Source organism: Clostridium sp., assembly GCF_036660475.1.
Lineage (GTDB): Bacteria > Bacillota > Clostridia > Clostridiales > Clostridiaceae > Clostridium_J.
In genome coordinates this window covers 1-104,323 of record NZ_JAVXAO010000014.1, presented here as the reverse complement: position 1 = coordinate 104,323, position 104,323 = coordinate 1, and the positions used below count along the sequence as shown (strand labels likewise).

The 104,323-nt window shown below is 31.0% G+C and carries 108 protein-coding genes and 2 riboswitches; of the genes, 102 read left to right on the top strand and 6 right to left on the bottom strand.

Annotated features, from left to right (window positions below):
* Nucleotides 1-226 precede the first annotated feature (226 nt).
* The 31 genes from RSA29_RS16485 (at nt 227) to RSA29_RS16335 (ending at nt 26,811) form a co-directional block, all read left to right on the top strand.
* Nucleotides 227-1,021: a DUF2225 domain-containing protein gene (locus tag RSA29_RS16485; RefSeq protein ID WP_346944194.1), complete on the top strand. Its 795-nt coding sequence runs from the start codon at nt 227-229 to the stop codon at nt 1,019-1,021.
* Between the two features lie 234 nt (nt 1,022-1,255).
* On the top strand, nt 1,256-2,092 hold the full coding sequence (locus RSA29_RS16480) for a flagellin (protein ID WP_346944195.1): 837 nt from the start codon (nt 1,256-1,258) through the stop codon (nt 2,090-2,092).
* A riboswitch (cyclic di-GMP riboswitch) is annotated at nt 2,092-2,175 on the top strand. (Overlaps the previous gene by 1 nt.)
* Nucleotides 2,176-2,428: 253 nt before the next feature.
* Nucleotides 2,429-2,806, top strand: a complete 378-nt coding sequence (gene flgB / locus RSA29_RS16475) for a flagellar basal body rod protein FlgB (RefSeq protein WP_346932624.1) — start codon at nt 2,429-2,431, stop codon at nt 2,804-2,806.
* A gap of 2 nt (nt 2,807-2,808) precedes the next feature.
* Nucleotides 2,809-3,240 carry a flagellar basal body rod protein FlgC gene (gene flgC, locus RSA29_RS16470; RefSeq protein ID WP_346944196.1) on the top strand — a complete coding sequence of 144 codons (432 nt, stop codon included), beginning with the start codon at nt 2,809-2,811 and terminating at the stop codon, nt 3,238-3,240.
* Between the two features lie 20 nt (nt 3,241-3,260).
* Nucleotides 3,261-3,587: a flagellar hook-basal body complex protein FliE gene (gene fliE / locus RSA29_RS16465; RefSeq protein ID WP_346944197.1), complete on the top strand. Its 327-nt coding sequence runs from the start codon at nt 3,261-3,263 to the stop codon at nt 3,585-3,587.
* Nucleotides 3,588-3,603: 16 nt separating this feature from the next.
* Nucleotides 3,604-5,175: a flagellar basal-body MS-ring/collar protein FliF gene (fliF, locus tag RSA29_RS16460; protein ID WP_346944198.1), complete on the top strand. Its 1,572-nt coding sequence runs from the start codon at nt 3,604-3,606 to the stop codon at nt 5,173-5,175.
* Between the two features lie 2 nt (nt 5,176-5,177).
* Nucleotides 5,178-6,191 carry a flagellar motor switch protein FliG gene (gene fliG / locus RSA29_RS16455; RefSeq protein ID WP_346932628.1) on the top strand — a complete coding sequence of 338 codons (1,014 nt, stop codon included), beginning with the start codon at nt 5,178-5,180 and terminating at the stop codon, nt 6,189-6,191.
* Entirely contained in the window at nt 6,175-6,936 is a 762-nt protein-coding gene (locus tag RSA29_RS16450; RefSeq protein ID WP_346944199.1) for a FliH/SctL family protein, read from the top strand. Before fliG ends, RSA29_RS16450 begins: the two co-directional genes overlap by 17 nt.
* Before the next feature lie 14 nt (nt 6,937-6,950).
* Nucleotides 6,951-8,258: a flagellar protein export ATPase FliI gene (fliI, locus tag RSA29_RS16445; RefSeq protein ID WP_346944200.1), complete on the top strand. Its 1,308-nt coding sequence runs from the start codon at nt 6,951-6,953 to the stop codon at nt 8,256-8,258.
* A 13-nt stretch (nt 8,259-8,271) separates the two neighbouring features.
* Entirely contained in the window at nt 8,272-8,712 is a 441-nt protein-coding gene (gene fliJ, locus RSA29_RS16440) for a flagellar export protein FliJ (RefSeq protein WP_346944201.1), read from the top strand.
* A gap of 3 nt (nt 8,713-8,715) precedes the next feature.
* A complete protein-coding gene (locus RSA29_RS16435) occupies nt 8,716-10,035 on the top strand; it encodes a flagellar hook-length control protein FliK (protein WP_346944202.1) in 1,320 nt (439 codons plus the stop codon).
* An 11-nt stretch (nt 10,036-10,046) separates the two neighbouring features.
* On the top strand, nt 10,047-10,781 hold the full coding sequence (locus tag RSA29_RS16430; protein ID WP_346944203.1) for a flagellar hook capping FlgD N-terminal domain-containing protein: 735 nt from the start codon (nt 10,047-10,049) through the stop codon (nt 10,779-10,781).
* Nucleotides 10,782-10,973: 192 nt separating this feature from the next.
* Nucleotides 10,974-12,038 (top strand): flagellar hook-basal body complex protein, encoded by a 1,065-nt coding sequence (locus RSA29_RS16425; RefSeq protein ID WP_346932634.1) that lies wholly within the window; start codon nt 10,974-10,976, stop codon nt 12,036-12,038.
* A gap of 221 nt (nt 12,039-12,259) precedes the next feature.
* Nucleotides 12,260-12,475: a flagellar FlbD family protein gene (locus RSA29_RS16420; protein ID WP_346932635.1), complete on the top strand. Its 216-nt coding sequence runs from the start codon at nt 12,260-12,262 to the stop codon at nt 12,473-12,475.
* Nucleotides 12,462-13,265 carry a motility protein A gene (locus RSA29_RS16415; protein ID WP_346944204.1) on the top strand — a complete coding sequence of 268 codons (804 nt, stop codon included), beginning with the start codon at nt 12,462-12,464 and terminating at the stop codon, nt 13,263-13,265. The genes RSA29_RS16420 and RSA29_RS16415 overlap by 14 nt, the downstream gene beginning before the upstream one ends.
* A 2-nt stretch (nt 13,266-13,267) precedes the next feature.
* Entirely contained in the window at nt 13,268-13,993 is a 726-nt protein-coding gene (locus RSA29_RS16410) for an OmpA family protein (RefSeq protein ID WP_346944205.1), read from the top strand.
* Nucleotides 13,986-14,477, top strand: coding sequence for a flagellar basal body-associated FliL family protein (locus tag RSA29_RS16405; RefSeq protein WP_346932638.1), 492 nt, complete (start codon nt 13,986-13,988; stop codon nt 14,475-14,477). The genes RSA29_RS16410 and RSA29_RS16405 overlap by 8 nt, the downstream gene beginning before the upstream one ends.
* A 10-nt stretch (nt 14,478-14,487) precedes the next feature.
* Entirely contained in the window at nt 14,488-14,838 is a 351-nt protein-coding gene (locus tag RSA29_RS16400; RefSeq protein WP_346944206.1) for a flagellar biosynthetic protein FliO, read from the top strand.
* Between the two features lie 83 nt (nt 14,839-14,921).
* Nucleotides 14,922-15,695: a flagellar type III secretion system pore protein FliP gene (gene fliP, locus RSA29_RS16395; protein ID WP_346944214.1), complete on the top strand. Its 774-nt coding sequence runs from the start codon at nt 14,922-14,924 to the stop codon at nt 15,693-15,695.
* Between the two features lie 14 nt (nt 15,696-15,709).
* Nucleotides 15,710-15,979, top strand: a complete 270-nt coding sequence (locus tag RSA29_RS16390) for a flagellar biosynthetic protein FliQ (RefSeq protein ID WP_346932640.1) — start codon at nt 15,710-15,712, stop codon at nt 15,977-15,979.
* Nucleotides 15,980-15,990: 11 nt separating this feature from the next.
* Entirely contained in the window at nt 15,991-17,826 is a 1,836-nt protein-coding gene (locus RSA29_RS16385; protein ID WP_346944207.1) for a fused FliR family export protein/FlhB family type III secretion system protein, read from the top strand.
* Nucleotides 17,827-17,836: 10 nt separating this feature from the next.
* Nucleotides 17,837-19,909, top strand: coding sequence for a flagellar biosynthesis protein FlhA (gene flhA, locus RSA29_RS16380; RefSeq protein WP_346932642.1), 2,073 nt, complete (start codon nt 17,837-17,839; stop codon nt 19,907-19,909).
* Nucleotides 19,909-21,156: a flagellar biosynthesis protein FlhF gene (gene flhF / locus RSA29_RS16375; RefSeq protein WP_346944208.1), complete on the top strand. Its 1,248-nt coding sequence runs from the start codon at nt 19,909-19,911 to the stop codon at nt 21,154-21,156. The genes flhA and flhF overlap by 1 nt, the downstream gene beginning before the upstream one ends.
* The gene (locus RSA29_RS16370; RefSeq protein WP_346944209.1) at nt 21,150-22,025 is read left to right on the top strand and encodes a MinD/ParA family protein; all 876 of its coding nucleotides are present in this window, start codon (nt 21,150-21,152) and stop codon (nt 22,023-22,025) included. Before flhF ends, RSA29_RS16370 begins: the two co-directional genes overlap by 7 nt.
* Nucleotides 22,026-22,034: 9 nt before the next feature.
* Nucleotides 22,035-22,688 (top strand): flagellar brake domain-containing protein, encoded by a 654-nt coding sequence (locus RSA29_RS16365; protein ID WP_346944210.1) that lies wholly within the window; start codon nt 22,035-22,037, stop codon nt 22,686-22,688.
* 13 nt (nt 22,689-22,701) lie between these two features.
* The gene (locus tag RSA29_RS16360) at nt 22,702-23,436 is read left to right on the top strand and encodes a FliA/WhiG family RNA polymerase sigma factor (protein WP_346932646.1); all 735 of its coding nucleotides are present in this window, start codon (nt 22,702-22,704) and stop codon (nt 23,434-23,436) included.
* A gap of 15 nt (nt 23,437-23,451) precedes the next feature.
* Complete coding sequence (locus RSA29_RS16355) at nt 23,452-24,072, top strand: hypothetical protein (protein WP_346944211.1); 621 nt, start codon at nt 23,452-23,454, stop codon at nt 24,070-24,072.
* 32 nt (nt 24,073-24,104) lie between these two features.
* Complete coding sequence (locus RSA29_RS16350) at nt 24,105-24,275, top strand: hypothetical protein (RefSeq protein WP_346932648.1); 171 nt, start codon at nt 24,105-24,107, stop codon at nt 24,273-24,275.
* Nucleotides 24,268-25,050 (top strand): flagellar hook-basal body complex protein, encoded by a 783-nt coding sequence (locus RSA29_RS16345; protein ID WP_346932649.1) that lies wholly within the window; start codon nt 24,268-24,270, stop codon nt 25,048-25,050. The genes RSA29_RS16350 and RSA29_RS16345 overlap by 8 nt, the downstream gene beginning before the upstream one ends.
* A gap of 49 nt (nt 25,051-25,099) precedes the next feature.
* Nucleotides 25,100-25,879: a flagellar hook-basal body complex protein gene (locus RSA29_RS16340; RefSeq protein ID WP_346944610.1), complete on the top strand. Its 780-nt coding sequence runs from the start codon at nt 25,100-25,102 to the stop codon at nt 25,877-25,879.
* Nucleotides 25,880-25,998: 119 nt separating this feature from the next.
* Nucleotides 25,999-26,811, top strand: coding sequence for a hypothetical protein (locus RSA29_RS16335; RefSeq protein ID WP_346944213.1), 813 nt, complete (start codon nt 25,999-26,001; stop codon nt 26,809-26,811).
* Between the two features lie 211 nt (nt 26,812-27,022).
* Here the strand turns inward: RSA29_RS16335 and RSA29_RS16330 are convergent, their stop codons facing one another.
* Entirely contained in the window at nt 27,023-28,663 is a 1,641-nt protein-coding gene (locus RSA29_RS16330; RefSeq protein WP_346944215.1) for a putative manganese-dependent inorganic diphosphatase, read from the bottom strand.
* Nucleotides 28,664-28,948: 285 nt separating this feature from the next.
* Here RSA29_RS16330 and RSA29_RS16325 point away from each other — a divergent pair, with 285 nt between their 5' ends.
* Nucleotides 28,949-31,498, top strand: a complete 2,550-nt coding sequence (locus RSA29_RS16325; RefSeq protein WP_346943820.1) for a calcium-translocating P-type ATPase, PMCA-type — start codon at nt 28,949-28,951, stop codon at nt 31,496-31,498.
* 164 nt (nt 31,499-31,662) lie between these two features.
* Here RSA29_RS16325 and RSA29_RS16320 read toward each other — a convergent pair whose 3' ends face one another.
* Entirely contained in the window at nt 31,663-32,094 is a 432-nt protein-coding gene (locus tag RSA29_RS16320; RefSeq protein ID WP_346943821.1) for a hypothetical protein, read from the bottom strand.
* Nucleotides 32,095-32,302: 208 nt separating this feature from the next.
* On the opposite strand from RSA29_RS16320, the gene RSA29_RS16315 reads away from it, so the two are divergent.
* Nucleotides 32,303-34,594 (top strand): AAA family ATPase, encoded by a 2,292-nt coding sequence (locus RSA29_RS16315; protein WP_346943822.1) that lies wholly within the window; start codon nt 32,303-32,305, stop codon nt 34,592-34,594.
* A gap of 42 nt (nt 34,595-34,636) precedes the next feature.
* On the opposite strand, the gene ychF is transcribed toward RSA29_RS16315, so the two are convergent.
* Complete coding sequence (ychF, locus tag RSA29_RS16310; RefSeq protein ID WP_346933229.1) at nt 34,637-35,734, bottom strand: redox-regulated ATPase YchF; 1,098 nt, start codon at nt 35,732-35,734, stop codon at nt 34,637-34,639.
* A gap of 444 nt (nt 35,735-36,178) precedes the next feature.
* Here ychF and rsmH point away from each other — a divergent pair, with 444 nt between their 5' ends.
* The 21 genes from rsmH (at nt 36,179) to RSA29_RS16205 (ending at nt 55,378) form a co-directional block, all read left to right on the top strand.
* The gene (gene rsmH, locus RSA29_RS16305) at nt 36,179-37,111 is read left to right on the top strand and encodes a 16S rRNA (cytosine(1402)-N(4))-methyltransferase RsmH (RefSeq protein ID WP_346943823.1); all 933 of its coding nucleotides are present in this window, start codon (nt 36,179-36,181) and stop codon (nt 37,109-37,111) included.
* 27 nt (nt 37,112-37,138) lie between these two features.
* Nucleotides 37,139-37,636 carry a hypothetical protein gene (locus tag RSA29_RS16300; protein ID WP_346933231.1) on the top strand — a complete coding sequence of 166 codons (498 nt, stop codon included), beginning with the start codon at nt 37,139-37,141 and terminating at the stop codon, nt 37,634-37,636.
* 17 nt (nt 37,637-37,653) lie between these two features.
* On the top strand, nt 37,654-39,849 hold the full coding sequence (locus tag RSA29_RS16295) for a stage V sporulation protein D (protein ID WP_346933232.1): 2,196 nt from the start codon (nt 37,654-37,656) through the stop codon (nt 39,847-39,849).
* Nucleotides 39,850-39,984: 135 nt separating this feature from the next.
* The gene (locus RSA29_RS16290; RefSeq protein ID WP_346943824.1) at nt 39,985-41,433 is read left to right on the top strand and encodes a UDP-N-acetylmuramoyl-L-alanyl-D-glutamate--2,6-diaminopimelate ligase; all 1,449 of its coding nucleotides are present in this window, start codon (nt 39,985-39,987) and stop codon (nt 41,431-41,433) included.
* Nucleotides 41,434-42,804, top strand: coding sequence for a UDP-N-acetylmuramoyl-tripeptide--D-alanyl-D-alanine ligase (murF, locus tag RSA29_RS16285; protein ID WP_346943825.1), 1,371 nt, complete (start codon nt 41,434-41,436; stop codon nt 42,802-42,804).
* 13 nt (nt 42,805-42,817) lie between these two features.
* Complete coding sequence (gene mraY, locus RSA29_RS16280) at nt 42,818-43,774, top strand: phospho-N-acetylmuramoyl-pentapeptide-transferase (RefSeq protein WP_346933235.1); 957 nt, start codon at nt 42,818-42,820, stop codon at nt 43,772-43,774.
* 21 nt (nt 43,775-43,795) lie between these two features.
* Nucleotides 43,796-44,905, top strand: coding sequence for a stage V sporulation protein E (spoVE, locus tag RSA29_RS16275; RefSeq protein WP_346933236.1), 1,110 nt, complete (start codon nt 43,796-43,798; stop codon nt 44,903-44,905).
* 291 nt (nt 44,906-45,196) lie between these two features.
* The gene (locus RSA29_RS16270) at nt 45,197-45,997 is read left to right on the top strand and encodes an FtsQ-type POTRA domain-containing protein (protein ID WP_346943826.1); all 801 of its coding nucleotides are present in this window, start codon (nt 45,197-45,199) and stop codon (nt 45,995-45,997) included.
* A 73-nt stretch (nt 45,998-46,070) separates the two neighbouring features.
* Nucleotides 46,071-46,790: a DUF881 domain-containing protein gene (locus RSA29_RS16265; RefSeq protein ID WP_346933238.1), complete on the top strand. Its 720-nt coding sequence runs from the start codon at nt 46,071-46,073 to the stop codon at nt 46,788-46,790.
* 26 nt (nt 46,791-46,816) lie between these two features.
* A complete protein-coding gene (locus RSA29_RS16260) occupies nt 46,817-47,158 on the top strand; it encodes a DUF1290 domain-containing protein (RefSeq protein WP_346933239.1) in 342 nt (113 codons plus the stop codon).
* 13 nt (nt 47,159-47,171) lie between these two features.
* A complete protein-coding gene (locus tag RSA29_RS16255; RefSeq protein WP_346943827.1) occupies nt 47,172-47,885 on the top strand; it encodes a DUF881 domain-containing protein in 714 nt (237 codons plus the stop codon).
* Nucleotides 47,886-47,985: 100 nt separating this feature from the next.
* Complete coding sequence (locus RSA29_RS16250) at nt 47,986-48,651, top strand: YggS family pyridoxal phosphate-dependent enzyme (protein ID WP_346933241.1); 666 nt, start codon at nt 47,986-47,988, stop codon at nt 48,649-48,651.
* Between the two features lie 18 nt (nt 48,652-48,669).
* Nucleotides 48,670-49,125: a cell division protein SepF gene (gene sepF, locus RSA29_RS16245; RefSeq protein WP_346933242.1), complete on the top strand. Its 456-nt coding sequence runs from the start codon at nt 48,670-48,672 to the stop codon at nt 49,123-49,125.
* A 92-nt stretch (nt 49,126-49,217) separates the two neighbouring features.
* On the top strand, nt 49,218-49,994 hold the full coding sequence (locus tag RSA29_RS16240; protein ID WP_346943828.1) for a YlmH/Sll1252 family protein: 777 nt from the start codon (nt 49,218-49,220) through the stop codon (nt 49,992-49,994).
* 15 nt (nt 49,995-50,009) lie between these two features.
* Nucleotides 50,010-50,603, top strand: coding sequence for a DivIVA domain-containing protein (locus RSA29_RS16235; protein ID WP_346933244.1), 594 nt, complete (start codon nt 50,010-50,012; stop codon nt 50,601-50,603).
* A 195-nt stretch (nt 50,604-50,798) separates the two neighbouring features.
* Nucleotides 50,799-51,491: a 5'-methylthioadenosine/adenosylhomocysteine nucleosidase gene (locus tag RSA29_RS16230; protein ID WP_346943829.1), complete on the top strand. Its 693-nt coding sequence runs from the start codon at nt 50,799-50,801 to the stop codon at nt 51,489-51,491.
* A 10-nt stretch (nt 51,492-51,501) separates the two neighbouring features.
* Complete coding sequence (gene aroF / locus RSA29_RS16225; protein WP_346943830.1) at nt 51,502-52,302, top strand: 3-deoxy-7-phosphoheptulonate synthase; 801 nt, start codon at nt 51,502-51,504, stop codon at nt 52,300-52,302.
* 21 nt (nt 52,303-52,323) lie between these two features.
* Nucleotides 52,324-52,776, top strand: coding sequence for a signal peptidase II (gene lspA, locus RSA29_RS16220; protein ID WP_346943831.1), 453 nt, complete (start codon nt 52,324-52,326; stop codon nt 52,774-52,776).
* Nucleotides 52,776-53,690 (top strand): RluA family pseudouridine synthase, encoded by a 915-nt coding sequence (locus RSA29_RS16215; RefSeq protein WP_346943832.1) that lies wholly within the window; start codon nt 52,776-52,778, stop codon nt 53,688-53,690. The genes lspA and RSA29_RS16215 overlap by 1 nt, the downstream gene beginning before the upstream one ends.
* A 12-nt stretch (nt 53,691-53,702) precedes the next feature.
* The gene (pyrR, locus tag RSA29_RS16210; RefSeq protein ID WP_346933249.1) at nt 53,703-54,248 is read left to right on the top strand and encodes a bifunctional pyr operon transcriptional regulator/uracil phosphoribosyltransferase PyrR; all 546 of its coding nucleotides are present in this window, start codon (nt 53,703-53,705) and stop codon (nt 54,246-54,248) included.
* Nucleotides 54,249-54,262: 14 nt separating this feature from the next.
* Entirely contained in the window at nt 54,263-55,378 is a 1,116-nt protein-coding gene (locus RSA29_RS16205) for a class I SAM-dependent RNA methyltransferase (protein WP_346943833.1), read from the top strand.
* A 180-nt stretch (nt 55,379-55,558) separates the two neighbouring features.
* On the opposite strand, the gene RSA29_RS16200 is transcribed toward RSA29_RS16205, so the two are convergent.
* Complete coding sequence (locus RSA29_RS16200) at nt 55,559-57,304, bottom strand: NFACT RNA binding domain-containing protein (RefSeq protein ID WP_346943834.1); 1,746 nt, start codon at nt 57,302-57,304, stop codon at nt 55,559-55,561.
* A 287-nt stretch (nt 57,305-57,591) separates the two neighbouring features.
* On the opposite strand from RSA29_RS16200, the gene RSA29_RS16195 reads away from it, so the two are divergent.
* The 46 genes from RSA29_RS16195 to scpB all read left to right on the top strand — a co-directional run bounded on the left by RSA29_RS16195 (nt 57,592) and on the right by scpB (nt 100,556).
* The gene (locus RSA29_RS16195; RefSeq protein WP_346943835.1) at nt 57,592-58,866 is read left to right on the top strand and encodes an amidohydrolase; all 1,275 of its coding nucleotides are present in this window, start codon (nt 57,592-57,594) and stop codon (nt 58,864-58,866) included.
* 145 nt (nt 58,867-59,011) lie between these two features.
* On the top strand, nt 59,012-61,534 hold the full coding sequence (gene recQ / locus RSA29_RS16190; RefSeq protein WP_346943836.1) for a DNA helicase RecQ: 2,523 nt from the start codon (nt 59,012-59,014) through the stop codon (nt 61,532-61,534).
* A 203-nt stretch (nt 61,535-61,737) separates the two neighbouring features.
* Nucleotides 61,738-62,562, top strand: a complete 825-nt coding sequence (gene dapF, locus RSA29_RS16185; protein WP_346943865.1) for a diaminopimelate epimerase — start codon at nt 61,738-61,740, stop codon at nt 62,560-62,562.
* Between the two features lie 268 nt (nt 62,563-62,830).
* A complete protein-coding gene (locus RSA29_RS16180; protein ID WP_346943837.1) occupies nt 62,831-64,345 on the top strand; it encodes a GspE/PulE family protein in 1,515 nt (504 codons plus the stop codon).
* Entirely contained in the window at nt 64,335-65,528 is a 1,194-nt protein-coding gene (locus RSA29_RS16175) for a type II secretion system F family protein (protein ID WP_346943838.1), read from the top strand. The genes RSA29_RS16180 and RSA29_RS16175 overlap by 11 nt, the downstream gene beginning before the upstream one ends.
* 107 nt (nt 65,529-65,635) lie before the next feature.
* The gene (locus tag RSA29_RS16170) at nt 65,636-66,079 is read left to right on the top strand and encodes a type II secretion system protein (protein WP_346943839.1); all 444 of its coding nucleotides are present in this window, start codon (nt 65,636-65,638) and stop codon (nt 66,077-66,079) included.
* On the top strand, nt 66,051-66,497 hold the full coding sequence (locus tag RSA29_RS16165; RefSeq protein ID WP_346943840.1) for a prepilin-type N-terminal cleavage/methylation domain-containing protein: 447 nt from the start codon (nt 66,051-66,053) through the stop codon (nt 66,495-66,497). The genes RSA29_RS16170 and RSA29_RS16165 overlap by 29 nt, the downstream gene beginning before the upstream one ends.
* Nucleotides 66,484-66,924 carry a prepilin-type N-terminal cleavage/methylation domain-containing protein gene (locus RSA29_RS16160; protein ID WP_346944609.1) on the top strand — a complete coding sequence of 147 codons (441 nt, stop codon included), beginning with the start codon at nt 66,484-66,486 and terminating at the stop codon, nt 66,922-66,924. Before RSA29_RS16165 ends, RSA29_RS16160 begins: the two co-directional genes overlap by 14 nt.
* On the top strand, nt 66,899-67,411 hold the full coding sequence (locus RSA29_RS16155; protein WP_346943842.1) for a hypothetical protein: 513 nt from the start codon (nt 66,899-66,901) through the stop codon (nt 67,409-67,411). Before RSA29_RS16160 ends, RSA29_RS16155 begins: the two co-directional genes overlap by 26 nt.
* An 83-nt stretch (nt 67,412-67,494) precedes the next feature.
* Nucleotides 67,495-68,337, top strand: a complete 843-nt coding sequence (locus RSA29_RS16150) for a hypothetical protein (RefSeq protein ID WP_346943843.1) — start codon at nt 67,495-67,497, stop codon at nt 68,335-68,337.
* Complete coding sequence (locus RSA29_RS16145; protein ID WP_346944608.1) at nt 68,282-68,725, top strand: hypothetical protein; 444 nt, start codon at nt 68,282-68,284, stop codon at nt 68,723-68,725. Before RSA29_RS16150 ends, RSA29_RS16145 begins: the two co-directional genes overlap by 56 nt.
* Nucleotides 68,715-69,095, top strand: coding sequence for a hypothetical protein (locus RSA29_RS16140; RefSeq protein ID WP_346943845.1), 381 nt, complete (start codon nt 68,715-68,717; stop codon nt 69,093-69,095). The genes RSA29_RS16145 and RSA29_RS16140 overlap by 11 nt, the downstream gene beginning before the upstream one ends.
* A gap of 207 nt (nt 69,096-69,302) precedes the next feature.
* A riboswitch (SAM riboswitch) is annotated at nt 69,303-69,432 on the top strand.
* 121 nt (nt 69,433-69,553) lie between these two features.
* The gene (locus tag RSA29_RS16135) at nt 69,554-70,513 is read left to right on the top strand and encodes a methionine ABC transporter ATP-binding protein (RefSeq protein WP_346943846.1); all 960 of its coding nucleotides are present in this window, start codon (nt 69,554-69,556) and stop codon (nt 70,511-70,513) included.
* 6 nt (nt 70,514-70,519) lie between these two features.
* Complete coding sequence (locus RSA29_RS16130; protein WP_346943866.1) at nt 70,520-71,155, top strand: methionine ABC transporter permease; 636 nt, start codon at nt 70,520-70,522, stop codon at nt 71,153-71,155.
* A 31-nt stretch (nt 71,156-71,186) separates the two neighbouring features.
* Entirely contained in the window at nt 71,187-72,017 is an 831-nt protein-coding gene (locus RSA29_RS16125; protein WP_346943847.1) for a MetQ/NlpA family ABC transporter substrate-binding protein, read from the top strand.
* A 422-nt stretch (nt 72,018-72,439) separates the two neighbouring features.
* Entirely contained in the window at nt 72,440-72,997 is a 558-nt protein-coding gene (gene efp / locus RSA29_RS16120; protein ID WP_346933265.1) for an elongation factor P, read from the top strand.
* Nucleotides 72,998-73,164: 167 nt separating this feature from the next.
* On the top strand, nt 73,165-74,082 hold the full coding sequence (gene spoIIIAA / locus RSA29_RS16115; RefSeq protein ID WP_346943848.1) for a stage III sporulation protein AA: 918 nt from the start codon (nt 73,165-73,167) through the stop codon (nt 74,080-74,082).
* 3 nt (nt 74,083-74,085) lie between these two features.
* The gene (gene spoIIIAB / locus RSA29_RS16110) at nt 74,086-74,604 is read left to right on the top strand and encodes a stage III sporulation protein SpoIIIAB (protein ID WP_346933267.1); all 519 of its coding nucleotides are present in this window, start codon (nt 74,086-74,088) and stop codon (nt 74,602-74,604) included.
* A gap of 13 nt (nt 74,605-74,617) precedes the next feature.
* A complete protein-coding gene (gene spoIIIAC, locus RSA29_RS16105; protein ID WP_346933268.1) occupies nt 74,618-74,815 on the top strand; it encodes a stage III sporulation protein AC in 198 nt (65 codons plus the stop codon).
* 9 nt (nt 74,816-74,824) lie between these two features.
* On the top strand, nt 74,825-75,208 hold the full coding sequence (gene spoIIIAD / locus RSA29_RS16100) for a stage III sporulation protein AD (RefSeq protein WP_346933269.1): 384 nt from the start codon (nt 74,825-74,827) through the stop codon (nt 75,206-75,208).
* Between the two features lie 8 nt (nt 75,209-75,216).
* Nucleotides 75,217-76,368 carry a stage III sporulation protein AE gene (gene spoIIIAE / locus RSA29_RS16095; protein ID WP_346943849.1) on the top strand — a complete coding sequence of 384 codons (1,152 nt, stop codon included), beginning with the start codon at nt 75,217-75,219 and terminating at the stop codon, nt 76,366-76,368.
* 61 nt (nt 76,369-76,429) lie between these two features.
* The gene (gene spoIIIAF / locus RSA29_RS16090) at nt 76,430-77,038 is read left to right on the top strand and encodes a stage III sporulation protein AF (protein WP_346943850.1); all 609 of its coding nucleotides are present in this window, start codon (nt 76,430-76,432) and stop codon (nt 77,036-77,038) included.
* 29 nt (nt 77,039-77,067) lie between these two features.
* Nucleotides 77,068-77,739: a stage III sporulation protein AG gene (gene spoIIIAG / locus RSA29_RS16085; RefSeq protein WP_346943851.1), complete on the top strand. Its 672-nt coding sequence runs from the start codon at nt 77,068-77,070 to the stop codon at nt 77,737-77,739.
* Nucleotides 77,740-77,781: 42 nt separating this feature from the next.
* Nucleotides 77,782-78,261: a SpoIIIAH-like family protein gene (locus RSA29_RS16080; protein WP_346933273.1), complete on the top strand. Its 480-nt coding sequence runs from the start codon at nt 77,782-77,784 to the stop codon at nt 78,259-78,261.
* A 289-nt stretch (nt 78,262-78,550) separates the two neighbouring features.
* A complete protein-coding gene (locus RSA29_RS16075; RefSeq protein ID WP_346933274.1) occupies nt 78,551-78,949 on the top strand; it encodes an Asp23/Gls24 family envelope stress response protein in 399 nt (132 codons plus the stop codon).
* A 335-nt stretch (nt 78,950-79,284) separates the two neighbouring features.
* Nucleotides 79,285-79,686 carry a transcription antitermination factor NusB gene (gene nusB, locus RSA29_RS16070; protein WP_346933275.1) on the top strand — a complete coding sequence of 134 codons (402 nt, stop codon included), beginning with the start codon at nt 79,285-79,287 and terminating at the stop codon, nt 79,684-79,686.
* Between the two features lie 9 nt (nt 79,687-79,695).
* Nucleotides 79,696-80,544 (top strand): tetrahydrofolate dehydrogenase/cyclohydrolase catalytic domain-containing protein, encoded by an 849-nt coding sequence (locus tag RSA29_RS16065; RefSeq protein WP_346933276.1) that lies wholly within the window; start codon nt 79,696-79,698, stop codon nt 80,542-80,544.
* Nucleotides 80,534-81,736, top strand: a complete 1,203-nt coding sequence (gene xseA / locus RSA29_RS16060; protein ID WP_346943852.1) for an exodeoxyribonuclease VII large subunit — start codon at nt 80,534-80,536, stop codon at nt 81,734-81,736. The genes RSA29_RS16065 and xseA overlap by 11 nt, the downstream gene beginning before the upstream one ends.
* Before the next feature lies 1 nt (nt 81,737).
* Nucleotides 81,738-81,956, top strand: a complete 219-nt coding sequence (locus tag RSA29_RS16055; protein WP_346933278.1) for an exodeoxyribonuclease VII small subunit — start codon at nt 81,738-81,740, stop codon at nt 81,954-81,956.
* Between the two features lie 21 nt (nt 81,957-81,977).
* A complete protein-coding gene (locus RSA29_RS16050; RefSeq protein WP_346943853.1) occupies nt 81,978-82,844 on the top strand; it encodes a polyprenyl synthetase family protein in 867 nt (288 codons plus the stop codon).
* A gap of 703 nt (nt 82,845-83,547) precedes the next feature.
* Nucleotides 83,548-84,132, top strand: a complete 585-nt coding sequence (locus RSA29_RS16045) for a hypothetical protein (protein ID WP_346943854.1) — start codon at nt 83,548-83,550, stop codon at nt 84,130-84,132.
* A gap of 5 nt (nt 84,133-84,137) precedes the next feature.
* Entirely contained in the window at nt 84,138-86,009 is a 1,872-nt protein-coding gene (gene dxs, locus RSA29_RS16040) for a 1-deoxy-D-xylulose-5-phosphate synthase (RefSeq protein ID WP_346943855.1), read from the top strand.
* Nucleotides 86,010-86,018: 9 nt separating this feature from the next.
* A complete protein-coding gene (locus tag RSA29_RS16035) occupies nt 86,019-86,843 on the top strand; it encodes a TlyA family RNA methyltransferase (protein WP_346943856.1) in 825 nt (274 codons plus the stop codon).
* On the top strand, nt 86,840-87,709 hold the full coding sequence (locus RSA29_RS16030) for an NAD(+)/NADH kinase (RefSeq protein ID WP_346933283.1): 870 nt from the start codon (nt 86,840-86,842) through the stop codon (nt 87,707-87,709). The genes RSA29_RS16035 and RSA29_RS16030 overlap by 4 nt, the downstream gene beginning before the upstream one ends.
* A complete protein-coding gene (locus RSA29_RS16025; protein WP_346943857.1) occupies nt 87,690-88,139 on the top strand; it encodes an arginine repressor in 450 nt (149 codons plus the stop codon). Before RSA29_RS16030 ends, RSA29_RS16025 begins: the two co-directional genes overlap by 20 nt.
* Nucleotides 88,140-88,155: 16 nt before the next feature.
* The gene (gene recN, locus RSA29_RS16020; protein WP_346943858.1) at nt 88,156-89,853 is read left to right on the top strand and encodes a DNA repair protein RecN; all 1,698 of its coding nucleotides are present in this window, start codon (nt 88,156-88,158) and stop codon (nt 89,851-89,853) included.
* Nucleotides 89,854-90,061: 208 nt separating this feature from the next.
* Nucleotides 90,062-91,204, top strand: coding sequence for a SpoIVB peptidase (spoIVB, locus tag RSA29_RS16015; protein ID WP_346943859.1), 1,143 nt, complete (start codon nt 90,062-90,064; stop codon nt 91,202-91,204).
* A 203-nt stretch (nt 91,205-91,407) separates the two neighbouring features.
* Nucleotides 91,408-92,241, top strand: a complete 834-nt coding sequence (spo0A, locus tag RSA29_RS16010; protein ID WP_346933286.1) for a sporulation transcription factor Spo0A — start codon at nt 91,408-91,410, stop codon at nt 92,239-92,241.
* Nucleotides 92,242-92,727: 486 nt separating this feature from the next.
* Complete coding sequence (spoIIM, locus tag RSA29_RS16005) at nt 92,728-93,369, top strand: stage II sporulation protein M (protein ID WP_346933287.1); 642 nt, start codon at nt 92,728-92,730, stop codon at nt 93,367-93,369.
* Between the two features lie 2 nt (nt 93,370-93,371).
* On the top strand, nt 93,372-93,593 hold the full coding sequence (locus RSA29_RS16000; protein WP_346933288.1) for a hypothetical protein: 222 nt from the start codon (nt 93,372-93,374) through the stop codon (nt 93,591-93,593).
* A 285-nt stretch (nt 93,594-93,878) separates the two neighbouring features.
* Complete coding sequence (locus RSA29_RS15995; RefSeq protein ID WP_346943860.1) at nt 93,879-95,048, top strand: phosphopentomutase; 1,170 nt, start codon at nt 93,879-93,881, stop codon at nt 95,046-95,048.
* 48 nt (nt 95,049-95,096) lie between these two features.
* Entirely contained in the window at nt 95,097-95,912 is an 816-nt protein-coding gene (locus RSA29_RS15990) for a purine-nucleoside phosphorylase (protein ID WP_346943861.1), read from the top strand.
* Nucleotides 95,913-96,026: 114 nt separating this feature from the next.
* Nucleotides 96,027-97,331, top strand: coding sequence for a pyrimidine-nucleoside phosphorylase (locus RSA29_RS15985; protein ID WP_346943862.1), 1,305 nt, complete (start codon nt 96,027-96,029; stop codon nt 97,329-97,331).
* A 184-nt stretch (nt 97,332-97,515) separates the two neighbouring features.
* Nucleotides 97,516-98,715: a D-alanyl-D-alanine carboxypeptidase family protein gene (locus RSA29_RS15980; RefSeq protein WP_346943863.1), complete on the top strand. Its 1,200-nt coding sequence runs from the start codon at nt 97,516-97,518 to the stop codon at nt 98,713-98,715.
* A gap of 388 nt (nt 98,716-99,103) precedes the next feature.
* Complete coding sequence (locus RSA29_RS15975; RefSeq protein WP_346943864.1) at nt 99,104-99,850, top strand: segregation/condensation protein A; 747 nt, start codon at nt 99,104-99,106, stop codon at nt 99,848-99,850.
* Entirely contained in the window at nt 99,843-100,556 is a 714-nt protein-coding gene (gene scpB / locus RSA29_RS15970; protein ID WP_346933294.1) for an SMC-Scp complex subunit ScpB, read from the top strand. The genes RSA29_RS15975 and scpB overlap by 8 nt, the downstream gene beginning before the upstream one ends.
* A 188-nt stretch (nt 100,557-100,744) precedes the next feature.
* Here the strand turns inward: scpB and ytfJ are convergent, their stop codons facing one another.
* Nucleotides 100,745-101,164 (bottom strand): GerW family sporulation protein, encoded by a 420-nt coding sequence (gene ytfJ / locus RSA29_RS15965; protein ID WP_346943867.1) that lies wholly within the window; start codon nt 101,162-101,164, stop codon nt 100,745-100,747.
* Nucleotides 101,157-101,747: a hypothetical protein gene (locus tag RSA29_RS15960; protein WP_346942415.1), complete on the bottom strand. Its 591-nt coding sequence runs from the start codon at nt 101,745-101,747 to the stop codon at nt 101,157-101,159. The genes ytfJ and RSA29_RS15960 overlap by 8 nt, the downstream gene beginning before the upstream one ends.
* A 225-nt stretch (nt 101,748-101,972) precedes the next feature.
* Between RSA29_RS15960 and RSA29_RS15955 the strand changes: the two genes are divergently transcribed.
* Nucleotides 101,973-103,085, top strand: a complete 1,113-nt coding sequence (locus tag RSA29_RS15955; RefSeq protein WP_346942416.1) for a D-alanyl-D-alanine carboxypeptidase family protein — start codon at nt 101,973-101,975, stop codon at nt 103,083-103,085.
* Nucleotides 103,086-103,288: 203 nt separating this feature from the next.
* Entirely contained in the window at nt 103,289-104,284 is a 996-nt protein-coding gene (locus tag RSA29_RS15950; protein ID WP_346942417.1) for a sulfide/dihydroorotate dehydrogenase-like FAD/NAD-binding protein, read from the top strand.
* The last annotated feature ends 39 nt before the right edge of the window (nt 104,285-104,323 follow it).

Below are 104,323 nucleotides of genomic sequence, written 5' to 3'. Positions count from 1 at the left end.
AAGTGTTGCTTAACCCCTTTTTTTATTGTGTCCTTGACAAGGGGTCCATTTTATACAATTTTAAAGAGTCTAGTTATTTTTTTCTCTAAATCATTCCAATAAGTGAAAGTTATCCATAAATGAGATTTAATATTTTCTTTGACATAAAATTTTTATTGAAGTAAAATAGAATGAAATGATAATTAACATGCATAATTTAACACATGCTATATGGAGGCAATTTAGGATGGAAGATATTTTTTCCTCATTAAAATCCTTAGGATTTAATTATGAAGATGATTTAGAGATATATTTAAAGAAAGAAGATAAGTGTGATGAAGGAGAAGTTTCTAAGAGTGAGATTAAATTTGATGTAAATACTCTCCTTTATGATAAAAAAATTGATTGCCCAGTTTGTTTAAGAACTTTTAGTTCAAGGGTGGTAAAGGCATATGTACTAAAGGTTAAACATGTAGATACTGATGGATTTAAAATATACGATGGGATAAATCCATATTTTTATGATGTTTTAGTTTGTCAAATTTGTGGATATTCTGCATTGAAAAGTGATTTTTTAAAATTACCAAACTATAAGCGAGAAACTATACTTGTAAAGGTAAGTAATAAATGGACAGGTAAAGAATACCCACAAGTTTATGATTGTGAGATTGCTATTGAACGTTATAAACTTGCACTCCTTAATGCAGTAGTAGGTGAATTAAAAGATAGTACTAAGGCTGTACTTTGTTTAAAGATTGCATGGATGTATAGAAGTTTAGAAAAACAAGAAGAAGAGAAGGTTTTTCTCCAAAAGGCATTACAAGGTTTTCTTATTGCTTATGAAAATGAACGTACTCCTATATATGGTTTAAACATATATTCTTTGAAATACCTTATTGGTGAAATCTATAGAAGGATAGGAGATTCTCAAAATGCGAAAATATGGTTTGGGAAAGTCATCTTAAGCAATGCGGGTAATAAACTTAAAGAAAAAGCTAGAGATATGAGAGAGCTAGTTAAGGAAGCCACACTGGTAAAATAAAATCAGTGTGGTTTTATTTGGGTAGTGAATATAAAGAAATAAAAAATGTAACGATTAAAAGAGAGAAAAATGTTACTTTATTTAAAATGATGTGGATTTATTGGAAAAGATGAAGTATAATGTAATTAAGAAATGAATATAGAGTAACTGGCTGGTATAATGTGTTGGTTTTATATTAAGTATTGGTGATTATGACCGATAATACTAATAAAAGTAATTTTATGGAGTGATTATATGAGATTAAGTAGAAATATGTCAGCAGTAAGAATATTCAATAGCTATACTAAAAATATAGCTGCTCAATCTAAGGCTTATGGAACTGTAAGTTCTGGTGTTAAGGTTCAAACTTATAAGGATGATCCAAATGCTAAGGCTAAAAGTGATAAACTAAAGCTTGAAATTAGAGGGCTTCAGATGGCAAGTAGAAATATACAAGACAGTGTGAGTTTACTTCAAACTGCGGATGGTGGGATGCAAAACATTAGTGAATCTCTTCAAAGGGCAAGGGAACTTATGGTCCAAGCAGGTGGAGTGAATACAGAAAATGATAGAGCTGTTATTCAAAACGAAATTAATACTATTTTAGAAAGCATAACTTATACTGCTAATAACACTGAGATTAATGGAATAAAGTTAATGGGAGATAACAATAAGCCTGGAGATACAGTTAAATTGTTAATTGGCGCTACGGATGAAGATTTGATAGATATCGCAACTCTTAATCTTACTGCAGATGGGCTAGGGCTTGGAAAAGATGCAGCAGATAGGATTAGTACTGAAAAAGTAGATGAGGGATTAGAGAGATTAGATGTAGCTATAAATACTTTGAATGCTGGAAGAAGCAAATATGGAGCTGTTACAAATAGAATGGATTCTACAGCCACATATACTAATGAAATTGTAGCTACTGTAGAAGGCGCTGAAGCTAAAATTACAAGCTCAGACATTGCTCTTGAAATGGTAGAGTATTCCAAAAATTCTATACTGGTTGAATCGGGCTTAGCTATGATGGCTCAATCAAATAAGTTTCCACAAGATATACTGAGAATACTCGAAAATGTTATGAAATAAAACTTAATAGGCAAACCTAGGTAAATCTAGGGACGCAAAGCTATAGGGGCTAAAGTTTAATACCATGCCAGCCAGTTGCCAAAGAGTAATTTATACTTTTTGTTTTTAAATGTTTAAATAGAATTGTAGAAATATTTCTATATTAAACACTTTAATTAGCATTTAAGCTACTCTTATTAGAGTAGCTTTTTTTTTACAAATAAAAACAGGGAATATATAATTAATTATGTATAAATATAAAAAAATAAATTAATTGTATAAAAAAAGAAGGAATTTAGTAGTTTTTGTCTAATTATATAGTAATGTATAATAATTAGTATCAATAGGAGGAATTATATGACAAATAATGAAATATATAGTCTAATAAAGAAGTCTATGAGTGTAACAGTAGAAGGAAATAAGGCTATTGCCAATAATATTGCAAATGTAAATACTAAAGATTATAAAAGACATTATGTACCGTTCGAACAAGTTATGGAAGATACTGCCAAAGGTGGTCTTAAAACCAATGACAGAAGGCATATAAGTACTAAAAATGGTGAAATTCAAGTTAAAAGAGATACTAATACGTCTATGAGAGAGAATGGTAACAATGTGGATATTGAATCGGAAATGACAAGTCAAGCAGCTAATACTATGATGTATGAGTCTTTAGTGAGATTTGCAAGTGGAAAGCTTAATAGTAGAAGTAAAGTTATAAAGGGTGGTGTGTAAAAATGGAAGCATTTAGAGGGTTAAGAATTTCTGCTAGCGGACTTTCAGCCGAAAGGTTAAGAATGGATACTATTTCTTCAAATATTGTAAATGCTGGAACTACAAAAGGTAAAGATGGAAAACCTTATGTAAGAAAAATAGCTATGTTTCAGGAAAATTTAGAGCAGGCTTACAATAAAAATACAGGTAAGGTAGAGGGGAAAATGCAAGGTATAAAATCAGTTGGAGTTATAGATGATAAATCAGAACTTAGGAAGGTTTATAACCCAAATCATCCAGATGCTGATGTAGAAGGATTTGTAACTATGCCAAATGTAAATATTTCAAATGAAATGATAGAACTTATAGCTTCAAGTAGAGCTTATGAAGCAAATATAAATGCTATGAATGCTCAAAAAAGTATGTTTATGAAAAGCCTAGAGATAGGTAAATAGAGAGATGGGAGTAATACTTTATGATTAATAGTTATATGCCAAGTACGATGATTTTCAAGGAAGACTTAAAAGAAATATATGGATCAATGAGAACCTCCGATGAAAAAAAGGTAGAACAGGAATCTTCAGGAATAGGATTTGCAGCGGCTATGAAGGAAGAATTGCAGAAGGTAAATGATAAACAGATAAATGCTGATAATAATATTAAAGGATATATTAATGGTGAGAAAAGTATTCATGAAGTTATGTTAGCTAGAGAAGAAGCATCCTTATCATTAGAGCTTGCTATTCAAGTTAGAAATAAGCTGGTTGATGCTTATAAGGAATTTAATAATATGCAAGTATAGTGGGAGGAAGAATTAAATGAACAAGCTATCGGAGTTAATGAAAAAGCTAAAAGATAAGTGGAATGCTATGTCTAAGAAGAAGAGGGTAGCTTTATCAATTATTATTGTAGTGGCGATATTAGCTATAGGAATATTACTTTACATATCATTAGTACCTAAGTATACAGTCCTATTTTCAAATATGGATTCTCAAGATTCGGGAAGAATTATAGAAAATTTGAATGGTAAGGGTGTTAAATATAAAATAGAAGGAAAATCTATTTTAGTTGAAAAATCTCAAGTTGATAAACTTAGGATGGAAATGCTTTCAGAGGTGAAAATTACTGAAGGAAGTCAGGGGTTTGAAATTTTTGATGAAGGAAAAATTGCACCTACGGATGAAGAGTCTAGAATTATGTACCAAAGGGCTATTTCGGGTGAGCTTGAAAGAACTATAAAATCCTTTGAAGAGGTTGAGGCTGTTAAGGTAAACCTAGTTTTACCTAATAATTCAGCATTTATAACAAAACCTTCACCGGCTAGTGCATCAGTAACATTAAAACTCGTGCCAGGAAGTGAACTCTCTCAAGAACAAGTTAAGGCTATAGTGTATTTAGTTACAGGGAGTGTAGAGAACTTAGATAAAGAGTCAGTTACTATTGTATCTGATAATTTAACGCTACTTACAGAGGGATTATTTGATAAGGATGGCGGTTCTCAATCTGCAAGCACGGAAAAACAGATTGCGTCAACTAGAAAGTTAGAAAAAGAGTATGAGAGTAAAATTTTAAATGTATTAGAACCTATTTACAAAGATAATGTAAAGGTGTCAGTAAATACAGAGTTAAATTTTGATGCTGTAAAACAGAATAATGTGATTTATGATAAGGATAAAAATGTTATCGTTAGTGAACATACAATTAAGGATACCTTGGGAGATGAGGGGAATACCTCAGGAAGTACTGTTGATAATAATATGAACAATACTCAAGGGGAAGAAACTGCTACTACTGGAAATGGTAGATTTGAAGAAACAAAAAATTATAACAATTCTAAAACAGAAGAGACTGTTGTAAAGGCTCCAGGTCAACTGGATAGAGTAACAGTATCAGTGGTTATAAATGGTGAATTAGATAACATTACAAAGAGTACTGTGAAAAATTTAGTTGCAGATGCCATTGGGTACAGTGAAGCCAGAGGTGATGGAATATCTGTTGAGGGACTAAACTTTAATGAGGACTATAAATCACAGGCTGAAAAAGAAATTGAGGCTATGAAGGCGGCAGAGTTAAAAGCTAAGAGAAATAAATTAATTGCACTTACGGTGGGGGCAGTTGTTGGACTTATATTAATTATAGTAACTATCCTTATGGTAAGAAGTAAGAAGGTTAAAGATGAAGAAGAGGATGAAGAAGCTGTGGATAGGTTAGATGTTACTATTGGAAATCAACAGTTGGAAACTGCGGCTGATTTATACAAGAGTTTAAATTTAGATGTAGAAACTGAAAAAGAAAAGGTAATGAAAGAAGTTAAGAAATACGCAGAGAAGAAGCCAGAGCAGGTTGCGGAGATAATAAAATCATGGCTTAACGAAGAAGAAAGGAGATAGTAATGGCTAAGACAGAAAGATTTACAGGGATTCAAAAGGCGGCAATACTATTTATTTCTTTAGGGCCAGATGCATCTGCTGGGATAATTAAAAGATTACCAGAAAATGATATTCAAAAAATAACCTATGAAATTGCGAATATGGCGTCAGTTAGCGCTGAAGAAAGACAAGCAGTTCTAGATGAATTTATGGCAAGTAATAAGGCTAAGGAATATATTTTAGAGGGTGGAGTAGAGTACGCTAGAAGCGTTCTATCGAAGGCTTTAGGAATGCAGAAGGCCAATGATATTTTAGATAGGGTTACAGAGTTTTCACAGCAGTTTAGACCATTTTCAATTGCTAGGAAGGCTGATGCAACTCAGCTAATGAATGTTATTTCGGGGGAACATCCTCAAACAATAGCATTAATTCTTTGTCACCTTCAACCTGATAAAGGGGGGCAGATATTATCTGCTCTTCCACCAGAACTTCAAAGTGATGTAGCGTATAGAGTTGCTACCATGAGTAATATTTATCCAGTGGTAGTTAAGGAGATTGAAGAAGTTTTAAATAATAAATTATCTTCCGTTGTAACTAGTGAGAGCAATGTTATCGGGGGAATTCAATCCCTTGTTAATATACTTAATCAAGTTGATAGAACAACTGAGAAAAATATTACAGAAGGTCTTGAAAAAGAAGATATGGAACTTGCAGATAAAATTAAGGAATCTATGTTTGTATTTGAAGATATTATCACTATTAATGATGTGGAGATTCAAAGAATTTTACGTGAGGTTGATAATAAAGAATTATGTATGGCACTTAAGGGTACTTCTGAGAATGTAATAGATACAATATCAAGAAACCTTTCAAAACGTGCAGCGTCTACTTTAAAGGAAGATATGGAATTCTTAGGACCAGTAAGACTTATGGATGTTGAAAAGGCACAACAAAAAATTGTTGGTTTAATTAGACGACTAGACGAAGCTGGAGAAATAACAATTTCAAGAGGTGGAGAAGATGCACTCATCTTATAGAGTAATCAAAAGTGTTAATGTTTGTGAAGTAGGGAATAAAGAGATAGATTCAAGTTTTCCAATAAATTTCATTTGTAATTGTAATAGTGATAGTGAAGAAGTTGCTGAGGAATATGAAGGTAATTATGCTGAAGTAAAAAAACAATGTGAAGACCTTATTGAAAATACTCATAAGGAAATAGAAGAAAAGTTTTTAAGGGCTGAAGAGGATATTAGTAAAAGTCTTTATGAGGCTAAGGAAGCTGGATTTAAACAAGGATATGAAGAAGGTTATCAGGTAGGATCTGATGAGGGGTATAGAAAAGCTTATGAAGAGGGGTTGCAAAAAAATGAGGAGATAATAAGGAATGCGAATTTCATATTATATCAAGCTAAGGAAGAGTATGATAAGTACCTTAAAGCAAAGGAAATGGAGATTAGAGATATCATCGTAAAATCTGTGGAGACTATGCTTAAGAAGGAACTTGAGAACCCGGAAGCTCTAAATAAGCTTTTATATACAATGTTATCAGAAGAAAAAAATGCCAAGATAATTATTATAAGAGTATCACCTACCTATGTGGAAGAGTTAGAAAGTATAATAAAAGATTTCACACATAATTTAGGCATTAGAGGGGAAGTTATTATACTACAGGATAATTTCCTTGAGGAAGGAACATTGGTAGTGGAAAAAGACCATGGAAAAACATCCTTTACTATTAATAATAGCATAGAAAAATTAAGAGAAATCCTTATGGAAGTATAAAGGGAAGTAGAATTATGATTAGTATTGATGTTGATGAAATGTATAGTAAAATAAGAAAAACTAACTTTAATCATATGGAAGGTGTAGTGAAAAATATAATTGGACTTACCATAGAGGTTAAGGGAGTTAAGGGGTTTGTAGGTGAAATATTTCATATATACAATGAAGAAAATAATTGTATAGTATCTGAAGTCGTTGGGTTTAAGGATGATAGTTTAATGCTTATGCCTCTTGGAAATATAGGTGGGATTTCACCAGGGTGTAAGGTTATTAGAACTGGTAAACAACTTAGTATAAAATGTTCAGATGAACTTCTAGGGAAAATACTAGATGGGGTTGGAAATCCATTGGACGATAAAGAAATTACATTATACAGAAACTATCCTCTTGAGGCAATGCCACCTGATCCCTTAAAAAGAAGAAGAATTAAGGATGTGCTACCAACGGGAGTACGAGCTATAGATGGATTCTTAACATGTGGCGAAGGTCAGAGGATAGGTATATTTGCAGGTTCGGGAGTTGGTAAAAGTACAACTCTTGGAATGATTGCTAGAGAAGCAAAGGCAGATGTTAATGTTATATCTTTAATTGGTGAGAGGGGCAGGGAGGTCTTAGATTTTATTGAAAAGGATTTGGGACCTGAGGGCTTAAAAAAATCAGTAGTGGTATGTGCCACTTCGGATCAGCCAGCTTTAGTTAGACTTAAAGGAGCTTTTACAGCTACAGCAATTGCAGAATACTTTAGAGATAAAGGTCTTAAAGTTATTTTAATGATGGATTCAGTGACTCGTTTTGCTATGGCTCAGAGGGAAATTGGGCTTGCCATAGGAGAACCACCAGCTACAAAGGGGTATACACCTTCGGTATTTGCAATGTTACCAAAACTTTTAGAGAGAAGTGGAATGTCAGATAAAGGTTCTATTACTGCATTTTATACAGTTCTGGTAGATGGGGATGATTTCAATGAACCTATTGCAGATGCTGTTAGAGGTATTTTAGATGGACACATTGTACTAAGCCGTGATTTAGCAATAAAGAATCATTATCCAGCTATAGATGTACTGAAAAGCATATCTAGACTTATGCCTGAAATTGGTGAAGAGGAACATAAGAGAGCAGCATCAGTGGCAAGGGATTTGATGGCCTCTTTTAAGGAGGCAGAGGATTTAATAAACCTTGGAGCCTATGTTAAGGGAAGCAACGAAAAAATTGATATGGCAATTAATTATATTGATAATATAAATGAATTTTTAACTCAAAATATACAGGAAAGCAGTGATTTTGAGGAAACAAAAAATGTTCTTGTAAATATGTTTAATTAAAGGTGGTGAAATTTTGGGGGAAGGTTACAAATTCAAATTACAAAGATTATTGGATATACGTGAAAAAGAGGAAGATAATAAAAAGATTATTTTTATGGAAGCCTTGAGAAATAAGAAAAAGTTAGAAGATGAACTGATAAACCTAGAGGATAATTTTCAAAGGTATTCAAGTGTGAAAAATAATATGAGCACTAGTGAAAGAAAAATACAACACCACTATTTGAATCTACTAAACGGAACAATTGAAATCACTAAGGAAAAGCTTAAAACTCGTGAAGAAGATGTGGAAATAACAAGAAAAGATTTAGTCGCGGCCCAAGTTGATAAGAAAATTGTAGGGATTTTAAAAGAGAAGGACAAGGCACAGTTCATAAAAGAAGAAAATAGAGTAGAACAACTTCTTAATGATGAATTTGCACTATATGGATTTTTACGTCAGAGTGGAAGGAGATAGTATATGGTTGATATAGGACAAGTTGTAAATGTGAATATAAAAAATACAACAAGTAAGAATAAAAGTTCTATTAGTAAAATTGACAAAGATAGTAATGTACAAAAAAGTGAATTTTCTAAGGAACTTCAAAAAGTTAACAAGGATAATAAAATTAAAGATAAAAACATAAATGAAAATCAAGATGCTACCCCAAAAGACAATAAGGAGTTAGATGAGGATAAGATAGATGAAAAGGAGAGTTTAAAATCCTTAATTGATATTCTTATATCATTGATGAATACTACAAAAGATGGTATGAGGCCAAATATTACTGAAGAGGAATTGAAAACTCAAATATATAGTCAGGGAAATTTAGATTTAAAATATCTAAGTGAACTTTTAGGTGATGGTAAGGTTACAGATAATTTAATGGGGTTGCTTAAAGAAATGTCTGAAAGCGTTGAATCTAAGGAAAGTTTCTTAAATTTAATGAATTCAATCTGTAATGATGAAGAATTTTTAGAAAATAACAGTGCATTAATTAAGGGGTTACTTGAAGGAACTAGTGAAGATGAAAATGGTGATTTGATTAATAAGCTTCAACAGCTTATAAAGTTAAGCCAGAATAAGGAAAATGAAATAGTTCCTAAAAATGATAAAGTAAGTAATTTGGATAATACATCTAAAATTTTAAATGCAAATAATGAAGAAAGTCAAAACAGTGCTGAGAAAAATAGTAATCAAGATAATACTAGCAAAAAAGATGAGTTCTCAAAGGAATCGCAAATTTTAAGCAAGGTTATAAATGGAAATGAAAAAGAATCAAAGGTTACAAGGGTGGCTGACTTTATGGCTGTATTTGAAAATAATATTTTAGATATAGAGGGCGTTTCAAATGAGAAGCCACTAGCTATGTCAAAGAGTAATTTGAACAATGATGTTATTAAGGCTTTAGCTTATATGGACAAGAATGGTATAAAAGATTTAACTGTTAAGATTTATCCTAAGGAGCTTGGTGAGGTTTCTATTTCAGTAAGTATGGAACAAGGAACCTTAAAGGCTATGATAAAGGCTACATCAAAAGAGGCTGTAGATATGTTGGCTCTTGGACTTAAGGATATAAATGAAAAAATTGGTAGCACCGATATTAAGATACAATCTGTAGATATTGGATTATATGAAGATGACACAACCTATTTTGCTCAGCAGAATAGAGAAAGAGATAAATCTAATGGAAATGGTAGAAAAAGTGAAAATGGAGAAATTGATGAAGATATAAATGTTGAAGGTGTTATACCGGAAACTAATATTAACTCAAGAAATGAAATAAATTTATTAGTGTAGGAGATGAGAGAATGGCGATATCAGCTTATAACAATGTAGAAAAATACAATAAAACACCAAACGGAACTCCAATAGTAAAACCAGGTTCAGATCTTGATAAAAACGCTTTTTTCAAAATCTTAGCAGCGGAGCTTGCAAATCAAGATCCAACAAAGCCACAGGATACAACAGCGTATATATCTCAACTAGCTCAATTTTCAAGCTTAGAACAGATGTCAGGATTAAATACTACAATGACACTATCAGCAGCCCAAAATTTAACAGGAAAATTTGTAGCTCTAGATGTTATGGATAAAAATGGAATGCCTCAGTGTGGTGTAGTTAGAGCTGTTTATAAACATGGTACTGACGTATATGTAACAGTTGAAGGTCTTGATGGTAAACTTACTGATTATGGATACAGCCAAGTTACGGATGTTATTGATTCTGTTGATCCCAATATGGACAATTTAACCTTCTCTAATGCTATTACATTAATAGGTAAAAATGTTGAAATTGCATTGCCACCAGATCCATCAGAAGATAAGCCATCTGTGGAGAAACCAGAAGGCGAGGGCGGAACAGAAGAAAAACCACCAGCAGAAGGTGGAACGGAAGAAAAGCCGAAACCTCCTAAGACGATTACTGGTAAGGTTGTAGAGGTGTTCAGAGATGCCCAAGGTATTAAACTTAAGGTGGAAGTAGAGATTGATGGTAAAACTGAAATTAAAGATTACTTATTTAATGACGTAATTGGAGTTAAGTAAATTTAAAATTATAAATTATAAATTAAAAATTATAATTTAAAAGTTGGAGATTTATAAATTGTTTCGAATTTAAAAACAAAAGTTAAAAATCTAGGTGGATTTAGAAAACCTTTAAAACTCAGTTTGAGTTTCTACAATTATTATAATTCTAAATTTACAATTTTATATTAAAAAAATGGAGGAATGTAAAATATGTTAAATTCAATGTATTCAGGAATATCGGGATTAGGTGCAAATCAGAAAAAACTAGATGTAATTGGTAATAATATTGCAAACTCAGGAACAACTTCTTTTAAATCATCATCAGTTACATTTCAAGATAGTATGTATCAAGGATATAAAAGAGCATCAGGACCAGGGTTAAATAGTGGAGGTGTTAACTCCTCGAGGGTTGGTATGGGAGTTTCAATACAAAGTATAGTTACAAACATGGCACAAGGAAGTTTACAACCAACAGGAAGACCATATGATGCAGCAGTAGATGGAACTGGATATTTTATAGTAGCTAAAGGGCCGGAGAATGGAAGTATTGATGTGTCAAATGATCAAAGTATGTCTTCAGGAAGTATGGAAAGTTTCTACACTAGAGATGGTTCTTTTAAAGTTGATAGTAGTGGGAATCTTGTTAATGCTAATGGATATAGAATCATGGGATATCAAGTAGGTGATGGAAAAGGTACATCTCCATTAAATGGAGTAGCAAATTATGTTGATGGAGAGTCAAAAACATTAGATGCAGTTCAAAATAAACTTGTACCATTAATAATACCAGAGACTGTTACTAAAATGGTACCTAAAGTTGGGGCTGATGGTAAGCCAGTAGTTCCAGAGGTACTAGAAGCTAAAGAAATAAGAGTTCAAGGTTTCTCTATTGAGAAAGATGGAATGATTAAGGCTGTACTTGCAGATGGAAGTACTACAATACTTGGACAAGTTGCAATGGCATCTTTCACAAACAATGAAGGGCTTGAACAGAAGGGTAATAATATGTATTCGCCTTCAGCAAACTCAGGAGCACCACTAGCAAGAGTTGGTAAATATTCTAGTGAAGCTAAGTTAGATAGTTATGGTGGGGATAGAACTGATAATGGTAAGGCATATGGAGATATATTAAACGGATTCCTTGAAATGTCTAACGTAGATTTGTCTGCACAATTTACAGATATGATAGTTGCAACTCGTTCATTCCAGGCTTGTGGAAAGATAATAACTACAGCAGATGAAATATTACAAGAACTTGTTAACTTAAAGAGATAGGTTTTTAATTATAAATTAAAAATTATGAATTATGAATTATGAATTAGGGATGAAATATTTTTGAGATTATAAATTATAAATTAAGAATTAAGAATTTTAGTTCAAAATCCCAAAGGAATTTTATACTAAATTTTGCATTTTAAATTTTTAATTAATCTTCAATTTTATCCTTAATTTTAAATTCTACATTTTTAATTTTAAATTAAGAGGCAGGTGTAGATATGATAGAAGTTAATCCATTAAAGGGGACAAAATTTATTCTAAATAGTAATCATATAGAAAAAATTGAGGAAATTCCTGAAACGGTAATCACTTTGATGAATGGAAAAAAATATTTGGTTAAAGAGACATCAAAGGAAATTTTAAAGAGAATTATAGAGTTTAAGAAAATGTATTGGACCAATGTGTGCTTGGAGGAAAGTCATGAAGAAGAATGATATGCTAACGCTGATAGGATTTATTAGTACGATTCTCCTTATAATATGGGGAATGATGGCTGGGGGAAGTAGTCTGATGCTGTTTTTTGATCCACCATCAATAGCGATAACGGTTGGATGTTCCTTTGGGGCTCTTTTAATTGCTTATCCTATAGATGAAATTAAAAGATTTATGAAGGTTGCAGCTCAAGTGTTTAAGGCTGATGCGACATCAGATGTTGAGAATGTAACAATGTTTGTAAATCTTTCAAAGAAGGCTAGAAGAGATGGATTACTTTCATTAGAGGATGAGATACAGCAAATTGAAAATGATTTTGTGAAAAAGGCTTTAAATATGATAGTAGATGGTATAGAGCCGGAATCTATAAGGGAAATTATGACACTAGAAATTAAACAATTAGAGCAAAGGCATGAGGATGCGGCATCTATGTTTTTAACTTGGGGAGCCTATGCTCCAGCCATGGGAATGGTAGGAACATTAATTGGACTGATACAGATGCTTGCAAATTTATCAGATTCAGCAAATCTTGCATCAGGTATGGGAAAAGCCCTGATTACAACATTTTATGGATCAGTACTTGCAAACTTGGTTGTAATTCCTATAGCAGGGAAATTAAAGTATAAGACATCTAAAGAAACAAACAGAATGGAAATGATGATTGAAGGGGTTTTATCAATTCAATCAGGTGTAAATCCAAGGATAATAGAGGATAAGATGGTTGTATATTTATCACCAAAGGATAGAGTTAAGTATATAGATGCTATAAATAACCAAGGATTAGGTGAATAATTATGGCAGATAAAGAGATAAAAACGGATGGTTGGCTTGCTACATATGCAGATACAGTTACGTTATTGTTAACATTCTTTGTTTTGTTATACTCAATGTCAACGGTAGATTCACAAAAATTTCAACAAATAGCAGTTGCTATGCAAAGTGCATTTAGTGGTAGCGCGGATAAATCTATATTAGAATTTAATATGCTTACTGGAGATGTGCCTATAGTTGGAAAACCTGAAGTTAGCATGGATGAAGCCACTCAAAATGAAAATCAGGATATTTTGGAGGACGTACTAACCTATATTAAAGAAAATCAATTAGAGGATGACGTGCAAATTTATCAGGATGATAGAGGGCTTAATATACAACTTAAGGATTCAGTGCTATTTGATACTGGAAAGGCAGATTTAAAGACTGAAAGTAAAGCTGTACTTGATAAAGTTGCTGATATTTTAGTCAAAGTTAATAATGAGATAATAATTGAAGGACATACAGACAATCTACCAATTAATACAAGTGCTATGCCGAACAACTGGCATTTATCGTCAGCTAGAGCCCTTAGTGTACTAGACTATTTCTTAGATGCTAAGAAGGTATTAAATCCACATAGATTTTCCGCTCAGGGGTGTGGAGAGTTTAAACCTATAGCACCTAATGATACAGCTGAAAATAGAGCTAAAAATAGAAGGGTTAATATTATAGTTGTAAGTAATATGAAGGAGCAGGCAAATGAGTAAGAATAGTAAAATCAAAGAAGTAAATAAAGAAAATAAGGGGAATTCTAAGGTTATTATAGCCATATTAGCTACAATATTAGTATTTTCACTTGTAAGTGGAGCTGTGTTTATAGGGTATGTGACGGCTACAAAAAATTCACCTAAGAGTGAAGTTGAAAGCACCGATGGCAAAGTTGTTGATGAATTTAATTTAGAGTTAGAAGAGTTTTTGGTAAATTTAAGCGATGAAGGAAAATCTAAGTATTTAAAGATTGATATGGATTTAGGTTCAGATATAGCTAATAAAGAACTTCAAGTGGAGCTGAAAGCAAAAATTCCACAGATCAGAGATGCTATTAACAAGATATTAAGAACTAAAAAATCAACAGAATTCACACCAGAGGGTGAGGCAATTTTAAAACAACAAATAATAGCTGGAGTTAATGAAAGATTGAACAAAGGGAAAATACTAAATGTTTACTTCTCATCTATTATAGTTCAATAGGTGAAGTGATATGAGTGGACAATTTGGTATTACTTTGATAAAGATATTAATATTTTTTCCTATGGTAATAGGATTAATATTGTGGTTAGGGAAGGTAACAGAAAAATTTAATGGTAGTGGTAGAACAGCTACTATGAAGATAGTGGAAAGGCTCCAAGTTAGTAAAGACAATTCATTATTGATTGTTAGAATTGGAGAAAAGTTTTATCTAGTAACCTCTGCTCAGGGGAAGATAGATATAGTAAGAGAAATTGAGCTGGCAGAGGTTAATACCTATAAAAACACTATAATGGATGAAAAAAAGCCATTTATGACAATTGGAGAATTTTTGAAGAATAAGAATTTCAGAGGTTCAAAATGAAATATTATTTTAAAAATAAAGGAATAATACATATGAAAAAAATTAAATTACAAGGTTTGATTAAACCTATAATAGTATTATTAATGGTGTTTTGTGTTCTTTCTATTAGCAGTGAGACAGCTTATGCTACTAATGATACTCTACCTATACCTGATATTAATATATCATTTGGGGATGGAGCAGAAAAAACACCTACGGAGTATGTTGAGAATATAAAATTAATGATGGTGTTGACAGTCCTCACAGTACTTCCATCAATTCTTATACTAACTACAGGATTTGTGAGAATTGTTACAGTATTATCCTTTTTTAAAAATGCAATAGGTGCAGCACAGTCTATACCTAGGCAGATTACAGTTGGACTAGCTTTATTTCTAACTTTCTTTGTAATGGCACCTACCTTTACAGAAATTAATGAAAAAGCAGTAAAGCCATATGTTAATGAAGAAATAACCATGGATGAGGCTATGAAAGTTGGAATAAAACCTATGAAGGATTTTATGTTAAAGCAAACCAGAGTTAAGGATTTAAAGCTATTTCTAGAAGCGGGAAATGTACAAGATTCTGTAGTTGTGGAGAAGGATGATGCAGGAGTAGAGTCATATAATTATGATAATGTACCGTTATATGCTATAGTGCCAGCTTTTGCTATTAGTGAACTTAGAACAGCTTTTGAAATAGGATTTTTAATATTTATACCTTTTTTATTAGTAGATATTGTAACCGCCAGTGTTTTAATGTCCATGGGAATGTTCATGCTACCACCGGCAATGATTGCACTGCCATTCAAGCTTCTATTATTTGTATTAGTGGATGGATGGAATTTACTTAGTCAATCCCTAATTTTAGGATTTTAAAGGAGTGGAAAAGTATGACACAGGCTATGGTAATTGCAATACTACAAGATATGGTAAAGACGGGACTAGTAGTGGCTGGGCCAATATTGCTAGTGGCAACAGGAGTAGGGCTGTTAGTAAGTATATTTCAAGCCACAACTCAAATACAAGAACAAACATTAACCTTTGTACCTAAAATAATAGCTGTAGCCATAGTTGGAATTGTTATGGCTAGTTTTATGGGAAATGCAATAGTAGGATTTACGCAGAGGATTTTTTCAATTATTTCTAATATAGGAGCTTAGGTGGGATAGCGTTGGTAGATATTTTAATGTTTATAGGTTTTTTAATGGTGTTTATGAGGATAACGTCCTTAATTTTTACAGTACCAGCTTTTTTCCCTACTGGAACTCCGAGTATGATGAAAATTGGACTTGGACTTATCTTATCAATTATCTTATCCCCCTTAATTAATAGAGAAGCGTTGCCAGAAACAATAGGTACCGCAACACTGATAATTCTAATGGGTAAAGAAGTGATAATTGGATTAGCACTAGGATATATTATTAACTTAATGTTTAGTGTTATACAAATGGCAGGGCAGATGATGGACTTTTCCATGGGATTTTCTATGATGAGTTTATTTGATCCTGTTGCTGGAGAGACAATCTCAATAATGGGAAGATTAATGTACTGGACTTGTCTTGCAGTATTTATGCTAGTTGATGGCCACCTTATTATAATAGAGTGTCTTATAGATAGTTTTAGGGCAGTTCCAGTAGGAACAGTAATTTTTACAACTGATCATGCAACATATATTATCCATGTTATATTTGAATTTTTTACTATTGGATTTAAGGTTGCATTACCAATAATAGTTATAATTCTTATAACTGAAATAGCATTAGGTCTTGTTTCGAGGGTTATGCCACAACTGAATGCTATGATACTAGGAATGCCAATTAAAATTTTTGTAGGCCTTATGACATTTTCTATTTCCATTCCTATAATTATGAAAATTATAGTTTCCAATTTTGGAACTGTTAAAGATATATTTTCAGAACTTTTTATGATAATGCCTATAATATTAGTTTCTGCTTCAAATGACAGTGGAGATAAGACAGAAAAGCCAAGTCCGAAAAAACTACAAGATGCAAAGAAAAAGGGACAGGTTGCTAAAAGTAAAGAATTATCGGCTGCAATAACTCTCTTAGCAATAACATTGATAATTTCAGTTTTAAGTGGATTTATTATAAATACAATGAAGGATGGAATGCAGTTATATCTTGGAAATTACATGAGTTTTCAATTAAATATTCAAAGTTTAAGAGGAATTCTTATAAAGTCAGCAATTATTATTTTTACAGTGTTTATACCTGTGGCAATACCAATTATGGTTGTTGGAGTAATAGCAAGCATAGGTCAAACAGGTTTTATAAATTCATCGGAACCTTTAAAACCAAAGCTTAGTAAGATAAATCCAATAAGTGGATTTAAGCGAATGTTTTCGATAAAAGCATTAGTAGATTTGGTTAAAAATCTATGTATTGTGTCTATTATTGGATATGTAGGATATAAATTTATCATTGATAATTATTATAGTCTTCTAAACCTAAGTGATTATAGGATGGGAAAGATACTTTTAATAATGGGAGACCTAATGGTTAGTATCTTTACTAAGGTTACTATAGTGCTCTTAATTATAGGAACTTTAGATTTTTTATATCAAAAGTATCAACATACAAAGGATCTTAAGATGACCAAGCAGGAAATTAAGGAAGAGTACAAGCAACAAGAGGGAGATCCTAAGATAAAAGGAAAAAGAAAGCAAAAACATATGGAGATGTCAATGAAAAGAATGATGCAGGCAGTGCCTGATGCCACTGTTGTCATTACAAATCCAACGCATATTGCTATTGCTTTAAAATATGAAGAAAATAGCGGGAAAGCTCCAATTGTGGTGGCTAAGGGAAGTGACAATATAGCTTTGAAAATTAAGGAAAGAGCTATTGAAAATGAAATACCAATTATAGAAAATAAACCTTTAGCTCGGCTTATGTTCAAGGATGTGGAATTGGATCAGGAAATTCCAGCTGATATGTATAAAGCGGTGGCAGAAATATTAGTATTAGTTTTTAAAATAAAGAAATAACATAAAGAGGATGATAATTGTGCTTAAAGAGAAGGGATTTAGTATTAAGAGTAACTTAGATATAGTTGTAGCATTTGGGGTAATTCTTATTGTACTAATGATAATTATACCATTGCCACCATGGCTACTTGATATTTTCTTTGCCATAAATATTTCAATATCTGTAGTTATAATGTTACTTACAATGTTTACTACAAATGTATTACAGTTATCAGTGTTTCCAACACTGTTACTTGTAACGACACTTTTCAGACTAGCTCTAAATGTTTCTTCAACTAGACTTATTCTGGGAGAAGCAAATGCAGGTAAAATTGTACAAGCATTTGGAGAGTTTGTAATTGGTGGAAACTATTTTGTAGGTATAATAATATTTTTAATAATAGTAATTATACAATTCATGGTTATAACTAGTGGTGCTGGAAGGGTATCAGAGGTTTCAGCTAGATTTACGCTAGATGCTATGCCAGGAAAACAGATGAGTATAGACGCAGATTTAAATGCAGGAATGATTACAGAGCAAGATGCTAGACAAAAAAGACTTGATCTTCAACGAGAAGCTGATTTTTATGGATCTATGGATGGAGCTTCAAAGTTTGTTAAGGGTGATGCCATTGCAGGTATTATAATAACTATAATTAATATTATCGGCGGAATTGTAATTGGTGCTGTAATGATGGATATGGAACTTGCAGAATCAGCAGCAACCTTTACAAGCCTTACTATAGGAGATGGACTTGTAAGTCAAATTCCAGCTCTATTAATATCAACAGCTTCAGGTATTCTTGTTACTCGTTCAGGTAGTGATGATAATTTTGGAACGCAGGTTTCAGCTCAGCTTACTGCTTTTCCAGTAGTTATAGCAATATCATCTCTTGTACTTTTTATCCTTGGAATAATTCCAGGTATGCCAACTATAATTTTCTTTGCTCTATCAGGAGCGGCAGCATATAGTGCATATCTAATGTATAAGGATGAAAAAGAACAGGCTAAACAAGATATAGAGATTCAAGAAAAAGAGATTGTTGAGACTGAAAATAGAGAGCCAGAAAATGTGATGAATCTAATATCGGTAGAACCTTTGGAGGTTGAGATAGGATATGGACTTATTCCTATGGCAGATGAAGCTTCAGGTGGTGACTTACTTCAAAGAATTGCATCTGTAAGAAGACAATGTGCCATTGAAATGGGGATTGTAGTTCAACCTATTAGGATTAGAGATAATCTTCAAGTTAAAAACAATGAATACGTAATAAAGATTAGAGGAACCGTAATTGCAAGATCTGATATTATGCCATCTATGTTTCTATGTATGAATCCTTCAGGGGAGGAAATAAATATTCAAGGTATAAGGACTATAGAGCCTACCTTTGGAATTGAAGCACTTTGGATTAATAAAGATCAGAGAGAAGATGCAGAAATAAAAGGATTAACAGTAGTTGATCCAACTACTGTAATGGTTACTCATTTGACTGAGACTATTAAATCACATTGTCATGAACTTCTTGGGCGTCAGGAGACTAAGGTTATATTAGATTCAGTAAAGGAAAAATATAATACTGTTGTAGAAGAACTTGTCCCAGATTTGATGACAATAGGAGAAATTCAAAAGGTATTACAGGGATTATTAAAAGAAAAGGTTTCTATAAAAGATATGGTGACTATTCTTGAATGTCTTGCAGATAATTCTAGAAATACTAAAGATATAGAAATATTAACTGAGTACGTTAGATTCGCTCTAAGTAGAACCATATGTAATGATTTAATAGATGAAGACAATAGAATAGTGGCGGTGACCATATCTCAGGATATGGAGAAGATAATAGGAAATAATATTCAAAAATCTATGCAAGGATCATTCCCGGCTATAAGTCCAGACATTACAACAGAGATATTCAATAGTATTAAAGGGATGCTAGAAACAACCTATTTTCCTACTAACATTCCAGTAATATTGGTTTCACCAAGAATTAGATCAGCTTTCCGTAAATTAATAGAAATGGTATTTCCAAATATAGTAGTGTTATCCTTAAATGAAGTGCCAAATGATATAGAGATAAGAACTGAAGGAGTTGTATCTATATAATGATTATAAAGAAATATGTAGCTTCAAATATGAAGGAAGCATTAAATCAGGTATCAAGAGAACTTGGGAAAGAGGCTATAATTATTAGTCAGAGAACTATAAAAAGTCCTGGAATTAAAGGGCTATTCTCTCCTAAATTAGTGGAAATAACAGCAGCAGTAGAATCTAAAAGTATAGACAATTCTAAAGGAAAAGAGATAAATGAATTTAGTTTGATACAAGGTGAAATGGAAAATCAAGATATAGGTACAAATAAAGAGAAAAATATAAATCAAAATCAAGTTGCGAAGAGTGCTAAAAATAAAGTCAGCCAAGATGCTAAAAGTAGTGACAGAGTTACAAATAATGAGGAGAATTCATTAAAAAAAGAAATTGAAGACATAAAAAATATCTTAAATGGTTATATGAATTCTCAAGTTAATATACCTAAATCACAGCTTATAACTAAAGAAGGAACAATGGAACAGATAGAGATAGATTATAGAAAGGATATTATAGATGAACTATGTAGTCTTGATATATCAATGGATATAGCTAAAAAAATAGTTGGAAATTGTAATGATGAAGATTGTAAAAATATATCTAAAGATGAGTTAAGGGGCAAGGTAATAGAACAGCTAAAGTTTATTATGCCGGTAAATTCAGAAGAGATAAGTGGAACTGTAGCACTAGTAGGGCCAACAGGTGTTGGGAAAACTACAACTATTGCAAAGCTTGCTGGAAACTTAGCATTAATTAAACATAAGAAGGTAGGACTTATAACAGTTGATACCTATAGAATAGGTGCAGTTGAACAATTAAAAACATATGCAGATATTATGAATATAGATTTCAAGGTGGTGTTCTCTATTAATGAAATGGAGAGTGCAATTGAGTCAATGAAGGATTGTGAAGTAATACTTCTAGACACAACGGGAAGAAGTAGTAAGAATACAATGCAAGTTTTAGAGTTAAAAGCCTTTATTGATAAAGCAAAGGTAGACAATACATATTTGGTGGTTAGCGCTACAACTAAATGGAAAGACATGGATGTAATTGCTAGAGGTTTTTCTAATATTACATATAGTGGATTAATACTTACGAAATTTGATGAAACTTCATCTTATGGATCGATAGTAAATATATGTGATAAAACAAGAGTGCCTATTAAATTTATAACATTAGGTCAAAATGTTCCAGAAGATATAAAAGTTCCTACAGAGAATGATATGGTAAATTTAGTATTAGGGGAAAGTTGGATATGTTAGATCAGGCTTCAAAACTAAGACAAATGGTAATGAAAAAAGAATTTCTAGAGGATAAGAGTAGTAACAATAATAATTATACAAAAATCTTTACAATAACATCTGGAAAAGGTGGGGTAGGTAAAAGTAATATAGTTATTAATCTTGCTATAGCATTGAAGAAGTTTGGGAAAAAAGTTTTAGTATTAGATGCAGATTTAGGTATGGGCAATGCAGATGTATTAGTTGGAACCATGCCTAAATATACTATATTTGATGTAATTTTCAATAATAGAAATATTAATGAAGTAGTAATAAATGGACCTTTAGGAATAAAGATATTATGTGGAGGTACTGGGCTTTCAAGATTAGATGATCTTACATTGGGACAAAGACAGTTATTAATTGATAAATTAGGTGAGATTAGTGGGTTTGACTACATATTAATTGACACCGGGGCTGGTATAAATAGAACGGTTATGGCATTTATAGGATGTAGCCATGAGGTTTTTATTGTAACAACTCCAGAGCCAACAGCATTAACCGATGCCTACAGCTTATTAAAAACAGTTTGTAATTATGAGGTTAAGAATAGTGCCAATATAATTGTAAACAAGGTGTTAGATGAAGATGAAGGTAACAATACTTTTAGGAGACTTAATAATTCAGCACATAAGTTTCTAGGTGCTGAATTAACTCATTTAGGTAATGTTGCCGAAGATAAAAAACTCGTACAAGCAGTGCGTATGCAAAAACCAGTAATATTATCATTTCCACGAAGTGACGCAAGTAAGGATATTGAAAGTATAGCAAGACAATTAGAGGGTATAGAATATAGAAGTGGGAACAGCATACAAGGAATATTTAAAAAGATGTTTAATATTTTTTCGTAGGAGGATATTATGGGAGTTAGTATTACAATTGAAGTTAATAACAGGGTAGAAATACAAATTAAAGAAAATGGGTGGGCTAAATCTATAATTCAAGAAGTAGACGAAAACAGTATTTCTATAGCAATGCCTATATTTAATGGAATAGGGTATCCTTTGTCAGAAGGAGAGTTTATATCATGTAACTATAATGATGGTAAGGGTAATATCTATAAATTTGAAGCTGAAGTTATAGGAAGAAAATTTGATAGAATTCCACTAATCGTTATAAGGACAATAGGTCAATATAAAAAAGTGCAAAGACGAGATTTTGTAAGAATTCCTTTTATAAATGACATAAAGTATGACGTTATAGAAAAATATAATGATAGAATACTTCAGGATATAGAGACATATGACTATAAATCAGGAAGATCACTAGATTTAAGTGGTGGAGGAATGAGAATTAAAGTTAAAGAAATAATTAGCCTTCAAAAGTTGCTAATTATTAAAACTAAAGTTGGTAATAAACCTGTACTGGCTATTGGTAAAATAGCTAGAGTTGAAAGTGTACAGGGAGATGAACATATTTATGGTGTAAAATTTGAGTATATAGATAATAAAGTGAGAGAAGAGATAATTAAATTTATTTTTCAAAATATGAGAAAAGCTATAAAAACTAAGTAAGGAGGGAAATAACGTGTCAGGAGCTTGTATAGTAGATGGTAGAGAAGAAATAATTAGAAAAAATATACCCCTTGTAAAATATATAGCGTCTAAGATTATAATAGGTAAAAATAAGTACATGGAATATGAGGATCTAATAAGTTATGGAATGATAGGACTTATGGATGCTATAAATAAGTATGATGACACTAAAGGAATGAAATTTTCTACTTATGCGGCTATAAGAATAAATGGAAGTATTATTGATGAGATAAGAAGAAATAGTCCAATATCAAAGAGAGCAATAGATAAACTTAACAAATATAATAGAGCCGTTGAAGAACTTAGAAATAAGCTTTTTAGAGAACCTAGTGATATTGAAGTAGCTAAACGTATGGAAATATCATTGAAAGAACTTACAGATATACAGGGTTATGTGAACTATATCTCAATGATGTCCTTGGAAACTATTTTATTTGGTGATGATGAGGATATGTCATTGCTTAATTCAATTGAGGATACAAATAGTCCTTCACCACAAAAATCCTTAGAGGAGAAAGAGTTGTTAGAATATTTAAGAAAAGGGTTAGATGGTTTAAAGGAGAGGGATAGGTTAATATTAAATTTATACTACTTTGAAAAACTTACATTAAAACAAATAGGACAAGTATTAGAAGTGTCAGAGTCTAGAGTTTGTCAGTTACATAGTCGTGCAATTATAAATTTGAGAAAAGAGATAGAAAAACTTCAGTACAGTATTGAATCTTAGGAATTAGGTGATAGTATGTATATTTTACTAACAATAATTGGACTTACATTAATTATTTTAAATATAAAGGCTATAAAGAAAGAGAGTAATAACTTTCAGCAGGTGATGGTAAAAACAGAATCACAGGTTGATGAAGTTGATACGAGAATTATGAAGATGAGAAGTGAATTTGGCAAAACTCTAACGGAGATTCAAAGAGAGATAGAGGATTTGAAAAGTAATTATGAATCAGTGGAGTCTAAAGATTTTAATAATTATAACGATATTAATGGTAAAGAAGAAATATTTGAATATAATCAAGATGAGTCTCAAGTTGATTATATGAAAAACTATGAATGTAGTACAAGCTTAGAAAATTATAATAGAATAAATGCCGAAGACAATGAGGAATATATGAGTACTTTAGTGGAAAAAATAGTGGATTTTGATGATGAAATTCATATAACAAAAATTAATCAAACTGTTAAAGATATGAATAAAGGTTATGAGATTGAAAATCATAGAAGTAACAATAGCTTAAAGGTTGAGGATGTAAAAAAACTTTTAAAACAAGGCATTAGTGATGAAGAAATAGCACAAAGCTTAAATATAGGAAAGGGTGAAGTCTTATTAATAAAAGAATTATATCTAAGATAAAAGAGTGGACTTATATATTAAGTGATAGGAAAGTGTTATTTGGAATTGGAATTGGTATAATTATTGGAGTAGTTTTCACTATTTCATCTAAGGTAGATTATAATTTAAGTGATGGAATGATAGAGATAAGGGCAAAAAAATTAGGAATGACTTATCCAGAAAATATTAAAGTAGATGTGAAGGATGGTGCAATAAATGATTAGAGGACTATATACTGTAGCTTCAGGGATGATTACTAGTGAGCAAACACAAAGTGCAATTATGAATAATATAGCAAATATTAATACAAGTGGATATAAATCAGAAATGTTGACACTTAAGAGTTTTGATGAAGTGTACATCTCAAATAAGGATGGTGCTAACAATAAAAGAGCAACAATTGGAACTATGAGTAATGGAGTTGAGATAAATCATCGTGCTACTAATTTTTCACAAGGGAATATAAGTGATACAGGAGTAAAAACAGATTTTGCAATTCAAGGCGAAGGGTTCTTTGTAGTGCAAAGACAAGAGGGAAATGGAAGTAAGAATTATTATACAAGGGATGGTCATTTTGCTATAGATGGAGCAGGATATTTAGTGAATTCTAGTGGGGATAGAGTCCTTGGCGGAAGTAATGGGGCATTATCACCGATATACATAGGTCAAGGAAGTATTTCTGCAGAGGCTAACGGGTCAATATCGGTGGATGGAAGAAATGTTGGTAAACTTGCAGTTGTGAACTTTCCTAAAGATAATAATGGTAATTATACAAATGTTGACAAAGTAGCATTTAATTTTTATGAAGGACAAAATCCAACGTTTATAAATAATCCTCGTATTGTAAATAGTGCTATTGAAAAGTCAAATGTAAATGTAGTGGAAGAAAGTAATAATATGATGGCGGTTATGAGAAATTTTGAAAGTAGTGCTACAGTATTAAAGACCTTAGATTCAACGCTAGAAAAAGCAGTAAATGAGTTGGGATCTGTAAGATAGGCATAGGTTTTAATAAATAGAAAATGTGAGGGATAATTTTATGTATGGTATGTTTTATACAAATATGAGTGCAATGAATGCACAACAAAACAAATTGGATATAATTTCAAACAATTTAGTTAATGTTCAAACAAATGGATATAAAAAGTTATCTTCAGGATTTCAAGACCTTTATGAGAGTTCTCTTGATAGATTAGGAATTCCAATTTCTGATGATGCAAAGAATAAATTATATGTAGGTACGGGTGTTAAATCTACAGAGTCAGTTAGAATACAAACCCAGGGTAGTTTAAAAAATACTAAAATTAAAACAGATTTAGCTATTGATGGAGAGGGGTTATTTAAGGTATATACGGAAGATGGAACAGTTGCCTATACTAGGGATGGAAGTTTTAAAGTTGATGCTTTAGGAACACTAGTTAATGGCAATGGACATAGGCTTTCTATTACTGACGCAAATGGCAATGAAATTAATGTTCCGGGAGGTCCTATAAACTTCGGTAAGGATGGATTTTCAGTAGATGGAAATGGTGCTGTATCTATAGAGAACAACGGTACTACTTTGAAGGTTGGAGACATTAAAACTTATAAACCAGTTGGGGATGGAGATTTTATTTCTGTAGGTAAGAGTTTATTTATACCTAAGGAAGGAACTACAGTAATTGAGACAAAGAATAGAGATATTTATCAAGGATATATAGAAAACTCTAATGTTGATATATCTACAGAAATGACAGACATGATTGTTACTCAGAGAGCATTTCAGCTAAGTTCATCGGCATTAAAAACAGCTGATGATATGTGGCAAATGATTAATAATCTAAGATAATTAATAACTTAAGATAGTTTTTTAGAATGGAAGAGTTAGCTTTTCCATTCTTTTTTTATGTATTGAAACATATAATGTTATAGGAAGATAAGAAGCATTAGATTTTAGGGAGGGATACAATGGGGGTAGGATATTTATTTGGGTGTTTGATTAGCATACTGCTATGGAAGTTAGACAGACATCAAATTTTCAGTAAAATCCATATAAAAATAAATAGTAAAATAAAAAGCAAATTTCTTTTGCAATTTATATATATATTAGTAATAGTGCTAGTTTCATTATTACTAATTAATGTATCTAACAATGAATTAATTAATGCTATTGTAGCTTTTTTTGTGATAGAAATAAGTAATAGTGAAAGAAGAACTGTAATTAGAAAAAATTTTGAAAAGATGGAGTTTTACAATACATTATCATTGACAAGTAAAGCTTTAATTTGTGGATTTTTAGCTCCTATAATTTATATTTTAATTATAGGGAATATTGGGGGAATAATTTATACATTGGTTTATTATATAAGTGATGATGGAAAGTTAGATGGGTTTAACAGTATTTTAAATATATTAAATATTATTCCGACACTTGTTTGTTCATTGGTACTATATATTATATATATTATTAGAAACAAAACTTCAAAAATAAATTTTAAGGGGGATTTCTTAATTAATTTAGTAACTAATCCTCTTCTTAACATTTATATTCTAGCGGCATATATTGAATCTGTAAATTTTTATTATTATGTGGAAGATAAGGGTGTTCATTATTTGAGAAGCTATGGAATTTATCAAGGCAAAATTGATGATATGTGTGTGAAGGATTTTTTAACAATTATGTATGGTATTTGTTTTATGAATTATATATTATTTTGGATTTATATAATTAATATGGGACCTATTATTAAAATACCAGTTATATTTTGGATATATTTTTAGTTGTTTATTTGAAAATTATTACTATTTAAAACAAAGTTATGAGTAAATTATGTTAACATATATATGGGGTAGGGGTGATTGATTTCGTATATCTTAAGTCACAAGTTAGAATGAGATAAAAAAACTCAACTTGTTATTAAATCAAGCTGAGTTTTTTTATTTGAATATATTTTGAATTATTGCCCAAATAGGTTAAATAATAGGCTTATAGTTATTTAATTTGGTTAATAACTTCAGAAAGTGGTGGAATAACTTGTTTCTTTCTAGAAACAATTCCATCGATATATACAGTGCTATTTTCTAATTTAACATCAAAAGCTCTAGAAAAGACTTCTTTATGTTCGCCTTGAACTATGAATAAAGACGATTTTTTAAATATGTCTGTAGCCATAAGTAAAAGTATATCAAATTTATCATGGGAGACTTTTTCATCCATAAGAGTTTTTAAATCTTCCACTAATGGTATAAAACCATCCATATAGGTAGTAGTTATTTGAGAAACTCCAACTTTAAAGTTACCAATGTTAAATATTTTAAAGTCTTGGTATAAAAGCTCTTTTGAACTTTTGCCATCTAGTGAAGTACCCGCTTTAAACATCTCTTGCGCAAATTTTTCTATATCTAAATCTGCTATTTCAGCAAGTCTCTTTAGAATTAACTCATCTACAATAGTAGCTGTTGGGGATTTTAAAAGTAGAGTGTCAGATATTATTGCTCCACATAAAAGTCCAGCCACCTTTTTAGAAGGTCTAATGCCATTTTCAAAGAATATTGAAGCTACAATGGTAGAGCTACTTCCAACGGGTTCATTTCTGAAATAAATAGGCTGTCCAGTTTGGATATCTCCTATTCTGTGGTGATCAATAATCTCTAAGATGTCAGCATCTTCCAAACCATCTACAGATTGAGTTTTTTCATTGTGATCAACTAAAATTACTTTCTTTTTCTCTTGTGTAATTAAGTGATATCTAGAAATACTTCCAATTACAATACCATATTCATCTAAAACAGGATAACTTCGATATCTGGTTTCAAGCATTATATCTTTAATATCCTCAATGAAGTCATTTGTAGAGAAGCTAACTACGTTATGTTTAGTCATAACATAATCAATTGGAATACTTTGAGGTATCAGTCTAGCTGCTGTAAAGGAGTCGTAAGGGGTACTAATAATTGTACATCCTTTTTCTTTTGCTCGTTCAATAACATTATTAGATGGTGCAGAATTATTTGTTATAATCATTAATCTGCAGTCTCTGTCTAATACAAATTCTTGAACTATTTCACGGTCCCCACAAATAGCAATATCTTCAGCTTCTATTAAGTTATTGTCATTAGGTTCCATCATAGCAACTACAACTTTTCCCTTTAACTCTAGATTTTCATCTGATAAATATACTATTTGAGCTGAAAGAGTCTCAAGAATATTATTTATCTTAGTTTTACTTTTGGCAAGAACATAATTATCCCAAATATCAAGGTAGCTAGAAGCCAAGTTTGATACAGATACAATACCAGCAAGTTTATCATTAGGATAAATAACAGGTAAAGTTTTGATATTTTTTTGTTTCATTATAGACCATGCCATTTTTAATGAAATATCAGTAGAAATTGGTGCTACAGTGTCTATTTCTAAATCAATAATTTGTGGTTTTACTGTTTGAATAAGCTCAGGAAATTCAACTCCAAAATAATCTAGGATAAATTTAGTTTCTCTACTTACTTTTCCTAGTCTTATTGGAATAGCTTTAATTTTTTGAGTCTTATTTTTAAATTCTGCATATGCTATAGCTGAGCATATTGAATCAGAATCAGGATTTCTATGTCCTGTTATATATACTGAGTTTCTCATAAAAAACCTTCTTTCGTATTAACTTATATATATAGATATTTTAAATGTTAAATTCAGTTATGTAAAGCTAAATCTTTCATATCTTCAGGGTATGCTACATATATTTTATGGAAAGCTTGTTTAATAAGGGAAGCTTGGTTTTAGTGGGATTTTATAACAATTGCAGCTAAGCTAACTTATCCATGGATAGATACCTTTACACATCTGTAGAAGGTTAGATTTAGGGTGTATATCCGTGGGATGAACTTTACAGAATAAGTAATAAAATATAGAGGGGGAAAAAATGTGAGCGCAAATGAATATCGCGGTTTATCTACAAATGAGATTGAAGATAGGCTTAAGGAGTATGGGTTAAATGAATTGCAGGGAAAAAAATCTGTGTCACCAATTAAGATATTTCTATCTCAATTTAATGATGTGATAATTTGGATTTTAATGGTAGCTACTTTAATATCAGGTGTAATGGGAGATAAGGCAGATGCCATAACAATTTTAATTATTGTTATTATGAATGCAGTTTTAGGATTTGTTCAGGAGTATAAGACAGAAAAATCCCTAGAACAATTAAAAAAGCTTTCATCACCGACGGCTAAGGTTATAAGGAATGGTAAAATTGAAGTAATTAATTCTATCTATTTAGTGCCTGGAGATTTAGTAATACTAGAAAGTGGAGATAGGGTACCAGCTGATAGCATTTTGGTAGATGGAAATAATTTAATGATGGATGAATCCCTTCTTACAGGTGAGTCCGTTGGGGTGCATAAAACCTCAGAGGATAACAATAATAGTATATTTATGGGGACTATTGTACTTATGGGCAAAGGAAAGGCCAAGGTCTATGGAACTGGAATGAATACTGAGATGGGGAAAATAGCTAACATGCTACATTCTATTGAAGATGAACCCTCTCCACTAAAGGAAAGATTAAATTCATTAGGAAAGGTTTTAGTTGTACTTTGTCTTGCTATATGTACTGTAGTAACATTGCTAGGTATATATAGGGGTGAAAATATATATGATATGTTTTTATCAGGAGTTAGTCTTGCAGTAGCTGCAATTCCAGAGGGGTTATCTGCTATAGTAACAGTTGCGCTCGCGCTTGGTGTTTCTAGAATGCTTAAGAGAAATGCTCTAGTTAGAAAATTACCAGCAGTTGAAACCTTAGGGTGTACATCTGTTATATGCAGTGATAAAACTGGTACGTTAACAGAGAATAAAATGACGGTAACTGCACTTCTTCATAATGGAAAAGTCCAGGATGTGGAAGAGGGGAAAAGTTTTGAACATGATATGTTAAGAAAGATATTTGTGTATTGTAATGATTGTAATTATAACTACTCAGAGGCTTATATTGAAAAGGCATTAATGGGAGATCCTACAGAAACTGCTCTTATAAAGGGGTTTTTCAAGAAAACTAGTGATGTAGAGATTTTTAACAATAAAGTTCAAAGAGTTTTTGATATACCTTTTGACTCTACACGAAAAATGATGACTGTAATCATTAAGGACAAGGTGTCAAAAAAAGAGGTTTGTTATGTAAAGGGAGCTCCAGAGAGAATTCTTGATAAATGTTCTTATATATTAGTTAATGGTAGAATTGAACCAATAACAACACCTTATAGAAAAAGTGTGGAGAGGCTTATTGATGATATGTCTTTTAAAGCTTTAAGATGTATTGCTGGAGCCTATAGAGATGAAAATCTTATAAAGGGCGAAAAGGTGGAAAGTAATTTAATCTTTGTAGGTGTAGCAGGAATTATTGATCCACCAAGGAAAGAAGTTAAGGATGCTGTGCTTAGGTGTAGAGTAGCGGGAATTAGGCCAGTTATGATAACAGGAGATCATAAAAATACAGCCTTTGCTATAGGGAAAGAGTTGAATATATGTAGCGAAAATAAGGAAGTAATTACAGGTGAAGAGCTTGATCGAATAAGTGATAAAGAATTAGAAAAATCCATAGACACTTATAGAATATTTGCAAGGGTTAGTCCAAAACATAAGCTAAGAATAGTACGAGCGTTTAAAAGCAAAAACAACATAGTGGCAATGACTGGGGATGGAGTTAATGATGCACCAGCAATTAAAGAAGCGGATATAGGGATAGCCATGGGTATATCCGGAACAGACGTAACTAAAGAAGCAGCATCTATGATACTTTTAGATGATAATTTTGCTACTATTGTAACAGCAGTAGAGGAAGGCAGGGTTATATATGATAACATTAGAAAGTTTATAAGATATCTTTTATCGTGTAACTTAGGTGAAGTATTAACAATGTTTTTGGCTTCTTTATTTTATCTAGAAGTTCCGTTACTACCTATTCAAATATTATTTGTTAACTTAGTTACAGATGGACTTCCAGCTATAGCTCTTGGAGTTGATCCAGCAGATAAAAATATTATGTATGAAAAACCAAGAGAAAAGGGAGAAAGTGTTTTTGCAAGGGGGCTTAAAGAAAAGATATTAATTAGAGGTTCATTAATTGGTATATGTACGGTACTTGCATTTTTAGCAGGGAAGTATTATGGATACAATCTTGAAACTTGTAGGACTTTAGCCCTTGGAACATTAATAACTTCTCAGCTAATTCATGTATTTGAATGTAGAAGTGAAAAATATTCATTGTTTGAAATTAATCCTTTTACAAACTTATATTTAATTGGGTCAGTAATGGTTTCGATAATAGCGCTCTTACTAATAATTTATTTGCCAGTATTTCAAGCAATATTCCACACAACACCTATTAATATAGGTCAATGGGCTATAGTTATATTTTTCTCAGGTATAATATCATTCATAAATAGTATAGCTATATTTGTAGGAAATAAATTCTAGTAAGTTAAGGTGTTTTAAATGATTTTTAGAGTATTACATTATTGGCTTGTGATCTATAGGTGAAATATAAATGTATAAATTAAATTTCAAAGCTAATTAAACCCTACCTTAAATTAAGTCGTTAACAAATGAAAAAACAGCTTCCTAAATTAGGAAGCTGTTTTTTATTTGAAGCGTTTGTCTTGTCTTACTCTTTGAACTTTTTTAGAAGCACCTTCAACAGGCACTAAATCTCTTTTGGTAGTAAGGTTCATAACATTCATAATAGAAATATATTCTTTTAACTTTTTCTTTTTCTTTTTCTTTTTAGAGAAATCGGGTTTTAAACCTTGAATAATTAAAGAATTTCCTTGAGATATAGGAATAAATAGTGGTTTTTTAAACCATCTCTTTTTCTTATAAACGCAAGTTGCTATAGTTCTAACATTATCTTGCTTTATAACTATAGTTACTATGATAGTGTTTAAAATTCCAAGGAGAGACTTTGTTTCTGTTTTTACAGATAATGCTCTTCCTTGAAGTTGTGTTACTCTGTCACCATACTTTCCAATAAATGCATCTTTATAACCTTGTGATAATTTGTCTTTAAATCCCATATGAATAACTCCTTTACATGAAGAATAATAGCTACGTATAATATTAGGTTACTTCTTTTAATATCATAATATATACTAACAGTATTATATAATAATTAATTTATTATAACAAGTTTTAAAATTATATTTAGTATTTTTTGCATTTTTGTTCCAAAAAACATTTTTCAGGAATATTAATATATTAAACAATTTTATATAGGAGGACAGTATGAAAAAAGTTTTAAAACCTGAAGAAGTTTTATATGATTTTAATATTAGCAATAATGAAAAAATAGAAGGCGAATTTGTTTTACCACAATATATGGCTGCTTACAAAACAATAAAAACTTCACTGCTTTTAGATAAGGATGGATATAACATTTATCTAGTAGATGAATTTTGTAAAAATAGAATAAGTCATATTATTAGTTATGTGGAACACATATTTAAGGATAAAAGTTCTGCAGGTGATATATGCTATGTAGTAAAAGAGGAACCGAAAGAACCGATTCCCATAGCTGTAAATAATGGTTATGGAAACAAGTTAAAGGCTGTCCTAGATAAAGTGCAAGACTTTTATGCTGACAATGTGTTTAAATTCTATAATGGACTTGATAATAAGGAGAAAGAGGAACTGATTTCGATTATCAAGGATAGGAGAAGTAAAATAGTTGGTGAGCTAATAGATATGTCTAAAAGCTTTGGGTTTGATATAAAAACTAGTGGTGAAGCATTTACGTTTATTCCTTTGAATATGGGGAGAGAGATGACAGAAGATGAGTATGATGACCTAGCAGAGGATGAAAAAAGTAAAATAACAAATAGTATAAATGAACTTAAAATAAGTGCCAATGATATATTAGAAAAGCTCAGAAATATGAAGGATGATGAGATAAATAGAATCAGGGAAATTATGCAAAGTTTTTTTGAAGAAGAAATGAAAAGTCTAAAGAAAGAAATAAAAAAAATTCTTCAGAAGGATAAATCAGCTATGGAATATATTAGTTATGTAATTAAATCAATTGAAACTAACCTCAAGGATAACTATTCTATAAGCTATGAAGATGATGAAGCAACCATAAAGGAAATTATATATAAGTATGATATAAATGTGGTTGTAGATAATTCAAAGTTGCGATTTCCTCCTGTGATTTTTGATGATGACCCTAGTGTCTCTAATTTAATTGGAACTATTGAATATGAAAATCATAATAATGTATATGTGTCTACTATAAGGTCCATAAAGGTCGGTAGCTATGCAAGGGCAAATGGCGGTTGTCTTATTATAAGGGCAAGTAGTATTTTAAGTAATCCTCAATCATATCATTACTTGAAAAAATGTTTAATTACAGAAAAAGTAGATTTAGATTACAATAGAGGGTATTTAGAGTTATTTACATTAGGAAATCTAAAGCCAGTTCCTATGAAAATTAATACGAAGGTAATAATTATAGGTGACTATGAAACCTATGATGCTCTATATAACTATGATAAAGAATTTAAAACCATATTTAAGATGAGGGCTGAATACAAAGGTATGTTACAGTGTGATGATGAAAATAAGGCTATTTTAATGAAAGAAATCGACGAATTCGTAAAATCTAATGACATTAAAAATATTACATTTAGCGGGACTAGAGAAATTGCCAAATTCTTAGCTAGAAAAGCCGAAAATAGAAATAAAATCTATTTTGATTATGATGAAATTTCAAATCTATTATTATTAGGTAATCAAAGAGCTTTAGAAGAAGAAAGGGAGTTTATCGACGGTAAAGATATAGAAAATGTAGCTTATAAGAAAGAAATTATAGAAGACGAGTATTTAAATCTTTATGAAGATGGTAGAATACTAATTGATGTTAAAGGGAGCAAGGTAGGACAAATTAATGGGTTATCAGTTATAGATACAGGGTATACAAGTTTTGGAAAACCTGTGAGAATAACTTGCACATGTTTTAATGGCGATGGAAAAATCATTGATGCTCAAAGGGAATCTAATCTTAGTGGTAAAATTCATACTAAAGGAATTAGTGTCTTGAAGGGGTATATTAACAATCTTAATGGAGGATATAAGAAGCTTCCAGTGGATTTTAATTTAAGTTTTGAACAATTATATGGGGTAATTGATGGTGATAGCGCATCGGTTGCAGAAGCTGTATGTATTGTATCTGCGCTTTGTAAAATTCCTATAAAGCAGAATATTGGCATAACCGGTTCAATAAATCAATTTGGTCAGGTTCAGGCAATAGGTGGAGTAAACGAAAAAATAGAGGGATTCTTTTCTGTGTGCAAAATTATGGGAAATATCAACAATAAGGGTGTAATAATTCCATTGTCAAACAAAGAAGACTTGGTTTTATCAACTGAAGTTGAGAAGGCCATAGTTGATGGGGAGTTTACTATATATACTGTTGAAAATGTAGCGGATGCTATGGAAATAATTTATGACGTTGATGGAATAAATTATCAAGGTGTAATAGAATTAATTAATAAAGAGTGTGAAGCTTATCCAACGGAGTAAATAAAATAGTGGCTATCTCAAATTGAGATAGCCACTATTTTGCTATACGTTAAATCTAAAGTTAACAACATCTCCATCTTGCATTATATATTCTTTTCCTTCTAATCTATAGAAGCCTTTTTCTTTAGCAGCAGATTCAGATCCACATTCTTCTAATTTATCGAAAGATATAACTTCTGCACGGATAAATCCACGTTCTATATCACTATGAATTTTACCAGCAGCAGCAGGAGCTTTTGTGCCTATTTTAATTGTCCAAGCTCTAATTTCTTGAGGTCCGGCTGTTAAATAACTCATTAATCCAAGCAACTTATAGCTAGCATGAATTAATTTATCAAGACCAGATTCAGTAAGACCGTACTCACCAAGTAAATCTTTTTTCTCATCATCCTCTAAAGTAGAAAGTTCTTCTTCGAGTTTTGCACATACGATTATGATTTGAGAGTTTTCAGATGCAGCATAATCTTCAACTAGTTTTACCATGTCGTTTTCTCCGCCACATTCCATTAAATCATCTTCACTTACGTTACATGCATATAATACTGGTTTAGAAGTAATTAAAAATAAGCTTTTTATAAATTCAGCTTCGTCTTCAGTAGCTTCTAAAGTTCTAGCTGGTTTGTTATCTTCAAGCTGAGCCTTAACTCTTTCCATAATTGCATATTCAGTTTTAGCAACCTTATCTCCAGAACGTACTAGTTTAAGTGATTTTTCCATCCTTCTCTCAAGAACTTCTAAATCAGAGAAAATTAATTCTAAATTAATTGTTTCGATATCTCTAATAGGAGATATTGAACCTTCTACGTGAACAATATTTTCATCATTAAAGCATCTAACTGTGTGAACTATTGATTCAACTTCTCTGATATGAGATAAGAATTTGTTTCCAAGGCCTTCACCCTTACTTGCTCCTTTAACGAGGCCTGCTATATCGTAAAATTCTATAGCTGTATGGATTTGTTTTTTTGAGTTATATAATTTCTGGAGTACATCAAGACGGCTGTCAGGAACACTAACAACTCCAATGTTTGGTTCTATAGTACAGAATGGGTAGTTAGCTGATTCTGCTCCAGCCTTTGTAATAGCGTTAAATAAAGTACTTTTTCCTACGTTAGGTAAACCTACAATTCCTAATTTCATAAAGTATTCGTCCTTTCTATGTTAAACCCTTGAGTTTATTACTTGAAAATCTAATCTTTTAAATTATACTCTAGCGAAGACGTAATTTCAATAATTCTACAAAGAACATTGAAAATAAGTTTAAAAATATTGAAATATAAAACGATAATGTATTAAAATGTAATAATTTTCACTATTAGGTTTAATACTTGCGTTATTATTGTAAATTTGTTTAAAAAAATTAACATATTTAGTTAAGTTTTAAAAGGAATTTATATAAACGCATAGAATTATTTATGGTACAATGGTAAATGCAATATAAATAGATGCTAATGCTAATACAAATGAAATTTATATTAAGTGGATTTAAGATTTTAACAGTTTGAAGGATTAATAATAATGAATTGAAGTAATACTTTAAATGATAGAATGAATCCTAAGTATAAAAATGAAGGAGATTGAAAGATGGAATTTAAACACTATTCAGTAATGCTTAATGAATGTATAGACATGTTAGATATTAAAGAAGATGGTATATATGTAGATTGTACTTTAGGGGGGGCAGGACATTCAAGTGAGATATTAAAGAAACTTTCACCAAGGGGTAGATTGATTGGAATAGATCAGGACCAGGACGCACTGAAGGCTGCAAAAGAGAAGTTGAAGGATTTTCCTAATGTTACATATGTACATAATAATTTTTATAATATAAAGGATATATTGAAGGAACTTGGAATAGAGAAAGTTGATGGTATACTTATGGATCTTGGAGTGTCATCTTATCAACTAGATCAAGGTGAAAGGGGCTTCAGTTATATGAAGGAAGCAGCCCTTGACATGAGAATGAATAGAGAAGAAATATTTTCTGCATATAATGTTGTAAATGAGTACAGTGAGGAAGAATTGTATCGAATATTAAAGGAGTATGGAGAAGAAAAATTTTCTAAGCGAATTGCTGCTAAAATTGTAGAATTGAGAGAGATTAAACCTATAGAAACTACGCTAGAGCTTGTAAAGATTACAGATGGATGTATACCAGGTAAATTTAAAAGAGAAGGTGGACACCCAGCTAAAAGAACATTCCAAGCTATAAGAATAGAAGTAAATAGAGAGTTAAGCATCCTAAATAAAACTATTGAAGATGGTATAGAAGCATTAAATGCTGATGGTGTAATGGCTATTATAACTTTCCATTCGTTAGAAGATAGAATTGTAAAAATGAAATTTAGAGATTTAACAGATCCATGTAAATGTCCAAAGAACTTACCAATGTGTGTATGTGGTAAGTTGCCTATAATTAGGCTTGTTAATAGAAAACCAATAGAGGCAACAGAGGAAGAACTTGAAAATAATTCAAGAAGTAGAAGTGCAAAATTGAGAGGATGTAAAAAGATTTAGTTCTAAAAACTATATGGGGGTAGTAGAATGTTAGTAGAAAATACAAAAAATGCCACTGATGGAACCAGTGCTTTAGCACCACAGATTAACCCGATACCTAAAGAACGGGAAAAAAGTCCCGCAAAACAAAGTCCAGCCAGAGAAGCCTTAAAACAAACAAGAAGATTAAAAGTTCTAAAGTTTTTAAAGCTTAACAGTTATATTTTAGCTGGTGGGTTAGTTGGAGTTATACTGGTTTCAAGATATAGTGTTATTTATAAAAATCAAAAGGAAATAATAACATTACAAGATAATATAAGTGTTATTAAGGAAGAAAGTGAAAATTTAAGTATTAAACTACTGGGGTTCAACAATATTGCTTACATAGAAGAAGTAGCAACTAAGGAATTAAAGATGATAAAACCCAAGACGGTTGATGCAGTATATTGCGACTTAAATGCAATTCAACCAATCGCGGTAGAGAACAGCGAAGATGGAAAAGGGGATAGATTGATAAGCAGAATAAAAAAAATATTTTTTAATTAGTTAGAGAGGTATTTGTAGTGGCAAAAAATTATTTTGTTGATAAGGTATTGATGAAAAAGAGGATGATAATTTCCGTGATGTGTGCAGTTTTAATTTTCACGGTATTAACAGTAAGATTAGGATATGTTATGTTTGTTAAGGAATCAACATATAAATCACTGGCCACGCAGCAATGGACTAGCGATGTTAAGATAAATGCTAAAAGGGGTAAACTACTGGATAGAAACGGTAGAGAACTTGCAGTAAGTGCAAATGTATATAGAGCAGATTTAGACTTAAATACACTCAGAAGTGATATAGCAGAGAATGGGATGACTATGGAGGAGATTGCGGCTGCTTTAGCGCCTATAGTTGAGATTGAAGAACCTAAGGTATTAGAAATTTTAACAAAGCCACTTCCAAATGGTAACCTACGAGGTTCTGCTATTTTAAAGAGACGGATTGAAAAAGATGCGACGGATGCAATTAGAGCATTTGCTAAGGAAAAAAATATAAATGGTATAGTAATATCGCCAGATACAAAAAGATACTATCCTAATGGAAACTTTGCATCACATATACTCGGACATACAAACTCAGATGGTGAAGGGCTTACAGGACTAGAGTTATACTATAATAAATATTTGGCTGGAGTTCCAGGAATAAAAATTGCTGAAATAGACCAAAAAAGTGAAGGGTTACCATATACAATTTCAGAATTCACAGAGCCTATTGATGGCAGAGATGTAATTACAACTATTGATGAAAATATACAATACTTTGCAGAAAAACTAGCGCAAGAGGCTTTAGTGGATAACGAAGCAAAGGCAGTATCTGTAATGGTAATGGACCCTAATAATGGTGAAATACTTGCTATGGCCAATAAACCTGACTATAATCCAAATAGTCCATGGCCGGAGAATGTACCAGATGATCAAATACAACAGCTTTGGAGAAACAGATTAGTTAGTGATGCTTATGAACCAGGGTCCATATTTAAGGTTATTACAGCTACAGCAGCAATAGAAAAGGGTGTAGTTAAGCCGACAGATACATTCAATTGTGGAGGAGCACTTACAATAGGAGGAAGAACTATTCATTGTTGGAAGACTACGGGACATGGACCATTGGATTTTGAAGGTATTATCAAAAATTCATGTAACGTTGGATTTATGACACTTGGAGAGAGATTAGGGGCAGAAAATCTTAATGAGTACATTAAAAAATTTGGATTGGGAGAAAAGACAGGTATTGATTTACCTGGAGAATCCAAAGGTATTGTTAAGGCTACAAAGGATATTTCAGTTACAGATCTTGCAACTATATCTTTTGGACAAAGTAATACAACTACGGGTATTCAGTTTATGAGAGCATATAATGCAATCGCAAATGGTGGATATTTAATTACACCACATCTTATGAGAGAAATTGTTCATTACGATAAGGATAACAATTTAATGATAGATGAGTCTTATAAAATTGATAAAAAAGAAGTTTTTTCTCCAGCTTCAATGGCGGAAATGAGAGCACATTTAGAAGCTACAGTAAGTAGTGGTGGTGGATCAAAGGCTAAAATAGATGGATATAGAATAGCTGGTAAAACGGGTACGGCACAAAAAGTTGACCCTATTAATGGTGGATACGCAAATGGAAAATATTTAGCATCTTTTGCAGGTATGGCACCTGCGGATAATCCTAAGTATACAGTTTTTGTATCTATAGATGAACCAAATCCTTCACTATACTATGCAGGTCAAATTGCAGCACCGGTTGGTCAGAAGCTATTTAATGATTTATTTAATTATAGTGAGATGAAACCTCAGGGTAGTTATATGGAAGTTGATGAAAGTTTAAAGAAGGACGTCATAGTTCGAGAAGTTAGAGGATTATCTGTTGCAGAAGCAAAGAAAGAAATTACAGCTGCAGGACTTAAAGTTAAAATAGAGGGCAGTGGTAATACTATTACTGATATAAATCCAAAGCCAGGGTTTACCATGAAGGAAGGTAAGGAAATAATTCTTTATGCAGGACAGAGTGCTAGTGATGGTGATATAGTAGTAATTCCAGACTTGAAGGGATTTACAAAAGAATCGATACAAAAACTCTTTAATGATTTAGGTCTAAAAGGTGAATTTGTAGGAGATGGTTTAGTTGTAGAACAAAGTGTGGTTGGAGGTCAGGAAATTAAAAAAGGCACTACAATAACATTCCAACTAGGCACATTAGCAGACTAGATATAAGTTATCCGGTAGTTACAGTTTGACTTGTGCTACCGGATTTTGTATGCTATAAGAGGCTTTTAAATACTAGGATGTGATGATTGTCTAGTATTAAATATAATATAAGATTTAATAAGGATGTGATTTGTCATGATGATAAAAGATTTATTAAAAGGTGTAGAATACTCCATATTACAAGGTGATGATAGTCTAATAGTAAATGAACTTCAGTATGATAGTAGGAAAATATCAATTGGAGATATGTTTTTTGCCATTGGTGGCTTTAATGTAGATGGTCATAGTTTTGTACCTAAAGCTATAGAAAGTGGAGCTAAGGTCATAGTTATAGAAAAGGAAATTTCCATGATTGATGGTATAACATATATAAAAGTTGAAAGTGGAAGAAAAACGTTAGCTATGGCAGCAACGAATTTTTATAATAATCCAAGTGGTAAAATGAAGATTATTGGGATCACAGGTACAAATGGAAAAACTACTTCAGCATTTATGTTGAAGGCTATTCTGGAGGCTAAAGGATATAAAGTAGGACTTATAGGAACTATTGCAAATTTTATTGGAAGTGAAAGAATTCATACAGAAAAAACTACACCAGAATCACTAGAACTTCAAAAATTGTTTAATGAAATGGTTGATAAGAAAATGGACTACTGTGTTATGGAGGTTTCATCTCATTCTTTAGAGCTAGATAGAGTATTTGGAATTGAATTTTCACAGGGGATGTTTACGAATTTAACTCAGGATCATTTAGATTTCCATAAAACTTTTGAAAATTATTTTAATGCTAAATGTAAGTTATTCAATATGAGTAAGAGTTCAATAGTGAATATAGACGATGCTTATGGAATAGAATTGTTAAATAAGATAGACTCTAAGGTTACAACTTACTCAATAGAAGCGGAAAGTGATTTAATTGGGAAAAACATAGAACTTAAAGCTACAGGAATAGGATTTAAGGTGAAGGTTCATGGGGAAAGTTATGATTTAAATCTATCAATACCAGGAAAATATAATGTTTATAATGCATTAGGATGCATTGGGGTAGCTTTAGGAGAAGGTCTAGATATGGACACTATTTTAAAAGGACTTGCTAATGTAACGGTGCCAGGAAGATGTGAGAATTTAACACTTGGATTTAATCTAGGTTTCCAAGTTATTAGGGATTATTCGCATACTCCTGACAGTCTTAAAAATATATTGGAAAATCTTAGAGAATTGACAGTGGGTAAATTAATTTGTATTTTTGGTTGTGGTGGGGATAGAGATAAAACCAAAAGACCTATTATGGGTAAAATTGGAACAGACCTTAGTGACATAGCTATAATAACTTCAGATAATCCAAGAAGTGAGGATTCATATGTAATTCTTGAGGATATTAAGGCTGGAGTAGAAAAACATAATTATCAGCTTATTGAGAATAGACGGGATGCTATTAAAACAGCATTACTTATAGCAGAAAAAGGCGATATTATTGTAATTGCAGGTAAGGGACATGAAACTTACCAAATACTTAAAAATGAAACTATTCACTTTGATGAGAAGGAAGTTGTGGAAGAACTAATTGAGGAGTTGAAGCTATAGATGGAAACTATAAAACTTAGTGAGATTGTAAGTGCTATAGATGGAAAAATTCTAGTCAAGGGAAAAAAAGATGGGTTTTCAAAGGTTATAATAGATAGCAGGAAGATTTCAAAGGGGGATATATTCTTTGCTATTAAGGGAGAAAATTTTGATGGTCATGGATTTGTAAATGTTGCAGTAGAAAATGGAGCAGAGCTTTGCATTGTTCATGAAGATGAAGAATATAAGAACTTAAATGAAGGTGTATCTATAATTTTAGTTCAGGATACAAAGAAAGCATTATTAGATTTAGCGTCTTACTATATTGATACTTTAGATATAAAAGTAGTTGGAATTACAGGCTCTACAGGGAAGACTTCAACTAAGGATTTAATAGCAGCGGCTCTTAGTAAAAAATATAAAGTTTTTAAAACAGCAGGGAATTTTAATAATGATATTGGTCTTCCACTGATGATATTTAACCTTGATAGTAGTTATGAAGTTGCAATTTTGGAGATGGGAATGAGTAATCTAGGTGAAATTGAAACCTTGACAAAAGTTGCAAAACCAAGTATTGGTGTCATAACGAATATAGGTACTTCTCATATGGAGAATTTGAAAAGTAGAGAGAATATTTTAAAGGCGAAGCTTGAAATTGCAACTAATTTTGGAAGTGAAAATATTTTAATTATTAACGGCGACAATGATATGCTTTATAATCATGAGTCCGATAAATATAAAATTGTAAAAATTGGTATAGAAAATGATTATAATTTCAAGGCTTGTAGAATAATTATAGATAAGGACCGTATTGAGTTTGGTGTGATGGAAGATGAAGAAGAAATTAACATGACTATTAAGGTGCCAGTTCCAGGGAAGCATAATGTGCTTAATTCTTTACTAGCAATAGCAGTGGCAAGAAAACTAAAGGTGAGTTATCAGGATATACAAGAAGGGATGAAAAATTTAGAAGCTACATCCATGAGACTGGACGTAATAAACTTTAAAGATTATGTGATAATAAATGATGCATATAATGCAAGTCCAGATTCTATGGAAGCGGCACTAGAGGTTTTAAAAACTTATGAAGGTAGAAAAGTTGCAGTGCTAGGTACTATGAAGGAATTAGGAGAACAGTCAGACGTCGCACATAGAAGAGTAGGAGAATACGCAAAATCAAGTGGAATTGATATGCTTATAACGCTTGGTGAGTATAATAAGGAATTTGAAATAGGTTATGGAAATAATAATTTTGCTTCCTTTGAATCTATGAATGAATTAATAGGATTTCTTGAAAAAAGTTTAAAACCAGGAGATGTTATACTTCTAAAAGCATCTAGATCAATGAAGTTTGAAAATATAATTAAAGAATTACAAAAGAAAAATATATAGGGAGGGATGGAATATGAGTAAATTAATATATTCTGTTTTAGTGGCATTTTTAGTAGCATTTTTAATTGCACCTTTTATAATACCAGCACTGCGTAGTTTTAAGTTTGGACAAAACATAAGAGATGATGGACCACAAAGCCATCTTAAAAAGCAAGGAACCCCAACTATGGGTGGGATAATATTCATTTTAGCTACATGCATTACCATGATAGTGATGGTGAGAAATCCACATGATGAAGCTATGCTTGCACTTTATGCACTTTTAGCTTTTGGAGCGATTGGGTTTTTAGATGATGCACTAAAAATAATTAAAAAGAAAAATGAAGGTTTGAAAAGTTATCAAAAGATGATACTTTTAATTGTAGTATCTGTAGTATTTGGATATTATGCATCAAGTAGAATCGGAACTGATATAATGATCCCTTTTGTAGGAGCAAAAACTTTAAATTTAGGAATATTCTTTATACCATTTATAGTAGTGTATTTTGCAGCAGTAACGAATGCTGTTAATCTTACGGATGGATTAGATGGACTTTGTAGTTCGGTAACCCTTTTAGTAATGACATTTTTTGCTCTTGTGAGTTTTGGAATGGAATACTATACATTAGCTATGTTTTGTGCTATTTTAGCAGGATCTATACTTGGATTTTTGAAATATAATTCATACCCGGCACAGATATTTATGGGAGATGCAGGCGCGCTAGCACTTGGTGGCGCTATTGGAGCCATAGCTATGATATTAAAGCTTGAGTTAATAGTAATTATAGTTGGTGGAATATATGTAATTGAAACTTTATCTGTAATTATTCAAGTTACATCATTTAAGTTAACTGGGAAGCGCGTATTTAAAATGGCACCAATTCATCATCATTTCGAGTTAAAGGGGTGGCATGAAAGTAAAATAGTAGCAGTGTTTTCTATTATTACAGTTCTGCTATGTCTAATAGGATTCCTAGCTATTACTTACTAAAATACAGTAGGAGGAATTAAGATGAAAAAACCCAAAATGAAATTGGGAGATATAGACTTTATGCTATTTGCTGTGATTGTTATGTTGGTTACAATCGGAGTTGTAATGGTTTATAGTGCAAGTTCTTACTTTTCGGCATTTAAATATGATGATGCTGAATACTTTTTATGGAAACAACTTCAATGGGCAGCTATTGGTTTTGTTGGAATGATAATGACCTTGAATATTGATTATCATAAGTATAAAAAATTTACAAAGATTTTGATGGTGTTAACATTTGTTGCTCTATGTATGGTGTTTCTATTCGAACCTGTAAAAGGAGCGCAACGTTGGATTAGGTTAGGAGGAGCATCCTTTCAACCTTCAGAAATTGCAAAATATGTAGTGGTATTGTTTGTAGCAAAAAACATATCTAATAATACTCAAAATATAAAGAAGTTTTGGAAAGGTGTAGTACCTAATCTTCTATTTGCGGGATTTATAGCTGGAATGATACTATTAGAGAAAAATCTTAGTATAGCTACGGTTACAATGTTAGTTACTGTAATTATGTTATTTGTAGCGGGAACTAAGCTTTCACATATGGGAGTTTTAGCGGGAGGCGTTGGTGCTTTAGGAGCCACATTTATTTTGATTGAGCCTTATAGGATGACTAGGCTACTTAACTTCACTAATCCATGGAATGACTCTCAAGGTGCTGGATATCAACTTGTACAGTCACTATTAGCATTAGGATCAGGTGGGCTTATAGGAGTAGGTATAGGACAATCGAGACAAAAGTGTTTTTATATACCAGAACCTCATAATGATTTTATATTATCAGTTATAGGAGAAGAATTAGGGTTTATAGGGGTTGCATTTATAATAATTTTGTTCATATTATTTTTATGGAGAGGTGTTATTGCGGCGTCTAAGGCTAAGGATATGTATGGATCATTATTAGCCACAGGTATAACATCAGTTGTAGTATTTCAAGCATTGATTAATATTGCTGTTGTTACAGGGTCTATGCCAGTAACAGGGGTGCCATTACCATTTATAAGCTATGGAGGGTCTTCGTTAGTAATAAATATGATATTTATGGGTATACTTCTGAATATCACAAGGCAAAACAATAAAAAATCTGCATAATAATACGGCTAAAAGATACTTTTGTATTTTTTAGCCGTATTATTTGATTTAAATTAACAATTGAAATAAATTTTTTAGTGGTTTTAAGGGCTGAAGTAGATAGAGTTAATTTGAGCATATGTATTAAAATTATTCTATAAATAGTTTAGAGGATAAAGATTGGTGGTAGATAAATTTGTGAAATATTAAATTATATTTTAGAAATATTAATATAATTGTAATGAATTTGTCACGTAAAAATGTTATCATATTGTTGTATCTATAAGTATAGGGAAGTTTGAGGATTTGATTATGGCTAAAAATATTAAACAGAGTTATGGGAATTATATTATTGATAATAAAGAGAGTATATTGAGAAAAAAGAAAAGAATAATAATGATTAAGAAGAGCATTTTGTTACTGATAGTGTTAATGTCAATTCTTATAACATTAGCATTTACTTTGCCAAACTTTAATTTGTCTGAAATTACAGTTACAGGTATAGTAAATTTGTCAGAAGAAAGTGTTAAGTCAAGTATAAATATTGAGAATGATATAAATATATTTAAAATTAGAACGAATAAGATAGAGAAGGAGTTATTAGAAAATCCATATATATTAAGTTCTAAGGTGAAAAGAAAATATCCTAATAAAATTTCAGTGAATGTAGAAGAGCGGAAAGTAGTGTACTATACTGAAATTGGCGGCGGTTATTATATTATTGATGACGGTGGAACTGTTTTAGAAAAGAAAGAAAATATAGATGGATTAAATCTCCTTAGATTAGAAGGCATAGAAGAAGCTGCACTGAAGCTAGGCGAACCTATTCAAAATATAGAGTCGGAAAAATTGTCAGCACTATGCAATATTTATGAGTTTTTAGAAAAAAATGAATTTTTTACTAAATATAATATTAAAAAGGTAGAAATTAATGATTTTATTGATATGAAAATATATGTAAATGAAGCGTATATAAAGTTAGGGACAGCTAAAGATATGAATGATAAAATTGCAAAGGCCTTCAGTATATTAAGTGCACCAGAAATGATGGATTTTAAGGGATATATTGATGTAAGTTTTGATGGTAATCCAGTTGTATATAGAGAAGAATAGTTTAAGTTTACTATATATAATGGTGTGAAATATAATGGTGTGAAGGTTTAAAGAAGTTAAGGAGGTAAAATTAGTGAAAAAACTTATTGCAAAATTAAGTGTTGGATTTATATTTCTAATGTTCGGATTTGTTATGATAACTCAACTTAATACTATAGATAAACAAAATACAGTATCTAAAGATAGCAGCTTAAGTCCTGAAATATTGATTGAAAATGAACAACTAAAAAAACAAAAGGAAGAATTAGAAGCTAAAATAGACGAACTTATGGTAAAGTCTGAAGAATATGAGAATGCAGCAGCAGGTAAAACAGATGAAAGTTCAGTACTACTAGAAGAACTTCAACAAACTAGATTAAGAGCTGGGCTTATGGACGTACAAGGTCAAGGTATTATTATGTATATTACACCTAAAACTAATTTATTTGGTACTCAGGAACAAGGATATCCTATTAGTGACTACGATTTATTAGCAATAGTAAATGAACTTTACGCTGCAGGGGCAGAGGCTGTATCTGTAAATGATATAAGGCTTGTGGGCAATAGTGGTATAAGAGCATCGGGTAAAGACATACGTGTTAATAATGTAAGGATTTCTCCTAATGAACGTGTAACGATAAAGGCAATAGGAAGTAAATCGGTCCTTTTTGGAGCAATGGATTTTAGAGGTAACATACCAGAATCTCTTCGTAACCGTTGTGATGTTACTTATGATATGAAGGATTTAGTGAGCATTAAAAAAGACACTAAGCCAGCTGAATATAAATATATAACAGAATCAACAAAAAAATAGAACTAATTTAAACTAGGGGTGATTAAATGATTGCATTAATAGGACTTATAATTGGGGTTATATTAGGAGTTGCGTTTAACCTAAATTTCCCACTTAGATTGTCACCATATATATCAGTAGCAATATTTGCGTGTATAGATTCTACATTTGGTGCCATTAGGGCAAGCTTGAATAAAGATTTTAGGTCGGACATATTTGTGTCAGGATTTTTTGGAAATGCATTCTTAGCTGCAGGTATGGTGTATTTAGGAGATAAACTGGGTATACCTGTATATATTGCAGCTATTATTATATTTGGGCAAAGGATATTTACAAACTTTGCAGTTGTGAGAAGAATGCTTATGGAAAGAATAAAAATACATCATTGAGGAGAAATTTTGTATGAGAGTTAATGAGGCCAATATATTTTTGTTTATAGCAACGATAATCATTGGGGTTTTAATATCTATGAATATAAATTTAACTGGACAAACAAAATTTTTAGATGTAGAACAATATAAAAAGGCCTATGATGAAAGAACTAAGATACAAACAGAAATAAGAAATTTAGAGGAAGAATATGATAAAATAAGTAGTAAAATAGAAAAATATGAAAATGTTAATAAGCCTAGTGCTGCGGTTATTGGTGAAATACGCAAGGAGCTAGATAAAAATAGATTAATACTTGGGTCGTCAGTGGTAATTGGGGATGGCGTTAAAATAACATTAAATGATGCACCGGAGGTTCGGTTTGGTGGTAAATATACTAACAATATGCTTATTCATGATAAAGATTTAGTTAAGGTTATTAACGATCTTAGAAATGCTGGAGCTGAGGCCATTGAAGTTAACGGGTATAGAGTCACTCAATCATCGTATGGACTTTGCTCTGGAGCAACTATAGAATTAGATGGTATTAAAATAATTGCACCTTTTTATATCACAGCTATTGGTAATAAAGAGGTTATAGAAGATTATATAGAAAATCAAGAGAATCATATTAAGACGTTAAGGGCCAGAGGTTGCTATGTTGAGAAAGAGTCGGTTTATGATAAAGAGATATCTAAATACAATGCCGATATTTACTCTGAATTTTTAAAACCAAAAGAAAAGTAAAAAAAATTAATATAATTAAAGGTTTTTTTAGTTATATGGAGAATAAAAATAATGTGAATTATATTTTGTGGAATTTACACGTGAGACGGGAGGAATAAATTTGTCTATTGGAGAAAACTTCCTGAAAGTAAAGTCAGAAATACCAGGAGAAGTAACATTAATTTCAGTGTCTAAAACTAGATTAGTAGATGAGATTAAAGAAGTTTATAATTTGGGTGGAAGAGATTTCGGTGAAAATAAAGTTCAAGAATTAATGGATAAATATGAAGAATTACCTAAGGATATACGATGGCATTTAATAGGACATCTTCAAAGAAATAAGGTTAAATACTTAGTTGGACGAGTTTATTTAATACATTCATTAGATAGTGTGAGACTTCTAGAGGAAATTGAGAAACAGTATAGTAAGAGCAATATTACAGCAGAGGTATTAATACAAATTAATATCGGTAGAGAAGAGTCAAAAACTGGTATAATGCTAGAAGATTTAGATGAGCTGATAGAGGCTTGTGAAAAATGTAGCAGTGTAAAGGTAAAGGGGATTATGACTACAATTCCTAAAGGTGATGACGAAAGCTGTAAATATTACTTTGTAAAAACTAAAGAAGTGTATGATAATCTAAATGCTAAGAATTATAAGAATATCTCAATGGATATTCTTTCAATGGGGATGAGTGGGGATTATAAAGTAGCGATGGAAAACGGATCGAATATGGTTCGTATAGGTTCAGGAGTTTTTGGAGAAAGAAATTATAACGAAATATAACGGGAGGAAGGTATTATTATGGAATTTTTTAAAGGTATAGGAAGAATGATGGGATTAGAGGATGAAGATGAGTATGAGGATGATGTAGTTGAAGAAAAATCACAAAATTATGATGAGAGAGATGAAGAGATTGAAATAGAACCCTTCGTTAATAAAAAGCAAAATAAAATAGTGAACATTCATACAGCATCTTCTTCAAAAGTTGTAATTAGTAAGCCTACAAATTATGATGAGGGGCAAATTATTGTAGATAATTTAAAATCAAGAAGAATTGTAATAGTGAATTTAAATGGAGTAGAGCCTAAAGAAGGACAAAGAATACTAGATTTCCTAATTGGTGCAATTTATGCATTAGAAGGAGGCCTTCAATCAGTGGAGAAGGGTGTGTTTATACTAACACCATCTAATATTGAGGTAAGTAATGAACTAAAGAATGAACTTACCAATAAAGGCATATTCAGCTCGTTTAAATAAATTAGGAATTAAAAATTATGAATTATAAAATGAAAATTGAAGATTATAGTTGATTAATTTTTAATTTTGAAAGAGCGTAAGGTAGATGAGTTATGGATAAAAAAACTTTTTTGGATGTATTTAAAGACCATGATAAGAATTATATATCAAGTCTATATGAAGATATAAATCTATGTAGAATCATAGATGGGCATATATACACAAAGGAATTTATTACTCCGGATATCTATATAAATTTAAAAAAGCAAGAAAGTAGAATTGGAGTTTCAATAAATGGAAATGGAGTGTTTACGAATAGTGAAAGAAAAATGTTATGTTTTTCAATGGGAGCTGAAATTCCCAAAAGCTATGGCATTGATATGATTCAAATAACTAATAAATCAAAATTTAAGGATCTTGCCCATAAGGATTTTTTAGGGGCTATTATGTCTTTGGGGATAAAAAGGAGCTTGTTTGGTGATTTAGTAGTAAAGGAAGATTCATGTTTTGTTCCAATATCGGAATCGGTTTCACAATATATAATAGAAAATTTAACTACTATAGGAAATTGTCCCTGTACAATTAAACAAATTGATACAGATAGCGATATTATCCCAGATGTCAGCTTTGAAGATAAAAGTATTATTGCTACATCTCTTAGGTTAGACAATATAATACCAAGCATTTGTAATATATCTAGGGCAAAGGGAACCATATTGATTACAAGTGGAGCTGTTTTATTAAATTATCTTCAATGTGATGTAAAGGATAAGCTAATAGAAATAAATGATACTATCACTATAAGAGGTTTTGGAAAGTATAAATTACATATGATTACTGGAGAAACTGGAAAAGGACGAGTTAAACTACTGATAGGAAAATATATTTAATAAGAGGTGAAGGTTATGAAGATGACGTCTATGGATATAATGAACAAGGACTTTAAGAGAACTATGAGAGGATATAACATGGATGAGGTTGATGAGTTCTTAGAAAAGATTTCAGAGGACTATGAACTGGTATATAAGGAAAATGCTATCCTAAAAGAGAAAATGGATGTTTTTCAAGATAAATTAGACCATTATGCAAAGATGGAAAGCACAATTCAAAGCACTTTATTGTTAGCACAAAATGCTGCAGAACAAGCAAAGGCAAGTTCACAATCTGAGGCAGAATTAATAGTTAGAAATGCAAATGATAGTGCTAAGAGAATTATTGATAAGGCCCATGTTGATGTTTTAAATATTAATGATGAGTTTGATAGAACAAAACAGGAATTTGCTAAATTTAGAAGTAAGTTTAGGAATTTTATAATTACTCAAATGGAAATGTTTGAAGCATTAGAGAAGGATTTTGATAAAAACTATAATATATCAAATGTTATAGAAGATACAAATAAAAATGTAAATTTGAAGGTTGCTTGTGAAAAAGAAGTAGAAGTCTTTGAGTATAACACAGCTGAACTTGAGGATATAAAAAGTTTTTTTGTGGGTAAATAGGAGTTCTTCTGTTTAGAAATATTAGAAATTATATAAATAAATTATTCTAATAAAACTATCTCACTCTTTGAGTGGGATTTTTTTATCCATACAAAAGCTATTGACATATGAGATAACATGTATATGATAATAAGTGTAGATATAGAATAATACTAATACATATGTTAAGAATTAAAGGAATAAAGGAGAGTTAATATGAAAATAGGAATTATAGGAGCTATGGAAGAAGAGGTAAGTTCTTTAATAGCTGATATGAATATAAAGAATAAGACTACAAAGGCAATGATGACTTTTAATGATGGAAGTATTTACAATAAAGAAGTGGTAATTGTTAAGAGTGGTATAGGTAAGGTGAATGCGGCTGTTTGTACTCAAATACTTATAGATGATTTTCATGTAGATGCAGTTATAAATGTTGGAATAGCGGGTGGTATTGGTAAAAATATTTATCCAGGAGATGTAGTTATTGCTACAGACCTTGTGCAACATGATATGGATACTACAAGCTTTGGAGATAAACCAGGACAAATACCAAGGATGGATGTTTTTGATTTTAAATGTGATGAGAACCTTATTGCATGTGCAAAAAAAGCTTGTGAAAATATAACTAATATAAATATATTTACAGGAAGAATAGTATCAGGGGATCAATTTATAGCTGACATAGAAAAAATTAGATGGTTAAAGAGCGAGTTTAATGCAATTTCTTGTGAAATGGAAGGTGCGAGTATAGCACATGTAGCTTATTTAAATAATAAACCTTTTGTTATAATAAGATCTATTTCTGATAATGCTGACAATGGGGCACATATGGATTTTGAGAAATTTACTGATATATCTGTAAAAAATTCGAATCAAATATTACGCTCAATGTTACAATCAATTTAGGTGGTACCTTATGAAGGAAATACTTGCAGATAAAAACAGCGGAGATAGCATCAAAGTACGAATTAAGGATGTTGTAATTGGTGGGGATGAATTAACTTTTATTTCAGGACCATGCGCAGTAGAAGATTATAATAAAATGATGGCTATAGGTAAATCATTAAAAAATCAAGGGGTTCACATGATAAGGGCTGGGGCATATAAACCAAGGACATCTCCCTATGATTTTCAAGGACTTGGACTTGAAGGGCTTAAAATTCTTAAGGCTGTAGGTGATAAGTTTGAATTGCCAGTAGTTTCGGAAGTTATGGATATTAGAGATATAGAAGAGGCTCTTCAGTATGTGGATATGATACAAGTAGGGTCAAGGAATATGTATAACTATACATTTTTAAAGGAATTAGGGAAACTTAAAATCCCTATACTTTTAAAGCGGGGTATAAGTGCCACTATATCAGAATGGGTTTATGCGGCAGAATATATTTTAAAAGAGGGAAATATGAATGTAGTTCTTTGTGAAAGAGGTATAAGAACTTTTGAAACAAGTACTAGAAATACCTTGGATTTAAATTCCGTGGCAATGATAAAAGAAAATTATAGGCTTCCTATAATTGTAGACCCAAGTCATGGAACTGGTAGACGTGAATTAGTTAAACCTATGAGTTTTGCAGCTATTGGAGCTGGAGCGGATGGATTAATTATAGAGAGTCATGTAACGCCGGATAATTCAGTGTCGGATGCAAGGCAAACTATAAATGTAGAAGGATTAAAAGAAATAATGAATAAATGTAATACACTTAAAGGTATATTATAGTATTAGTTGGGGGGAGCCAATTTGAACTTAGCAATTATAATAGTAGTCTTAGGATTAATAGTAGATAGAGTTACAAAGTGGTGGGCATTGAGCTCACTAAAGGGTACAGATGGTATAACGGTTATAAAGAACTTCTTTACCTTTGATTATTTAGAAAATCGAGGAGCAGCCTTTGGAATGCTTCAAAATAAGCAGTGGTTATTTATACTTATTACTATAGCTGTAGTTTCGGGTATGATTTACTATTTGATTAAATATAAACCTAAGTATAAGCTTGTTAGCATTTCTATTGCTATGGTAGTTGCAGGAGCTATAGGAAATCTTATAGATAGAATAGCATATAAATTTGTAGTGGATTTCATTATGGTTCATTACAAGGATATTTACTATTTCCCAACTTTTAATGTAGCAGATATGCTAGTTTGTGTAGGTACATTTTTCTTATTAATATGTATATTGAAGGATGAGATTTAATGGAAATTGAAAAGTATATAATAGATGAAAATAATATGGATAAAAGGTTAGATGTATTTGTAAGTGAAAGTCAAGAAAATATGTCTAGATCTTTTGCACAAGGAATTATTGAAAAAGAGCAAGTTAGGGTTAATGGCAAAGTTAAAAAAAGTAATTATAAGTTGAAATTAAAGGATGAAGTAGTTGTAGAGATAAATGACCCTGTAGAGCTTCAAGTAGAAGCAGAGGATATTTATTTAAATATTTTATATGAGGATAAAGATATCATTGTAATTAACAAGCCTCAAGACATGGTTGTACATCCAGCACCAGGTAACTACACAGGTACTTTGGTAAATGGGCTTCTGTATCATTGTAAAGACTTGTCTGGTATAAATGGAGTTATAAGACCAGGAATAGTTCATAGAATAGATAAAGATACTTCAGGGGTTCTTGTGGTGGCAAAAAATGATAATGCCCATAATTCTTTAGCTGCTCAGTTAAAGGATCACTCTATGAAGAGAACATATTATGCCGTAGTAGAGGGAATAATAAAACAAGATGAGGGAACTATAGTTACCCAAATTGGAAGGCATCCTAATGAGAGAATAAAGATGGCTGTAGTTAATAATGGCAAGGAAGCCATAACTAACTTTAAGGTTTTAGAGAGATTTAAAAATAATACACTAGTGGAATGTAGACTTGAAACAGGTAGAACTCATCAAATTAGAGTGCATATGGCACATCTACATCATCCTCTAGTTGGAGATCAAGTTTATGGACATAAGAAGCAAAAATTCAAACTTCGAGGTCAAGCATTACATGCGAAAAATTTAGGACTTATACACCCAACATCTGGAGAGTATATGGAATTTGAATCTAAGCTTCCACCACACTTTCAAGAGGTATTAGATAAGTTAAGAAAAGAGAATTAAGGAGGAGCTATTATGGAACTTAAGTCCACACTTATGGATGAAAAAGCAATTAAAAGAACTTTAACGAGAATTTCTCATGAAATTATAGAAAAAAATAAGGGTACGGAAAATTTAGTTTTAATGGGAATTAAAAGTAGAGGAGTACCTTTAGCTGAGAGAATCGCTGCACTTATAGATATGTTTGAAGGAACTAGTGTAGAGGTTGGAAGCATTGATATAACTAAATATAGAGATGATATGGAAAAGCCAGAAAGTTTAAAATCACATAACAGCATAGAATTAAGCTCAAATGTTAGTGTAACTGGTAAAAAGATAATACTTGTAGATGATGTTCTATTTACAGGTAGAAGCGTTAGAGCTGCTATAGATGCCATAATAGACCTTGGAAGGCCAGAAATGATTCAACTTGCAGTACTTATAGATAGAGGACATAGAGAACTACCAATAAGAGCTGATTATGTAGGTAAAAATATACCTACATCTAGAAAAGAAGATATATCTGTGGAGTTAATGGAAACAGATGAAAAAGACTTAGTAAGTTTATATGATAATAATTAGGAGAAATAAAATTTATGTATAATATAATTGTAACTACAACCTTCGGAATCGAGGCTATTACAGCTAAGGAACTGAAAAACTTAGGATATGAAGATTTAATAGTAGAAAATGGAAAGATAGTATTTGAAGGAGATGAGATGGATATTGCAATATGTAATATTCATTTAAGAACTGCAGAAAGAGTGTTTATACAAGCTGCTGAGTTCGAAGCAAAATCCTTTGAAGAATTATTTCAAGGTACAAAGAAAGTTGACTGGGGAAATATTATTCCTGTAGATGGAAAGATGCACATAACTGGAAAATCAATTAAATCTACATTACATAGTGTTCCTGATTGCCAATCTATAGTTAAAAAAGCTGTAGTAGAGAAGATGAAAGAAAAATATGACACTAACTGGTTTAGTGAAGAAGGCCCAGTATATAAGATAGAAGTGGGAATTCTAAAGGATAAGGTAACCCTCGCTATAGATACCTCTGGAGTTGGGCTTCATAAAAGAGGTTATAGAGAATATGCAGGAGCTGCACCTTTAAAGGAAACTTTAGCAGCAGCATTAGTTTTAATAGCAAAATTTACTGGAGATGAGCTTTTACTAGATCCATTTTGTGGTTCAGGAACAATTCCTATAGAAGCTGCACTTATCGGTAAAAATATGGCACCAGGAATCAATAGACACTTTGTAAGTGAAACTTGGCCTAATTTTGATAAAGAAATGTGGGAGCAAGTTCGTGATGGTGCTAGAAGAACAATTAATACAAAGGAATTTGTAATTCAAGGATCAGATATTGATGGAAGAGTAATTAGAACAGCTATGGACAATGCAAAAAAAGCAGGAGTAGCTGATTATGTAAACTTCCAAACCCTTGATATGAAGGACGTAAGAAATAGAAAAAAATGTGGTATGATTATAACAAATCCTCCTTATGGAGAACGTTTGTTAGATGAAGATGACATTAGGGCACTTTATAAAAGTTTCGGTAATATGTACTTTTCATTAGATGACTGGTCATGTTATGTCTTAAGTTCCTTTGAGCATTTCCAAAATACCTTTGGTAAGAAAGCTGATAAGAACAGAAAGCTATACAATGGTAGAATACAGTGCTATTACTATCAGTATAATCCCAAAAAATAAAAAAATTACTAATAAAGCAAACGTTGATATGGCATAACACTTAATTCCAATTTCAACAATCTATTTATTATGACATTTTTAAAAAGTTATACAGTACAATAAATCCGTGAGGAAGAATTTCTTTCTCACGGATTTATTTGCATATGATGTCATAACCAATATTTGAAATAGTATGATATTTTAAGCCTGTTTTAAGTCTAATTTTACAGGATCTACATAAATTGTTTTATTAGTAGAATAAGTTACCATACCAGGTTTACCTTTAGCCATCTTCTTAACATTTCTAACTTCCGTATAGTCTATAGGAACCTTAGTAGAGTTTTTACCTTTACTATAGAAGGCTGCTAGAGTTGCTGCCTCAAGTAAGGTTGTATCAGGAACATCTCCCATATTTTTAATAATTACATGGGAACCTGGAATGTTTTTTATATGAAGCCAAATGTCATTGTTATGAGCAAACTTCAAGGTTAAATAATCGTTTTCTAGGTTGTTTTTACCTATATAGATATCTATACCATCACTAGAAATAAAGTGAAGTGGTTTAGATGGTTTAATCTTTTTATTTTTCATGGATTTTTTGAAGGCAATATATCCAGTTTCAACTAGTTCATTTTTAATGTCTTCTAAATCTTTATAGTTATCTGCATTTTCTATGTTAGAAAGCACCGATTGAATATAGGTTTCTTCTTCTTCAGCTAATTCGATTTGAATATAAGCATTTTCTTCAGCCTTTTTTAATTTGTTATATTTCTTAAAGTACTTTTGAGCGTTTTCGGAAGGAGTCTTATTTTTATCTATAGGAATTTTTAGATACTCTTCTTCTTCGCTATAGTAGTTTAAGGCTGTAACTTCACTATCACCCTTTTTAATGTTGTATATATTAGCAGTGATAAGCTCTCCATAAAGGTTATACTTTGGTTTTTCTTCACATTCAATCAAAGTTTTCTTTAATATTTGAAGTTTCTTTTGAATTCTATCAAGATTGTTATTTACAAGTTTATGCATGTCATGACTTTTACTCTGGAGCCTATTTACCTTATCACGGGCAAAGTAAAATTCTTCGAGAAGTGTACTAGGTGAAGTATATTCCTCGTAGGTACCACCTTGATCTAGTAGATGATTTAATTTAACACAGTGAAAGTCCTTTAATTCATCATCAATGGAGTAACTGTATAAAGTGTAATTATGATTTTTAATAGGAGCAAAGAATTCTATCAAGAAGTCGTAAATTTCTTTTAAATTGTTTTTGTTAAAGTCAATATTAACTTCCTTTAATTTGAATAGTATTTCCTTTGAAATTGGATTGCTTAATCCATCTAAAATCTTAGTGAAAAATTTTTCATCTAAGTTTTCATCCAAATAGATAGAATCAACTTTTTCTTTAAAAGCTTCAAAGGTAGTATTTAGAATATCAACCTTATTACTTGCTGGTGGATATACATACTCAATTCCAGGATAAAGTACTCTATAACTGTTTATATCAGGGGTAATGTGCTTTATACAATCCATTACAATTCCATCACGTTTTCTTACCAATGTAATATTACTATGACGTCCCATGATTTCAATTATTAAAGTATAGATGCTGTTAAATCCGAGTTCATCACTACTTTCAAAATCCAGGAGTAAAACTCTATCGTTATTAAGTTGTGTAACCTCTTTAAGTACTGCAGTATTTAAGTATTTTCTCATTACCATACAAAATACAGGCGCTTTCATGGGGTTTTCTTTAGAGTAATCTGTAAAATGTACTCTAGGATATGAAGCGTTTGCACTTAGAAGTAATCTTACAGCTTTTCTATTTATCTTAAAGTTTAATATAACTTCATCTTTTTCTGGTTGAGTTATTTTATCTATTCTACACTCTAGTAGTGTATCTTTAAGTTCCTTTGCAAGGGAACGAAGATATAGTCCATCTAATGCCATATAAATCATCCTTTCGTTGTGAAATAAAGCTTTAATATTTTATAATTTGAAATCATTGCTAATATAGGTATATTGATTTTGAATTATAATTATATAGCTTATGTATATATTTAAAAGTATATCACTATTAAATTAGAAATAAAACATTAACATATTCATATATGAATAAGGTATCTTAAAAAATAAATAAGTCAGTCTCCTCGGCTATTTTGACTTATTATTTATTTTAAGAGGTTTAAGATGATATAATATAAAAAACAGAGAAATTCCTGGAGGGGCAAAAAAATATGGAAATTGAAGAAAATCTGTATGAGAAGCTTACTAGCTTAAGGCGTGAATTTCATAGATGTGCTGAAATTGGATGGTTGGAATTTGAGACCACATTTAAAATCATGGAATATTTAAAAAAACTTGGGTATAATTTGGAGTATGGAAAAAATATTCATTGTAATCCCATGGGAAGACCAAGTAAAGAAGAGATTAGATTTCATAGAGAACAATGTGAAAATATAAATGTGTGTAGTGAAATAAATAAGGAAGATATTTTAAATGGATATACAGGGGTGGTAGCATCGCTGCATACGGGGATACCTGGTCCTACAGTGGCATTTAGATTCGATATTGATGGATTACCTGTAGATGAAGGGAAGGAAGGTCATGTTCCTTATGAGAAGGGGTTTAGATCTGAAAACTTAAATATTTCACATAGCTGTGGACATGATGCTCATATAGCGGTTGGACTTATGCTAGCTGAAACCATAGTAGATATTAAGGAAGAGCTAAAGGGGACTATAAAACTTATATTTCAACCTGCAGAAGAAGAGGTTAGAGGAGCTAAATCCATGGTGGATGCAGGCGTATTAAAAGGTGTAGATTATTTGTTTTCTGGCCATATTGGATTTATAGACAAAAACAATGCCATAGGACTTCGAGTTAAGGATATGCTAGCTACAAATAAGCTTGAAGTAACCTTCATGGGGAAATCTGCTCATGCTGGAATTTGTCCCGAAGAAGGTAGGAATGCTTTACTTGCAGCAGCTAGTTGCATTTTAAATCTTCACTGTCAGGTTCAGTATGGCAGTGGTATTGCTAGATTAAATGTAGGAACACTACATGGAGGAGCAGGAAGAAATATTATTGCGGATAAAGCTATATTGCAGTTAGAAACTAGAGGAAATACAAATGATATAAATAATAGAATGATGTCCATGGTAGAAAATGTAGTTAAGGGAACGTCATTATCCTTTGGAGTAGAATATGAAATTAAAACTGTGGGAGCAGCTAGGGCATATAATAGTAAAGATGATGAATTTACAAGATGTGTAATAAATGAGATTAATAATCTTAGGGTAGATATTGCTGAAGATTTCTCCTTTGGAGCCTCAGAGGATATAACTTATATGATGGAAGAGGTTGAAGGTCATGGAGGGAAGTCAATGTATTTTATATTTTCATCCAATATAGCAGCACCTCATCACAATCCATATTTTGATTTTAATGAGGAGTCAATGGTTATGGCACACAATGTTTATAAAAGAATGATAGAAACTTTTTCAAAATAACGTAGAAGTATTTGAAAGACTGGAGTTATTGAACTAGTAACTAGATAGATGGTATAATTCTTTTTTGAAGGTGACTGAGTTAAAGTAGATAAAATAGATATAAATAGAAAATTGAAACTAAGGACGTGAAGTATTGAAGGAAAGAATGAATAAAGTTTTAGAAAAGTATTATGGATATAAGAGTTTTAGACAGGGGCAAGAAGAGGTTATAGAAACAATTCTAGAAGGTAAGGATACACTTACAATAATGGCCACAGGAAGTGGTAAGTCTATTTGTTATCAAGTACCTGCTTTGATTTTAGAGGGGTTAACAATAGTAATTTCACCATTAATTTCATTGATGAAGGACCAAGTTGATGCAATGAAGGAGATGGGTATAGCTTGTGCTTATATAAACAGTTCTCAGAGTACCTTAGAGTTTAATGGGGTTTTAGAAGGTATTAAACAGGGGGAGTATAAAATTCTTTATATAGCACCTGAGCGACTTGATAGCATGGAATTTTACAATGTGATTTCTAGAATCAACATAAGTCAGATAGCAATAGATGAAGCTCACTGCGTATCACAGTGGGGGCATGATTTTAGAGCAAGTTACAAAAGAATAGCTGGATTTATAGAAAGATTGATGATAAGACCAGTTGTTACGGCATTTACAGCAACTGCATCTATGGAAGTTAGACAAGATATAGTAAAGCTTTTAAGGTTAGAAAATCCCAAAATATTCATAAGTGGATTTGATAGAGAGAACCTTTCAATTAGCATAATTAAGTCAGAAAATAAAAAGAAGTATCTACTTAACTATATGGAGAGTAATAAGGAACAGTCAGGAATAATTTACGCAGCTACAAGAAAAGAAGTAGATAATATTTATAAGGAGTTAGCTTCAAAGGGATACAGTATTGCAAGATACCATGCAGGTTTACCCGATGAGGAAAGAAAGATGAATCAAGAGGAATTCATTTACGATAGAATCAAGGTCATGGTGGCTACAAATGCTTTTGGTATGGGGATTGATAAATCAAATATAAGGTATGTAGTTCACTATAATATGCCTAAAAATATTGAAGGATATTATCAAGAAATAGGAAGAGCCGGAAGAGACGGTGAAAAGAGTCAGTGTATGTTACTTTTCACTCCAGGAGATATACATATTCAAAAGTATTTAATTGAAGTTGGAATAGAAAATCCAGATAGGAAAAATAATCAATATAAAGCCCTTCAACAGATGGCGGACTTTGTCTATAGTAATGGATGTTATAGAAAATATATACTAAATTACTTTGGAGAAAAACATGAAGACGACTGTGGAAATTGTAGTAATTGTCTAAATCAAGGCGAAATAGTTGATAAAACAGTGGATGCACAAAAGGTGTTATCATGCATATACAAAATGAAGAGAAATTTTGGAACTACAATGCTTATAGATGTACTTCGTGGTTCTAAAAATAAGAAGGTTACTCAATTTGACTTTCAAGAGTTATCAACCTATGGGATAATGAAGGATTATTCATCGGATAAATTGAAAAGCTTTATTAATACTTTAATTTCACATGGATACATAAGTCAAGTAGAGGGAACGTATCCTGTTCTTGCTTTAAATAATAAATCAATGTTGGTACTAAGGGGAACAGAAAAGGTTGAGTTTAAGGAATTCAAGGTAGAGGTTAAAGTATCTGCTATTAACAAGCTATTTGATAGATTGAAGGAATTAAGATATAACATGGCAAAGGAAGCTGGAATTCCACCTTATATTATCTTTGGAGATGGCACATTAAGAGAAATGAGTGTTAAATATCCTAAAAATAAAGAAGAGTTTTTGCAGATATCTGGTGTGGGAGAAGTGAAGTATAGTAAATATGGAGAAGCTTTCGAAGTAGCTATATTAGAGTATCTAGAAGAAAATAATATAGCAACAGATGAAAAGGTCGGACTAAAAGAGGCCTGTGTTGATAATGATGAAGAAGAGATAGATAATAATAGCATAAATTCAGCAAGTGAAGATATGAATAAGGAAGAAATAGGTAGTAGTAATTCGCAGATAGTTAATAATGAGGATTCCACGGATTTCTTTGTAAATACAGATGAAGTATTATTGAACCAGTTAATTGAGCTAAGAAAATCATTTGCTAAAAAAGAAAGAGCATTACCTCAAACAATTATTGCTAAAAATACTTTAAAAGAGATAAGTGGAAGATATCCTAAGAATATAGAGAATCTTAAGGATATTGCAGGTATGGGACCTAAGAAGATAGAGAAGTATGGAGAAGGTATAATTGAACTAGTGAATGACTATGTAAGTGAACATGGAATTAACCTACCATGGAATGAGAAAAAAAGGAAGAGATTAGTTCTTGATGGAGATGAAAGAAAGAATAATGAAGTTGCTTTAGATATGCTTAGTGACGATAGAGATCTTAGTGAAGTCGCAGAAGAGATAGAAGTATCAATATCAACGGTTCTTGGATATGTTACAGATTATATAATAGAGTATGGCAGGCCACAATTCACAATTAACCTGGAAAGTTTATATAATGAAGAAGAAGAGGTAGCTATCATGGAGGTCTGTGAGAAGGTTGGATATGATAAGATTAGCAAGGTGAAAGCTGAACTTCCCGATACCATAAAATACGAATCTATAAGAGCGGTGATTTTAAAAAATTATTTCTAAAATAGGCATGTTCTAAACTAATGTTGATAATTACTTAATATTATATAATACTTAAGCTTTCAAGTGGAGCAAAATTGATAAATGCAATTCCGTAAAAATGTAATATTATACAATGCTGAAGGTGGGTTTTGACATTATATAGAAATATAGTCTTAAAATAAACTACTGGAGAGGGTGTTACAGTGAAGTTAAAGTTTACAAAAATGCAGGGTGCTGGAAATAGTTTTGTAGTTTTTCAAGATATAAATGAAATGTGTAAGGATTTAAGTAAATTAGCTATAAAGATTTGTGATAGAAATTTTGGAATAGGTGGAGATGGAATATTAGTCGCAAGAAAAAGTGAAATTGCTGATATTCAAATGGTGATAATTAATAGCGATGGTTCCTATGCTGGAATGTGTGGTAATGGAATTAGATGTTTTGGGAAATATGTGTATGAAAATAAGCTGGTAGATAAGGCTATTTTTACAGTAGAAACCGGTGATGGAATAAAAATATGTAATTTAATTATGAAGGATGGAGTTATAGACGGTGTTAAGATTAATATGGGAAGTGGAACCTTTGAACCAAAAGAAATTCCAGCTTTAAGTGATACGCCTATAATAGAAAAAGAAATTATGGCAGATGGAAAGAAGTATAGTGTAAGTACATTACTACTTGGAGTTCCTCATACTGTAATTATAGTTAATGAAGGGGATTTTCAGGTTGAAGAGGGAGCAGCTATAGAGAAGCATAACTTATTTCCTAAAGGAACAAATGTTAATTTTTGCAGATTGATCGATAAGGGCGAAATAAAGGTGGATACATGGGAGAGAGGTGCGGGGCCAACCCTTGCATGTGGAACTGGTAGCTGTGCATCAGTGGTTTTGTGCAACAAATTAAAGTTAGTTGATAAGCAAGTGAAAGTTATAGTTCCTGGTGGAATATTAAAGATTGAAATTACTGAGGATGGAGTTATGATGACGGGAGATGCCGTTAATGTATTTAGAGGAGAAATAAATATTAGCTTTAACGATGTTAATATTTAATACTAAAAGATAAGTATTAAACTCAATAAATCCTGGATATAACCTTTTTTAGATATGTAGTAATAACATAACTAAAAAAGGTTTTTATTTTTTGAATTATATCATGGGTGTGTGGTAATAATTGTAAAGAGTCTTAGGGTATATGTATTGATGAAAATTTATTAAATTGTTTACATGGCAAGATAAATGATAAAATTAAATTTTGAATTATTTTAACTAATTGATAGGATATAGAAAATATAAATATGAAGTGAGAGGATAAAATAGGATGGGTGAAATAGTAGATTTAGACTTGTTAAATATAAATATTCATGCTGTTAATGGAATTTCTAAGGTGTTATGTGAAAATTACAATATATTTCCTTATGATGTAAATGAAAATGAATTTTATTTGGCTTCAGTTGGGGAACTAACTAAGAATGATATAACCGAACTTAGATTTCTTCTTAAAAAGAACCTAAAGACTTGTATATGTGAAAAAAATCAGTTTGTAAATTATATAAATAAGTATTATGAAGACGCTTATAGAATGTCCATGGTAGATGAATTTAAAAATAGTAGCAATATGGAAGTAGAAGTAAAGGGTGAGGAACAGGTCAGTGGACCAATAATCTCACTAGTGGATTCAGTTTTAAAGGGAGGAGTTATAAAGGGAGCTAGTGATATACACATAGAACCTTTGAAGGATAAGGTGTTGGTACGATATAGAATAGATGGTAGGTTAAAGGTTTTTAGTAGTATTCCTAAAAGTATTTATGAAAGAATTAATACTAGAATAAAAGTTATGAGTGAAATGGATATAGCTTGTAAGTATGTGCCACAGGATGGAGAAATTTCTATGAATATTGAAGGTGAGGCCTACGATTTTAGGATCTCTACATTGCCTACTATCAATGGTGAAAAATTTGTAATAAGAATATTTAGAAGAAATGTAAGTTTGGTAAATATGGATATGATTGGATTTGATAAAGAGGATTATTTAGTTTTAAAAAACATACTTAAATTTAAGCAGGGGTTAATTATAATTACTGGCCCAACAGGCAGTGGAAAAACAACTACACTCTATTCTATGATAAAGGAACTAAACAATGAAGGGATAAATATAATTACAGTAGAAAAGCCAGTGGAATGTGAGGTAGAAGGAATAAACCAAGTGTCAATAGGTGGTCAAGGAAATATTACGTATGGAAGTATTTTAAAGAGTGTATTGAGGCAAGATCCAGATGTAATAATGGTGGGGGAGATAATAGATAAAGATACTGCAGAAATTGCTATAAGGGCTTCCTTAACTGGGCATTTAGTGCTGACAACATTACATACAAATGATGCAGCCACTACAATTAATAGATTAACTAATATGGGGATTGATTCTGATTTAATCAAGGATTCCCTAGTTCTTGTAATAGCTCAAAGATTGACAAGAGTTATATGTGAGTGTTGTAAAAAGACTTACAAACTATCTAATTATGAAAAAAAATTATTGTGCATTGAAAATTGTGTAAATGCACATAAGGGTATGGGGTGCGTAAAATGTAATGGTACTGGGTATAAAGGGCGTATTATTGCATATGAAATTATGACTATAGGTAAGGAACTTAAAAATAATATATTAAGTGGGGATAGTGACATTATAAGAGATATTGCTGTTAAAAATGGAATGACTACAATAGATGATTATTTTAAGACTTTGATTTTAAAAGGATATACATCTATTGAAGAGTATTATAGCAATTTACAGGTTTATAATATTGAAAAAGCTTTAGGAGTTGATTATGGAATATAGATACATGGGGATAAATAGTGAGGGTAAGAAAGTAAAAGGAAGAATAAGGGCAGATAATCAATGGTTGTTAATATCCCAACTTAAAAGTCAAGATATATTTTGTATCAAATATAAGGAAATTAATGAAAATATTATAACTTTTCAAAAAAGAATTTCTCAAAAGTATTTAGGTGTATTTTGTAAGATTATGAAGAATAATTTAAAAGCAGGAATTTCATTAATAACATCTTTAGAATTAGTCGCTACTCAAAGTGATAATAAGGTTTTAGCAAGTTCCATAGATAAGGCTATTAGTTATATAAAAAAAGGAAGTACATTAAAAGAATCATTAAGTAATGACCAAAGAGGGTTTCCAAAGTTATTTATAACTATGATTTCTATAGGTGAGGAAAGTGGAAATCTACAACAGGTTTTTCAGCTTATGGAAAAGTACTATATTAAGGAATATAATAGAACGAAAAAACTAATAAATATGATGATTTATCCTATGTTTGTAATAATAGTTGCAATTATAATGTCCATGGTTATCATTGCAAAAATACTACCTAATTTCTTTAAAAACATGAATATGGACTATACTGATTTGCCAAAAATAACTAGATTTTATATGGCTATATCAAATGGAATGAATAAATTAGGGGTATTTATAATACCCCTGGTTATAACAATTATTGTAGTGAGTTGTTTAGCTTGCAGATACTTAAAGAAAAATAATGTTATAGAGGAATTCATATATAAGGTCCCATTAATAAGAAAATTTCAGTTGAAAAAGTTTTACTGCAGATTTACATTATCTCTTTCTATGATGATTGGTAGTGGAGTAGATATAAAGTCTGCATTAGTTGCACTGAAAAGTTGTGAGGATGTGGATTACATTAATAAAAAGTTATATACATGTATAAGGACATTAGAAGAAGGTCTTGGGCTTTACGATGGGATAAAAAAGCTAGATATTTTTCCGAAATATTTTTTAATCATGATTTCTATGGGAGAGGAAAATGGGAGTCTTGAGGAGGTTCTTCTTACTAGTAATGAAGAATTTGAAGAGGATCTTCAGGTAAATATAGAAAAGGTCATGAAGCTTATAGAACCTTTAATAACAATATTGGCGGGAATGGTTGTTGGGTCTATAGTTTTAGCAGTTATGTTACCATTGTTTAGTATGTACAATGTAAAAATTTAAATTAGTATTTCAAAGTCATTTGATTATAACACCATATTATCATAGCTAAATCGTTTTGAATTATTGATTGCAATGGCTATACATTAGATAAAAAGATAGGGGTGTCTATGAAAAGAAAAGGATATACATTAATTGAGGTTATAGTAGTATTAGGAATATTATCAATATGTTTATTAATAATAGCACCAAGTGTAGATAGCTATGAAAAGAAACGACTAGATAAGGAGATGGAGTATGCAATTGATGGAGTGGTTGAATTTATTAATGGATGTAAAAGTTATGCTAGAAATAACAATGATAAATTCATGAAAATAGTTATAGAGGAAAGGAAGATTAAACTCTTTGAAAACGTAAAGTTAGTGGAAGAATTCTCTTTGCCAGATTCTGTGAAAGTTAAATTGTTATTTCAAAATAAAATTACGATTAGAATAGATAAACTTGGTAATTTAAAAACTGCAACTACGATTGATATATATAATTCTAAAGAAGTTAAACATATAACCATAAAGGCGGTAACTGGATATGTCAGTGAACAGAAGAAGGGGCTATAGCCTTTTAGAGTCTATAATAGCAATGTTTATACTTGCTACTGTATCAATAGTAATATTTACCTTTCAAGGTGTAAGCATGGAGAATAGGGTTAAGGAAAAGGAAATTATGGAGGGTATATTTATAGTTGAATCTATGAAGAATATGCTTTTATGCAACTTATCTTATGAAGAGTTAGAGTTGAAATTTATAAGTAAGGTTTATTTTATAAACAAATATGATATTGAAGATAGAAATTTCTATACAGCAAGTATTTTAGATTTGGTTGAAGAGGATAGTAAACATGAGTATCCGTTAATAGAAATTCGAATATGGGAAGAAGTAGAATCGCAAATTATCAAAGTAAGTGTGAATTATAAATATGGAGAAGGGAAGGAAATGAGCAATGTTTTTTACAAAGGGAATTATGAGAAAAACTAATGGTATGACTTTAGTTGAAGTTATAACAACCTTAAGTATATTCTCAATTGTGATGTCATTAATTATTACAACTTGTAGTGTTTGGATGAAAAATTATAAGTATGACATGGAATATTCTAAGGGTATTGTAGAGATTAGTGAGGCATTGATGTGTATAGATTATCATGTCAATTATAAGGGAACAGGATGCTATAGAAGTGGTAATAAGCTAGTTCTTACAAGTAATAATGGTGGTTCTGACGACTATGTTGAATTAGATGGAAATAAATTAATGATTTATTATAAGAATGATGGTAGCGGATATCAACCACAACCACTGTTATATGGAGTAAAGGAATTTTCGGTTAAAGAAAATGGCAAGGTGGTTTTTGTAAAAATAGTTAATGAAGATGGAATTGTAGGTGAAAAGTCAATTGGTAAGATATGAAAAACTTATTAGCGAAGAAGGGGTAGGTAAGTATAGTAGAAAAAAACTTTATAAATCATTGAAAATAAAATGCTTAAGACGGAGTAGAAAAGGTGGAATTTTACTTTATGTACTAATGATATCATTGTGTATATTTCTATGTATTTCCTTTGCAATGAAATCATTTGATAACAGAAATTTCTATATAAAGAATTATAAAGAACATATAATGGAGGAAGATATTAGCTACAGAGATAGGGAATATTTAATGGTCAAATTCAATGAGTATATGGAAAAAAATATTGTGGAAATAAATAAAGAAACTATAGATAGTCATTTTAAACGTATAAATGTGGAAGATATATTTAGGAGAGACAAAAGTTTTATAAAGTATGTTTCAAGGAGAAATGAATTTCAAGTTGATGCAGGGTATAGAATATACCCTTTTGTACCAATAATTAGAGATGGCAATATTACTTATTATTTTAAGGCTATAGAATCCATGTAGTAGATAATTGTTGAAATATTGAGTTTCTTAGTAATGATTATATAAAAATGGTTAGTTAAATCGATGATTAAGGAGGTATATCAGTGCTAAGAAGTAAAGTTGTAATTATGAAAAATGGAGAATTAAATATACTAATATGTAAAAATGGGATTTGGGGAAAAGATAAAATAATAAATTATAAAAGTAGTATCATATCTTATGAAGATTTATTAAGTAATTCTAGGGTAAAACTTATAGTCGAAGGAGAAGAAGTATTTATTCATAGTCTTGAAACGCCAAGGGTAGGGAATAAGAAACTATACTTAATAATAAAAAATGAATTAATAAGCAAGTTTCATGATATAGAAAATATTATATTTGATTATAGGATTTATAGTAATAAAAAAAATGCCATGAAAGTAATAATATATTGCTTAAATATATTAAATTCACCTTTAGGAGATAAGGAACTTTTTAAAACATCTATTATTAAATCTGTAGAATCAATCCAAGGAAAATATATAGATTTTCATGTAGAAAAAGTAAAGAAATATTTTAAAACAGAAAGAAGCTTTGTTAAAGGATTAAATTATAAGAAATTTATTTTAATTGCAAGTAAAGAAGAATATATTTATATGATGAAAATTGAAAATGGAATTTTATTAAGCAATAGAGTAACATTTTGTAACAACAATAAAGTGAGTGACGAGGTTATAAGTTTTATAAAAGAAGTAAGTAAAGGCGAAGAACATATTCAAAGAGTTTATTCACTTGAAATAAATGACTATGAAGATATTAAAATAGCTGACATAGCTGAAATAGAAAACTATTTATTAAAAAGTAGATTTTTTATAGATAATAAAATAAGTAGTTTAGGAGACGACAAGTCATATGAGGGAAGCATATTATCCACAATGGTATATAAAAAAGATAGAATCAAGTTATAAAAAAAAGACTAAAAGACTAATTGTATTATTTTCAATATTTAGTTTAGTTATTTTTATGGAGATATTAGGAATATGTAGGGAGATTAAATTAGTTAAAGAGGCAGTTGAAATAAGCGCAGATAATAGTAAGGAATTATCATCTGCGCAGAGTACTATTTATGTATATAATTATATATGTAATGCGTTTCAAAAAAATGACATAGAGGTACATAGTTTAAATATTAGTGGTGATGATATAAGTATAGAAATAAATGTTAGAAATAATGATGATTATAGGTCGAAAATAAACTTATTAGAAGATAATTTCAAAATTATTCAGGTATCATCTATTATTAAAGATGACAAGGAAGAATATTTTAAAGTTAGGATGAGGATTAATGAAGGTTAACGAATATAAATTAATAAATGTAATAATATTGGTTTTAATACCAGTACTTATAGGGTGTTACCTTATGTTTAAGAATGAACTAAGCAATTTAATAGTTAACGTTGAGGCAGAATCTCATATTTATGAGAAAAACAAAAATAAGTTTGAATTAGCAACATTTTTAAGTAAGCTAGATAAGTATGAGAATATTAATATAGATAACATTACTTTTTATGATGATTGGGGAGAGTTAAAGATTGAATATGAAGGCGATTTAAATGATATAAGGGAATTACTAAATTCATTAAAGAGTATGAAAGAGATAAAGGATATAGTGGAATTGTCTATAGAGAATAGTCGGTGTGAACTCTTAGTTATGTTCAATAGATAGAGCAAAATTCAAAGGCTATTAAAGCTTGGGCACAATTGACGTGGAGAGTATATATATATGTATAAGTGAAGTCTTAGAGGTATATGACAAATTGTAAATTTAAAAGAAGAAATCGTTTTCTATGAATATTGAGAAAATAGTTAGAATTTTATGTTGACTATTTATTTATATGTATATATAATAAAAATAAGATAAAAATTAAATAGCTTCTTATCACGAGCGGTGGAGGGACTGGCCCTTTGAAACCCAGCAACCTACATGTGTATATTGCGTCATGAGCAATATTTATATGTAATGGTGCTAAATCCTGCAGCTATAATAGGCTGAAAGATAAGAGAATAGATTAGCCATGCATGGGTATTATGCACTAGGGATTTATTCTCTAGTGCTTTTTTTATCTTGAAATATAAAAAATATCGAAGCAGTTTAAATATCTAAGTTAAAGGCGGTGCTAGAATATGATAGAAGTATCACGAATTAAAAAGAATTTTGGTGATTTGCAAGTATTGAAGGATGTATCATTCACCATAGAAGAAGGACAGGTATATGGAATAATAGGACATAGTGGAGCTGGAAAGTCAACTTTACTAAGATGTATGAATGGATTAGAAGATTATTCGGAAGGGAGCTTAAAGGTACTTGGTAAAGAGGTATCTGCTATGACAGAAAATGAGCTTAGAGAGTTTAGAAAAGGTGTAGGAATGATATTCCAAAACTTTAATTTGCTTAAACGGTCGAATGTATATGAGAATGTATCATTACCATTGCAGTTATGGGGATTTGATAAATTACACATAGATAAAAAGGTGAATGAATTATTAAAGCTTGTGGGAATTTTTCATAAAAAAGATTCAATGCCTAAGGAATTAAGTGGGGGAGAGAAGCAAAGAGTTGCAATTGCAAGGGCATTAGCGCTAGAACCAAGAATCCTTCTGTGTGATGAAGCAACTTCAGCACTAGATCCTAAAATTACGAGAGATATTTTAGCGTTGCTTTCAAAGATTAATAAGGAAATGAAAATTACAATTGTCATGGTTACACACCAGATGGAGGTTGTTAAGGAAATTTGTGAGAAAGTAGTGCTTGTAGAGGATGGGGAGATAAAAGCAGAAGGGTATGTGGAGGAATTGTTTTTAAGACCAGGATACTCTCTTAGAAAATTCTTAGGTGAAGAAGAAGAGATTGTATTTCAAGATGGAGTAAATGTGAAAATTTATTTTCCAGCTTCACAAAGTGAAAATTCTGTTATTACAAATATGGCAAGGGGATTAGATGTTAATTTTTCAATAGTTTGGGGCAAACTAGAAAAATTTAGAGAAAACATCTTAGGATCTTTAGTAATAAGAATTGATGATGAATCAAAAGATAATGTTCTTGAATATTTAGATAAAAATGAATTTCAATGGGAGGTGTTATAGATGGACATAAAATTAGTGTTGCTTGAAGCTCTTATGGAAACATTGATAATGGTAATAGCATCTACATTATTTGCAGTGGCAATTGGTATGATCTTAGCCATAATACTTGTTTTAACTGATAAAGAGGGACCAAAGCCTAATAAGTTTATTTATAAAACTCTTGATATGATTATAAATACTTTAAGGAGTTTTCCATTTGTAATATTAATGGTTGTTGTGGTGCCAATAACTAGAGGTATTGTAGGTAAGTCTATAGGAACCGTAGCTGCTATAGTTCCATTAACAATAGCAGCAGCTCCATTTGTGGCAAGAATAATTGAGGGTTCATTAAAGGAAATTGATAAAGGCATCATAGAAGCAGCTAAGTCATTAGGGGCAACTAAAACACAGATTATATTCAAGATAATGTTAAATGAAGCATTGCCATCTATTATATCAGGATTAACCCTTACAATTATAAGTATCATCGGGTATTCAGCTATGGCAGGGTCCATCGGTGGAGGAGGACTAGGGGCTGCAGCTATAACCTATGGTTATAATAGATTTAATACTGAATTTATGATATACACAGTAATTGTACTTATAGTATTAGTACAGTTAATCCAAACTATTGGAAATTATATATATAAGAAATTAAGTTAGTGATAAAAATATTATTATAGGGGGAAAAATTATGAAAAAGTCAGTAAAGAAATTATTAGTTTTAACGTTAACAGTATTATTAGGTGGTGTGGCATTAGTAGGGTGTGGAGCATCTGATAAGGCTAATTCAGGAAGTGGTGAAGATAAGAATGTCATAAAAATAGGAGTATCTCCAGAGCCACACAAGGCAATTGTAGAAAATGCAATGAAGCCGTTACTTGAAGCAGAGGGATATAAAGTGGAAATAGTAGAATTTGTAGATTATGTTTTACCAAATACTGCTCTTGCTGAAGGGGAATTGGACGCAAATTATTTTCAGCATGTACCATTTTTACAAACTACAGCGAAAGAAAAGGCTTACGATATTACGTATACAGCTAAGGTTCATATTGAACCTATGGGATTATATTCAAGTAAAATAGCTAATATAGCTAATATCAGTGAAGGAGCAGAAATTGCAATTCCAAATGATCCATCCAATGGAGCTAGAGCGTTAAAGCTTTTAGCTGATAATGGAATAATTGAAATTCCAGAGGGTGATCTTGTAACGGCAAAGGATATAACTTCAAATCCTAAGAAGGTTAAAATAACTGAGCTTGATCCAGAGCAGTTACCAAGAGTATTAAAAGATGTTGATGCAGCGGTGATAAATACAAACTATGCGTTAGAAGGTGGACTTAACCCTTTAATTGATGCTTTAGTAATAGAAAGTGGACATAGCCCATATGCAAATATTATTGCGGTAAGAACTGATGATAAAGATAGTGAAAAGATAAAAGCTATAACAAAAGCCGCAACTTCAGATGCTGTTAGAAAGTATATTGAGGATACCTATAAAGGTGCTATAGTGCCGGCATTTTAAGAAATAAGACAAACTTATGAATTAACTAAAAAAATACATTAAATAAATTACATCCTTAATATACTTAAAAAAATTAACTACATTAAGGATGTATTTAGAATTTAGTTCAATATTTAATATTATATTATGGATATAATATGCATTTTTAAGAAAATATTATAAGAAGTTATTGAAAGTTTCTTTGGATGACGGTATAATGTGTTTGCAAAGAATACATAGTTTTGGTAAAATATCATTGTTAATGAAAATGAAAGGTTACATTTAGTAACGCGAAGAATTATTAAATTAGAATATAGAGATAAAAAATCTTAACTATTACAACTTAGTAATTTTACTCATAACTACATAAGGTATTAAATTGCTTTAATCAGGTTATAATAATTTTAATTAACAAATGCTATTATATATTAGGAGGTAAAATTATGATATCAGCTGGAGATATAAGAAAAGGAACGACTTTTGAAGATGGTGGACAAGTTTTTACCGTTGTAGAATTTCTACATGTTAAACCAGGTAAAGGTGCCGCTTTCGTTAGAACAAAATTAAGAAATGCTATAACTGGTGGAGTTACAGAAACAACTTTTAACCCAAGTGCTAAATTCCAAGAAGCTGTTATAGAAAGAAAAGAGATGCAATATCTTTATTCAGATGGAGAATTATACTACTTTATGGATCAAGAGACTTTTGAGCAGATTCCTTTAAACCATGATAAAGTAGAAGAGGCTATAAAATTCTTGAAAGAAAACATGTTTGCAATTATTAAATTTTATAAAGGTGAAGCTTTCTCAGTAGAAGCTCCAAACTTTGTTGAATTAATGATAACAAACACTGAACCTGCAGTAAAAGGAAATACAACTACTAATGTGTTAAAACCTGCTACAGTAGAAACTGGAGCTATAGTTCCAGTGCCTATATTTGTAAATGAAGGTGACACTATAAGAATAGATACAAGATCAGGAGAATACATGGAAAGAGTTTAATCCATGTTTTAAGAGTCAGTTCTCAGTAATTGAGAATTGACTCTTATTTTTTTGCCCTTCTATAAATGTTAAGAAAATCCTTTAATTTTTTTGCTTAAAAATAAAAAAAATATAGTAATAATTATAATGCTTATGTAATAACAATTAAGTAAGAAAGGGTGAGTCATATGATTACTAAAGATATTTTGGATATTTTACCGAATACAATTAAGGGCGAGGTTATAAATTATGAGGATAATAATAGCCTTCAAGAAATTAGATTAAAAATAAATAAACCACTTATATTTATAAGCAATAATACAGAAATTAAAACTAAATATATTACAAAACACGAAGATATTAAGGTGATAATTCAGAAAATAAGTAGTTACTCTATATATGCATTTGAGGAGGAAATTAAACAAGGTTATATAACGATACAAGGTGGTCACAGAGTTGGAATTTGCGGTACTTGCGTTTTAGATGGAAATTCTCTTAAGACAATAAAACATATTTCATCTATTAATATTAGAGTAGCAAGAGAGATAAGAGAGTGTAGCACTAAGATAATACCATTTATTGTTAAGGACAATAGGGTTCTTAATACCATAATAATATCTCCACCCAAATGTGGGAAAACAACAATTCTTAGGGATTTATCAAGGCAGATATCAAATGGTGTATCAGGATATGGATTAAGTGGAAAGAACGTAGCTATAATAGATGAACGAAGTGAAATTGGAGCATGTTATAGAGGTGTGCCGCAGATGGACATTGGAATTAGAACAGATATATTAGATAATTGCCCAAAGAGTGAAGGAATAATAATGGCTATTCGAAGTATGGCACCACATATAATAGTTTGTGATGAAATTGGAACATATAAGGATATGGATAGTATTGTAGCAGCTTTGAATTCAGGAGTAAATTTAATTACAACCATTCATGGGTTTAGTGAAGAAGATCTTTATAAAAGACCTGTATTTAAAGAGGTATTAGAAAATAAAGTTTTTGATAGAGCCATAATTTTGAGTAATAGACAGGGTATTTCAACTATAGAATATATATATGATTTTACAAAAGGGGAGAGAGTAAGGGGGTGGTAAATAATGATAAAAATAATTGGAATTTTTATGATAGTAACTTCATCTACTATTATAGGATTCTCTTATGGGGAGAGATTAAAAAAAAGGGTTAAGGAATTAAAGGAGTTTCAACGGGGTTTATACATTCTAAAAAACGAAATTAATTTTGCTCATTCATTGCTCCCAGATGCGTTGTATAAGGTTTATGAAAAATGTGAAGGTGTAATGGGAGATATATTTAAAGAAGTATCAATACTACTTAGAAGTAATGAAGAAAAAGATGTTTATAATTGTTTTCTTCAAAGCTTTAATAAAAATAAAAATCGACTATTTTTAAGTCAGAATGACATAGGGATTTTTTTGGATTTTACTAAGAGTTTAGGGGAGATGGATATAGAAGGTCATAATGATATGTTGGCATTAACTCTTGAAAACTTAGGAAAGGCAGTAAATGACGCTGAGTATAATATAGAAAAAAATGTGAAGATGTATAGATATTTAGGATTTTCATTTGGTGCTATGGTAGGGATTATTTTATTTTAGGGAGGGTAAAGTAGTGTTAGATATAAGTATAATAATAAAAATTGGTATAGTGGGTATAGTGATGATAGTGTTAGATAAGGTATTGGAAAGTGGTGGAAAAAAAGAATATGCAGTGATTACGAATTTGGCATGTATAATAATAATTCTCATACTAGTGGTAAGTTTAGTTGCAAAATTATTTAATGCCATACAGACCTTATTTTATTTTTAGGTGGCTGATATGGAGATTGTAAAAATTGTATCCTTTGCATTGATAACTTTACTTATCGTTATTGTTGTTAAGAATGAAAGAAGAGATATTGCCTTATTAATAAGCTTGGTGGCAGGAATTATAATATTTATGTTCTTAGTTAGTAAGCTTACCGTAATAGTAAACTTTCTTCAGACATTATCAAACAAAGCAAATATTGACATAGTGTATTTGGATACAGTATTCAAAATTCTAGGTATTGCATATTTAACATCATTTTGCAGTGAAGTATGTAAAGATGCTGGGGAAAGTAGCATTGCATCTAAAGTAGATTTTGCGGGTAAAGTTTTAATATTGACACTTGCAATCCCTATACTTATGGCTGTGATGCAAACAATATTGAAGATAATGTAGGTGTAAAAATGAAAAAATGTATATTGATTTTAATGTTCATTATATTCTTAGTGCCATTAAAGGCATATGGAAATGACAATATAAATATAGAAGAGGAACAAATAAGTAAAATTAATGGATTATATAACTATATAAGTGATATGCAGAAAGAGAATGAACTGCTTAAAGATATGTCACCTAAAGAGTTTGTAGAGAGTTATATGAAAAGTGGACAAGGCTCTGTAGGGGAAGAACGATTTGTTAAAATTGCTATTGCATTTGTATTTAAAGAGGTTGTTGCATCATTTAAAATAATAGGTCAGTTGATCATAATTGCTATAGTATGTGCACTACTTAATAATCTTCAAAGTGCTTTTAGCAATGAGAAACTCTGCAATGTTGCTTACTTTGCCTGTCTTTCAGTAATGATAATACTAATTGCGAGAGGCTTTTTCCTTGGAGTTGAGCTTACACAGCAGGTTATAAATAGTGTAAGTGACTTTATGATAGCCCTGATGCCTGTATTAATAATGTTACTAGCTAGTGTAGGCAGTATAAGTCAAGCAATGGTTATGGATCCAATAATAATGGGAGTATGCACTTTTGGTACTAAATTGTATTCTTCAATAATAATACCCATAATTTGTATGAGTTTTGTTTTGGATTTTGTAAATAATATATCAGACGAATATAATATAAAAAATTTAACAAGTCTTTTAAAAAAAGCTGCACTACTGCTTCAAGGTGGATTTTTAACAATTTTCGTTGCTATCATAACTATAAGGGGAATAGCAGGTAGTAGCTTTGATGTAGTAACTACAAAGACAGCTAAATTTGCAATGGATAGTTTTATACCAGTTGTAGGAAAAACATTATCAGATGCATTTGCAACGGTAGCGAGCTATACGTTACTTTTAAAGAGCTCTATAAGTTTACTTGGGGTTGTAGTTTTAGTAGCAATAATTTTAATTCCTATAGTGAAAATTTTTGTGATGGGATTTATGTACAAGCTAACAGCTGCACTACTTCAGCCAGTTAGTGATAAGAAGGTTACTAATATTATAGATTCAGCGGGAGGTTCATTGATGCTATTAGGTTCATGCATCATATGTGTAGGAGTAATGTTTTTTATAATGATAACCATAATAGCCAGTACCGGAAAAGGGTTTATTTTAATGTAGCAAAGATTATTAATATTATTTAAAGAAGTGTAGAGGAATTTTAAAATAAGTAGGTGATAAAATGATTGAAGCATTAGGAAGTTGGATAGTAAGTATTTGTGTAGCAGTATTTTTCACTACAGCAGTGCAAATGATATTGCCGGATGGTTCATTAAAAAAATATTGCAACTTTGTCCTTGGATTAATTGTTTTTACAGTGATATTAAGTCCAATTGTTAAGATATTTAATTCTGATTTGCAAATGAATAAACTTATAGAAGAATCAACCAGTTATGTGTTTAATAATTCAGACAGTAAATCCTATGAAGAATATCGTACTACAAATACAAATAACACATTAGAAAAATTCAAACAAAACTTAGAAAAAAAATGTACTACAGATTTAGAACAAAACTTTAAGGGTGATAAATATAAAACGGTGGTAAATGTATCATATGATAGAGAGGAAAGTTTATTCGTAATTGAAGGAATAGAGATTGGAATCAATGATGGATCTGTGGAACGTATAAAAAGCGTACAGATAGGAAAAGAGTCAATTCAAGTTGATAGTCAAGATGATGCCCTTGGGAAAAAGACGGCACAGGTGAAGGAGTTTGTAAGTTCGAGATACGATATAAATAAAGAAAAAATATATGTATATAAAGGTGAATCTAAGGAAAATGGAAATTAAACTTAAAATAAAAAATGGGGGGTATAAAGGTGTTAGATGGTGTGAAAAAATGGATAAGTGAAGCTTTGAAAACTCATAGAGGTGAATCAAAGGTTAAAGAAGGGGGTGACAAACCGACTAATTCAAATCTTTTATCAAATTTGTTAATAGTATTTTTGATTGGAGTACTTATGGTGATAGTAGGTAGTATGTTTGCAAAGGAGGATAGTTCTAAAGGGAGCGGTAATGGAACTACTGCAGTTTCGGCAATAGGTGAAACTACGACAAATGAGAATTTAAATGACAAATCTTCAGCTGAAAATAAGGAATATAAAGAAAAAATGCAGAAGGAACTTGTTTCATTATTAGAACAAATTGATGGTGTTGGAAAAGTTACTTCAATGATGTATTTTTCAAGTGGTCAGGAGCAAGTTCCAGTATTTAATCAACAGATATCTAAAAGTATAACAAATGAAAAAGACAATGGTGGAGGGCAGAGAGAGATAACGCAAGAAAATGGAGGATCTACAGTTGTTATGGAAAACAATGAGAATAAACAGCAACCATTTATTACAAAGACGTTCAATCCGACTATAACAGGAATATGTGTAGTGGCAGAAGGTGCAAGTGATAATGTGACTGAACTTAGAATAAGACAAGCAGTAACTAAATTATTTGGATTGGAAGATAATAAAGTTCAGGTATATCCTATGAAAAAGTAGCATATAAATGTGTTAGAAATAAAAAATTCGGGGGGAAATATAATGAATAAAAAACAAACTATAATTATCTCTTCGCTAGTAGTCCTAATCTTATTTGCAGGCTATTTAGCAACACAAGTTAACGGACCACTTTACGCAACAAATGATAAAGGGGCAGTTAGCACTTCAACTAAATCAAGTTATTTTACTGAAGCAAGACTTCAAAGAGACCAATCATCACAAAAAACTTTACAAACTTTAAAAACCCTATTAGACGATCAAAACACTCCACAAGATCAAAAGGCTCAAGCTGCTGATGAATATAAAAATTTAGCACTTCAAACAGATAAAGAAGTTAAAATTGAACTAGCACTAAAGGCTCAAGGTTTTGATGAAGCTCTTTGCACTCTAGACAAGGAAAAAGCTACAGTTGTTGTTAAACATCAAGGTGAATTATCAGATCAACAAGTTAAACAAATCAAAGATGTAGTTATGAGTAAAGCTGACATTAAAGATATCGAGATAAAAGTATCTGAAAAATAATATATATAAGTTCTAATTTAAAATGTACAATTTGAAATATTAAATTAAGGATAAAACCCTTAATAGATTTTAAAAGAATAGAATATGTAAATCTAATTGGAACATATATATTATTTTGAGGTTATAAAACAGTGGAATAAAATCCACTGTTTTTAATTTAATTGGGTATTATTTAAAAAATTGGGCAATATAAAAAGGATGTATAAATTTACTATAAAAATTGTAAAATAAAATTTTATCTGATATAATATGAATATTATTAATCACACTGGTAAGGGGGTAGTGAATTGTGGAAGAAAATATATTAAGTGAAGTTCCTACAGCAGAAGAAGCTGGTATAGTAAGAATATCTGACGAAGTTATTGGTGTAATAGCTGGTCTTGCAGCTACAGAAATAGAAGGCGTTGCAGGTATGAGTGCTGGATTAGTAGAAGATATAAGTAAGAAGTTTACTGGGAAAAAGGCTGGATCTAAGGGCGTTAAGGTAACTATGGATAATGGAAGTGCCGTTATAGATTTACATATGGCAGTTGAATATGGTATTAAAATACCTGAAATGTCCATGAAGGTTCAAAACAATGTTAAAAGTACTGTTGAAACTATGACAGGATTAAATGTAGCATTAGTAAATATCTATGTTCAAAATGTTATATTTCCAAAAGTAGATAAAGACGAGGAAATAGAATAATTTCAAACACCCTCTGGAAAAGAGGGTGTTTCCATGTGTAAAAATAATTTTAAAACATGAATAAGATGGATTTTAAATTTTATATTTAGACAATAATAGAATTATAAGAGTTATAAGGAGTTTGAATATTTAATATTAAAGATAAGTATTAAAGTTGTGGTTACAACATGAATACTGTGTTAGAATATACTAGTTAACTACATAAGTGAGGACACTCTTTAGAAGAATTAAATACATATCAAGAGATAACACTCTAGATATTGGTAATTAAAGGGAAGCAAGAGAGAGATACATTATGATAAGAAATAAATAGATATTTAATGGAGGGTACATAAATGAATAGAAGAAAGAGTAGAGAAATAGCAACTAGATTACTATTTGAAATGTCAATAAACAAGGAAGATACTTTGGAGATTATCACAAATTTTCGTGAAAATACAGAGGAAATATTAGAGGATATAGATTTTGAATATGTAATAAAGGTTTTAGATGGAGTTCTTAAAAATGCTACAGTTATAGAAGAAACAATTTCTAAATATCTTGTTAAATGGAAGTTAGAAAGATTACCCAAAATGAATGTAGCAATATTAAAAATGGCAGCATATGAGATATTGTTTGAAGAAGATATTCCAAGCCGTGTTACAGTAAATGAAGCTATTGAGCTTGCTAAAAAATATGGCGATGACAACGCTCCATCATTTATAAATGGTGTTTTAAATAATCTTATGAAAAAGTAGGAATTAAATATGGGTATAAAAATAAATGGAAAAGAGTTAGCATTACAATATAAAAAAGAGATCAAAGAAACTATTTTGCAAAAGGTAAAGGATGGAAAACGATATCCAACACTGGCATCGGTGATGGTTGGTGACGATGGTGGATCAGTATCTTATACAAAAAATCAAGAAAAAATTAGTGAAGAATTAGGAATATGCTATAGATTAAATAGTTTTATGCAGAGTATTACAGAAGAAGAATTAATAAATGAAATTAAAAAATTAAATGAGGATTCAACTGTAGATGGAATAATACTTCAATTGCCATTACCATCCCATTTAGATGAGGACAAGATAGTTGAGCATATTAGTGGAAAGAAAGATGTAGATGGGCTTACTGACATAAATTTAGGGCGATTTTACAAAGGAAAAGATTCCTTTATTCCATGTACGGCAAGAAGTATATTAGAACTTATTAATTCGCAACAGGAAAGTATAAAAGGAAAAAATGTTGTAGTTATTGGTAGGAGTAATATAGTAGGTAAACCAGTATCTTATTTATTAGTAAATGAAAATGCTACAGTGACTATGTGTCATTCCCAAACCGCTAATGTGGAAGGTATATGCAAAAAAGCAGATATACTAGTTTCTGCGATTGGAAGGCCAGGATATATAACTAAGGATTTTGTTAAAGACGGAGCTATGGTTATAGATGTTGGAACAACTATGGTGGAAGGAAAAGTCAAGGGGGATGTTGACTTTCAAGAGGTGATTGAAATAGCGGATTTTGTAAGCCCAGTACCAGGTGGTGTAGGTGCAGTTACTACAACTATGCTTATGAAAAATACCCTTGAGGCTTGGATAAAAAATGTACAATAAGGTATTGACTGTAACAGCGGTAAACAGTTATATAAAAAAAGTTGTAGATAATGATTTTATATTAAAGAATTCTAATATAAAAGGTGAGTTATCAAATGTAAAAATTCATAGTAGTGGTCATATATATTTTTCTTTGAAAGATAATTTTACAAAGATTAAATGTGTAATGTTTAGAACTAAGGCTATGGAGTTAATGTTTATACCAAAAGATGGAATGAATGTTGTTGTAACGGGGAATATATCTATATATGAGAAAGAAGGAACCTATCAGCTCTACTGTAACACCATGAAGGTAGAAGGTGAAGGTGAATTGTTTTTAGCCTTCAATAAACTGAAGGAAAAGCTTGAAGGTGAAGGACTCTTTGACGCTTTGAAAAAGAAAAACATTCCTAAAATGTCAAGAAGAATAGGCGTAATTACATCGCCAACTGGTGCTGCAATCAGAGATATAATTAAAGTATCAACGAGAAGAAATGAAAATATAGACATTTTAATATATCCTTCTTTAGTTCAGGGTGTTAATGCTAGTAAGGACATAGTTAAAGGAATAGCTAGTTTAAATAAGGTAGAAGGTGTAGATGTAATAATACTAGCTCGAGGTGGTGGATCCATAGAAGAACTTTGGGCATTTAATGAGGAGGCAGTAGCAAGAGCTATTGCTTCTTCTAAAATACCTATTATCACTGGAATTGGGCATGAAACTGATTTTACGATTTCAGATTTTGTTTCAGATTTAAGGGCGGCAACTCCATCGCATGCAGCAGAGATTGCAGTATATAGTTTAGAATTGGTTTGGAATGAATTAAATAATTTAAGGGATGAACTTTTAAATTCTATGGATGACAATATTAATGGCAGGTTTAATGATTTAGATAGTATGTTAAATAAGTTAAAATTGTTCAGTCCTGAGAATTATATAGTAAATCAATATGATAAAATTGATAACTTTAGAAATAAGCTTTCTTTTAATATGGAGTTTAAGCTTCAAGGGGAAAAAAATAGGCTAAATATAATTAACCATAGACTAATCGGAAATAACCCTCTTAATATACTTAATAAAGGGTATAGCATTATAAAAGATGAAAATAATCATCCAATAGAATCTCAGGAAAAACTAAAAAAACAGAGGGTCATTGGGATTACAATGAAGGATGGTCATGGATTGTTTAAAATAGAGAAAGTGGAGGATTAGTATGGCTAAGAAAAAAGATACCTACGAAAGTAAAGTGATTAAACTAGAAGAAATATTGAAAGAAATGGAAAATGGAGAGGTTGCTCTGGATGATGCAATATCAAAGTATGAAGAAGGTATGAGGCTTTATAGTGAACTGTATAAAACACTGCAACAAGCTGAGGGGAAAATTAAGTTACTTACTGAAAAGGGTGAAGAAGATTTTCAACAAGAAAATTAAGTGTGTAGGTGAGGGATTAATATGAATTTAGATATTTATAAAAATACTATAGAAAAGTGGATTGAAAATTATTTTAATTGCAAGGATGTTGGTGGAAATCATATCCTAGAACCCATGGTGTATAGCTTACAGGTTGGAGGGAAAAGAATAAGACCAATACTTATGATTTGCACTTATAATATGTATAGTGAAATACAGGAAAAAATACTTCCATTTGCAGCAGCTATGGAGATGATTCATACATATTCTCTTATACATGATGATTTGCCATGTATGGATAACGACGATTTAAGGAGAGGAAAACCAACAAATCATAAAGTGTATGGAGTAGCTATGGCTACTTTAGCTGGAGATGCATTACTTAATGAAGCTATGTATATTATGTTTAATAGCTGTTTAAATGGTGATTTAAACAGCATTAAAGCCAGTAATATTATTTCTAGAGCTTCAGGTATAGATGGAATGATAAAAGGGCAAATAATAGACATTGAAAGTGAAGGACATAAAGTTGATAGTAAAACACTTTTTGAAATGCATAAAAATAAAACAGGTCAATTAATAACAGCATCAATATTATCTGGTGCCATTATTGGAGGAGCTTGTGATGAAGATTTGGAAAATCTTAGAAATTTTGGAGAGAATCTTGGTCTTGCTTTTCAAATCAAGGATGATATTTTAGATATAGAAGGCGATTCTCAACTTCTTGGAAAATCACAGAGTGATAGTGAAAATAATAAAACTAATTTTATTACTATGTATGGAATTGATAAATGCAAGGATATGTGTAACTCAATAACAGAGGAGTGCTATGGGTCATTATTGAAGGTCAAGAAAGATACGAAGGAATTAGAGTATATTACCAAATTTTTGCTAGAGAGAAATTATTAACACTATATATGGTTAATTACCTAAAGTAATATTACAATATAAATAAGTTAATAAAAAATCAATTTTAAATTCATGAGAAATATGCTATAATTGGGTTCATAAGGTGGTGCAGTATTCTAGTCAGGTAAGTACTTTTGAGGACGGGGCTAAAAATCCGTTGAAGGGCACATCGATGAAGTTCCTTGTGCTGGCTTGTAACGCCCAGTTGTGGGCTTGTGCTGGGAGTAAGGTGGTGGGGCGGCCGCAAAGGCATGCGATACTGACCCTACCATCGTGGAGACCACTGTATGTGCTTTGGGAGAGATACCCAAGGTACGGCAATGGATTAAACCTGCATTGTGGTAAACGAGCTATGTGCAGAGTAGCCTGCCTTGAGTGAGGTGGGTAGAGGTGAGACTAAATCTTTTTATCCCGGCCAGGATAATTGGGCTATTGCTTACTGAAACCTATGTTGCAAAAGAGGATAAGGGGGTACCTAACTGCCGAGGAAATCTCCTAGACTGTTCCGTGTGAAGTATATTAAGGATTGCAGTGTGGACTAAGTGGTAATCTAGCCCTGTAACTGGGAACATTACAGATAGAGTACTAAGGGGAAACCGTCAAAAGTGGCGACAGTTTGATTATTCTATGGGAAATCCTGCTAGACCTAAGCCGCAAATTTTACTTAATAGACTACCACCTTTTATTTATTTGGAGGTCTAAATTGGAAAGCGATAATAGTAAGGGGAATAAAAAAGATAAAAATAAGAAAAATAAAAAAAAGAATAGGAAAGAAGCACTATGGACAGCTAAAATTACAATGTATACCATAATTATTAGTGGAACAGCTTCACTGTTATCAGAATCTACACTTCCTAAAGTCAATGTTTCTTTGGCTTTTATTATATTAGTGTTGATTATTTTTTTAGGTGTTATTTTTGATATAATAGGGACAGCGGTAACGGCGGCTAATGAAGTTCCATTCCATGCAATGGCATCAAAAAAAATAAAGGAAGCTAGTTTAGCAGTGAAAATGATAAGGAATGCTAGCAAGGTTTCAAACTTTTGTAATGATGTTGTAGGAGATGTATGTGGGATTATAAGTGGATCAGTTGGTGTTGTAATAGTGACCAAAGTATTAGTTAATTATCAAGGGAGTAATGAGATTTTTGTGGCAGCGGTAATTAGTTCTATGATAGCCGGAGCTACTGTTGGTGGAAAAGCCGTGGGTAAGAAATTTGCAATTACAAATAGTAATAAAATATTATACACTGTTTCAAAAATAGTGTATATTATAAAACGAGGTTGAAGATAATGTCAAGATATTTAGATGAATATGAAGATTTTAATAAGATAAAGAATATGAAATTAGAAGAACTTGAGGCGTTTGCGGAAGAAATACGACAATTTCTAATTGGGAAGGTATCCCAAACTGGAGGACACCTAGCATCAAACTTAGGAGTTGTAGAGCTGACACTGAGTTTATTTAATGTGTTTAATTTTGATAAAGATAAAATTGTATGGGATGTTGGTCATCAAAGTTATGTCCATAAGATTTTAACTGGACGTAAGGATAGATTTGATACTCTAAGAGAATATAAGGGGCTTAGTGGATTCCCGAAAACTGAGGAAAGTAAATATGATATGTTTAATACAGGTCATAGTAGTACATCTATATCAGCAGCATCAGGAATGGCAAGGGCTAGAGATTTAAAGGGTGAGCAACATGATGTTATTGCAGTCATTGGAGATGGAGCACTTACTGGTGGAATGGCATTTGAAGCATTAAATGATATTGGAGACAATAAAACTAAGATTATAGTTATATTAAATGATAATCAAATGTCCATTTCACCTAATGTGGGGGGCATGTCTAGTTATCTTAATGATATAAGGATGGGATTAGCTTATAATAAAGTTAAAAACGATGTTAATGCAACATTGGAAAAGATACCTAAACTTGGGAAAAGTATGGTCAATTCTATAAACAAAGTTAAGGATTCAGTAAAGCAACTTATGGTTCCAGGAATGCTTTTTGAGAATATGGGTATAAAGTATTATGGTCCTGTAGATGGACATAATATTAAAGAAATGAGTAAAGTGTTACAAAAGGCTCAACAGGTTGAGGGTCCAGTACTTATTCATGTTCTAACCCAAAAAGGCAAGGGATACCAATATGCAGAACAATATCCAAATAAGTTTCATAGTGTAAGTCCATTTAACGATGAGAATGGTAAGCTTTCCTCAAGTGGTGGAAAATCATACTCAAAAGTATTCGGGGAAACTATGATTAAATTGGCTGAAAAGAATAAAAAAGTTGTGGCTATAACTGCTGCAATGCCAGAAGGTACAGGATTAGAGCAGTTTGCAAAAAACTTCCCAACACGTTTTTTTGATGTAGGAATTGCAGAGCAACATGCAGTGACAATGGCAGCAGGAATGGCTTGTCAAGGATTAAAACCTGTATTTGCAGTTTATTCAACATTTTTACAAAGAGCATATGATCAAATAATTCATGATGTAGCTATTCAAAAGTTACCAGTAGTAATAGCTATAGATAGAGCTGGCATTGTAGGTCAAGACGGTGAAACCCATCAAGGCGTTTTTGACTTATCTTATTTAACGCATATACCAGATATGACAGTTATGAGCCCAAAATGTACAGAAGAACTTAGGTATATGCTACAATTTGCAGTAACGCAAAACTATCCAATAGCTATACGCTATCCAAGAGGTGGAGATTTAGATAATATTAAGCTTTCACCGATGACCTTTTTTAGAAAAGGAAGATGGGAAATTGTAGGTGGCAAGGTTGGAAAAGTAGCAATTATCGCAGTAGGTAAAATGGTGCAGAGTGCGATTATGGCAAGGGAACTTTTGCTTGAAAAGAATATAGAATGCACAATAATAAATGGATGTTTTGTAAAACCTATAGATAAAATCTTGATTAAGGAGCTAGTTCAGGAAGGGTACCACATTGTAACAATTGAAGATAATGTAATATCTGGAGGATTAGGTAGTGAGGTTATAGAATATCTAAATAGTGAAGGGCTTTTGCGAGAGAAAGTATTAACATTAGGTTTTAAAGATAAATTTATACCACATGGTGATGTGGATATATTATATAAACTTAGCAAATTAGACCCAGAGGGAATATGCGATAGTATATTAAACTTATTGAACTGAGGAGTAGGTATGTCAGAAGAAAAAATAAGATTAGATTTATTAGTAGTAAAAAAAAATATTACTACATCTCGTGAAAAGGCCAGAGAATATATTTTAACAGGTAAGATATATTTAAATGGGAAAGAAGAACGAAAATGTGGGCTGAAAGTTAGTGACTCCTCAATAATAGAAATGCGTGGAGAAAAGATACCATATGTAAGTAGGGGTGGTCTTAAACTAGAAAAAGCCCTAAAAGATTTTAATATAAATCTTAATGGGCTTACATGCCTTGATATAGGAGCATCAACTGGAGGTTTTACAGAATGTATGCTGACATCTGGAGCTAAAAAGGTATATGCAATAGATGTGGGAAGAGACCAATTAGCAGAGAAGCTTAAAAATGATGGAAGAGTTATTTCAATGGAAGGTACAAATATAAGAGGTCTTACAATAGATGACATTGGAGAACCTTGTGATTTTGCATCTATTGATGTATCATTTATTTCATTAGATAAGGTTATACCCCATGTGCTTCCTCTTTTGAAGGAGAATGGTGAGATTGTAGCCCTTATAAAACCACAGTTTGAGGCTGGTAGGGGAAAAGTTTCTAAAAAGGGTGTTGTAAAGAGTAGCAAAATTCATGAAGAAGTTATTATGAATGTAGTTGGTTTATTAAAACAAACTAATATAAATGTGCTAAATGTAGCATATTCAGGAATTAAAGGTCCTAATGGAAACATAGAATATTTAGTTAACTTTACAAAAAATCTTAAAAGAGAAAGTAATTTTGATATTAGCAATATTAGTAGTACGGTAAAATATGCTCATGAGAAACTTAACTTGGAGGATATATGAATAAAATAGGAATTAACATCAATACTTCTAAAGATAAAGATCAGAGTACGTTAAATTATGTGTGCAACTCCATAAAAGAGGAGTTGCCTAATGCTGAGTTATACGTATTCATGGATGGCGAGGGACTAGAAAGAGAAGAAAATAAAGAACTAGACTGTCTTATTACTTTAGGGGGAGATGGGACTATTTTAAGAGCTGCAAGAAAGGTATATAAGTTCGAAATACCTATTATTGGAGTAAATATAGGACATTTAGGTTTTTTAGCAAGTGTGGATCTAAGTGATTTTAAAGGTGCTTTAAGGATGCTTAAAAATAATGAATTTAAGGTTATGGATAGAATGATGATAAAGGTCACTATACCAGAAAAAGACAATGAAAACGTTCATGTAGCTTTAAATGACGTTGTGATAACTAAGGGTACCTTAAGTAGGATGATAACCTATGACATATTTATAGATGATAGTTTTTACATAAGCTACAAGGCTGATGGATTAATTGTATCGACACCAACAGGTTCTACTGCATATTCATTATCTGCAGGAGGACCTATTGTATATCCTACAATAAATTTAATTAGTTTAACTCCTATTTGTCCTATATCAAATGGAGTGGGAACAATTATATTGGATGCGCATAATAAGATAAAAATTAGGCTAAATACAGATGAGGATAAGGTGTTTTTAACTTGTGATGGACATTTAGAATTGAAATCTGATAAATACCATGAACTAATAATCGAAGCCATGAATGAAAAGTGTAAAATGATTCAATTTAAAGACTACGATTACTTTAAAATTTTAAGAAAAAAAATAATTTCTAGATCTATGGATTGTGAGGAAAAGATATATGAAAGAAAATCGCCATAGCATTATATTGAATATAATAAAAGGTCAGGATATTGAAACTCAAGAAGAGTTAGCGGATAGATTAAAATCGCAAAATATAAATGTAACTCAAGCTACAGTATCGAGAGATATAAAGGAGCTAAATTTAATAAAAACTTTATCACATAAGGGTAAGTATAAGTATACTCAAGCTAGTGTAAACAAGAATTCAAGCATTAATGCATTGGCATACATATTCTCGAATACTGCAATATCAGTAGAGAGAGTAGGCACTATGTTAGTAATAAAAACAATTTCAGCATCTGCATCAGTAGCAGCGGAAGCCCTTGATTCATTTAACTTGGATGGAGTAGCAGGAACAATTGCCGGAGATAATACTATATTTATAGTGGTAAGAACTGAAGAAAAGGCTGAAAAGATAAAGGTAGAAATAGAAAAATTAATTAAATAGATGGGGTATGATAGATATGCTTTTACAATTAAATATCATGAATTTTGCGTTAATAGAAAAACTTTCCATAGATTTTTCTAAAGGATTTAACGTGTTATCTGGAGAAACAGGAGCAGGTAAATCTATTTTAATTGATGCTATTAACTTTGTTCTTGGAGGGAAATTTAATAAAAATCTTATAAGAGTTGGAGAAGATAAAACTGTTGTAGAAGCAGTATTTTCTATTGAGAATCAGAAAACTAGAGATGTGTTAAATGAGCTCGAAATAGGCCAGGAAGGTTTAGTAATACTAACAAGAGAAAGCTTTAATTCAGGAAAAACAATTGCAAAGGTTAATAATAAATCATTACTACTTGCAAAGGTGAAACTAGTAAGTGAAACCCTTATAGATATTCATGGTCAACATGAAAATCAAAATTTGCTAGATAGTACTAAACATATAAACTATGTAGATGCTTTTGGGCAAGAAGAACTATGTGATAAATTATTAGAATATGAAGAATATTATTTAAAGTATAGTGATGTTGAAAAAAAAATAAATAATCTACGTGGGAATGAAGGAGAAAGAGAAAAGAAGATAGACTTTTTAAAATTTCAAATTGATGAAATTAATAATGTGAAGCCTAAAGTAGGGGAAGATGACGAATTATCAAAGAAATTCAATATGCTATCAAATGGTGAAAAAATAAAGAAATCATTAGAAAAAAGCTATGAGCTACTTAAGGATAATGATGATAATAGAGTTTCTATTATAGATTCCCTTATGTATGTACTTAGAGAATTAAAATCTATTGAGGCACATCATGAGGAAGTTAAGGCTGTAGTAACTTCATTAGAAGAGAGTTATTATGCACTTGAAGATAATATCAGTACAATAAGTGATTTAAAAGAAAATACAGACTATGATATTGGAGAGCTAGAGTTTATAAACGCTAGGATGTATCAATTATCTAGTTGTAAGAAAAAGTATGGTCCTAGATTAGAAGATGTGATAAATTATAAAAATTCTATGGAGGAACAATACTATGAACTTGTAAATAGTGGAGAAATAATAGAATCTCTTTTAAAAGAAAAGCAGTATCTATATGAAGTTTTAATAGAAATTTCAGAGGATATTCATAATATAAGAATAAATATAAGTGAGAATCTACAAAGTGAAATTAAGAAGGAACTAGATTACATAGGACTTGAAAAAAGTAGGTTTAAAATTCATGTAGAGTATACAGAATCATTAACGCATAAGGGGAGAGATAGAATTCAATTTAATATTGCAACGAACCCAGGACAGCCATTACAACCACTAGAAGAAGTAGTATCAGGGGGAGAATTATCAAGAATCATGTTGGCGCTTAAAACAGTATTTGTAGATAAGGATCATATACCTTCTGTTATATTTGATGAAGTAGATACCGGAATAAGTGGAAGAATAGCTCAAAGAGTTGGAGAAAAAATGGTGCTTATATCAGAAGAACATCAAGTGTTTTGCATAACGCATTTACCACAGATCGCTGCATTAGCTGATTCGAATTATTTAATAGAAAAAAATAGTACAGATATAACTACATTCACGAAAGTTAAAAAATTAAATTCGGAAGAAGTAGAATATGAAGTAGCAAGAATAATAGGTGGAAGTGAAGTTACAAGCATAACCTTAGAGAATGCTAGGGAAATTATTGCGAAATCTTGTGAAATTAAAAAACAATTAAGGTGTTAGATGCAAAAATTAAAAAGTTATATATGAATATATAATACAAAAATGATAAACACTATAAACTATTATAACTATAGTTTATAGTGTTTAATTTTGTTGTAAAAAATTCTATTAAGAATTTTTTTTGGGTTTAAATGAAATAGAATTCTAACATAAAAAATTTCTAAGAGGGAAAATTAAAGGTAAACATTTTAAAAGGAGGTAAAGCATTATGAAAAAGTTTAGTAATATTTTATGTTTAATATTTACTATAGCATTCATCTGTGTATCTATAAATTACAGCAACGGTTTTTTCAATAGATACGATGGAGAAGCAGTGCCTTCCATGAATGATTACTCTAGTACTGTAAGTGCTAAAATAAACTTTTCAGAAGACGTAAAAGTGGAAAATTTAAATTATGCTAAAACCTCTGACATTATGGTTTATTTAGGAGGAAAACCCTTAGGAATAAAAATAAATACAAAGGGTGCCTTGGTAATTGCTTTATCAGATATTGAAATTGATGGCAATAAAATTCAAAGTCCCGCTGCAGTTGCAGGAATTGCAATTGGAGATAGTATAATGAAAATTAATGGGGACTATATTAAAAAAGCAGAGGATATAGCAACTTATGTAAATAAGGCTATGGGTGAGAAAATAAAAGTTACAGTTAATAGAAAAGGTGAAGAAATGGATTTCACAGTAAGTCCGATAATTAGTAAAGTTGATGAAAATTATAAAATAGGACTATGGGTTAGAGATTCAGTGGCAGGAGTTGGAACATTAACATTTTATCATAAAGAAAGTGGCAAATTTGGAGCATTAGGACATCCTATTACAGATATGGATACAAACACAATTATGTCAGTAGGAAAGGGGGAAATTGTAAATTCAAACATTGTATCAATTAGGAAAGGTGCTAAAGGAAATCCAGGAGAGTTAAGAGGGATTTTTACGGAAGACAATAATATATTAGGTAGTATTAAAGCTAATAATTCATGTGGTGTTTTTGGTGATGGAAATGATAATCTTATAAGCAATAAATTTAATAAACCTATTAAGGTTGGATTTAAAAATGAAATAAAGATAGGAAAAGCACAAATTTTAACGACTATAGAGGGAAATGAGCCAGAATTATTTGATATAGTAATAGAAAAGCTTCTAAATCAAACAGAACCTGATGGTAAAAGTATGATTATAAGAGTTGTAGATCCAAAGTGTCTTGAAAAAACTGGTGGGATTATACAAGGTATGAGTGGAAGTCCCATAATACAAGACAATAAAATTGTCGGTGCCGTTACGCATGTTTTAGTGAATAAACCAGATACTGGGTATGGAATCTATATGGATTGGATGATTAGTGAAATAAAATAGAAATTAGAATTACTGTGTAAAAATATAAACATCCTATTATATATAATTATGTAATAGGATGTTTATATTGTGATTAAATTAATGATATAATGATATAAAAAGATGAAAATTAAAAAAAATTTTTATATAAGAAGGAGTTTTATTAGTTTTGTCGAATTTATATAATTAGGATATGGAAAAAATTACAAAAAGGGGAGTTGTACATGGAGCAAAGAAGCATTAATGTGCTAATTGCAGATGATAATAGGGAGTTTTGCAATATTTTAAGTGATTATTTTTTAAGTCAAAAGGATATTAACGTGGTGGGAGTTGCCAAGGATGGAATAGAGGTTCTAGAATTAATAGAGCATTGTAAACCGGACTTAGTTGTACTTGACATTATAATGCCGCACTTAGATGGGTTAGGTGTTCTTGAAAGATTAAATACTATGAACTTAAGTAATATGCCAAGAATTATTATATTATCAGCAGTTGGACAAGATAAAATAACTCAAAGAGCTATTTCATTAGGAGCGGATTACTACGTAGTTAAGCCTTTTGATATGGATGTTTTATCTAATAGAATAAGGGATATGTTTAATAGTCGAATTTCAGATGACGTAGTAAGAAAAACTAGTACACAAACAAGTAGCATTCAAACATCAATACTAGATATTAAGGCTAAATCTAATAATTCAGCTATTGATTTAGAAAGCGAAATTACTAATATAATTCACGAAATAGGTGTACCAGCACATATTAAAGGATATATGTATTTAAGAGAGGCTATTACTTTAGTTGTTAATGATATTGAATTATTATCAGCTGTGACTAAAGAATTATACCCTGCCATTGCTAAGAAATATAATACCACTGCAAGTAGAGTAGAAAGAGCTATAAGACATGCAATAGAAGTAGCATGGAGTAGAGGTCAAGTTGACACTATAAACAAGCTATTTGGATACACTATTCACAATGAAAAGGGCAAGCCTACTAATAGTGAGTTTATTGCAATGGTAGCCGACAAGCTTAGACTTAAAAATAGAGTGGCTAATTAGGATAAGAAAATTAGTGAAATGAATGTTGAACAAGTAATTTAAAATGTCAAATCTATGTTGTTTATAGCAACAAAGTATTTTAAATACTAATAAATTAATATTAAATATGTATTGAAGACACCTTCTATCAGTTGGATTTATTCCAAACTGTCAGGAGGTGTTTTGTATGATTGATATTAATTGAATTACTAATTATTGTTAAGTGTGAGGTGTTAGAAGTTTTGGTTTAGATAAAATTTTTTATATTCATTAGCTAACAGAAAACAAACTTAATACTCCAAAAGAATGGTTAATAACTAAAATATTAAATTAATAGAGATGAATTTGAAAGATTTAAGATTTACAAATTGAGGAATATAAAAATTTTCAACTTGAGTAATATATTAGAATGAAAGAATGTAATTATATATTATTATTTTTGTAATATTAATGCCACCTTAGTCATAAACATTATTAAATTCGTAAACAAACTAAGGGGGAATATGTATGACATTTAGAAGCTTGTTAGATGGTTTTAATAAACACTTTTACGAAAACATATGGTTATATCTGGCTACAATACTCTTTATGGCCACAGGAATAATTGTTGGGTTGTATTGTGTTAAGTATATGGGTGATGCAGAAAAAGATAGCTTAGTTAACTATATTACGTTATTAAGTTCTTCTTCAGCAATAGATGGATTGTCAAATAAAGAAATATTAATGGGCACCCTGAAGAATAACCTACCTATAATTATTGGATTTTGGTTTTTAGGATTAACGATAGTTGGTGCGCCAATGATTATGTTATTAAACATATACAAAGGTTTTTCCTTGGGATTCACCTTTAGTTTTTTTATATATGGATTAAAACAAAGGGGATTACTTCTATCAATTTTAGCTGTATTACCTCAAAATATTATATATATACCATGCCTTATACTATTGTCTGTCCTAGCATTACAGTTTTCTATCGGAAGTGTCAAAGAAAAATTTAGCAAGCGTATTATGACAAAACCAAGTGATAGTGTAAGGTCTTATACTATGATGTTTATATGCATTACAGGAATAATGTTTATTGGGTTTTTATTTGAGTCATTTGTGACTCCAGGACTTATAAAATTTGCACTTAAGGGATTAGGGGTTTAAACATGAGAAGTGACATTAGAAAGTTCATAGTTATATATGTAGAATGTTTTTTTGTTATTATTATCATGGGCAGTGTGCTTCCAAATGTGTTAGAGTATATACTAAATCACTTTTATGAGTATAATCATATTCACCAAAATAGTATATTAGTAGGTGGACAAGTTAGCAAGCCACTACAAATTATATATAAGTATATCTATACCTTTAAATTAATAGTTAGATAGTCAAATTTCTAAGCTTCAATAGGTAGTTTGCCTTGGAGTTTAGAAATTTTTTTAGATTTTATTATTTAATATTGTTTCAAGGGTGAAATTCTGATAAACTGAATTCTTAGTTTAATATAAGTTTTAGATTATGGTATAATAGCTATATATAAATATATATTTAGATTTAAGCCAAAATTTAAATATGTAGGATAATATAATCTACTATAAAATTATTTGCTTATATAAGTATAATATATTAGATATAATATAGATATTAGTGTCTAAGAAGAAAGGGAGAGTATCATGGATAGAAAAGTAGTTTTAGTCGTGCTAGATAGTGTTGGTATTGGAGAACTTCCAGACGCAAAGCTTTATGGAGATGAAGGAAGTAATACATTGGGAAATATAGCGAAAAACGTTAAAGGGTTTTCTATACCTAATTTAGAAGCTTTAGGTATAGGCTCAATTGATGGAGCAGTAAATCTTATAAAGTGTGAAAATCCGGAAGGCGTATATGGTAGATGTAACGAGCTTTCAAAGGGTAAGGATACAATCACAGGTCATTGGGAAATGGCTGGGGTTATTTTAGAAAAACCCCTTAACACATATCCAAATGGATTTACAAAAGAAATTATGGATGAATTTGAGGAAAAAATAGGCAGAAAGACCATAGGTAATGTGGTAGCATCTGGTACAGCTATAATTGAAGAATTAGGAGAAGAGCATGTAAAAACTGGGTATCCTATAATATATACATCAGCAGACAGTGTATTCCAGATTGCAGCCAATGAAGATATAGTACCAATAAATGAGTTATATAAAATGTGTGAGATTGCTAGAGAAATGCTAGTAGGTGATAACATGGTTGGAAGAGTAATTGCAAGACCTTTTATAGGGGTGAAAAAGGGTGAATTCCAAAGAACAGCCAACAGACATGATTATGCATTAGAGCCATTTAATAAAACTATTCTTGAATATATAAGTGAAGCAGGCCTTCCAGTTATGGCTGTAGGAAAGATCAAAGATATATTCACAGGTAAGGGTGTAACAGAATCTATATCTATAAAGGATAATATGGATGGAGTAAATAAGACTATTGAAATGATGAAGTCTCATTCAAGTGGGTTTATATTTACTAATCTTGTAGATTTTGATATGAAATTTGGACATAGAAACGATGCAGTTGGATATGCTAAGGCTCTAGAGGAGTTTGATGATAGATTACCAGAACTTAAAGAGAATTTAGGCGATAATGATGTATTAATCATTACTGCTGATCATGGTTGTGATCCAACTACTTCAAGCACAGATCACTCAAGAGAGTATATTCCACTTTTGGTATATGGTAAGAATATTAATGAAAATGTAAATTTGGGAACAAGGGATGGATTCTGTGATATAGGTAAAACTATTTTAGATTTATTAAGTGTTGAGAATCAACTTGTTGGAGAAAGTTTTAAAAACTTACTTTAAGTAATAAACATAGGAAAAATATATTAAAGATATGAAGGAGAATTTAAAATGGATATAAAGGTAATAAAAGAAAGCGTAGAATATATAAAGGGTAAGTTAGATTTTAGCCCAGAGATAGGAATAATACTTGGATCAGGGTTAGGCGATATGGCAGATAAGGTAGAAGATAGAGTAGTTATTAAATATTCAGAGGTGCCAAATCTTCCAGTTTCCACAGTACAAGGTCATGCAGGACAATTTGTATGTGGAACTTTAGAGGGTAAAAAAGTTATTATGATGCAGGGGCGATTCCACTACTATGAAGGCCATGATATGAGCGTGATAGCATTACCAATTCACATTATGAAGTATTTAGGTGTTACATCATTAATGGTAACAAATGCTTGTGGAGGAGTTAATACTAGCTTTGTGCCAGGAGATTTAATGATAATCACAGATCATATCAACTTCACAGGAGCAAATCCTTTAATAGGGAAGAATGAAGAAGAAATTGGACCTAGATTCCCAGATATGTCTACAGCTTATGATAGAGAGTATGCAAAGCTTGTTAAGAGTGTTGGAGCTTCCCTTGATATAGATTTAAAAGAAGGGGTTTACATGATGTTCACTGGTCCTACTTATGAGACTCCAGCAGAAGTTAGACTTGCAAGAATACTTGGAGCAGACGCAGTAGGAATGTCTACAGTACCAGAGGTTATTGCAGCTAATCACTGTGGTATTAGAATTCTAGGAATTTCATGCATAACAAATATGGCAGCAGGAATTTTAGATCAACCACTAAATCATGAAGAAGTTATAGAGACTTCAACTATGGTAAAATCTAAGTTTGTATCTTTAGTTAAAGGGATAGTTAAGAGTTTATAATAGAGTTAATTTACCTATGTTTTAATTTAGTGTTGATAATGATTTGATATTATCAACACTAAATGGTTTTAAAACATTTATTTAATATAGAAAATTATAGAGTGGGGTAATACTATGAGAATGTATGATTTAATTTTGAAGAAGAGAAATGGTGGAGAACTTTCGAAAGAGGAAATAAACTATTTTGTGGACAATTACACTAAAGGAAATATTCCGGATTATCAAGTTTCAGCACTTTTAATGGCAATATATTTTCAGAAGATGAACAAAAGAGAAACTTCAGAACTTACAATGGCTATGGTACACTCCGGAGATATGCTAGATTTAAGTGAAATTAAAGGAATTAAAGTTGATAAACATAGTACTGGTGGGGTTGGAGATACTACAACATTAGTGCTTACACCAATGGTTGCAGCTCTTGGGATTCCGGTGGCTAAGATGTCAGGTAGAGGACTTGGACACACTGGAGGTACTATAGATAAGTTAGAGTCATTCAAAGGATTTTCTGTGGAAATGCCTACAGAAAAATTTATTAACAATGTAAATACTATCAAGATAGCAGTTGGAGGTCAAACAGGAGATTTAGCACCAGCAGATAAGAAATTATATGCGCTAAGAGATGTTACAGCAACTGTAGACAATGTATCTTTAATAGCATCTAGTATTATGAGTAAAAAGATAGCTTCAGGTGCAGATGCTATTGTTTTAGATGTAAAAGTTGGAGATGGGGCCTTCATGAAAACTACAGAAATGGCTAAGGAACTTGCAACGGAGATGGTTTCTATTGGAAAGCATATTGGTCGTAATACTATAGCTGTAATTTCTGATATGGATCAGCCACTAGGATTTGCCATTGGTAATGCATTAGAAGTTGAGGAAGCTATAAATACGCTTAAAGGTAAAGGGCCAGAAGATCTATTTAATTTATCATTAGCCCTTGGTAGTCGTATGGTAATGTTAGCAGGGAAGGCTAAAACTGTAGAAGATGCTGAGAATATGTTAAAGGAAACTATAACTTCAGGAAAAGCACTTGAAAAACTTAAAGAGTTTGTTAAGGCTCAAGGTGGAGAAATAGATTGCATAGATAATACGGATTTATTGCCTAAGGCTAAATATGTAGTACCAATTATTGCACAAGCAGCAGGGGTAGTTAAAAAAATTCATGCTGAAAATCTAGGGATAGTAGCTATGGAGCTCGGAGCAGGAAGAGCTACAAAGGAAAGTGTTATAGATTTAGCCGTAGGTATTGTTCTTAATAAAAAACGTGGTGATGTAGTAATGGAAGGCGATATTATTGCTTACATTCACAGCAACAAAGAAGAACTTGTTGAAAAGGCTAAAGTAGGTATTATAAGTAACTACGAAATAGTTGAAGTATATGAGAATAATATACCATTGATACATGAGATAATTAACTAATATAAAAGTCATAGGCCTAACTAATATTGTAACAATATTAGTTAGGCTTATTTTATTTAATATTTATTAAACTACAAGCTATCACAGTGAAAAACAAAAAGAATAGGAAAATTTCCAAGAATTAAGGATAATTTTTTAGATTGAGGTAAAAATAACCTCATAATAATTGTTGTGGAGGTTAGTTATGAAAAAAAATAAATTTATTTTAACTTTATTATTATCTGTAATATTTTCATTGCAGGCTATAATATTACCAAGTGCTTTTGCTGAGGATAAGGATATAAAAACTGAACCCGCTAATAATGTGGTTGGATTTGAACCTCAGGCAAAATCAGTAATACTTTTAGAACCAAATTCAGGTAAGGTTATTTATGAAAAAAATTCAGAGGAAAAATTCGCACCTGCCTCTGTTACAAAAATAATGACTATGTTACTCGCTATGGAGGCTTTAGATAGTGGTAGAATTACACTTAAAGATAAAATAGTTTGTAGTGAAAAAGTTAAATCTATGGGTGGAAGTAGTATGATACTTGACACTGGAGAAGTAAGAACTGTAGAAGAAATTATTAAGGGTATTGCAATTGCATCTGGAAACGATGCCGCAGTTGCAATGGCAGAATTTTTAGAAGGAAGTGAAGAAGCTTTCGTTGCTAAGATGAATGAAAAAGCCAGCGAGCTCGGAATGGTGAATACTCATTTTGAAAATGCCACAGGGCTTAGTGCACCAGGTCATTTAAGTACAGCAAAAGATATATCAATAATGTCTAGAGAACTTTTAAATCACCCATTAATATTAAAATACTCATCAATATACATGGAGACTATATCAGAGGGTAGAATGAGTCCAATTGAATTAGTTAACCATAATAAATTAGTAAGATTTTATAAGGGGTGTGATGGCTTAAAAACGGGATTTACCCAGGAAGCTATGTATTGTATATCAGCAACTGCAAATAGAGATAATGTTAGAATGCTTGTAGTAATTATGGGAGCACCATCATATAAGCAAAGAAACGCAGATGCAAGTAAACTCATGGACTTTGGATTTGCTAAATTTCAGAGTAAAACTATAGTTAATAAAGATGAAGAGGTAGAACAAATACCTATAAATAAAAAAGGTGATAGATTTTTTATAGCAAAAGCAAAAGAAGATTTTAAAGTAACTATTGAAAAAGGTACAGAGCAAAAACTTAGTAAAAAAACAATTATATCACCGGACTTAAAGAAAATAAACCAAGGTGATGTTGTTGGATATTGCGAAGTTTATAATGGCGAAGACCTATTAGGAAAAGTAGAACTATACAGTGATAGAGAAGTTAAGGAATCTCAGTTTTTTAATAATATGAAGGATTTGTTATCAAATATTTTCGATCACTCAATTTAAATAAAGTTCTAAATTAAGAAGGAAGTTGTGATTTGTTTTAAATTAAAAATCAGGGTAATCAGTTCATAATATACATCCCCATGTAATATATAACTGATAAAAAGTAAGAAAGTCATTCTAAATTTTTGGATGACTTTCTTATTTTAATTATATAATAAGTTTTAGGTTTAAATATTAAACGAGTGAAGAAAAAACTAATAATCCTGTATTATTAGTTTTAACAACTACTTATTATAAAGTTAAAAATTATTAGTTTAAAATAATCATAATAATAATTGTCATAATTGAGATTGGTTTAGTAAAGGTTTATTCATGTACTTTTAATAAATTTTAGGGTATAATTTAGTGTAAAGGATTTTAAAGATATAAACATAAAGAAGGTGAATAAATGGCGTTAACAATAAAAACTTCAAATTTTGAAGGACCTTTTGATCTTTTATTGCACTTAATTAAAAAAAATCAAATGGATATATATAACATAAGCATTTTAGAAATAACAAATAAATACATAGGCTACCTAAGTGAAATGAAGGAACTTGATCTTGATATTGCTTCAGAATTTATTGTTACGGCAGCAACCTTGATTGAATTAAAGTCAAAGGTATTACTACCGAAGAAAAAGGAGCCAGAAATAGAAGAAGTAGATGATGCACAAGAACTTATAGACAAGCTGCTTCAATATAAAAAATTTAAAAATGCAGCGGAGTTTTTGGGGACAAGGCAAATGAATACGGGTGTTACTTTTACAAAACGTCCTGAAATTATTGAGGATACTAGAGAAAAAAAGCAAGATGCAAAAGATTTGCTAAGAAATGTAACAATGATGGATCTTTATAATATGTATAATAGTTTAATTGAGATATATTTAAATAAAATGAATGATGGCTTCAATATGGAAGAAAGGATTCAAATAGAGGTATTTAAAATAGAAGATAAGATGGAGCATCTAAAGGAAGTTTTGAATTATGGGAAAAATACAACATTTGCTAGTATTATTAAGAATAATAAAAGTAAGATAGAAGTTATTGTAACATTTCTAGCACTTTTAGAATTAATAAAATTAAAGGATGTTAAAGTGGTTCAAAATGGAAACTTTAGCGAAATATATTTAGAGGGAGTTGGCGAGTATGAATAATGATACTTATAAAAATAGCGAAGTAAAGGTGAGTATTAATAATATGGGGATTCAGCCAAAGAGTCATATTGAAGAGGTAGTTAATGAGTTAGATTATCAACTAAATTATCTTATAGATGAAGGTAAATATGAAAGATATTTTTCGATTATAGAATCTCTTTTATATGTGAGTGGTGACCCTCTAGGAATTGACACTATAGCTAGTATTTTAGAATGTTCTGAAGAGTTTGCTACAGATTTATTAAAGGTATTAGAACGTTTGTATGAAAAAGATGAATCAAGGGGTATTAAATTAATATGTATAAATAAAGCCTACCAATTTGGTACAAAACCAATTAATAGTGACCACGTACAAATGCTTCTAAAAACTAATGTAAGACAGTCACTCTCAAGGGCATCCCTTGAAACCTTATCAATTATTGCATATAAACAACCAATAACTAGAATTGAAATAGAAGATATACGTGGAGTAAAAAGTGATAGAGCAATTTATACATTGGTGGAAAAAGGACTTATAAGGGAGTGCGGAAAGAAGAATGTAATAGGAAGACCTAATCTTTACGGTACTACAAATGAGTTTTTAAAACACTTTGATTTTACATCACTAGGGGAACTACCGTCTATAGAGAATTTTATTGATGATGAAAATGAAGTAGATGAAGAGTTAGATAGAAGTATAGAAATTGAAGCTAATATGGGACTTTAGGATAGCTTAGACAGCATTAATAAATAATAAATTAAAAGTATATTGAAACATATAGGTATATACATTTTAATTACAGTATTATTATATACTATAACGAAGAAGCATTAAAATAACTAATAATTATTTTAATGCTTCTTTGTTTATGACATGGTCATCAAGGCATTCTAATATTAAAGTTGAATTTACAATTAGTCGCAAGGATCACATGGGTTATAAATTTCTGTAGATAGAGCGTCATCTTTATGTAGGAATTCAGAAACCATGTCAATGGCTTGTGGAACTACATCAAGTAGTTTATCGTAAGGATTAGTTTCATTTACAGAAAGGAATCGTATATTGTTACCATGACAAACTAGAAAGCCTACTGGCTTTAGAGAGATTCCAGCACCGGAACCACCAGCAAATGGATGTCTAGTAGAAGCATCTCCAACTGAATTTTTAAATTCACTACCGCCTGAGGCAAAGCCAAAGGATACTTTTGAAATGGGAATAATTGTTGTACCATCGGGTGCAGTAACTGGGTTACCTATAACTGTATCTACATCAATCATGTTCTTAATATTTTCCATAGTTGATTTCATTAAATTTTCTATTGGATGATTATCCATTTTTAAATTCCTCCTTTAAATTAACATTCCTATAGGACTGCTGTTTTCGTCCTTTTTTAAAAATATAAAAGCTTGATATAACTATATATATAATTGTTGCTATATTTATAGAAATTATACTAGAACTTTTAAGTTCGAAGAAATGTTCGTCATATTTCATATTTATGGAGGAATTAAAACCATCTACATTAAAGAATAAATTTAAAATGACTGCCACATAGCCTGAAAATTGATTAATAAGACCATAGGTTATTGCATTTATAGCTGCATCTTCAATAGAATAATCTACATGAATATTAGTCCGTATAGAACCTTTAAACTTTGAATTGATAATGAAATTAAAAACATTTACAATATCGTTGATTTTAAATTTTTGAATGTCTTCATAATTTAAATTTTCTACGCGTTTTTTCATATTAGATTTATTCTCTTTTTTTGATTTTTTACCTTCAGATGGAACTATAGTTTTATTGTAGAGTTTTACGGTGAAAATTCCCTTCAAATATGTAAGAGTTATTTTTATAGGAATAGGAAATAATAAAATCAATGCAACTATGGCTATAGCATATAAAAAATATTTCATTATTATTATTTAAACCTCCATAGTATTCTGTTTGAAATTTTAACCAACTACGGATTATATATTCATTTTTTTAAAGATTTAAAGAGCTTAGATAGAAATAATAAAATTAATTAAGGGAAATAATATTTAGGGCGCTAACAAATAATTAAACCAAATTTATGGAAATATTAATTTGAAAAACAAATTAAATTAAGTGAAATAAAATTATGCTGGGAGAGTGAAGAAATGAAAAAAAAAATATGGTGTTTCTTGTTTGTATTTTTGTTTGCTTGTTGTAACATTTCAGTAGGAAATGCTTATGCAACTCCAATTAAAGTAGATGCAGTTTCAGCTATAGCTATTGATGCAACAACAGGAATGATTTTATTTGATCAAAATGCACATAAGGTTATACCAATGGCAAGTACAACTAAGATAATAACTGCACTGGTTGCTTTAGAGTATGGGGATTTGGATAGAGTAATTGAAATATCAAAAAATGCTGCATCTGTAAGAGGTTCAAAGGTTGGCTATAGGGCTGGAGAAAAGGTTACATTGAGAGAACTTTTATATGGGCTTATGCTAAAGTCAGGGAATGATTGTGCCATTGCAATAGCAGAAGGAACCAGTGGTTCAGTAGAGAAATTTTGTAAAGTTATGAATGAACTAGCGGTGTCAATAGGAATCTTAGATAGCCATTTTGAATCACCGCATGGGTTAGATAGTACATCTCACTATTCATCTGCTTATGATTTAGCAATTGCAACAAAGAAAGCAAAGGAGATTGAAGAATTTAACAAAATTGTATCTACAAAACTTATATCTGATGAGGAAGGAATTATATTTTCAAGACAATTTAATAATATAAATAAGCTTTTATATCAAGAACCAAATTGTACAGGAGTTAAAACGGGATATACAGGGCAAGCAGGGAAATGTCTTGTAAGTTCATTTAAATTAAATGATAATGAGATAATTGTAGTAACATTAAATTGTGTTCCAAGGTGGCAGGAAAGTCAAAGGATATATGAGTATGTTAAAGAAAATTATGAGTATAAAAAAGTTATAGAAGCAGGAGAGGTGTTAGGAGATATTAAGGTTAGGGGAAAGAATGAACCACTAAAATTAGTTGCTACAGAGGATTTGATATTACCAGTTAAAAATGGAGAAACACTTAGTAGAGAAATTGTAATTCCGAAGTATGAAATATCAACTCCGATAAGAACTACCGAGGATATAGGGATGTTAACTATAACTAATGAATTAAAATCTAAGTACGCTGTTACATTACATTCAATTGAGGATGTTGAAAAAATAGGGTTATGGGATGAAATAAAATATAGATTACAAAAGAAATAAATTTATTGCAATGTAAAATTGGTAGGATCACAGGTTTAAAGAATAGGTAAAATTAATCATAAAATACTAGAGAGATAAGAGTATTAAAATACTTTTGACTCTCTAGTTTTTTTTGAAGTGATATACTAAAAATTTTTCAGAAATAGTAGCAAATAACTTTTTATTAAATACTCTGATAATATAGTAATTCTGGAGGCAAAATTATGGGCTATGAACCATATAACTGTATAGATTGTGGAAGTGAATATTGTCCTTGTCATCTGGCAGAATCAGGTAATTGTATACTGTGTTCTCATTTGGATGGCAAAGATTTTTGTGACTGTGTAAATTGGAATGGTGTGTGCATTTATCAAGAATTTGCGCAAAATGATTTTAAGGCTAAAGAGGGAAGAAGACATCAACGATTCCAGGTTGTTTATAAAGAGGCAGTAAATGAAAAACTTTTAATACTAAAGGTAAAAGTTACAAATAAATTAGCAAGTGAACTTGTTGGACCAGGATCATTTGTATTTATAAGAAAAGAAGATAGTGAGCAGACTTTTGATACTCCTATTTGTGTTATGGATAGTGACACTGGACATGATATCATTACTTTGGCTATTGAGATTAAGGGGCTAAAAACTAAGGTTTTAAAAGATGTTAATAAGGATGATTATATTCTAGTGAAAGGTCCATTTTGGAATGGTATTTTAGGGGTTGAGAATTTATTGAAAGTGAAAAAGAAACATTGTATTCTTATATGTAGAGGAATTGGCCAGGCACCAATGGTTCCAGTAATGGAAAAACTCTACAACAATAATAATAAGGTGACGGTAATTATTGATGAAGGAAATTTAGATACTATATTTATAGATGAGGATTTGAAAAAATATTCACCTGAAATAATAAGGACAAATACACTTCGTATGGGTGGAATTTTAGATGTGAAATGCAGAAGAATTTTGGATGGACTTTTAACTGCTGGAGACATTGAACTTGTACATTGTGATAGCGCAGATATACTTAGTTATCAGATAATGAAGATAGTAGAAGCTTACGATAAAAATATACATTTCTCATGTTCAAATAATGAGAAAATGTGTTGTGGAGAAGGGGTTTGTGGATGTTGCACTATAATGAATAATGATGAGAAGTTAAGAAGGCTTTGTAAAATGCAAACCAGTCCTAAATATATATTTGAAGGGAGGAGACTATATTGAAGATAGTTGTAATAGGTGGAGGTTGGTCTGGTTGTGCAG

Excerpts from the sequence above, each read along its gene's own strand:
- RSA29_RS16450 (WP_346944199.1), top strand. The coding sequence starts at position 6,175 with ATGCACTCATCTTATAGAGTAATCAAAAGTGTTAATGTTTGTGAAGTA.
- RSA29_RS16025 (WP_346943857.1), top strand. The coding sequence starts at position 87,690 with ATGAAAGAAAATCGCCATAGCATTATATTGAATATAATAAAAGGTCAG.
- spoIIIAB (WP_346933267.1), top strand. The coding sequence starts at position 74,086 with ATGATAAAAATAATTGGAATTTTTATGATAGTAACTTCATCTACTATT.
- spoIIM (WP_346933287.1), top strand. The coding sequence starts at position 92,728 with ATGACATTTAGAAGCTTGTTAGATGGTTTTAATAAACACTTTTACGAA.
- RSA29_RS16255 (WP_346943827.1), top strand. The coding sequence starts at position 47,172 with ATGAGAGTTAATGAGGCCAATATATTTTTGTTTATAGCAACGATAATC.
- scpB (WP_346933294.1), top strand. The coding sequence starts at position 99,843 with ATGAATAATGATACTTATAAAAATAGCGAAGTAAAGGTGAGTATTAAT.
- RSA29_RS16235 (WP_346933244.1), top strand. The coding sequence starts at position 50,010 with ATGAAGATGACGTCTATGGATATAATGAACAAGGACTTTAAGAGAACT.
- spoVE (WP_346933236.1), top strand. The coding sequence starts at position 43,796 with ATGAAAAAACCCAAAATGAAATTGGGAGATATAGACTTTATGCTATTT.
- RSA29_RS16485 (WP_346944194.1), top strand. The coding sequence starts at position 227 with ATGGAAGATATTTTTTCCTCATTAAAATCCTTAGGATTTAATTATGAA.
- RSA29_RS16170 (WP_346943839.1), top strand. The coding sequence starts at position 65,636 with ATGAAAAGAAAAGGATATACATTAATTGAGGTTATAGTAGTATTAGGA.
- RSA29_RS16195 (WP_346943835.1), top strand. The coding sequence starts at position 57,592 with ATGGAAATTGAAGAAAATCTGTATGAGAAGCTTACTAGCTTAAGGCGT.
- recN (WP_346943858.1), top strand. The coding sequence starts at position 88,156 with ATGCTTTTACAATTAAATATCATGAATTTTGCGTTAATAGAAAAACTT.
- RSA29_RS16145 (WP_346944608.1), top strand. The coding sequence starts at position 68,282 with ATGAGGGAAGCATATTATCCACAATGGTATATAAAAAAGATAGAATCA.
- RSA29_RS16435 (WP_346944202.1), top strand. The coding sequence starts at position 8,716 with ATGGTTGATATAGGACAAGTTGTAAATGTGAATATAAAAAATACAACA.
- aroF (WP_346943830.1), top strand. The coding sequence starts at position 51,502 with ATGAAGGAAATACTTGCAGATAAAAACAGCGGAGATAGCATCAAAGTA.
- xseA (WP_346943852.1), top strand. The coding sequence starts at position 80,534 with ATGTACAATAAGGTATTGACTGTAACAGCGGTAAACAGTTATATAAAA.
- RSA29_RS16160 (WP_346944609.1), top strand. The coding sequence starts at position 66,484 with ATGAGAAAAACTAATGGTATGACTTTAGTTGAAGTTATAACAACCTTA.
- spo0A (WP_346933286.1), top strand. The coding sequence starts at position 91,408 with ATGGAGCAAAGAAGCATTAATGTGCTAATTGCAGATGATAATAGGGAG.
- RSA29_RS16315 (WP_346943822.1), top strand. The coding sequence starts at position 32,303 with ATGAAAAAAGTTTTAAAACCTGAAGAAGTTTTATATGATTTTAATATT.
- fliI (WP_346944200.1), top strand. The coding sequence starts at position 6,951 with ATGATTAGTATTGATGTTGATGAAATGTATAGTAAAATAAGAAAAACT.
- fliP (WP_346944214.1), top strand. The coding sequence starts at position 14,922 with ATGGTGTTTTGTGTTCTTTCTATTAGCAGTGAGACAGCTTATGCTACT.
- RSA29_RS16205 (WP_346943833.1), top strand. The coding sequence starts at position 54,263 with ATGTATAATATAATTGTAACTACAACCTTCGGAATCGAGGCTATTACA.
- RSA29_RS16030 (WP_346933283.1), top strand. The coding sequence starts at position 86,840 with ATGAATAAAATAGGAATTAACATCAATACTTCTAAAGATAAAGATCAG.
- fliG (WP_346932628.1), top strand. The coding sequence starts at position 5,178 with ATGGCTAAGACAGAAAGATTTACAGGGATTCAAAAGGCGGCAATACTA.
- RSA29_RS16000 (WP_346933288.1), top strand. The coding sequence starts at position 93,372 with ATGAGAAGTGACATTAGAAAGTTCATAGTTATATATGTAGAATGTTTT.
- flhF (WP_346944208.1), top strand. The coding sequence starts at position 19,909 with ATGATTATAAAGAAATATGTAGCTTCAAATATGAAGGAAGCATTAAAT.
- RSA29_RS16415 (WP_346944204.1), top strand. The coding sequence starts at position 12,462 with ATGAAGAAGAATGATATGCTAACGCTGATAGGATTTATTAGTACGATT.
- RSA29_RS16300 (WP_346933231.1), top strand. The coding sequence starts at position 37,139 with ATGTTAGTAGAAAATACAAAAAATGCCACTGATGGAACCAGTGCTTTA.
- murF (WP_346943825.1), top strand. The coding sequence starts at position 41,434 with ATGGAAACTATAAAACTTAGTGAGATTGTAAGTGCTATAGATGGAAAA.
- RSA29_RS15990 (WP_346943861.1), top strand. The coding sequence starts at position 95,097 with ATGGATATAAAGGTAATAAAAGAAAGCGTAGAATATATAAAGGGTAAG.
- RSA29_RS16480 (WP_346944195.1), top strand. The coding sequence starts at position 1,256 with ATGAGATTAAGTAGAAATATGTCAGCAGTAAGAATATTCAATAGCTAT.
- RSA29_RS16390 (WP_346932640.1), top strand. The coding sequence starts at position 15,710 with ATGACACAGGCTATGGTAATTGCAATACTACAAGATATGGTAAAGACG.
- recQ (WP_346943836.1), top strand. The coding sequence starts at position 59,012 with ATGAATAAAGTTTTAGAAAAGTATTATGGATATAAGAGTTTTAGACAG.
- RSA29_RS16425 (WP_346932634.1), top strand. The coding sequence starts at position 10,974 with ATGTTAAATTCAATGTATTCAGGAATATCGGGATTAGGTGCAAATCAG.
- RSA29_RS16215 (WP_346943832.1), top strand. The coding sequence starts at position 52,776 with ATGGAAATTGAAAAGTATATAATAGATGAAAATAATATGGATAAAAGG.
- RSA29_RS16065 (WP_346933276.1), top strand. The coding sequence starts at position 79,696 with ATGGGTATAAAAATAAATGGAAAAGAGTTAGCATTACAATATAAAAAA.
- RSA29_RS16430 (WP_346944203.1), top strand. The coding sequence starts at position 10,047 with ATGGCGATATCAGCTTATAACAATGTAGAAAAATACAATAAAACACCA.
- RSA29_RS16035 (WP_346943856.1), top strand. The coding sequence starts at position 86,019 with ATGTCAGAAGAAAAAATAAGATTAGATTTATTAGTAGTAAAAAAAAAT.
- RSA29_RS16080 (WP_346933273.1), top strand. The coding sequence starts at position 77,782 with ATGAATAAAAAACAAACTATAATTATCTCTTCGCTAGTAGTCCTAATC.
- spoIIIAA (WP_346943848.1), top strand. The coding sequence starts at position 73,165 with ATGATTACTAAAGATATTTTGGATATTTTACCGAATACAATTAAGGGC.
- efp (WP_346933265.1), top strand. The coding sequence starts at position 72,440 with ATGATATCAGCTGGAGATATAAGAAAAGGAACGACTTTTGAAGATGGT.
- RSA29_RS16320 (WP_346943821.1), bottom strand. The coding sequence starts at position 32,094 with ATGGGATTTAAAGACAAATTATCACAAGGTTATAAAGATGCATTTATT.
- RSA29_RS16410 (WP_346944205.1), top strand. The coding sequence starts at position 13,268 with ATGGCAGATAAAGAGATAAAAACGGATGGTTGGCTTGCTACATATGCA.
- spoIIIAD (WP_346933269.1), top strand. The coding sequence starts at position 74,825 with ATGGAGATTGTAAAAATTGTATCCTTTGCATTGATAACTTTACTTATC.
- flgC (WP_346944196.1), top strand. The coding sequence starts at position 2,809 with ATGGAAGCATTTAGAGGGTTAAGAATTTCTGCTAGCGGACTTTCAGCC.
- RSA29_RS15975 (WP_346943864.1), top strand. The coding sequence starts at position 99,104 with ATGGCGTTAACAATAAAAACTTCAAATTTTGAAGGACCTTTTGATCTT.
- ychF (WP_346933229.1), bottom strand. The coding sequence starts at position 35,734 with ATGAAATTAGGAATTGTAGGTTTACCTAACGTAGGAAAAAGTACTTTA.
- nusB (WP_346933275.1), top strand. The coding sequence starts at position 79,285 with ATGAATAGAAGAAAGAGTAGAGAAATAGCAACTAGATTACTATTTGAA.
- RSA29_RS16165 (WP_346943840.1), top strand. The coding sequence starts at position 66,051 with ATGTCAGTGAACAGAAGAAGGGGCTATAGCCTTTTAGAGTCTATAATA.
- RSA29_RS16135 (WP_346943846.1), top strand. The coding sequence starts at position 69,554 with ATGATAGAAGTATCACGAATTAAAAAGAATTTTGGTGATTTGCAAGTA.
- RSA29_RS16355 (WP_346944211.1), top strand. The coding sequence starts at position 23,452 with ATGTATATTTTACTAACAATAATTGGACTTACATTAATTATTTTAAAT.
- mraY (WP_346933235.1), top strand. The coding sequence starts at position 42,818 with ATGAGTAAATTAATATATTCTGTTTTAGTGGCATTTTTAGTAGCATTT.
- RSA29_RS16140 (WP_346943845.1), top strand. The coding sequence starts at position 68,715 with ATGAAGGTTAACGAATATAAATTAATAAATGTAATAATATTGGTTTTA.
- RSA29_RS16405 (WP_346932638.1), top strand. The coding sequence starts at position 13,986 with ATGAGTAAGAATAGTAAAATCAAAGAAGTAAATAAAGAAAATAAGGGG.
- RSA29_RS16200 (WP_346943834.1), bottom strand. The coding sequence starts at position 57,304 with ATGGCATTAGATGGACTATATCTTCGTTCCCTTGCAAAGGAACTTAAA.
- rsmH (WP_346943823.1), top strand. The coding sequence starts at position 36,179 with ATGGAATTTAAACACTATTCAGTAATGCTTAATGAATGTATAGACATG.
- RSA29_RS16370 (WP_346944209.1), top strand. The coding sequence starts at position 21,150 with ATGTTAGATCAGGCTTCAAAACTAAGACAAATGGTAATGAAAAAAGAA.
- RSA29_RS15955 (WP_346942416.1), top strand. The coding sequence starts at position 101,973 with ATGAAAAAAAAAATATGGTGTTTCTTGTTTGTATTTTTGTTTGCTTGT.
- RSA29_RS15960 (WP_346942415.1), bottom strand. The coding sequence starts at position 101,747 with ATGAAATATTTTTTATATGCTATAGCCATAGTTGCATTGATTTTATTA.
- fliF (WP_346944198.1), top strand. The coding sequence starts at position 3,604 with ATGAACAAGCTATCGGAGTTAATGAAAAAGCTAAAAGATAAGTGGAAT.
- RSA29_RS16345 (WP_346932649.1), top strand. The coding sequence starts at position 24,268 with ATGATTAGAGGACTATATACTGTAGCTTCAGGGATGATTACTAGTGAG.
- RSA29_RS16055 (WP_346933278.1), top strand. The coding sequence starts at position 81,738 with ATGGCTAAGAAAAAAGATACCTACGAAAGTAAAGTGATTAAACTAGAA.
- RSA29_RS16050 (WP_346943853.1), top strand. The coding sequence starts at position 81,978 with ATGAATTTAGATATTTATAAAAATACTATAGAAAAGTGGATTGAAAAT.
- RSA29_RS16420 (WP_346932635.1), top strand. The coding sequence starts at position 12,260 with ATGATAGAAGTTAATCCATTAAAGGGGACAAAATTTATTCTAAATAGT.
- RSA29_RS16230 (WP_346943829.1), top strand. The coding sequence starts at position 50,799 with ATGAAAATAGGAATTATAGGAGCTATGGAAGAAGAGGTAAGTTCTTTA.
- RSA29_RS16175 (WP_346943838.1), top strand. The coding sequence starts at position 64,335 with ATGGAATATAGATACATGGGGATAAATAGTGAGGGTAAGAAAGTAAAA.
- sepF (WP_346933242.1), top strand. The coding sequence starts at position 48,670 with ATGGAATTTTTTAAAGGTATAGGAAGAATGATGGGATTAGAGGATGAA.
- RSA29_RS16125 (WP_346943847.1), top strand. The coding sequence starts at position 71,187 with ATGAAAAAGTCAGTAAAGAAATTATTAGTTTTAACGTTAACAGTATTA.
- RSA29_RS16260 (WP_346933239.1), top strand. The coding sequence starts at position 46,817 with ATGATTGCATTAATAGGACTTATAATTGGGGTTATATTAGGAGTTGCG.
- fliE (WP_346944197.1), top strand. The coding sequence starts at position 3,261 with ATGATTAATAGTTATATGCCAAGTACGATGATTTTCAAGGAAGACTTA.
- RSA29_RS16270 (WP_346943826.1), top strand. The coding sequence starts at position 45,197 with ATGGCTAAAAATATTAAACAGAGTTATGGGAATTATATTATTGATAAT.
- RSA29_RS15980 (WP_346943863.1), top strand. The coding sequence starts at position 97,516 with ATGAAAAAAAATAAATTTATTTTAACTTTATTATTATCTGTAATATTT.
- RSA29_RS16365 (WP_346944210.1), top strand. The coding sequence starts at position 22,035 with ATGGGAGTTAGTATTACAATTGAAGTTAATAACAGGGTAGAAATACAA.
- spoIVB (WP_346943859.1), top strand. The coding sequence starts at position 90,062 with ATGAAAAAGTTTAGTAATATTTTATGTTTAATATTTACTATAGCATTC.
- spoIIIAF (WP_346943850.1), top strand. The coding sequence starts at position 76,430 with ATGATTGAAGCATTAGGAAGTTGGATAGTAAGTATTTGTGTAGCAGTA.
- dxs (WP_346943855.1), top strand. The coding sequence starts at position 84,138 with ATGTCAAGATATTTAGATGAATATGAAGATTTTAATAAGATAAAGAAT.
- pyrR (WP_346933249.1), top strand. The coding sequence starts at position 53,703 with ATGGAACTTAAGTCCACACTTATGGATGAAAAAGCAATTAAAAGAACT.
- dapF (WP_346943865.1), top strand. The coding sequence starts at position 61,738 with ATGCAGGGTGCTGGAAATAGTTTTGTAGTTTTTCAAGATATAAATGAA.
- RSA29_RS16340 (WP_346944610.1), top strand. The coding sequence starts at position 25,100 with ATGTTTTATACAAATATGAGTGCAATGAATGCACAACAAAACAAATTG.
- RSA29_RS16335 (WP_346944213.1), top strand. The coding sequence starts at position 25,999 with ATGGGGGTAGGATATTTATTTGGGTGTTTGATTAGCATACTGCTATGG.
- RSA29_RS15985 (WP_346943862.1), top strand. The coding sequence starts at position 96,027 with ATGAGAATGTATGATTTAATTTTGAAGAAGAGAAATGGTGGAGAACTT.
- flhA (WP_346932642.1), top strand. The coding sequence starts at position 17,837 with ATGATAATTGTGCTTAAAGAGAAGGGATTTAGTATTAAGAGTAACTTA.
- RSA29_RS15950 (WP_346942417.1), top strand. The coding sequence starts at position 103,289 with ATGGGCTATGAACCATATAACTGTATAGATTGTGGAAGTGAATATTGT.
- RSA29_RS15995 (WP_346943860.1), top strand. The coding sequence starts at position 93,879 with ATGGATAGAAAAGTAGTTTTAGTCGTGCTAGATAGTGTTGGTATTGGA.
- RSA29_RS16240 (WP_346943828.1), top strand. The coding sequence starts at position 49,218 with ATGGATAAAAAAACTTTTTTGGATGTATTTAAAGACCATGATAAGAAT.
- ytfJ (WP_346943867.1), bottom strand. The coding sequence starts at position 101,164 with ATGGATAATCATCCAATAGAAAATTTAATGAAATCAACTATGGAAAAT.
- RSA29_RS16330 (WP_346944215.1), bottom strand. The coding sequence starts at position 28,663 with ATGAGAAACTCAGTATATATAACAGGACATAGAAATCCTGATTCTGAT.
- flgB (WP_346932624.1), top strand. The coding sequence starts at position 2,429 with ATGACAAATAATGAAATATATAGTCTAATAAAGAAGTCTATGAGTGTA.
- spoIIIAE (WP_346943849.1), top strand. The coding sequence starts at position 75,217 with ATGAAAAAATGTATATTGATTTTAATGTTCATTATATTCTTAGTGCCA.
- RSA29_RS16400 (WP_346944206.1), top strand. The coding sequence starts at position 14,488 with ATGAGTGGACAATTTGGTATTACTTTGATAAAGATATTAATATTTTTT.
- RSA29_RS16290 (WP_346943824.1), top strand. The coding sequence starts at position 39,985 with ATGATGATAAAAGATTTATTAAAAGGTGTAGAATACTCCATATTACAA.
- RSA29_RS16180 (WP_346943837.1), top strand. The coding sequence starts at position 62,831 with ATGGGTGAAATAGTAGATTTAGACTTGTTAAATATAAATATTCATGCT.